Source organism: Vulgatibacter sp., assembly GCF_041687135.1.
Classification (GTDB): domain Bacteria; phylum Myxococcota; class Myxococcia; order Myxococcales; family Vulgatibacteraceae; genus JAWLCN01.
Window position 1 is genome coordinate 110,585 of record NZ_JAWLCN010000005.1, and the last position, 114,247, is coordinate 224,831.

88 protein-coding genes and 1 pseudogene (2 of these 89 cut by a window edge) are annotated in these 114,247 nt (G+C 71.7%); 33 read left to right on the plus strand and 56 right to left on the minus strand.

Features of this window, described 5'->3' with window-relative positions:
* On the minus strand, positions 1 to 621 hold the beginning of the coding sequence (locus tag ACESMR_RS14195; RefSeq protein WP_373047753.1) for a DUF4215 domain-containing protein. It extends 3,150 nt beyond the left edge of the window; 621 of the gene's 3,771 nt are visible here — the first part of the coding sequence; its start codon is at positions 619 to 621; its stop codon lies beyond the left edge, outside the window.
* Positions 622 to 924: 303 nt separating this feature from the next.
* Between ACESMR_RS14195 and ACESMR_RS14200 the strand changes: the two genes are divergently transcribed.
* From ACESMR_RS14200 to ACESMR_RS14215, 4 genes are all read left to right on the plus strand, one after another.
* The gene (locus tag ACESMR_RS14200; RefSeq protein ID WP_373047754.1) at positions 925 to 2,676 is read left to right on the plus strand and encodes a discoidin domain-containing protein; all 1,752 of its coding nucleotides are present in this window, start codon (positions 925 to 927) and stop codon (positions 2,674 to 2,676) included.
* 249 nt (positions 2,677 to 2,925) lie between these two features.
* Entirely contained in the window at positions 2,926 to 3,951 is a 1,026-nt protein-coding gene (locus ACESMR_RS14205) for a carbohydrate-binding protein (RefSeq protein ID WP_373047755.1), read from the plus strand.
* 398 nt (positions 3,952 to 4,349) lie between these two features.
* A complete protein-coding gene (locus tag ACESMR_RS14210; protein WP_373047756.1) occupies positions 4,350 to 5,324 on the plus strand; it encodes a carbohydrate-binding protein in 975 nt (324 codons plus the stop codon).
* A 202-nt stretch (positions 5,325 to 5,526) separates the two neighbouring features.
* On the plus strand, positions 5,527 to 7,152 hold the full coding sequence (locus ACESMR_RS14215; protein WP_373047757.1) for a Rieske 2Fe-2S domain-containing protein: 1,626 nt from the start codon (positions 5,527 to 5,529) through the stop codon (positions 7,150 to 7,152).
* Positions 7,153 to 7,233: 81 nt separating this feature from the next.
* Here ACESMR_RS14215 and ACESMR_RS14220 read toward each other — a convergent pair whose 3' ends face one another.
* From ACESMR_RS14220 to ACESMR_RS14235, 4 genes are read right to left on the minus strand one after another with little or no spacing between them, the layout of a single operon-like run.
* Complete coding sequence (locus tag ACESMR_RS14220; RefSeq protein WP_373047758.1) at positions 7,234 to 7,875, minus strand: hypothetical protein; 642 nt, start codon at positions 7,873 to 7,875, stop codon at positions 7,234 to 7,236.
* The gene (locus ACESMR_RS14225; RefSeq protein WP_373047759.1) at positions 7,872 to 9,047 is read right to left on the minus strand and encodes a hypothetical protein; all 1,176 of its coding nucleotides are present in this window, start codon (positions 9,045 to 9,047) and stop codon (positions 7,872 to 7,874) included. Before ACESMR_RS14225 ends, ACESMR_RS14220 begins: the two co-directional genes overlap by 4 nt.
* Positions 9,048 to 9,065: 18 nt before the next feature.
* Entirely contained in the window at positions 9,066 to 10,163 is a 1,098-nt protein-coding gene (locus ACESMR_RS14230) for a hypothetical protein (protein ID WP_373047760.1), read from the minus strand.
* Positions 10,164 to 10,188: 25 nt separating this feature from the next.
* Positions 10,189 to 11,433: a glycosyltransferase gene (locus ACESMR_RS14235; protein ID WP_373047761.1), complete on the minus strand. Its 1,245-nt coding sequence runs from the start codon at positions 11,431 to 11,433 to the stop codon at positions 10,189 to 10,191.
* Between the two features lie 220 nt (positions 11,434 to 11,653).
* Between ACESMR_RS14235 and ACESMR_RS14240 the strand changes: the two genes are divergently transcribed.
* Positions 11,654 to 13,030, plus strand: a complete 1,377-nt coding sequence (locus ACESMR_RS14240; protein ID WP_373047762.1) for a polysaccharide deacetylase family protein — start codon at positions 11,654 to 11,656, stop codon at positions 13,028 to 13,030.
* Here ACESMR_RS14240 and ACESMR_RS14245 read toward each other — a convergent pair.
* From ACESMR_RS14245 to ACESMR_RS14260, 4 genes are all read right to left on the minus strand, one after another.
* Positions 13,027 to 13,812 carry a GNAT family N-acetyltransferase gene (locus ACESMR_RS14245; protein WP_373047763.1) on the minus strand — a complete coding sequence of 262 codons (786 nt, stop codon included), beginning with the start codon at positions 13,810 to 13,812 and terminating at the stop codon, positions 13,027 to 13,029. The two genes, ACESMR_RS14240 and ACESMR_RS14245, sit on opposite strands and share 4 nt — an antisense overlap.
* A 47-nt stretch (positions 13,813 to 13,859) precedes the next feature.
* On the minus strand, positions 13,860 to 15,086 hold the full coding sequence (locus tag ACESMR_RS14250) for an RtcB family protein (RefSeq protein ID WP_373047764.1): 1,227 nt from the start codon (positions 15,084 to 15,086) through the stop codon (positions 13,860 to 13,862).
* A gap of 127 nt (positions 15,087 to 15,213) precedes the next feature.
* Complete coding sequence (locus ACESMR_RS14255; protein ID WP_373047765.1) at positions 15,214 to 17,280, minus strand: hypothetical protein; 2,067 nt, start codon at positions 17,278 to 17,280, stop codon at positions 15,214 to 15,216.
* Complete coding sequence (locus ACESMR_RS14260; RefSeq protein ID WP_373047766.1) at positions 17,277 to 19,313, minus strand: PQQ-binding-like beta-propeller repeat protein; 2,037 nt, start codon at positions 19,311 to 19,313, stop codon at positions 17,277 to 17,279. Before ACESMR_RS14260 ends, ACESMR_RS14255 begins: the two co-directional genes overlap by 4 nt.
* A gap of 363 nt (positions 19,314 to 19,676) precedes the next feature.
* Between ACESMR_RS14260 and ACESMR_RS14265 the strand changes: the two genes are divergently transcribed.
* Together ACESMR_RS14265 and ACESMR_RS14270 are read left to right on the plus strand one after the other, a co-directional pair.
* Entirely contained in the window at positions 19,677 to 21,725 is a 2,049-nt protein-coding gene (locus tag ACESMR_RS14265) for a hypothetical protein (RefSeq protein ID WP_373047767.1), read from the plus strand.
* Positions 21,722 to 23,770 (plus strand): hypothetical protein, encoded by a 2,049-nt coding sequence (locus ACESMR_RS14270; protein WP_373047768.1) that lies wholly within the window; start codon positions 21,722 to 21,724, stop codon positions 23,768 to 23,770. The genes ACESMR_RS14265 and ACESMR_RS14270 overlap by 4 nt, the downstream gene beginning before the upstream one ends.
* Positions 23,771 to 23,816: 46 nt before the next feature.
* Here ACESMR_RS14270 and ACESMR_RS14275 read toward each other — a convergent pair whose 3' ends face one another.
* Positions 23,817 to 26,519 (minus strand): DUF4215 domain-containing protein, encoded by a 2,703-nt coding sequence (locus tag ACESMR_RS14275; RefSeq protein ID WP_373047769.1) that lies wholly within the window; start codon positions 26,517 to 26,519, stop codon positions 23,817 to 23,819.
* A 360-nt stretch (positions 26,520 to 26,879) separates the two neighbouring features.
* On the opposite strand from ACESMR_RS14275, the gene ACESMR_RS14280 reads away from it, so the two are divergent.
* The 8 genes and pseudogenes from ACESMR_RS14280 to ACESMR_RS14315 all read left to right on the plus strand — a co-directional run bounded on the left by ACESMR_RS14280 (position 26,880) and on the right by ACESMR_RS14315 (position 42,305).
* A complete protein-coding gene (locus ACESMR_RS14280) occupies positions 26,880 to 29,348 on the plus strand; it encodes a S8 family serine peptidase (RefSeq protein WP_373047770.1) in 2,469 nt (822 codons plus the stop codon).
* Positions 29,349 to 29,468: 120 nt separating this feature from the next.
* On the plus strand, positions 29,469 to 32,054 hold the full coding sequence (locus ACESMR_RS14285) for a bifunctional aspartate kinase/diaminopimelate decarboxylase (RefSeq protein ID WP_373047771.1): 2,586 nt from the start codon (positions 29,469 to 29,471) through the stop codon (positions 32,052 to 32,054).
* Positions 32,055 to 32,220: 166 nt separating this feature from the next.
* Positions 32,221 to 33,693, plus strand: coding sequence for a hypothetical protein (locus tag ACESMR_RS14290; protein ID WP_373047772.1), 1,473 nt, complete (start codon positions 32,221 to 32,223; stop codon positions 33,691 to 33,693).
* Position 33,694: 1 nt separating this feature from the next.
* Complete coding sequence (locus ACESMR_RS14295; protein WP_373047773.1) at positions 33,695 to 36,202, plus strand: ATP-binding protein; 2,508 nt, start codon at positions 33,695 to 33,697, stop codon at positions 36,200 to 36,202.
* Positions 36,199 to 37,326 (plus strand): sensor histidine kinase, encoded by a 1,128-nt coding sequence (locus tag ACESMR_RS14300; protein ID WP_373047774.1) that lies wholly within the window; start codon positions 36,199 to 36,201, stop codon positions 37,324 to 37,326. The genes ACESMR_RS14295 and ACESMR_RS14300 overlap by 4 nt, the downstream gene beginning before the upstream one ends.
* A 90-nt stretch (positions 37,327 to 37,416) precedes the next feature.
* The gene (gene malQ, locus ACESMR_RS14305; RefSeq protein WP_373047775.1) at positions 37,417 to 38,967 is read left to right on the plus strand and encodes a 4-alpha-glucanotransferase; all 1,551 of its coding nucleotides are present in this window, start codon (positions 37,417 to 37,419) and stop codon (positions 38,965 to 38,967) included.
* A 23-nt stretch (positions 38,968 to 38,990) separates the two neighbouring features.
* Positions 38,991 to 40,625, plus strand: a pseudogene (treS, locus tag ACESMR_RS14310) (maltose alpha-D-glucosyltransferase); the annotation flags it as partial.
* Between the two features lie 129 nt (positions 40,626 to 40,754).
* Positions 40,755 to 42,305 carry a maltokinase N-terminal cap-like domain-containing protein gene (locus ACESMR_RS14315; RefSeq protein WP_373047874.1) on the plus strand — a complete coding sequence of 517 codons (1,551 nt, stop codon included), beginning with the start codon at positions 40,755 to 40,757 and terminating at the stop codon, positions 42,303 to 42,305.
* Positions 42,306 to 42,326: 21 nt separating this feature from the next.
* Here ACESMR_RS14315 and ACESMR_RS14320 read toward each other — a convergent pair whose 3' ends face one another.
* From ACESMR_RS14320 to ACESMR_RS14365, 10 genes are all read right to left on the minus strand, one after another.
* Positions 42,327 to 43,433 (minus strand): AI-2E family transporter, encoded by a 1,107-nt coding sequence (locus ACESMR_RS14320; protein ID WP_373047776.1) that lies wholly within the window; start codon positions 43,431 to 43,433, stop codon positions 42,327 to 42,329.
* A gap of 102 nt (positions 43,434 to 43,535) precedes the next feature.
* Positions 43,536 to 44,744, minus strand: a complete 1,209-nt coding sequence (locus ACESMR_RS14325) for an alanyl-tRNA editing protein (protein WP_373047777.1) — start codon at positions 44,742 to 44,744, stop codon at positions 43,536 to 43,538.
* Positions 44,745 to 45,449 (minus strand): arginyltransferase, encoded by a 705-nt coding sequence (locus ACESMR_RS14330; protein WP_373047778.1) that lies wholly within the window; start codon positions 45,447 to 45,449, stop codon positions 44,745 to 44,747.
* Positions 45,450 to 45,559: 110 nt separating this feature from the next.
* Positions 45,560 to 46,465: a biotin-dependent carboxyltransferase family protein gene (locus ACESMR_RS14335; RefSeq protein ID WP_373047779.1), complete on the minus strand. Its 906-nt coding sequence runs from the start codon at positions 46,463 to 46,465 to the stop codon at positions 45,560 to 45,562.
* On the minus strand, positions 46,458 to 47,084 hold the full coding sequence (locus ACESMR_RS14340) for a 5-oxoprolinase subunit B family protein (protein ID WP_373047780.1): 627 nt from the start codon (positions 47,082 to 47,084) through the stop codon (positions 46,458 to 46,460). Before ACESMR_RS14340 ends, ACESMR_RS14335 begins: the two co-directional genes overlap by 8 nt.
* A gap of 131 nt (positions 47,085 to 47,215) precedes the next feature.
* Positions 47,216 to 47,905 carry a LamB/YcsF family protein gene (locus tag ACESMR_RS14345; RefSeq protein ID WP_373047781.1) on the minus strand — a complete coding sequence of 230 codons (690 nt, stop codon included), beginning with the start codon at positions 47,903 to 47,905 and terminating at the stop codon, positions 47,216 to 47,218.
* Positions 47,906 to 47,957: 52 nt separating this feature from the next.
* The gene (locus ACESMR_RS14350) at positions 47,958 to 51,680 is read right to left on the minus strand and encodes an AAA family ATPase (protein WP_373047782.1); all 3,723 of its coding nucleotides are present in this window, start codon (positions 51,678 to 51,680) and stop codon (positions 47,958 to 47,960) included.
* Positions 51,677 to 52,918, minus strand: coding sequence for an exonuclease SbcCD subunit D (locus tag ACESMR_RS14355; RefSeq protein ID WP_373047783.1), 1,242 nt, complete (start codon positions 52,916 to 52,918; stop codon positions 51,677 to 51,679). The genes ACESMR_RS14350 and ACESMR_RS14355 overlap by 4 nt, the downstream gene beginning before the upstream one ends.
* A 106-nt stretch (positions 52,919 to 53,024) precedes the next feature.
* Positions 53,025 to 53,600 (minus strand): glycerol-3-phosphate 1-O-acyltransferase PlsY, encoded by a 576-nt coding sequence (gene plsY, locus ACESMR_RS14360; protein ID WP_373047784.1) that lies wholly within the window; start codon positions 53,598 to 53,600, stop codon positions 53,025 to 53,027.
* On the minus strand, positions 53,597 to 54,019 hold the full coding sequence (locus ACESMR_RS14365; protein ID WP_373047785.1) for a DUF2752 domain-containing protein: 423 nt from the start codon (positions 54,017 to 54,019) through the stop codon (positions 53,597 to 53,599). The genes plsY and ACESMR_RS14365 overlap by 4 nt, the downstream gene beginning before the upstream one ends.
* A gap of 162 nt (positions 54,020 to 54,181) precedes the next feature.
* Here ACESMR_RS14365 and ACESMR_RS14370 point away from each other — a divergent pair, with 162 nt between their 5' ends.
* Positions 54,182 to 55,651 carry a Do family serine endopeptidase gene (locus ACESMR_RS14370; RefSeq protein ID WP_373047786.1) on the plus strand — a complete coding sequence of 490 codons (1,470 nt, stop codon included), beginning with the start codon at positions 54,182 to 54,184 and terminating at the stop codon, positions 55,649 to 55,651.
* A 1-nt stretch (position 55,652) separates the two neighbouring features.
* Here the strand turns inward: ACESMR_RS14370 and ACESMR_RS14375 are convergent, their stop codons facing one another.
* The 3 genes from ACESMR_RS14375 to ACESMR_RS14385 are packed head-to-tail and all read right to left on the minus strand — an operon-like array spanning position 55,653 to position 57,405.
* The gene (locus tag ACESMR_RS14375; RefSeq protein ID WP_373047787.1) at positions 55,653 to 56,786 is read right to left on the minus strand and encodes a ribonuclease D; all 1,134 of its coding nucleotides are present in this window, start codon (positions 56,784 to 56,786) and stop codon (positions 55,653 to 55,655) included.
* Positions 56,787 to 56,827: 41 nt separating this feature from the next.
* Complete coding sequence (gene grxD, locus ACESMR_RS14380; RefSeq protein ID WP_373047788.1) at positions 56,828 to 57,148, minus strand: Grx4 family monothiol glutaredoxin; 321 nt, start codon at positions 57,146 to 57,148, stop codon at positions 56,828 to 56,830.
* Positions 57,145 to 57,405, minus strand: coding sequence for a BolA family protein (locus ACESMR_RS14385; protein WP_373047789.1), 261 nt, complete (start codon positions 57,403 to 57,405; stop codon positions 57,145 to 57,147). Before ACESMR_RS14385 ends, grxD begins: the two co-directional genes overlap by 4 nt.
* 294 nt (positions 57,406 to 57,699) lie before the next feature.
* Here ACESMR_RS14385 and fusA point away from each other — a divergent pair, with 294 nt between their 5' ends.
* Positions 57,700 to 59,796, plus strand: a complete 2,097-nt coding sequence (gene fusA, locus ACESMR_RS14390; protein ID WP_373047875.1) for an elongation factor G — start codon at positions 57,700 to 57,702, stop codon at positions 59,794 to 59,796.
* Between the two features lie 143 nt (positions 59,797 to 59,939).
* Complete coding sequence (locus tag ACESMR_RS14395) at positions 59,940 to 61,547, plus strand: ABC-F family ATP-binding cassette domain-containing protein (protein ID WP_373047790.1); 1,608 nt, start codon at positions 59,940 to 59,942, stop codon at positions 61,545 to 61,547.
* A gap of 80 nt (positions 61,548 to 61,627) precedes the next feature.
* Here ACESMR_RS14395 and ACESMR_RS14400 read toward each other — a convergent pair whose 3' ends face one another.
* From ACESMR_RS14400 to ACESMR_RS14415, 4 genes are all read right to left on the minus strand, one after another.
* The gene (locus ACESMR_RS14400; protein ID WP_373047791.1) at positions 61,628 to 63,175 is read right to left on the minus strand and encodes a response regulator; all 1,548 of its coding nucleotides are present in this window, start codon (positions 63,173 to 63,175) and stop codon (positions 61,628 to 61,630) included.
* Positions 63,176 to 63,179: 4 nt separating this feature from the next.
* Positions 63,180 to 63,905, minus strand: a complete 726-nt coding sequence (locus tag ACESMR_RS14405) for a B12-binding domain-containing protein (RefSeq protein WP_373047792.1) — start codon at positions 63,903 to 63,905, stop codon at positions 63,180 to 63,182.
* A gap of 195 nt (positions 63,906 to 64,100) precedes the next feature.
* Complete coding sequence (locus ACESMR_RS14410; protein ID WP_373047793.1) at positions 64,101 to 65,546, minus strand: MDR family MFS transporter; 1,446 nt, start codon at positions 65,544 to 65,546, stop codon at positions 64,101 to 64,103.
* Positions 65,547 to 65,641: 95 nt separating this feature from the next.
* Entirely contained in the window at positions 65,642 to 65,902 is a 261-nt protein-coding gene (locus ACESMR_RS14415) for a hypothetical protein (protein ID WP_373047794.1), read from the minus strand.
* Between the two features lie 106 nt (positions 65,903 to 66,008).
* Here ACESMR_RS14415 and ACESMR_RS14420 point away from each other — a divergent pair, with 106 nt between their 5' ends.
* Positions 66,009 to 66,449: a DMT family transporter gene (locus ACESMR_RS14420; protein ID WP_373047795.1), complete on the plus strand. Its 441-nt coding sequence runs from the start codon at positions 66,009 to 66,011 to the stop codon at positions 66,447 to 66,449.
* Here the strand turns inward: ACESMR_RS14420 and ACESMR_RS14425 are convergent.
* The 3 genes from ACESMR_RS14425 to ACESMR_RS14435 are packed head-to-tail and all read right to left on the minus strand — an operon-like array spanning position 66,434 to position 71,519.
* Positions 66,434 to 67,909: a deoxyribodipyrimidine photolyase gene (locus ACESMR_RS14425; protein WP_373047796.1), complete on the minus strand. Its 1,476-nt coding sequence runs from the start codon at positions 67,907 to 67,909 to the stop codon at positions 66,434 to 66,436. The genes ACESMR_RS14420 and ACESMR_RS14425 overlap by 16 nt on opposite strands.
* 57 nt (positions 67,910 to 67,966) lie before the next feature.
* Positions 67,967 to 69,712 (minus strand): N-acetylglutaminylglutamine synthetase, encoded by a 1,746-nt coding sequence (ngg, locus tag ACESMR_RS14430; protein ID WP_373047797.1) that lies wholly within the window; start codon positions 69,710 to 69,712, stop codon positions 67,967 to 67,969.
* 34 nt (positions 69,713 to 69,746) lie between these two features.
* Positions 69,747 to 71,519, minus strand: a complete 1,773-nt coding sequence (locus ACESMR_RS14435; RefSeq protein WP_373047798.1) for an N-acetylglutaminylglutamine amidotransferase — start codon at positions 71,517 to 71,519, stop codon at positions 69,747 to 69,749.
* 310 nt (positions 71,520 to 71,829) lie between these two features.
* On the opposite strand from ACESMR_RS14435, the gene ACESMR_RS14440 reads away from it, so the two are divergent.
* Positions 71,830 to 73,098, plus strand: coding sequence for a flavin monoamine oxidase family protein (locus ACESMR_RS14440; RefSeq protein ID WP_373047799.1), 1,269 nt, complete (start codon positions 71,830 to 71,832; stop codon positions 73,096 to 73,098).
* A gap of 59 nt (positions 73,099 to 73,157) precedes the next feature.
* On the opposite strand, the gene ACESMR_RS14445 is transcribed toward ACESMR_RS14440, so the two are convergent.
* Complete coding sequence (locus tag ACESMR_RS14445) at positions 73,158 to 73,898, minus strand: ferritin-like domain-containing protein (RefSeq protein ID WP_373047800.1); 741 nt, start codon at positions 73,896 to 73,898, stop codon at positions 73,158 to 73,160.
* The gene (locus tag ACESMR_RS14450) at positions 73,898 to 75,097 is read right to left on the minus strand and encodes a hypothetical protein (RefSeq protein ID WP_373047801.1); all 1,200 of its coding nucleotides are present in this window, start codon (positions 75,095 to 75,097) and stop codon (positions 73,898 to 73,900) included. The genes ACESMR_RS14445 and ACESMR_RS14450 overlap by 1 nt, the downstream gene beginning before the upstream one ends.
* 135 nt (positions 75,098 to 75,232) lie before the next feature.
* Between ACESMR_RS14450 and ACESMR_RS14455 the strand changes: the two genes are divergently transcribed.
* On the plus strand, positions 75,233 to 77,056 hold the full coding sequence (locus ACESMR_RS14455) for a S16 family serine protease (protein ID WP_373047802.1): 1,824 nt from the start codon (positions 75,233 to 75,235) through the stop codon (positions 77,054 to 77,056).
* A 106-nt stretch (positions 77,057 to 77,162) separates the two neighbouring features.
* On the opposite strand, the gene ACESMR_RS14460 is transcribed toward ACESMR_RS14455, so the two are convergent.
* The 3 genes from ACESMR_RS14460 to ACESMR_RS14470 all read right to left on the minus strand — a co-directional run bounded on the left by ACESMR_RS14460 (position 77,163) and on the right by ACESMR_RS14470 (position 79,204).
* Positions 77,163 to 77,588: a hypothetical protein gene (locus tag ACESMR_RS14460; protein WP_373047803.1), complete on the minus strand. Its 426-nt coding sequence runs from the start codon at positions 77,586 to 77,588 to the stop codon at positions 77,163 to 77,165.
* A gap of 304 nt (positions 77,589 to 77,892) precedes the next feature.
* The gene (locus tag ACESMR_RS14465) at positions 77,893 to 78,432 is read right to left on the minus strand and encodes an Hsp20/alpha crystallin family protein (protein ID WP_373047804.1); all 540 of its coding nucleotides are present in this window, start codon (positions 78,430 to 78,432) and stop codon (positions 77,893 to 77,895) included.
* A 238-nt stretch (positions 78,433 to 78,670) separates the two neighbouring features.
* Entirely contained in the window at positions 78,671 to 79,204 is a 534-nt protein-coding gene (locus ACESMR_RS14470) for a hypothetical protein (RefSeq protein ID WP_373047805.1), read from the minus strand.
* 127 nt (positions 79,205 to 79,331) lie between these two features.
* Here ACESMR_RS14470 and ACESMR_RS14475 point away from each other — a divergent pair, with 127 nt between their 5' ends.
* A complete protein-coding gene (locus ACESMR_RS14475) occupies positions 79,332 to 80,126 on the plus strand; it encodes a lysophospholipid acyltransferase family protein (RefSeq protein ID WP_373047806.1) in 795 nt (264 codons plus the stop codon).
* A 27-nt stretch (positions 80,127 to 80,153) separates the two neighbouring features.
* A complete protein-coding gene (locus ACESMR_RS14480; protein ID WP_373047807.1) occupies positions 80,154 to 81,023 on the plus strand; it encodes a hypothetical protein in 870 nt (289 codons plus the stop codon).
* On the opposite strand, the gene ACESMR_RS14485 is transcribed toward ACESMR_RS14480, so the two are convergent.
* Complete coding sequence (locus tag ACESMR_RS14485; protein ID WP_373047808.1) at positions 81,024 to 82,361, minus strand: dihydroorotase; 1,338 nt, start codon at positions 82,359 to 82,361, stop codon at positions 81,024 to 81,026.
* A gap of 70 nt (positions 82,362 to 82,431) precedes the next feature.
* On the opposite strand from ACESMR_RS14485, the gene ACESMR_RS14490 reads away from it, so the two are divergent.
* Positions 82,432 to 82,764 carry a rhodanese-like domain-containing protein gene (locus ACESMR_RS14490; RefSeq protein ID WP_373047809.1) on the plus strand — a complete coding sequence of 111 codons (333 nt, stop codon included), beginning with the start codon at positions 82,432 to 82,434 and terminating at the stop codon, positions 82,762 to 82,764.
* Here ACESMR_RS14490 and ACESMR_RS14495 read toward each other — a convergent pair.
* The 3 genes from ACESMR_RS14495 to ACESMR_RS14505 are packed head-to-tail and all read right to left on the minus strand — an operon-like array spanning position 82,758 to position 86,969.
* Positions 82,758 to 84,005: an MFS transporter gene (locus ACESMR_RS14495; protein WP_373047810.1), complete on the minus strand. Its 1,248-nt coding sequence runs from the start codon at positions 84,003 to 84,005 to the stop codon at positions 82,758 to 82,760. The two genes, ACESMR_RS14490 and ACESMR_RS14495, sit on opposite strands and share 7 nt — an antisense overlap.
* Before the next feature lie 54 nt (positions 84,006 to 84,059).
* Positions 84,060 to 85,364 carry a wax ester/triacylglycerol synthase family O-acyltransferase gene (locus ACESMR_RS14500; RefSeq protein WP_373047811.1) on the minus strand — a complete coding sequence of 435 codons (1,305 nt, stop codon included), beginning with the start codon at positions 85,362 to 85,364 and terminating at the stop codon, positions 84,060 to 84,062.
* Positions 85,365 to 85,406: 42 nt separating this feature from the next.
* On the minus strand, positions 85,407 to 86,969 hold the full coding sequence (locus ACESMR_RS14505; RefSeq protein ID WP_373047812.1) for a M20/M25/M40 family metallo-hydrolase: 1,563 nt from the start codon (positions 86,967 to 86,969) through the stop codon (positions 85,407 to 85,409).
* 97 nt (positions 86,970 to 87,066) lie between these two features.
* Between ACESMR_RS14505 and ACESMR_RS14510 the strand changes: the two genes are divergently transcribed.
* The 3 genes from ACESMR_RS14510 to ACESMR_RS14520 are packed head-to-tail and all read left to right on the plus strand — an operon-like array spanning position 87,067 to position 89,431.
* Entirely contained in the window at positions 87,067 to 88,533 is a 1,467-nt protein-coding gene (locus tag ACESMR_RS14510) for a cation:proton antiporter (protein ID WP_373047813.1), read from the plus strand.
* A complete protein-coding gene (locus ACESMR_RS14515; protein ID WP_373047814.1) occupies positions 88,530 to 88,943 on the plus strand; it encodes an HIT family protein in 414 nt (137 codons plus the stop codon). The genes ACESMR_RS14510 and ACESMR_RS14515 overlap by 4 nt, the downstream gene beginning before the upstream one ends.
* Positions 88,944 to 88,993: 50 nt before the next feature.
* Positions 88,994 to 89,431 carry an acyl-CoA thioesterase gene (locus tag ACESMR_RS14520; protein ID WP_373047815.1) on the plus strand — a complete coding sequence of 146 codons (438 nt, stop codon included), beginning with the start codon at positions 88,994 to 88,996 and terminating at the stop codon, positions 89,429 to 89,431.
* A gap of 38 nt (positions 89,432 to 89,469) precedes the next feature.
* Here the strand turns inward: ACESMR_RS14520 and ACESMR_RS14525 are convergent, their stop codons facing one another.
* From ACESMR_RS14525 to ACESMR_RS14540, 4 genes are all read right to left on the minus strand, one after another.
* Positions 89,470 to 90,597: an alpha/beta hydrolase family protein gene (locus ACESMR_RS14525; protein ID WP_373047816.1), complete on the minus strand. Its 1,128-nt coding sequence runs from the start codon at positions 90,595 to 90,597 to the stop codon at positions 89,470 to 89,472.
* 32 nt (positions 90,598 to 90,629) lie between these two features.
* The gene (locus tag ACESMR_RS14530) at positions 90,630 to 91,274 is read right to left on the minus strand and encodes a YIP1 family protein (RefSeq protein WP_373047817.1); all 645 of its coding nucleotides are present in this window, start codon (positions 91,272 to 91,274) and stop codon (positions 90,630 to 90,632) included.
* The gene (locus ACESMR_RS14535; protein ID WP_373047818.1) at positions 91,271 to 91,633 is read right to left on the minus strand and encodes a DUF2089 domain-containing protein; all 363 of its coding nucleotides are present in this window, start codon (positions 91,631 to 91,633) and stop codon (positions 91,271 to 91,273) included. Before ACESMR_RS14535 ends, ACESMR_RS14530 begins: the two co-directional genes overlap by 4 nt.
* 78 nt (positions 91,634 to 91,711) lie before the next feature.
* On the minus strand, positions 91,712 to 93,277 hold the full coding sequence (locus ACESMR_RS14540; RefSeq protein WP_373047819.1) for a cyclic nucleotide-binding domain-containing protein: 1,566 nt from the start codon (positions 93,275 to 93,277) through the stop codon (positions 91,712 to 91,714).
* 229 nt (positions 93,278 to 93,506) lie between these two features.
* Here ACESMR_RS14540 and ACESMR_RS14545 point away from each other — a divergent pair, with 229 nt between their 5' ends.
* Complete coding sequence (locus ACESMR_RS14545) at positions 93,507 to 94,619, plus strand: sensor histidine kinase (RefSeq protein ID WP_373047820.1); 1,113 nt, start codon at positions 93,507 to 93,509, stop codon at positions 94,617 to 94,619.
* A gap of 20 nt (positions 94,620 to 94,639) precedes the next feature.
* Here ACESMR_RS14545 and ACESMR_RS14550 read toward each other — a convergent pair whose 3' ends face one another.
* The 4 genes from ACESMR_RS14550 to ACESMR_RS14565 form a co-directional block, all read right to left on the minus strand.
* Positions 94,640 to 97,792 (minus strand): error-prone DNA polymerase, encoded by a 3,153-nt coding sequence (locus tag ACESMR_RS14550; protein WP_373047821.1) that lies wholly within the window; start codon positions 97,790 to 97,792, stop codon positions 94,640 to 94,642.
* 34 nt (positions 97,793 to 97,826) lie between these two features.
* The gene (locus ACESMR_RS14555) at positions 97,827 to 99,305 is read right to left on the minus strand and encodes a hypothetical protein (RefSeq protein ID WP_373047822.1); all 1,479 of its coding nucleotides are present in this window, start codon (positions 99,303 to 99,305) and stop codon (positions 97,827 to 97,829) included.
* Positions 99,302 to 100,267 (minus strand): hypothetical protein, encoded by a 966-nt coding sequence (locus ACESMR_RS14560; protein ID WP_373047823.1) that lies wholly within the window; start codon positions 100,265 to 100,267, stop codon positions 99,302 to 99,304. Before ACESMR_RS14560 ends, ACESMR_RS14555 begins: the two co-directional genes overlap by 4 nt.
* Before the next feature lie 281 nt (positions 100,268 to 100,548).
* On the minus strand, positions 100,549 to 100,980 hold the full coding sequence (locus tag ACESMR_RS14565; protein WP_373047824.1) for a universal stress protein: 432 nt from the start codon (positions 100,978 to 100,980) through the stop codon (positions 100,549 to 100,551).
* Between the two features lie 206 nt (positions 100,981 to 101,186).
* Between ACESMR_RS14565 and ACESMR_RS14570 the strand changes: the two genes are divergently transcribed.
* Positions 101,187 to 101,768: an acyltransferase gene (locus ACESMR_RS14570; protein WP_373047876.1), complete on the plus strand. Its 582-nt coding sequence runs from the start codon at positions 101,187 to 101,189 to the stop codon at positions 101,766 to 101,768.
* A gap of 183 nt (positions 101,769 to 101,951) precedes the next feature.
* Here ACESMR_RS14570 and ACESMR_RS14575 read toward each other — a convergent pair whose 3' ends face one another.
* Positions 101,952 to 104,429: a hypothetical protein gene (locus ACESMR_RS14575; RefSeq protein ID WP_373047825.1), complete on the minus strand. Its 2,478-nt coding sequence runs from the start codon at positions 104,427 to 104,429 to the stop codon at positions 101,952 to 101,954.
* Positions 104,430 to 104,675: 246 nt separating this feature from the next.
* On the opposite strand from ACESMR_RS14575, the gene ACESMR_RS14580 reads away from it, so the two are divergent.
* A complete protein-coding gene (locus ACESMR_RS14580; protein ID WP_373047826.1) occupies positions 104,676 to 105,830 on the plus strand; it encodes a class I SAM-dependent RNA methyltransferase in 1,155 nt (384 codons plus the stop codon).
* A 39-nt stretch (positions 105,831 to 105,869) separates the two neighbouring features.
* Here the strand turns inward: ACESMR_RS14580 and ACESMR_RS14585 are convergent, their stop codons facing one another.
* Positions 105,870 to 106,664: a phosphate/phosphite/phosphonate ABC transporter substrate-binding protein gene (locus tag ACESMR_RS14585; protein WP_373047827.1), complete on the minus strand. Its 795-nt coding sequence runs from the start codon at positions 106,662 to 106,664 to the stop codon at positions 105,870 to 105,872.
* A gap of 60 nt (positions 106,665 to 106,724) precedes the next feature.
* Between ACESMR_RS14585 and ACESMR_RS14590 the strand changes: the two genes are divergently transcribed.
* From ACESMR_RS14590 to ACESMR_RS14600, 3 genes are all read left to right on the plus strand, one after another.
* A complete protein-coding gene (locus ACESMR_RS14590; RefSeq protein ID WP_373047828.1) occupies positions 106,725 to 107,024 on the plus strand; it encodes an MGMT family protein in 300 nt (99 codons plus the stop codon).
* A 67-nt stretch (positions 107,025 to 107,091) separates the two neighbouring features.
* Positions 107,092 to 107,577: a thiol-disulfide oxidoreductase DCC family protein gene (locus ACESMR_RS14595; RefSeq protein ID WP_373047829.1), complete on the plus strand. Its 486-nt coding sequence runs from the start codon at positions 107,092 to 107,094 to the stop codon at positions 107,575 to 107,577.
* Between the two features lie 41 nt (positions 107,578 to 107,618).
* Positions 107,619 to 108,590, plus strand: a complete 972-nt coding sequence (locus ACESMR_RS14600; RefSeq protein WP_373047830.1) for an NAD(P)H-quinone oxidoreductase — start codon at positions 107,619 to 107,621, stop codon at positions 108,588 to 108,590.
* On the opposite strand, the gene ACESMR_RS14605 is transcribed toward ACESMR_RS14600, so the two are convergent.
* The 7 genes from ACESMR_RS14605 to ACESMR_RS14635 all read right to left on the minus strand — a co-directional run.
* Complete coding sequence (locus ACESMR_RS14605; RefSeq protein WP_373047831.1) at positions 108,591 to 109,124, minus strand: aminoacyl-tRNA deacylase; 534 nt, start codon at positions 109,122 to 109,124, stop codon at positions 108,591 to 108,593.
* 136 nt (positions 109,125 to 109,260) lie between these two features.
* Positions 109,261 to 110,163: an ADP-ribosylglycohydrolase family protein gene (locus tag ACESMR_RS14610; RefSeq protein ID WP_373047832.1), complete on the minus strand. Its 903-nt coding sequence runs from the start codon at positions 110,161 to 110,163 to the stop codon at positions 109,261 to 109,263.
* 75 nt (positions 110,164 to 110,238) lie between these two features.
* Positions 110,239 to 111,771: a GMC family oxidoreductase gene (locus tag ACESMR_RS14615; protein WP_373047833.1), complete on the minus strand. Its 1,533-nt coding sequence runs from the start codon at positions 111,769 to 111,771 to the stop codon at positions 110,239 to 110,241.
* Positions 111,768 to 112,313 (minus strand): gluconate 2-dehydrogenase subunit 3 family protein, encoded by a 546-nt coding sequence (locus ACESMR_RS14620; protein ID WP_373047834.1) that lies wholly within the window; start codon positions 112,311 to 112,313, stop codon positions 111,768 to 111,770. Before ACESMR_RS14620 ends, ACESMR_RS14615 begins: the two co-directional genes overlap by 4 nt.
* Positions 112,314 to 112,323: 10 nt before the next feature.
* Positions 112,324 to 113,121, minus strand: a complete 798-nt coding sequence (locus ACESMR_RS14625; RefSeq protein ID WP_373047835.1) for a class I SAM-dependent methyltransferase — start codon at positions 113,119 to 113,121, stop codon at positions 112,324 to 112,326.
* 4 nt (positions 113,122 to 113,125) lie between these two features.
* Complete coding sequence (locus ACESMR_RS14630; protein ID WP_373047836.1) at positions 113,126 to 113,692, minus strand: hypothetical protein; 567 nt, start codon at positions 113,690 to 113,692, stop codon at positions 113,126 to 113,128.
* A 321-nt stretch (positions 113,693 to 114,013) separates the two neighbouring features.
* Positions 114,014 to 114,247: the end of a hypothetical protein gene (locus ACESMR_RS14635; RefSeq protein WP_373047837.1), read on the minus strand. 252 nt of this gene lie beyond the right edge of the window; 234 of the gene's 486 nt are visible here — the last part of the coding sequence; its start codon lies beyond the right edge, outside the window; it ends in the stop codon at positions 114,014 to 114,016.

The following is a 114,247-nucleotide window of genomic DNA, read 5'->3' on the forward strand; positions in this document are numbered from 1 at the left end:
GTCGTTCTGGTTGGTGTTGCCGTCGTCGCAATCCTCGACGCCGTCGTTCACCTTGCCGTCGCCGCAGACGTTGAGCTCGCAGCTGTTCAGGCAGGCGTCGTTGTCGGAGGTGTTGCCATCGTCGCAATCCTCGACGCCGGCCTGCACAAAGCCGTCGCCGCAGCGGGCCTCGAGGCAGGTCGAGAGGCAGCCGTCGGTCTCGTCGTCGTTGCCGTCGTCACAGGCCTCGCCCTCCTGCACCACGCCGTCGCCACAGGAGGCGAGCACGCAGGTGGAGAGGCAGGCATCGGTGTCGTCGTCGTTGCCGTCGTCGCAGCCCTCGACACCCTCGTGCACGAAGCCATCGCCACAGACGGCGACCTCGCAGGTGTTCAGGCAGCCGTCGGAGTTGTCGGCGTTGCCGTCGTCGCAGGCTTCCTCACCGTCCTCGACGATCCCGTCGCCACAGCGGGCGGGCTCGCAGGCGTTGGTGCAGCCATCGTTGTCGTTGTTGTTTCCGTCATCGCAGGTCTCGCCGCTTTCGACGGCGCCGTTTCCGCAGACGGGGTCCTCTTCACTTCCACAGGCGGTGGCCGTGAGGGCCACGCAGGCCAAAAGGCCCGTCGCCAGGTACTTCGTCATGGAGTACAGCCTTCACTTCGGTGACGGATACGACACCCGGGTCGACGCCCGGCTCCGGGGAAGGCACCAGCTTCTCCGGCAACCTACCAGCTACCCCCACTTCGACCGCAGCACAAGTTCGGCTTGACGAACGGCCGGTCCTGCTCTCCGGCGCCCGCGGGCCGTCCTCCCTCGCTCGGTCTTCGCAGCGATTCGCGCTCGGCAGGAGAGCCGTGCAGGCAGGCCTCCGGGTGGCCGGCTCTCGCGAGCGCCCTCCCCTCCGTGCTTCAACTCGGCCTTTCCCCCCAACGAGAGAGGCATTGGATGCAGCGGACGAAGATGGCAGCGGTCGTAGCCGCGCTGCTCCTGGGCTGGGCAGCAGGATGCGAGGCACCCGAGGGTGAGACGGGGCAGATGGCCCTGCGCACCGAGTGCGTAGACGAGGCCTGCGTGGTGCGCGGCGCCCTCGAGCAGGCGGTGGAGGCGGGCTCCCTGCTCGTCACCTGGCCTCTCGCGGCGCCGGTGGGGACGGAGGTCTCCGTCCATGTGAGCGCGGATGGCGAGCGCTTCGAGCTCGTCCATGCCGGTGCGATCCGGGGCGAGGCGCCCCGGCCGATCGAGTTCAACCCGCGCGCGGTTCGGGCGGTGGAGCTCCGGATCAACGGGCGCACGCCGGCGCAGTGGGCGGACCGGATCGTGGTGGTGGTCGGACCGAAGCCGGAGATTCCCGGTGGCGGGACCGGTGGATCGGGCGGCAGCGGCGGCTCCGGTGGATCGGGCGGCAGCGGCGGCAACCCGACCGCTCCCCTCGATCCGCTGCGGATCGTCGCCACCAGGGCGAGCGCCCACGACGGCAACGGCCCCGCCAACCTGGTGGACGGCGACCTCGACACCCGCTGGTCCTGCGACGGCGCGGGCTGCTGGGCGGTGGCCGATCTCGGCGGGATCCAGCAGGTCGCGGCGGTCGACGTGGCCTGGTATCTGGGCGACGTCCGCACCTCGAACTACCGGATCGCCGTCTCCGGCGACGGCAACGGCTGGACCACGGTGGCCAGCGGCACCAGCAGCGGCGCCACGCTGCAGGCCGAGCGCTACCCGGTGGATCCGGTGGAGGCCCACTACGTGCGCCTCACCGTCGACGGCAACAGCGTGAACGCCTGGGCCAGCGTCACCGAGCTCGCCGTCAGGGGCACGGAGCTCACCGAGCCGGTCGAGCCCGAGCCGACCCCGGAGCCGGAACCCACGCCCGAGCCGGAACCCGAGCCGGAGCCGGAGCCGGAGCCGACCCCCGAGCCCCAGCCGCAGCCGGGCCTCGACCCCTTCGGCGTCACGATGATCTACCCGACGAAGGCCGGCGGCGAGACCTGGTTCCTCGCGGCGGACCCCACCCGCGACTCGCGCTTCGATCCCCAGCAGAGCATCACCCGCAACGCCGACGGCTCCTGGAAGATGCGCTCGGACAAGGTCCGCATGCACGCGAAGACCTCCACCGGCTACAGCACCTCGGCGATCCGCACCTACGACCGCCCGACGCTGATCCAGCAGGGCTACATGCTGGCGCCCAACGACTGGAAGAACGTGGAGATGACCGGCTTCGTGAAGGTCAACGCCGCCTCCGATCGCTCGGACAACTTCGCCTGGTACGCCCGCGGCGGGCGCCACTCCGACGGCATCGGCTGCGAGGGATCGGCCTACAAGGGCTCGCTCCACTACGACGGCCGCACCCGCTGGCAGAAGGAGTCGTGGCACGTCTCCTACGACCAGTCGTCGTACCGCAGCACCACGAGCTCGATCATCGGGCGCTGGGTGGGCTTCAAGTCGATCATGCGCAACGTCACCGTGAACGGCAGGCCGGCGGTGAAGCTCGAGCTCTGGTTCAGCGACAACGCCAGCAAGACGAGCTGGACCAAGGTCTACGACATGACCGACGACGGCAGCTGGGGCGGCGACTCGGACAACTGCGGCAACGTGAACGCCGCGATCCCGATGACCTGGGGCGGTCCGCTCGCGACCTTCCGCTGGGACAACGCCGAGGACGTCGACTTCAAGTGGCTCTCGGTCCGCGAGATCGATTGATCGATCGGCGGTAGCGCACGGACGACGAAGGCGGCGGTTCCCTTGCGGATCGCCGCCTTCTTCCGTTCCCGGGTGTGGGCCCGCGCCCGCCCTTTCCCGCGCTGTGGGCGGCGCTCGCCTCTGGACGGGCAGGCGTGCCGCCGGGAGTCTGGCTCTCGCAACTGAGTTGCAATACGTGATTCAACTCGCTGCACCACGGACGAGGCGGCCGGCAGGACCGGCGAGCCGTCCCCCTACGAAGGAGTCCCCATGCTTCGCAATCGACTGCTGCCCGCGATCACCCTCGCAGCGCTGACCGGCCTCGCCGCAGGCTGCGGCGGCTCCGCCGGTGGCGATTCCGCCGGCGAGGCGAACGACCCGGGCATCGAGATCCCCGGCGGCGATCCGGTCCGCCCCGGCACCGGCAAGCCCACCCCGCAGCCGACGCCGTCCCCGGAACCCGAGCCCGAGCCCACCCCGGAGCCGGAGCCCGAACCCGAGCCGGAGCCCGAGCCGACCCCCGGCGAGAACGTCGATCGCTTCGGCGTCACGATGATCTACCCGACCAAGGCTGGCGGCGAGAGCTGGACCCTCGCCGACGACCCGACCCGCGATCCCCGCTTCGATCCCCAGGACGACATCACGAAGAACGCCGACGGCTCCTGGAAGATGCGCTCGGACCAGGTCCGCATGCACGCCGAGACCTCCACCGGCTACGACAACGGCGCGATCGACACCTACGACCGCCCGACGCTGATCCAGAAGGGCTACATGCAGGCCCCGAACGACTGGAAGAACGTGGAGATGACCGGCTTCGTGAAGGTCAACTCCGCCTCGGACGATTCGGACAACTTCGCCTGGTACGCCCGCGGCGGCCGCCACTCCGACGGCATCGCCTGCGAGGGCTCCGCCTACAAGGGCTCCCTCCACTACGACGGCCGCACCCGCTGGCAGAAGGAGTCGTGGCACGTCTCCTACGACCAGTCCTCCTACGACGACACCACCCGCTCGATCATCGGCCGCTGGGTGGGCTTCAAGTCGATCATGAAGAACGTCACCGTGAACGGTAGGACCGCGGTGAAGCTCGAGCTCTGGCTCAACGACAACGCCGACAAGACCAGCTGGGTGAAGGTCTACGACATGGTCGACGACGGCAGCTGGGGCGGCGACTCGGACAATTGCGGCAACGTCGACGCCGCGATCCCGATGACCTGGGGCGGTCCGCTCGCGACCTTCCGCTGGGACAGCGCCGGCGACGTCGACTTCAAGTGGCTCTCGGTCCGCGAGATCGAGTGATCCGCGTCCGGCGCGCGTGCGCGATCCGTCGGGATCGCGCACGTGCAGTGGAACACCTACAGTGACGACCAGAAACGGCGGAGCATGGCCTCCGCCGTTTCGTTCCTGGCCGATCGGGCGAGCAGGCCCACCGCCAGCCAGCTCTCCGCCCCATCTCCCGCAGCTCCCGCCAGGACGCGTTTCGCGGTGCGAGGTGTATGGCGCTCCGCCCACGTACTGCGCGTCGCTCGCCTCTACACAGGCCAGCAGGCCGCACGCAGCCCGTCTCTCGCAATGCGATGGGGCGCTGTGGCAAACCCGAACCATCGCAGCGGAGAAGACGGCGACTGTGCCTCCCGCGACGCGATACCGGCGAGACGATGAACGCCGGTCCAATCCGCCACAGGAGTTTCCCCGTTTTGCGTATCCGCCTCGTCCTCGTCGCTTCGCTCGCCGCTGCACTCGCCACCACCGCCTGCTCCGGTTCGTCCGGCGGCTCCTCCGCCTCGGACGCCATCGGCTCCGACAAGGGCGCCACCGCTTCGCCCCAGACGCCGCCTGCAGCAGGCCCCGAGGCAGAGCAGCCGGTGGCGGCGCCCGAGCCGGAGCCGCTCCCCGAGCCGCAGGACGAGGTCGACGCGTTCGGCGTGACGATGCTCTATCCCTCGAAGGTCGGCGGCGAGAGCTGGATCCTCGCCGACGATCCGACGAAGGATCCGCGCTTCGATCCCAAAGAGACGGTCACCGCCAACGAAGACGGCTCCTGGAAGATGCGCTCCGGCAAGGTCCGCATGGGCGTCACCACCTCGACCGGCTACGATCCCGCCGCCGTCGAGACCGACCGCGAGCTCCTGGCGGACCGCGGCTACATGCAGGCGCCCAACGACTGGAAGAACGTCGAGATCACCGGCTACGTGAAGGTGAACGACGCCGGCGGCTCCACCGACAACTTCGCGTGGTACGCCCGCGGCGGGAAGCACAACGACGACAACCCGTGCGAAGGCTCCTCGTACAAGGGCGGCCTCCACTACGACGGCCGCGTCCGCTACGAGAAGGAGTCCTGGCACGTCGCCTACGACCAGGGTCCGTACGAGGAGGCCACCTCCTCGATCGTGGGCCGCTGGGTGGGCTTCAAGTCGGTGATGCGGAACGTCGAGAAGGACGGCGCCACCGCGGTGCAGCTCGAGCTCTGGATGGACGAGGCCGGCGACGGCACCAGCTGGTCCAAGGTCTACGAGCTGGTGGACGACGGCACCTGGGGCGGCGACTCGGCCCATTGCGGCGCCGCCGACGCGGCGATGCCGATGACCTGGGGTGGCCCCATCGCCACCTTCCGCTGGGACAGCGCGCAGGACGTCGACTTCAAGTGGCTCTCGGTCCGCGAGATCGAGTAACGCCCGCTCCAGGCGCCAGCGCCCCCGAGGCGTGGACCCATCGGTCCACGCCTCGTTTCGTTTCCGCACCCTGCCCATCCGGACGGTGGCAGGTAAGGCGCAACAACCCCACCGTTTGCTCGGTTGCCGGCACGTCCGGCCCACCGGCCCTGCGATGCGGCAGGACGGGCTTCATCATTCCGCCAGCGGGGGAAGAGCGCCCATGTTGATCACGTTCCTCGGCCACGCCGGCTTTCTCGTGGAGACGGCAGAGGCGATCGTCGTCGCCGATCCCTGGGTCTCCCGCGAGGGGGCCTTCGACTCGGCCTGGATGCAGCTGCCGCAGAACCACCACATGGCCGACCTGGTCCGCGAAAAGCTGCAGGACGGCTCGAAGGCCCGGTACCTCTACCTGAGCCACGAGCACAAGGATCACTTCGATCCTGCCTTCCTCGACACCATCGAGCGGCGCGACTTCACCCTGGTGCTGGCGCGCTTCCGCCGCCCCGAGATGCGGGAGAGCCTCGCTGGCTACGGCGCGAAGGAGATGGTGGTCTGCGACGACGGCCAGCAGATCCCGCTGCCCGGCGGGGGGCACATCAAGGTCTTCGTCGAGGATTCGGGGCTCAACCGCGACTCGGCGCTGCTCGTCCACGCGGAAGGGCGCACCTTCCTCAACATCAACGACTGCAAGCTCCACGACCGAATGCCCCGGATCGCCAGGGAGGACGGGCCCGTCCACGTCTTCACCGGCCAGTTCTCCGGCGCGATCTGGCACCCGCCCTGCTACGAGTACGAGAAGAAGCAGTACCAGACCGTCTCGCGGAAGAAGATGTTCTCCAAATTCGAGGCGGTGGCCCGCGGCATAGACGTGCTCAAGCCACGGATCTTCCTCGGCTCCGCGGGACCGGCCTGCTTCCTCGACCCGAAGCTCGTCCACCTCAATTTCGAAGAGCTCAACATCTTTCCCCGGGCGGGCAAGTTCTTCGCGTTCCTCCAGAAGCGCCTGAAGAACATGGCCACCGAGCTCGCCGAGCCCATGCCCGGCGACGTGCTCGACGCCGAGACCTTCCGTTGGGTCCACCTCGCAGCCGAGCGGGTCACGGACGAGAATTTCGAGAGCTACGTCCGGGCCTACGCCGAGCGGATGAAGCCGCTCTTCGACGCGCGCCATCGGAACCTCTCCAAGCAGGAGATCGAGGCGACCCTGGTGAACCTCGCCGCCGAGCTGCAGCGCAAGCTCGACAACCTCCCGCTCCACGACCGGGTGGCGCTGCCGCTCTACGCGAGCCTCGAGGAGCAGCCGGATCTCTTCCTCCGGGTCGACTTCCAGCGCCGCCGGGTGGAACCGGTGACGAAGATCCTCGACGAGAAGCGCTACACCTTCCGCGCCGGCGCCTCCGACGTGGCCAGGGTCCTCGACGGCCTACTCACCTGGGAGGATTTCCTCCTGGCGATGCGGATGAAGATGAGCCGGAACCCGGACGACTACGACGCCATCCTCCACGGCTTCCTCGCCATCGAGGCGCCGGACCTTCCGGCGTTCTGCGAGGCGGTGGTGGCAGCCGAGTCGCGGCAGGAGCGGATGACGGTGGAGGCCGGGGGCAGATGCTTCTCGGTGCACCGCTACTGCCCGCACCAGGGGGCGGATCTCTCCGAGGCCTGGGTCGAGGGGGGCCGCTACCTGGTCTGCCCGCGGCACCGCTGGCAATTCGACCTCGAGGAGGGCGGCAAGTGCACGATGAACGCCACCTCGCTCCACGCGCTGCCGGTGGTGCAGGGCGAGGAGAAGCGCGAGGAGGCACTTCCTGCTGCCAACGAGGAGGCACCTGCGGGCGGCGCCGCGTAGCGCTGCGCTGACGGGCCGGATCACGAAGGGGTGCCGTGCAGGAGCGCGGCGCCCCTTCTGCTTTGGAGCGACGGGAACGCGCTACGGCATGCGGAGCTGGAACGCGACCCGGGCGTTGTCGGTGCGCAGGCCCACCGGACCGTCGAAGGCGAGGATCTCCTCGCCCAGCGCTCCCTCCCAGACCGCCCTGCCATCGACCTGCACCACGAGGCGATCCCCCGCGAGCGCCGCCCGGAGCACGTGGCGCTCCCCGGGCTGCAGCTTCGGGAGCGGCACGGCGCGCTCGGGCTTCACGTTGCGATAGCCGCCGGCGCCGCATTGGGCGTGGGTGCGCTTGCCCGGGTTGCGCTTGATCGAGACCACCAGCGCCGGCTTCGGATCGATCCGCCACATCACGTAGACGAGGTTGCAGCCGTCCGCTGCCCGGAGCTTGAGGCCGAGCTGCCGGCGCAACTCGCCGGAGGCAAGCGGCGCCGCCTGCTCCGTGGGCCCGACGTAGGTGAAGTCGAGCTCGGCCACCGGCGCGGTGCGGCGCAGCGCCACCGCGCGGAATTTCGCCGCCTCGACGAGAAGACGCCCGTCCGCTTCGCGCAGGGCGCCCAGGGTCACGTCGAGTCCCTGCAGGGCCACGGGGGCGAGACGCTCCACGGGCTCGTGCGCCCGGGCGCTCGCGATCGCGAAGGCGATCGCCACCCCGATCCCGAAGATCCCCAGCCGCCTCACGGCCCGACGGAACCGAGGATCCGATCGATCTCGCCGACGTGGGCCTGCAGGTAGGCCTGCTCGCCCCGGAGCCTGGTGAGCTCGAAGAAGAGGAAGGTCTCGTAGCGCCGCACCCTGCTGGTGCCGAGGCCCTTCACCTCCTGCAGCTGCCTGGCGAGATCGTCGACGAGGAGCGTCACCTCGGCGAGGCGGGCCTTCTCCGCGTCACGCACGCTGCGCAGCTGCCCGACCAGCTCGGAGACCCGGCGGTCGGCGCCCATCACGTCCTCCTCGATCCAGCGCCGCCTGCCCTCGCGGGCGCGCTCGTTGGCGCCGGGGATCCAGAGGCCGCCGAGGTCGAAGCGCAGGGTGACGAGGCCGAAGAGCGGCACGTCCTGCTCGAGGTCGAAGATCTCGTCGTAGCCGCCGCGGACTTCGAGGCCCCACGACCTCAGGTTCCGGATGCCCCCCTCGATCTGCTCCACCTCGGCGTCGGCGCTGCGGTAGCTCTGGATCGCGCTCACCAGCGGGCCCCGCGCCCCATGGGGCAGCGACTCGATCCGCTGCTGCGCCACCACCACGTCGCGCGCCTCGCTGCGGAGCTGGTCGAGCCGCAGCCGCACCACGTCCACCTCGTCGACGGTGGCGCGGGCCTCGCGGACGTCGCCGCGCATCTGCTCGAGCAGCGCCTCGGCGTAGGGCAGCGCCTCCGCCAGCACCTGCGCCCGCGCGGCGAGCGCCGGCGCCGCGCCGACCTCGGCGCCCGCCCGCACCGCGGATTCCAGCGTGGTCCTGGCGCGGTAGCGGCGGCACTCCGCCTCGGCGTGGCTCTGGAGCTCGAGCCCCCGCCACAGCTCGATGAAGTCGTATTCGAGGCCGAGGGTGAGCCGGCCCCGCGGCTCGCCCAGGGTGACGCCGCCCTCCGCCTCGCCGACGTTCACCACGCCGATGCTGCCGAAGAGGTCGGGCGCCGCGAGGAGCGCCGTCTCCGCGTCGGCCACCGCCTCCACGTATTCACAATAGCCGGACGCCCCGGCAGCGACCGCTGCCTCGGGGCCGCGCTGCTGCTGCCTGTCCGCGGGGCGCGGCGGCGACGCCGGCGGTGCGTCTGCCGGCGGCGGCTGCTGCGCGCCGGCGAGACCGGGAGCAAGGGCCGCGGCCAGGGCCACGGCAAATGCGGCTCTCTTTCCCATTCGTCGCTGCTCCTGGCCTTAGAAGTAGAAGGGGGCATGGCCGAGGTGGAGGAGATCCTCCATCGCCCAGCTCTCGTCCTGCAGCTCCACCTCCACCATCGCGCCGCGGAGGATGAGGTTGCGGATCGGGTGCTTCTTGTTCACCTCGCCGTCGAGGACCCGGGCCACCGAGCCCACCTGCCTGCACCAGATCAGCCCGAGGTCGCAGCCGTAGAGCGCCTCGCCGGGCTCGACCGCCTCGATGTTGTGGTAGGGCACGAAGGCGACGGTGAGGTTCCCCTCCATCGCCTTGAGGTAGGGCGAGCTCTTGATCGCGGCGAGGAGCTGGTCGTAGCGGGCGATGGAGCCGTCGATCGAGCGGAGGTTCTCCTCGAGCGCCGCGGCGAGCTCCCTGGCGCGGGCGAGCTCGAGCTCCGCCTCGGTGCGCTCCTGCTGCAGCTTGAGCACGCCGACGCTGCCGCCGGGCTTGCCCTTCGCGTCGCCACTGGAGACCGCGTCGATGGCGCGGATGTCGCGGCGCAGCTCCTGAATCCGGGTGTCGAGATCCACCTCCTTCTCCGCGAGGAGGAAGTTGCTGTGGCCGAGCTGCGCCAGCTGGTGGTTGGTGGTGAGGAAGGCCTCGCGGTCGAGCAGGCTCGCGGTCTGGAGCATCTGCGCCCGCTCCTTCGCCATGCCGGCGTAGGGGATGCTCGAGGTGTCGAACTCCCGGCGCGTGTGCAGCTGCTTCTCCCGCAGGGCGAGGAGCTCGCCGAGCTCGCGGGCGCGGAAGGAGCGGTCGGCGTGCATGGCCACGTCGAAGCGCTCGAGGAAGCTCTCCTCCGCCACGATGATCCGCTGCGCGTCGTCCAGGCGGGTGCGGAGCTCGAGGCGCTCCGCCACCAGCTTCTCGCGGGCGGCGGCCTGCGCCGCGGTCTTGGCGTTCAGCTCGAGGATCCGCTCGTCGCTCGGCGAGATCACCGTCGGCGCCACCCAGCTTCGATTGACCAGGAAGAAGCCGTGGAGGCCGAGGTAGGCGAGGAGACCGCCGAGGATCAGGGTGAGAACACCGAACCCCATCGCCTTGTAGAGCGATACGATCGTCGAGTTGAGCGTGTTCACCAGCTTTTTGTCGTTCATCTCGTCCGTGCCTCGTCGCTGAAGATCAGGCGGGCCGCGCTTCCGCGCGCTCGTCGTCGTCCTGGTTGGCCGCCTTCGTGTCGATTCCGGTGACGTTGCCGGCGCTGCCGCGCGTCTCCCAGCTCCCCGAGTCGAGGGTGAGGAGCGCCAGCGGCGTGAAGAGCAGGTAGGTCACCGGCATGAGGAAGACCATGGGCAGGAAGGCTGCCGCTGGTACCCGCCGCTCCTCGGGCAGATGCCGGGTGCCGTGGCGGTAGAGCACCCCGAGCACCGCCACGAAGGCAGCGTGGAAGACGGTGACGTCGAAGAACTCGTCGTTCACCACCGAGTGGAGGATCTTGACGGGGTAGGCGATGAGCAGCGCGAAGAGAGAGAGGTAGTGGAGCGCCACCAGCGGGTGGAGCCGCCACGCGTGGCTCATGCCGCCCATCAGGTCGATGAGGTTGGAGCGCCGCCAACGCAGCTGCTGCGAGAAGTAGTTGGACATCTTCGACGGCGCAGCGGTGAAGCAGAAGGCGTCGGTGGTGTAGCAGGTCTGCCAGCCGGCCTTGACGATCTGCCTGGTGAGGAAGCGGTCCTCGCCGTAGCGGATGGGAACGCCGAGCACGCTGCGGTCCTCGAGGATCGGCTCGAGATCGAGGAGCACGTGGCGCCGGTAGGCGGTGAGGCAGCCGGAGAGGCACATCACCGAGCGGTAGGCGCGCTCGATGTCCTTGAGCCACTCCTGGGAGAAGTAGAATTTGATCTCCAGCATGCGCGTGAGCCAGTTCTCGTTGAAATTGCTCACGAAGGTGCGGCCGCCGACCGCGGCGATCTCGGGGGCGACGAAGCGGCGGATCAGCTGCCGCACCGCGGCCTTGTCCACCAGCACGTCGGAGTCGACGGAGACGATGATCTCGGCCTCGGTGGCCCGCACCGCGCGGTTGATGCCCATGCGCTTTCCCATGTTGTGGGGGTTGCGCATCACCTTGACGTTGGGTCGTCCCTCCGCCGCCTTGCAGGCCCACTCGTAGCTGTCGTCGCCCGAGCAATCGTCCACCACGACGATCTGGAGCTTCTCCTTCGGGTAGTCCTGCTCGAGGAGGCTCAAAACCGTGTCGTAGATGCCGCGCCCCTCGTTGAAGAGCGGGATCACGATCGCCACGGTAGGCTCGTAATCGTCGGTGGTTTCGTCGAACCGCTCGCCTCGCAGGCGCTTCAGGAAACCGCCGAGTACGTAGCGGTTCATGATCACCACGAGGATGAGCAGCTGGATTGGGAACAACTCCATATCGATGTAGAGGACACAACGCGACGCCCGCGCCCGCCCCAACGCCTCCCTGCCTCGCCCGTGCACACCGTCGCAGGCGTGATCTCCCGCCCAACGAGACAAACGTGGGCCTGCTTGCCTGAGGGCACCACCCCCCTCTCCGACCTTCTGGTGGGGGTCTCTCGTCTCTGGGCGTGCCGGCCGCCTTCCCTTATCGGAGCGAGGGCCCATCTTCCCGGCGATGCGCCACCCCGGCTTCCTTCTCGTCCTCGGCACCGCTGCCGCGCTGCTCTGCACACCGGCGCAGGCGGAGACGGTGGTGGGCCTCTCCTTCGACGACGGCCTCGCCGAGCACCACGCAGCGGCGTCGCTCCTCGAGCACCACGGCCACCGGGGAGACTTCTTCCTGAACACCGGCAGGATCGGGACCCCCGGCCATCTCGGCTGGGAGGAGGTCGAGGATCTGGCGGCGCGGGGCCACGGGATCGGCGGCCACACCCTCGATCACGCCGAGCTGCCGCTCCTCCCGCTCGACGAGCAGCTGCGGCAGATCTGCGACGACCGGATCGCCCTCCTCTCCCGGGGCTTCGAGGCCCGCCATTTCGCCTATCCCTTCGGCGGCGACGCGCCGGCGACGCAGTGGGTGGTCCACGCCTGCGGCTACGACGCAGCCCGGGACGCAGGCGGCCTGCGCGCCGCCGACGGATGCGACGGCTGCCCGGCGGCGGAGGAGATCCCGCCGCCGGACCGGTTCGCGATCCGGACCGTCTCCTCGATCCGCGACGACGCCAGCCTCGCGACCCTGCAGGGGCACGTGCTCGCTGCCGAGGCTGCGGGTGGCGGCTGGGTGCAGCTCGTCTTCCACCGGATCTGCACCGGGTGCTCGGGTTACGCGATCGATCCGGTGGTCTTCGCCGATTTCGTCGCCTGGCTCGGGGACCGGGGCACGCAGGTGCGGACGATGGCCGAGGTGATCGGCGGCCCCCTCCTGCCCGGGCGTCGTGGGCCCGCCGAGGAGCTACCCGCTGCGGCGGCGGGGAATCTCCTTCGCAACGCGTCGCTCGAAGAGGACGAGGACGGGGACGGGATCCCCGACTGCTGGGAGGCGGCCCGCTACGGCGCGAACGAGGGCGTGGTGGAGCGGAGCGAGGGGCGCAGCGGGGCAGGCGTCCGGATCGCCATCACCGATTGGGAGAGCGGCGATCGGAAGCTCCGCGTGCGGCAGGACGTGCGGGGCTGCGCGACGGAGATCGAGCTGCAGGCGCGCTACGCCTTCGCCGGCTGGTACCGCACCGGGGCGGCGGCGCGGCCGGTGGCCTGGATCCGGGACGAGGCGGGGACGTGGAGCTGGTGGGCGCAGGGCCCGCTGCTCGAGCCGGCACAGGCGTGGACCGAGCTCCGGTGGGGCCTGCCGGCGCTGCCGGCGGAGGCGACGGCCTTGAGCGTCGGGATCTCGCTCCGCGAGGCGGGCGTGGTCGAGGTGGACGATCTCGCCCTCTTTCCCGCCCCCGCCGCCGCCGCCCTGGCGATGGAGCGGGAGGAGGCGGCGCCTGCGGGCTGCGCCGGCACCGGGATCGGGCTGCTCGGCCTCGCGCCCCTCCTGCGCAGGCGCCGCTAACGCGGCATCGGCCCCCGCATCTGGAAGATCTCGAAGAGGAGCGTCGCGCCTGCATCGCGGAGGGCGAGGGCGAGATCGTCCTGCGCCTCGATCACCAGCTGGAGGTGGCTCGCCGCAGGCGGCGCGTGGGGGCGCATCGCCTCGAGGAGGGCGCGGGCGCAGCCGGTACCCGGCGCGCAGAAGGGCATCGCCCCCAGCCCCGGCACGAAGCGGGCGAAGCCGTCCCCCCCTGCGGCGACGAAGAGCCTCTCGTCCCGCTCGCGCCAGCGCGCGATCTGTCCCTCGAGGAGATCGTGGCGGCGCTCCAGGGCGGCGTCCTCCGCCGGATTCACCGGGCGGACGTCGGCGACGCCGTGCGGGAGGTGCCCGGCGGCGCTCCAGGGCAGGCGGAGCACCTGGGCCCGGTGGTGGACCTCGAGGCCGAGACCGGCGTAGAGCTGGATCGCCGCGTCGTTGCCCGCCTTCACGTTGAGCCGCACCCTCGTGCAGCCCACCTGCAGCAGCCGCGCGCCGAGGGCGCGGAAGAGCGCGCTGCCCAGCCCCTTGCGGCGCATCGCCCCGTCCACCGCCAGATGGAAGACGTGGGCGGTGGCGCCGTAGGCGTGGGCGAGGGCGTAGGCGACGTTGCTGCCACCGCTGGCGAGGAAGAGCGAATGGGGGGCCCAGGCCGCAGCCCACTCCTCCGGCGGGACGGGCGGATCGGGGATCTGCAGCTCTGCGAAGAGCCGCACGTAGTCGGGGTAGTCCGCTGCATTTCCGACGTGGAAGGAGAGGTCGCTCATCTGGCGCTCCCGCGGCCGAAGCGGCCGGTGCCGAGGGAGTGACGCTATCAACCTTTGACGCAGACCACCTGGCGGAGCTCGTGCACGATGTCGACCAGGTCGCGTTGCGCCCGCATCACCGCCTCGATCGGCTTGTAGGCGCCGGGGGTCTCGTCGATGACGCCCTCGTCCTTGCGGCACTCGATCCCGGCGGTCGCGGCGGCGTGCTCCGCGAGGCTGAAGCGGCGTCGGGCCTCGGTGCGGCTCATCTTCCGGCCGGCGCCGTGGCTGCAGGAGTGGAAGCTCTCGGGGTTGCCCTTGCCGCGGACCACGTAGGAGCGCGCGCCCATCGAGCCGGGGATGATCCCCATCTCGCCGGGGCCCGCCCGCACCGCGCCCTTGCGGGTGATGAAGAGCTCCTTGCCGAGGTGGCTCTCCCGGGCGACGTAGTTGTGGTGGCAGTTGACCACCTCGGTCCGGAGCTCGAAGGGCGGCAGCTGTCCGGATCGGCGCACCGCCCCGATCATCGCGCCCATCATCAGCTCGCGGTTCACCCGGGCGTAGTCCTGGGCCCAGGTCACCGCCTCGACGTAGTCGTCGAAGTGGATCGCCCCCTCGCGGAAGTAGGCCAGGTCGCGATCGGGCAGGTTGGCGAGGTGCTGGCGCTGGTCGGCCTTGGCCAGCTCGATGAAGTAGGAGCCGATCCGATTGCCCACGCCGCGGGAGCCGGAGTGGAGCATGAACCAGACGGACTCCTCCTCGTCGAGGCAGACCTCGATGAAGTGGTTGCCGGAGCCCAGGGTGCCGATCTGCTCGACGGTGGCGCCGCGGCGGATCTTCGGATGCCTGGCCGCGATCCGCTCGAAGCCCGGGGCGAGCTGCTGCCACGCCTGCGCGTGCTTCTTCGGAGGATGGCTCCACGCGCCGCGATCGCCCGTGCCGCCGCGGTGGGTCCTGCCGTGGGGGACCGCCGCCTCGATCGACGAGCGGACCTTCGAGAGGTCGTCGGGCAGATCGAAGGAGCGCAGGCTCGTGCGCACCGCCATCATCCCGCAGCCGATGTCGACGCCCACCGCCGCGGGGACGATCGCCCCCTCGGTCGGGATCACCGAGCCGACGGTGGCGCCGATGCCCAGATGAACGTCGGGCATGGCGGCGATCCAGCCGCTGACGAAGGGGAGCGAGGCGATGTTGCGGAGCTGGGCGACCGCCTCCTGCTCCACGGGCACCCCGCGGGTCCAGGCCTTGATCGGCACCCGGGCGCCCGTCTCGATCAGCTCGTAGCTTGCCTTCATCCTCTCCCCTGCCGCGAAGCGGGGCCCCTGCATGTCGGAGAGTGTAGCCACGGGTCAAATACAATCGGCCCTGCGCCCGGCATTCGCGCCGGGCGCAGGAAGCCGCCTCCACCTGCGGTGCGGGCAGCTACCGGGGCCGGTGCGAGCGCTGCGGCGTACCCCCTGCGGTGATCCAGCCCTTGCCCGGGTGGATGCGCTCCTGGACGCCGAAGGCCTGCACCTCGCCGTTGCGGGAATCGACGGTGATCCAGCTCCCCTGGTGCAGGGAGGCGGCGCCGTCGTAGCGCCCTCCCGCTGGCAGCGCGCAGACGAAGACCGACTCCTGGTCGAGGGTGGTCTCGGTGAGCCAGCTCCTGCTGCTGCCGCCGCCCACCGAGGGGAGGGCGTAGAGCACGGAGAGGTCGGAGGTGAGCACGGGCTCGGAGGTCTGGCCGGAGGAGAGCTGCTGGCGCCAGAACTCCTCGCCGGTGTCGAGGTCGAAGCGGAAGAGGTGCGGCACCCAGGTCGGGCAGCTACCCGCGTCGCAGGGTTCGAGGGGAACCCCCATCACGTAGAGGCTGCGGCCGCCGAGGAGGGGGCTGCGCTGCGGGTAGGTCGGCACCAGCAGGGGCAGCCGGGCGTGCTCCCCACCGTCCGCGGTGGTGCGGAGTTGCCCGGTGGCCTGGAGGAAGAGGCCGCCCAGGGTGGCGAGCGGCGGCTGGAAGGGCGTCTCCTTCCGCCAGCGCTCGGTGCCGGTGGTGCCGAGGGAGACGAGGAAGCCGCCGTCGGTGGGCGCCGCGTCGTGGGCGCGCAGGGCGAAGACGACGCTGCCGCCCTCGTCACCGACGAAGCCGCCGACCTTCGCGTCGGCCTGGAAGACCCAGGCCACCTCGCCGGTGGCGCGGCGGACGGCGACGACCCAGCCGCCCCAGGGGACGATCCCGCCGTCCTCGGTGGCCTGCGAGCCGTTCAGGGGCACGAGGATGAAATCCTCGGCGATCACCGGCGACGCCGCTTCGTCGACCCAGCGCACGGGTGCGGTGGGATCCGGCGGCTCGCTCTCCCCGGTCACGGCGGCGAGCAGATCCCGGGACCAGACGAGGCTGCCGTCGGCGATCTTGCGGGCCTCGATCCGATCGGGCGCGAGGGTGCTCACCACCATGTCGCCGGCGATGGAGACGCCGCCGGTGGGCGAGCGGCCCACGTCCGCGACGAAGAGGCTCTCCCGGTAGCGGGGCAGGCCCCGCAGCGTCACCGAGACCAGGTCGCAGGATTCGAAGGTGCACTCGCCCCAGTAGACGTTGCCGAGGCCGTCGGTGGCGCCGTCGAAGTGGAGGGTCGCCCCCGGTGCCGCCCGCTGGGTCCAGAGGGGCTCGAGGGGCGTGGGCGGATCCTGGATGCAAGCGCCTTCGACGCACGTGCCCGGCTCCTGGCAGGGGCTGCTGTCGCCGCAATCGCCGCCCTCCGGCGTGGTCACCTCGGTGCAGGTGCCGGCGAGGCAGACGAAGGAGGTGGTGCAGTTGGCGGGGCCGCAGCTGGTGCCCTCGGGCGCATCGGCGAAGGTGCAGCCGCCGACCGGATCGCAGATCGGCGCGCTGCAGGGATCGGCGGACGCCGGGCACTCCACCGCCAGGTCGTAGTGCACGCAGCCGGTGGCGGGATCGCAGGCGTCGGCGGTGCAGACGTCGGCGTCGTCGCAGGTGCGGGCGTTGCCGCGGCAGACGCCCTCGTCGCAGATCCCCTCGAAGCAGGCGTCGCTGCAGTCGGCGCCGTTCTCCGCCCGCACCTCCTCGCAACGACCGGTGTCCGGATCGAAGGAGATGGCGACGCAGCGATCCGACGGCGGGCATTCGGGAACGGGGAGGCCCGCGCCACGCACCGGGATCTCCACGCCGTTGGAGAGGCGCACGATCGCTTCCGACTCCCGCTCCTCGGTCGGCGTGTAGACCACCCGGACGACCCTGGTGGCGCCGCCGGCGACCTCCACCGCTGCGGGATCCACAGCGAAGGGCGGCTCCACCGAGAGCTCGATCCGGTGCGGCGCGCGACCGGTGTTCTCGAGCTCGACGCCAATCGCCCGATCGAAGCCGATGTAGGTCACCGGAAAGTCGATGCGCGCCGGGCGGACGAGGAGTTCGCCTTCGGCGGCGGTGAGCGGGTCGGAGGAGCAGGCGGCGAGCGCGAGCAGGAACGAGGCGAGCGCGAGGTGCTTCACTGGGGCCGACCTCCGCCTGCGGGACTGCCGAGGGGATGGACCCAGCCCGTCGACGCGGGGTCGGCGAGGGGGAGTTCGTAGGCACGGAGCTTCGCCACGCCCTCCTCGTCGGTGCGCACCACCCACTTGCCTGCGCGGAGGCTGGTGGCGCCGGTGACGGTGCCGGAGATGCCCAGCTCGCAGGTCCGCTTTTCGTCGCCGTCCGGCAGGATCTCGCGCAGCAGCGGGGTCCACGTGCCGTCGTCGCCGCGGGTGCTGGTGGAGAGGAGCGCGCTGTCGCGCCTGGTGAGGATCGGCTCGCTCCAGAGCGGCGGGGTGCCGAGCGGCGTGACGAAGAGCCCGGTGGTCGCGGTACCGACGCGTTCGGGGTTGAAAGCCCGCGCGATCAGGTTGCCCTCCGCTGTGGTTGTGAAGGCCCAGCTCCCGGCGCTGCCTGCGAGGGGAGAGGCGCCGTGGGCAGCGGTGAACTGGAGGCGGCCGACCGGATCGCCGTCCTCCGCGGAGAGGAGCCGGTCGATGGCCTGGAGCACCACGCCGTCCCAGGCGAGGAGCGGCGTCGCGTCGAGGGCGGTGTCGATGCGCCAGCGCTCGCTGCCGTCCGGCGCCAGGGAGAGCAGCACGGCGGCGCCGGCGCCCTGCTCGACGAGGACGTAGAGGTTGCCTGCCTCGTCGGCGATGGGCGTGCCGATGGGACCTTCGAGCTGCTGCGTCCAGGCGACCTCGCCGCTGCCGGTGCGGAGCATGGCGACGAAACCCGCCGGGCTCTCGCCGACGGCGGACACGTTGGCGGCATAGAAGGCCCTGCCCGACTCGCTCCTGGTGAGGCTCCCGTCGGCGACGGTGCAGGGGCAGGTGAAGAGCTCGTCGATCGAGGGCTGGAGATCGCGGCGCCAGGGCGAGGAGCCGTCCCGGGTCAGATGCCCGGTGACCTGCGCCTCGTCGGCGCCGGCGACGAGCGCCATCGCGTCCTCGAGGACGAGGCCCCGCTCGCTCACCGGCGCGCCGCCAGCTGCAGGCGCCCGGTAGCGGATGATGCCGCCGGAGGTGGCGGAGACGAGATGGGTGACGGCGGCGGCGTCGCGCTCGATCCAATAGAGCTGGCCGGCGCCGTCGTTGATCCCCGGGAAGAGGAGCTCGCTCCCCTGCGGCGGCTGGTAGCTCCAGAGCTGCTCGAGGCGATCGTTGTCGGGACGCTCGCACTCGCCGGCTTCGCAGGTGCCCTCGCCGCATTCGTCGATGCAGGTGGTGCCCTCGAGCAGATCCTCGCCGATCTCCTCGCATTCTCCGCCGAGGCAGACGAAGGCGAGCTTGCAATCGGCAGGTCCGCAGAGGGTGCCTTCCACCGCGTCGGCGACGCCGCAGCCGTCGTCGGGATCGCAGATCGGGACCTCGCAGGGGTTGGCGGGCTGCGGGCAGCCGGCGGTCTGGTCGACGTGGACGCAGCCGCGCGCCGGATCGCAGGCGTCGGCGGTGCAGACGTTGCCGTCGCCACAGAACTTCGCCTCGCCGACGCAGAGCCCGTCGAGGCAGCGCTCGTCGACCTGGCAGAGGTTGCCGCTGGTGCACGGCGCATCGTCGGGCAGCACGCTCTCGGTGCAGGTGCCGCTCACCGGATCGAATTCCACCGCGCGGCAGGCCGCCGACGGATTGCAGGGCGGCGGATTCTCCGCCGTGCCGCTCAGCAGCACCTGCCGCGTCTCGCCCCCGATCTCCATCGTCAGCACACCGGTCTGCGGACCGGCGAACGCTGGGTTGAAACGCACCCAGAGCCTGCGGACCTCACCGCGATCGATCACCTCCCGGCCCCGACGCATGGAGAAATGGCCGGTGATGCTGAGAGTGATGGGAATCTTCGTGAAGCCCGTATTCTCTACGACGAGATCGACCGTGCTGTCGTAGCCGACGAACGTCCGCGGGAACTCCAGGACCGACTGCCGCACCACCAACTCGCCGCTGGCATCCACCGTCGCGGAATCGGAACTGCAGCCGAGCAGCAGCGCCGTGCATACCAGCGCCGTATACAACCGGATCATCGCACCTCCCCAACGGTGCATTGCGGGCGGCGGAACATCCACACCGGTCCCCGGACCGGCAACCGGCCCGGGGGATCTGGCCCGCCCGCTCCTTTGGTGTACCATTTCCGGATGCCGTCACGGCAGCCCCTCCCTGGCGGGGAGGTTGCCGAGGCGCTGCAGCGAGGGGCGGTGATCGCTGCGCGCGAGGACGGACATGCATGGCCGCTGCGGGGTTGTATGAGGGGACGCGAGCGCTGCAGCCGATGGACGAGCGGGTACGTACGGGCCCTCTCGCTGGCACTTCTCCTGGGAGCGGCGGCCTGTGGGGACGATGGTCCCGACAGCTGCATCTTCGAGGAAAATCAGGATGGTAGCCGCACGATGATCTGCCCGGACGGCAGCAGCGTGCGGCTGCCGCCGACCGAGACGGAGCAGCCGAAGGGCGGCATCCGCGGCACCGCGCGCTACTTCGGGCGCGAGGACAACGCCGGGATCGAGGTGAAGCTCGCGAACCACGAGATCCGGACGGAGACCGACGAAACCGGGGCGTTCGTTCTGGAGAACGTCCCGGCGGGCTTCCACGAAGTGCTCTTCGACGCGCCGGGCTACGAGCCCGACGTGCGCGGCGAGCTGATGGTGCTGCCCGGGGCCTGGACCAACGAGGACGTCGAGCTCGGGATCGGCAGGCGGATCCTCGACGGCAGGGATTGGAGCCTCGTCCCCTCGCCGCGGGACGACCTCTTCCTCGCGCTCCGCTCCGACCTCTACCTCGTCGACCCGGTGGCGCTGCGAACCGAGCGGATCGCCGGCAACGTCCACTCGGCGACCTTCGCCGACGGTGGCGAGAAGATCGTCGTGGTCCATGGCCAGGAAGACGTGCGGCTCTCGCTCTTCGAGGTCGACGCGCGGCGGATGACCGAGGTAGCCAGGAACGTCACCAACTGGCAGGTGACGCCGGACGGCGACGGCGTCGTCTACGAGCGGATCGCGGAGGGGCGGAGCAGCCTCGAGGTCTGGCACCACCCGACCCGCCGCCGCTCCCCGGTGGGGCGCGACGTACTCGGCTGGCGGCTGAGCGACGACGGCGGCGCGCTGGTGGCGCTGGTGCAGGCAGGTGGCGGCTTCACCCTGGTCGCCTGGGACCTCGCCGCAGCAGGCGGCACCGGGCTCGGGGAGGTCGGTGGCTTCGGCCCCTTCGAGCCGCTCCCCACCTTCGCGCCGGACGACCGCTCCTTCGTCTACTCCACCGTGCATGGCGACAACCTCCTCTGGAACGGCAGGCAGCACGAGGTGGTGCCGCTCGATGCCGGGATCACGCAGCTGATCTACGGTCCGGAGGGGAACCAGCTCCTCTACGTGAGCGAGGGCGCGCTGGTGCACCGCGACCTGCGCACCGGTTCGCGCTTCGAGATCGCCACCTCCGTGCACCTCCCGACCTTCTCGCCGGACGGTGCGGGGATCGCCTATTTCCGGGCGGTGCCCGATTCCTTCGTCGAATTCGAGCTGGTGACCTGGGATCGGGAGAGCCGGGCCTCGACGGTGCGCGCGACGATCGGCCAGCCCGTGGCGCTCAGCTTCGACCCGTCTGGCAGCCACCTCTTCGTCCTCGACGCCATCGGCGGCCTCCACCACTGGAGCAGCGCAGGGCTGCGCACCCTCTCCGAGGTGGCGCAGGAGCTGCCGCTCTTCGCCCCCGACGGCGGCTCCTTCCTCTACCACGACGGCATGGAGCTCCTCTGGATCGAGCTGGGGAGCGACCAGAGCGTCTCCCTCGGCACCAACGTGGCGAGTTATCCGGCTGCGTGGGATCCGTCGGGGCGCCAGCTCTTCTACGTGACCGACGGCGGCTTCTCCCGGAGCGAGGCGTTCGGCGACGCCTGGCTCTTCCATCCGGAGACCCGCCGGATCGAGCAGGTGGGGAGCGACGCATGGTTCTCCACCGGCCGCTTCGTGGCGGACGGGACCCTGCTGCTGCTCCGCCGCTACGACCGCACCGGGCTGCGCGGCGAGCTGGCCCGGGGCGAGGAGGTGGTCGGCGACGGGATCACCCACGGCTACCGGACCACCCCCAACGCCGACCGGGTGCTCTTCCGCACCGACGCGCTGCCGGTGCGCCGGGAGCGGGTGGTGGCGCTCTGGGATCGGCCCGGTGCGGTGCGCCTGGGCGCGCCGCAGGAAGAGGAGCCCGCCTACCAGGGTGGCATGACCCCGGTGGATGCCGGCGTCACCGACCAGATCGTCGACGACGGGTGGATCGCCTGGGTGAGCCAGCCTGCGGTCGAGCAGGATCGCTCGGGGATCTACGTGAGCCACTACCCGCGCGATCTGCCGCCGCCGCCGCCCCCGCCCGCTCCGCCCGAAGAAGAAGAAGTCGACGAAGACACGAACCTCCCGGCGCCGCAGCCGATCGAAAACGGGAACGAAGAATGAAGTCCCCTGCCCTCCGCTTCCTGCTCCTGGCTTTCGCTCTGCTCGCCGCCGCCTGCGGATCGGATCCCGCCACCTGCTCCGTCGAGGACAACGGCGACGGCACCCGCACCATCACCTGCCCCGGCGCCGACCCGGTCCTCGTGGTCGACGGCGACAAGGACACCTCCTGCACCATCGGCAGCGCCGACGACGGCGGGAAGGTGATCCAGTGCAGCGACGGGACCATCGTCCGCATCGACAAGGACGGGCACGTCGTCTTCCCCGGCACCGGCTCCGTCGCGGGCCGGGCGCGGCTCTTCGGCCTCGAGGATCACGCCGGGATCCGGGTGAGCGCCGAGGGAACCGAGTACGAGACCCTGACCAACGAGGACGGCGACTACGTGCTCGGGCCGCTTCCCGCCGGGATCCACGTGGTGACCTTCGAGGCGCCGGGGCGGATCACCGAGCGGGTGGAGAACGTGCCGGTGATCAACGGCACCTGGCAGATGCCTGCGGTCGAGCTCAAATTCGGGCGCTGGGTCACCAGCAGCGGCCAGGCCTTTCCGGCGCCCAGCGGCGATGCGGCGCTCGTCTTCGTCCCGAGCGGGACGCTGGGCGGCTGGCTCACGCTCTGGGAGCTGGACGACGGGGAGCAGACGGCCCTGGGCGGCATCGTCTCCTCCTTCGCCTTCGATGCGAGCGGCGGGCTGGTGCTCTACCAGGAGCGCACGGCGGTCGACGGCCCGCTGCAGCTCTGGGATCGGGCAGCGGCGGAGCGGACCACGGTGGCGGAGCGCTCGGTGCAGGGCGCGATCGTGCCGGGGGGCGCAGCGGTGGTCTACCAGACCGCCGACGGCGACGCAGGCTGCACGCTCCACCTCTGGACGCGGGCGGATGGCACGGTCCGGGAGATCGGCCCCTGCCTGCAGGGCTTCAGCTGGCCCGGTGGCCCGCAGCCCTGGCTCTTCGCCGCGGATGGGCGGCATTTCGTCTACGCCGACGAGGCGGCCGGGCTGGTGCTCTACGATATAACGAGCGGCGAGGACTACGCCCTCGGCTCCAGCCAGCGGGCGAGCGTGACGCGCATCCTCCCCGGCGGCCGCTTCGCGCTGGCGCTGCAGCAGCAGGACAGCAGCTTCACCCGCTTCGACCTGGTGCTGGTGGACGGAGAGACCGGCGATCGGCGCGTGATCGGCAGCGACGTCGACGGCGGCCACCTCGTCTCGCCGGACGGCGGGACCATCCTCTTCCAGCAGAACGTCGGCGCCGGCACCGCGGAGCTGGTGGCCCACCGGGTGGCCGGCGCGGAGAACCTGGTGATCACCTCGGGCTCCGCGACCTCCTGGCTGCGCTTCTCCCGGGACGGCAGCAGGATCCTCTGGATCGAGGGCGAGAGCTGGCAGGCGGGGGTCCTCCACGTGCTGCCCCTCGACGCGCCGGAGAACCGTGCGAGCTACAGCTTGCGCTCGGTGCAGCGGGCGGAGTTCTCGGGAAGCGGCGAGTGGGTGGTGATCCTCGACAGCGCCGGTGAGCTCCACCGTTGGAACCCCGCCACCGACGCGGACCACCTCGTCGATACGGCCCCGGCCTTCTGGCAGTGGAGCCCGGATGGAAGCCGGCTCGCGCTGATGACCTTCGCCAGCGAGGTGGCGATCGTCGAGATCGCGAGCGGCGACGAGCACCGGGCGCCCGCCGATCCCAGCGGCAATACCTTCACCTGGATTCCGGACGGGAGCGGCATCGTCTTCATCCGCACCGCTGCGGACGCGCAGGGGGTCGATCTTCTGCGTTGGGAGACGCCCGACGAGCCACAGCGGATCGGCGGCGGCTTCGTCTCCGGCTTCCAGGTCTCGCCGGCGGGCACGGTCGCCTTCCTCGAGTGCACCGGCCGCTGCGAGAACGGCCTGATCCTCGTGCTCCACGACGGCGCGCGGCAGGTGCGGGAGCCCGTCGACGGGCAGGTCACCTCGATGACGCTGCAGCACGGCGTGCTGGTCTACTCGGTGGCGTCGCCGCTGCCGCAGGAGGCGGAGCGCAACGGCTTCTACGTGGCGCAGGTGCCCTGACCAATGGCCGGCCCGGCCCGCTGGGGCCGGGCCGGCGCCCGCGTCGTCACTGGATCGAGAGGAACCAGGGATCGATGGTGCGGCTGTTGTTCGGCGGCGGCATGAACTCCCGGAAGGCGAGGTAGTAGGTGCCGCTCACCGAGGGCGTGAAGCTGATCCGGGGGCAGTTGGGCGAACTCGTCCACGACCGGGTGAGCTCGGTGCTGCCGTCGGTGTCGTAGAGGAGCAGGGTCGCGTCGTTGGTGTGGGGGAAGCTGGCGGTGCAGGCTCCCAGCGAGCCGATCGAGGTCTCGATCGCGTAGGTGGTCCCTGCGGTCGCCGCGAAGGCGAAGTACTCGATGTCGTAGGAGTCGATGGCGCCCTGGTAGGTCACGCCGGTGGCGATCGACATCGCCGTCGTGGCGTCGTCGTTCGGCTCGACCTCCATCACCACCTCGTAGCTGCAGGTGTCGCTGCATCCGTCGCCAGCTGCGGTGTTGCCGTCGTCGCACTGCTCGCCGTCCTCGAGCCAGCCGTTGCCGCAGGCCGGCGCGGTGCAGAGCGAGAGGGTCTGGTGGCAGTAGAGGCCGGCGGCACAGACGTCGAGTGCCTCGCTCGGATCGCAGGCGGCGCCCTCGGCGCGAATCGGCAGCGGCGTGGCGGTGAGGGTGAAGGTGCCGTGGCTCATGTTCCAGGCGCCGTAGCCGTCGATCACGACGGTCACGCTCGCGCCGGCGTCGAGGACGATGCGGAGCAGGTCCTCGCCGGTCTGGTCGAAGCGCGCGCTGTTGGAGCAGGCGAGCTCGGCGGACGCATCGCCGCAGGTGGCCTGCACCGCGAGCACGGTGTTGAAGTCCGCCGCGGAGCGGATGTCCCAGGCTGCGTCGATGGGTGAGGTGAAGGTGGCGAACGCGTCGGCGTTGATCGCGCCGTCGGCGCAGGAGAGCGCGGTCTCGTCGCCGGCGTCGACGGTGGTACCCGAGACGGTGCCCACGTTCGTGGTCGCGTCGAAGGTGAAGGTGAGCGCGTCGGTGCAGAGGCCACCCTCGACGAGGCAGGTGGATCCGCAGCCGTCGCCGCCCGTCGTGTTCCCGTCGTCGCACATCTCGCCGATCGAGCGGGTGACGATGCCGTCGCCGCAGATCGCCTGGACGCAGACCGAGGCGACGCAGATGTCGCCGGTCTCGCAGACCGTGGCCCTGCCCGCAGGGTCGCAGGCCTCGCCGCGGCCCACCAGCCAGGCCATGTGGCCGGCGAGGGTGAAATCGCCACCGGGCTCCCCTTCGCCCCAGGTGTCGACGGTGACGTAGAGCTGCGTGCCCGCTGCCACGTCGTCGAGGGTGACGGCGGAGGCATAGCGCCCCATGTCGCCGGCGACGTCCTCGTTGCAGGCGAGCTCGGTGCCCGGGTCGGCGCAGTTCCCGCGGACGAAGAGCTGGGTGTCGCTCTCCAGGCTCAGGCCCACCTCGGTGGTCAGCTCGACCCTCGCCCGCTGGGGCACCCAGAGCGCGAGGGTGAGGTCCTCGCCGTCGCCCTCGGAGCAGGAGCCGCTGGCGTCGTCGCCGGCGCCGAACAGGGTGCCGTCGAAGAGGAAGTCCTGCCCGCCGCTGAAGTTGGCGCGCTGGTTCAGATCGACGATCGAGGCGCCGCAGACCCCGGTCTCGAGCAGGCAGGTCGCGCCGCAGCCGTCGCCGGCGGCGACATTTCCGTCGTCGCAGCGCTCCTGGTATTCGCGCACCCCGTCGCCGCAAACCGCCTCGAAGAGGCAGGCGGCGCTGCAGCCGTCGAGATCGTCGGTGTTCCCGTCGTCGCAGGCCTCGCCGGTGTCGACCACGCCGTCGCCGCAGGCGGCAACGCTGCAGGTGGTGCGGCAGGCATCCGCGGTGTGGTCGTCGTTGGCGGCGCCTGCGTCACACGCCTCGCCGCTGTCCACCGTGCCGTCGCCGCAGGTGGCGAGGGCGCAGCTGGTGCGGCAGGCGTCCGCGTTCTCGTCGCTGTTGGCGTCGCCCTCGTCGCAGGCCTCGCCGGCGTCGGCGACGCCGTCGCCGCAGGTGGCCACCGTGCAGGTGGTGCGGCAGGCATCGGGGGCGTTGTCGCTGTTCGCCTCGCCGTCGTCGCAACGTTCCTCTCCATCGAGGATACCGTCACCGCAGCGGGCGGGAACGCAGCTGGACCTGCAGGCATCGGCGGCGGTGTCGCTGTTCGCCGCGCCGTCGTCGCAGCTCTCCGCAGCGTCGACGACGCCGTCACCGCAGGCCGACAGCTCGCAGGTGGTGCGGCAGGCGTCGGCGGCGGTGTCGCTGTTGGCGGCCCCGTCGTCGCAGGCCTCGCCCTCGTCCGCCACGCCGTCACCGCAGGCAGGCAGCACGCAGGTGGTGCGGCAGGCGCCGGGCAGCTCGTCGTTGTTGCCGGCGCCGTCGTCACACGCCTCGTCCCCCTCGACGATGCCGTTGCCGCAGCCCTCGATCACCGTGCAGCTGCCGGTACAGAACGCGCCACCGTCGCAGGCCTCGCCCTGATCGCGGACCCCGTCGCCGCAGCGGTAGAGCGTGCAATCGGTGCGGCACGCGTTGGGCCGATCGTCGCTGTTCTCCTCGCCGCGGTCGCATCCCTCGCCCACCTGCATCACGCCGTCGCCGCAGACCGCCGGGGCGCCGCCCGTGCCCCCCGTGCCGCCGGTCCCCCCCGGGCCGCCGCCCTCGTCACCACAGGCGCCCAGCGCGAGCGCCGCTGCCAGCACCGCGAGCCAACCGAAACCTCGACAACACATCTCCCCTCCCCGGGATTGCTTCCGGCACGCTGCAAGCGCGCCGCGGAACGCAACGTCCTTCGAGCGCCCCCCTGCCCGATCGGGGAAGAGGTGCCCTACTGACCCGGCGGGGTAGCAAAGGATGCTCCTCGGGAAGGGTGGCCGGAAAATCAACGGCTTGGCGTCGTGCGCCCCCAGGGAGGTGGGGAGGCACGCCGCATCGCTCCGTGGAAATCCGTCGCCGCTCTCCGGTCCGGGCGAGGGGTCCGACCACCGAGATTTGTCGCCTGCGAGCGGCGCTCCTGCCCTCCGACGCCTTTTTCGCTTGCGTTCGCTCTTTCGAACGGATCCGTGCGCCCGGATTCGAGCGAGCATGGGCCCATGAAGCGTTCGCTCCTCGCCGCCCTGGTCCTCGCGCCGCTCCCCGCCCTCGCCGCCGGGGTGTCGCCGCTCCTCCTCCACCCGCCCCGGCTTCCCGGTGCGCCTGCAGCCCTCGTCGCCGCCGAGGTCGAGGTATCGATCGTCCTCGATCGCGCCCCCGACGCGGCGATGCTCGCCGCCCTCGCGGCGGCAGGGGCCGTTCCGGTGCGCCTCGCCGACGGCAGCCCCGCCCTGGTCGGCGAGGTGCTCGGCGCGGTGGTGCACCGCGAGCAGCTCGAGACCGTCGGCGCCGTTCCCGGCGTGCTCTCGGTGGAGCCTGCCTCGCCACTCACCGTGATCCGGCCCCTCGTCGAGACCACCGCACAGCTCGGTGTCCCCTCGATCTGGCACCCGGCGCTCTCCGGCGTTCCCAACCTCGGCGAGGGGATCGTCATCGGCGACTACGAGGGCGCCTGGGACATCTTCCACCCCGACCTCTTCTTCCCCGACGGCGGCCTCTACGCGTTCACCGACGTCGATGGCGACGGCGTCGCCGGCGAAGGCGACCTCGTCGATCTCGACGGCGACGGGACGCCCGAGGCACCGCTCTCGCTGGTCGGCGGACCGAGCAGCCTCGGCGCGCCGGAGGTGGAGAACCCGCCGGGCTTCGACCCCGGCATCGAGTGGCTCTACGTCGACCTCGACGGCAACGGCGAGCGGGACCACGGCGCGGCGAAGGGCTTCGACGACACGGTGCCCGCCTTCGGCGAGCCGATCTTCGCTGGGGACGACGTCGACGCCGACGGCAAGCTGCAGGTCGGCGAGCGGCTGGTCCGGCTGGGAACCTCGAAGGTCCGGGCGATCTCGGTCGACGCCGGGAGCAGCGGGGTGAAGCTCTACGAGCGTGGCGTGGATCTCTCGAGCTACGTGCCGGCGCTCGATCCCTACCACGGCACCGGCACCACGGGCATCGTCGCCGGCGGCTGGCCCGGGCTGCGGCGCTGGACCGGCGTCGCCCCCGGCGCCGAGCTCTTCCTCGCCGCCAACCGCAGCCCGGCGGTTGCCCTCGGGCAGGCGAAGGAGGTCGGCGTCGACGTGATGTTCTGGGAGCAGAACGACTTCGGCACCTGGGACGGCTCTTCGGCGTTCGAGCGTGCGGTGAGCAGCGCCGCTGCCGGCGGCATGATCCAGGTGGCGCCTGCAGGAAACGCCGCTGCAGCGGGCAAGTCGATGGAGATCGCGCCGCTCGAAGGCACGGAGACGGTGCGGGTGAGCACCGTCGGCAGGGGCTACCGGGGCTTCTACCTCTGGATCAGCTTCCCGGGGAGCCCCGAAGACGTCGACCTGGTGGTGGAGGCGCCCGATGGCAGCAGCGCCGACTTCACCGGCCTCGGCTCGCAGGCGCCCCAGCTGCAGGCGACGGCTGGCGGCGCGAAGCTGCAGGCCTACGCCTCCCAGAGCACCCGCGGTTTCAGCTCGATCGTGCTGGTGGCGGCGCCCGCTGCAGGCAGCACCCTGCCGCAGCAGGAGGTCACCCTGCGGCTCACCAGCGCAGGCGGCGTGGAGCGGCTCCGGGGCTTCCTGTGGGACGATCTCTCGGGCTGGTCGCGCGGCGTGAGCTTCCTCGATCACGAAAGTGATGCGGGCAGCGCGATGGCGCCCTCCACCGCCGACACGGTGATCGCGGTGAGCGCCCACGGCGGCGTGATGGACATGGACGTGCCGGGCGGCGGCGCGGCAGGCGCGCGGCGCGGCTATGCGGGCATGGGCCCGCGCATCGACGGCGCGCCGCTCATCGACATCTCCTCGCCCGACGATCCGATCGCCCCCATGTCCACCGCGGGCCTGGGCCACGGCGCCTACTTCCGCTTCGGCGGCACCTCCGGCGCGACGCCGCACGTGGCCGGCGTGGCTGCGCTGCTCCGCGCCGCGCAGCCGGACCTCTCCCACGACGAGGTGGAGGCGATCCTCACCGGCAGCGCCCGCCGGGATTCCTACACCGGCGAGGAGCTGCCCAACGAGTCGTACGGCTACGGCAAGCTCGACGCCGCCGCGGCGATCCTGGGGCAGCCGGTTGAGCCTGGCGCGCCGCCGGCCCTGCGGCTCGAAGTGGTGGGCGCCGCCTGGGCGGGCAGGCCGATCACGCTGCGGGCGGTGGTGGACGACGCCGACGGCGACGGGGCGCAGGCCTCCGTCTCCTGGGACGTGGGCTACGACCGGAGCTACGAGGCGGGGCCCGCCAACCTGCAGGAGCACACCTTCACCGTGGACGCCCCGGGGCTGGTGCCGGTGGTGGCCGAGGTGATCGATCCCACCGGCAGGAGCGCGCGGGCGCGCCTCGAGGTGGAGGTGGTCGAGGCGCCGCCGTTCGAGGAGGACGGCGGAGGCGAGGGCGGCGGCTGCAACGGGTCGGGCCCGGAGCCCGTCGCCTGGATCCTCCCGGCCCTGCCGCTGCTGCTGCGCAGGCGCCGCCTGCTTCACCGGGCGTAACAGAAAGCCGACCGAGATTTCGCGGTGGGTGAAAGGAGGCGGGCAGGCAGCCGCCTCCAGCTTGTGTTAACGACACAACGCGTCCAAGCTGCGGCCCTCACATCAGAGGACCGTACGCACATGTCCGCTTGGATCGTCTTGAAGTTCGGCGGCACGAGTGTCTCGACCCGTGAGCGATGGGAAACCATCGCGCAGGTCGCCCGTGCCCGTGTAGCCGAGGGTTTCCGCCCCCTCGTCGTCTGCTCCGCCCTGACCACCATCAGCAACCAGCTCGAGGCCCTCCTCCACCGTGCGGTGGACGGCGACCACGAGCCCATCCTCGCAGCGATCGAGGAGAAACACCGCAGCCTCGCCGCCGACATGGGCGTCGATGCGGACGAGCTTCTCGGCAGCCACTTCGCCGAGCTGCGCCGCCTCGCCCTCGGCGTCTCGCTCATCCGCGACGCGAGCCCCAAGCTCAAAGCCCGGCTGATGGCCACCGGCGAGCTGATGTCCACCGTGCTGGGCGCCGCCTTCCTCCGCCGGATCGGCGTCGACGCCACCTGGTGCGACGCCCGCGAGATGCTGCAGGCGGTTCGCGAACCCAACACCAACGAGGGGCGCCGCTTCCTCAACGCCACCTGCGGAGCGACGCCCGATCCCGAGCTCCAGGCGCGCCTCGCGGCGCTGCCGGGGATCCTCGTCACCCAGGGCTTCATCGCCCGCGACGAGGAGGGCGAGACGGTGCTCCTCGGCCGCGGCGGCTCCGACACCTCGGCGGCCTACCTCGCAGCGCGGCTCGCTGCTGCCCGGCTCGAGATCTGGACCGACGTGCCGGGGATGTTCACCGCCAACCCGAGGCAGGTGGGCTCCGCCCGGCTGCTCCGCCACCTCGGCTACGAAGAGGCGCAGGAGATCGCCACCACCGGCGCCAAGGTGCTCCACCCGCGCTGCATCGAACCGGCGCGCCGCCACGGCATCCCGCTCCACGTCAAGTGCACCACCGAGCCCGAGCTCGAGGGCACGGTGATCTCCACGGAGATCGCCGATGGCAACGGCCAGGTGAAGGCGGTCTCCGCGAGGGCCGGGCTCACCCTCGTCTCGATGGAGAGCCTCGGCATGTGGCAGCAGGTCGGCTTCCTCGCCGACGTCTTCGCCACCTTCCAGCGCCACGGCCTCTCGATCGACTCGGTGGCCACCTCCGAGTCGAACGTCACCGTCTCGCTCGATCCGGGCGCCAATGGCCTCGATCGCGCGGCGCTGCAGGCGCTCACCGCCGACCTCTCCCGCCACTGCACCGCGAAGGTGATCGGACCCTGCGCGGCGGTGAGCCTCGTCGGGCGCAACATCCGCTCGATCCTCCACCGCCTCGCGCCGGCGCTCGAGGTCTTCGAGGAGCAGCGCATCTACCTGCTCACCCAGGCGGCCAGCGATCTCAACCTCACCTTCGTCATGGACGAGGAGCAGGCCGAGGCGCTGGTGGCGAAGCTCCACGCGCTCCTCTTCGGCGACGTGCAGCCCGATGGCACCTTCGGCCCCACCTGGCGCGAGCTGCAGGGCCCCGCCGAGAAGCGGAACGCCGTGCCCGAGAGCTGGTGGCGCCGCAAGGCGGAGAAGCTCGTCGCCATGGCGAACGAGGGGCAGACGCCGCTCTACGTCTACGACGAGGAGACCCTCGCCGAGTCGGTCGGTCATCTCCATTCGCTGCCGGTGGACCGGGTCTTCTACGCGGTGAAGGCCAACTGGAACCCGGAGATCCTGCGCCGCTTCGAGGCGGCGGGGATCGGCTTCGAGTGCGTCTCGCCCGGCGAGATCGCGCACGTGAAGGCGCTCTTCCCGGACCTGCCCGGCGAGCGGATCCTCTTCACGCCCAACTTCGCCCCGGCGCTCGACTACGTGCGCGGCTTCGAGGCGGGCGCGTGGGTGACCCTCGACAACCTCTACCCGCTGCAGCAGTGGCCCGCGCTCTTCGCCGGCCGCTCCATCTTCGTGCGCGTCGATCCGGGGCAGGGCGACGGCCACCACAAGCACGTCAAGACCGCGGGCAACTACTCCAAATTCGGCGTCCCGGTGGACGAGCTCCCCGCGCTCGCCGAGATCGCCGCGAAGAACGGCACGAAGATCGTCGGCCTCCACGCCCACGTCGGCAGCGGCATCCGCACCGCCGAGCGCTGGATGCAGACCGCCACCTTCCTCGCCGCGCAGGCCGACGCGCTCTTCCCCGACGTGCGGATCCTCGACCTCGGCGGCGGCCTCGGCATCGTCGAGAAGCCCGGGCAGGAGCCCCTCGACATCGAGGCGGTGGGCAGGAACCTCGCGCAGGTGAAGGCGGCCCACCCGCGCTTCGAGCTCTGGCTCGAGCCGGGCCGCTACCTGGTCGCCCGCGCCGGCGTGCTGCTGGCGAAGGTGACCCAGCTCAAGCAGAAGGAGGATCAGGCCTACGTCGGCATCGACGCCGGCATGAACGCTCTGATCCGGCCCGCGCTCTACGGCGCGTTCCACGAGATCGCGAACCTGAGCAGGCTCGGCGAGGCCACGACCCTGCGGGCCGACGTCGTGGGTCCGATCTGCGAGACCGGCGACGTCCTCGGCCACGGCCGGATGCTGCCGCCGACGCAGGAGGGCGACGTGGTCCTCGTCGCCACCGCCGGCGCCTATGGCAGGGCGATGAGCTCCGAATACAACCTCCGTTCGCCGCCGGCGGAGCGCCTCTTGCCGCGCGACTGATGCACTTGCGGGAAGCGGGAGCGCTGCCGTTCCGGCGGTGCGCTCCCTTTCCTGTCCTTTTCTTGACGCCCCAATCAAGCCCTCCCACCATGGGGGATGGGCTGAGCCCTCTCACGCCGTGTGCAAAGGCCGCCTCCCCTCCCCGGCCTTTCCAGGAGCAGCCGCCATGACCCTCCCCATCGGTGCCCCCTCCGAACAGACGCCCCGCACCCCGAAGTTCCGTGCACGCCGGATCTCGATCGATCGCGAGAAGATCGGCCCCGTCCGCGCTGCCATGCGACACGCCGAGCTGGGTGAGATCACCGGCGAGGTGCAGGATCTCTCGCTGCACGGCGTCGGCGTGGTCTTCCCTGCTCGCAACGGGCTCTCGGGGCTGTTGCTGAACGGCGACCGCGTGGAAGACCTCGAGGTGGTTGCAGGCAGCCAGCTGCTCTACCGTGGCGCAGCGACCGTCCGCCGCATCTCGGAAGAAGCCGACCGCCAGGTGGTCGGCCTCGAGGTCGACGGGGATGGTCTGGACCTCGCAGAGCTGCATCGAAACGGTGCGAGGCAGAGCTTCGCGCAACGGTGGGCCCAGCTCGAGCTGGGCGTCCGCTACGACCGGGTGACGCCGGAGTTCAAGGCGTTCGTCGCAGACCTGCGCAGCAAGCTGGAGGCTGCCAAGCTCTTCCTGAACGGCGAGGAGCGCGCGCTGGAGAAGGAGGACCAGCTGACCCGGCGCGAAACGCTGCAGCAGTATCTCGACGAGATTCGCCCGCGACTCATGGCGGAGATGGAGAGCGCGCGCGCCCACCTGACGTCGCTCGTCGCGCAATTCGACGAGCCGGCGCACACCCTCCACCGCGCCTACTTGCGCCGGCATCTCGTGCCGCTCTTCTCGGAGTCGCCGTTCATGCGCCGCTGTTTCGAGAAGCCCCTCGGCTATGCCGGCGACTACGAGATGATGAACATGCTCTACCGCGATCACGCGGAGGGCGAGACGCTGTTCGGCAAGGCGCTGAACCTCTACGCGACGAGCGAGATGGCCGCGCAGGCGAACATCAATCGTATCGAGTTCCTCGGCGCCAAGATCCGGCGTGCAGTCGCGGAGAGCAACTCGGGCCGCGTCCGCATCGCGAGCATCGGCTGCGGCCCTGCGCGCGAGATCTTCGCGCTCCTGTCCCGGGCGCCTGAACTGGGCGCCCACCTCGACGTGGCGCTGATCGATCAGGAAGAACGCTCCATCGCGTACTGCGAGCGAACCCTCGCCCCGCTCGCGCGCTCCACTGGCGTGCGAGTGCAGTTCATCCGCGAGTCGGTGCGCAAGCTGATCACCACGAAGAAGCTGGTGGCGGCACTCGGCGAACGCGACCTGATCTACAGCGCCGGCCTCTTCGACTACCTCAGCGACCGTGCATTCGGGGCGCTGGCCTCGGCTCTCTACGGTACCCTCGCTCCCTCCGGGACGCTGGCGATCGGCAATGTGGCGGCGGACAATCCGTCCCGTTGGACGATGGAGTATTTTTCCGACTGGTTCTTGAACCACCGGAGCCCTGCCGACCTGCTGGCCCACGCGGCGGCATTCACCCCGGCGCCGTCCCGGGCCGAGGTCGAGGCGGAGCCGACGGGCGTCAACCTCTTCCTCGTCGTGCAGCGCTGAGATGAGGGGCGACACGGCTCCGTTCGAGCGCCATCTGCGCGAGCGCAACCTCAGCGCCGCGCGTCTGGCTGCCGTGCTCGTCGCCGTGTTGATGCCCGCAGGTGCGCTCCTCGACTGGTTTACCAACCCGGCGCTGCTCGGCTCCTTCTTCCTTCTGCGGATCGGTGCCACGCTCCTCGCGCTGTGCGTGCTGGCGCTCACCTTCGCAAGCTGGGCTCCGCGCCATACCTACGTTCTCGGCATCGGCCCGGGGCTCATCGGCGCCGGCTCGATCCAGGTGATGATCGAGCAGTTGGACGGATTCGCCTCGCCGTATTACGCGGGGCTGAACCTGTGCATCCTGGGCATGGGGATCGTCTTCGCGTGGACGCTGCTCCAGACGGCGGTCGCGTGCGGACTGATCGTCCTGATCTGGGCGGTTCCAGCACTCCTCGGCGCCCGCGCCCTCGAATTCGGGCCATTCTTCAACAACCTCTACTTCCTCGTGCTGACGACGTTGATTGCGGTCGCCTCGAACGAGACGCGCTACCGGCAGGTCCGAAGAGAGTTCGAGGCCCGCGCCGAGGTTGCGCGGACATCCGAGCAGCTCGCCGGCGCACTCGCGCGGCTGCGCGAGCTCGATCGGCTCAAGAGCGAATTCTTCGCCAACGTCTCGCACGAACTGCGCACGCCGCTGACGCTGATCCTCTCGCCGGTGGAGGAACGCCTCGGTCGCAGCGAAGGCAGCTCCGATCAAGGCTTGTTCGAGGTGATCCGCCGGAACGCGGTCCGACTGCTGCGGCTGATCGACGACCTCCTGGACCTCTCGCGCATCGACGCGGGCCGGCTGCGCCTGCAGATCGGCGCGGTGGACATGCGCCTCCTTGCCGAGCAGGCGATCGAGGCCTTCCGACCAGCGGCTGCGGCACGCGGCGTGACCCTCGAACTCGTGGTCGGTTCCGACCTGGAGGGGGTGTACGGGGACCCGCACCGTCTCGAGATCGTGCTCACGAATCTTCTCGGCAATGCCCTCAAGTTCACGCCGGAGCGCGGCACGATCGGACTCGAAGTGCAGATCGCGGACGGCCGAGCGGTCGTCATGGTGCGTGACACCGGTCTTGGTATTGCGCCGGAGGACCTCCCCCGCATCTTCGACCGCTTCCACCAGGTGGAAGGTGGAGCACGGCGGACGCGCGAGGGTGCCGGCATCGGACTCGCGCTGGCCCGTGAGCTGGTGGAGTTGCACGGCGGTTCGCTCGCGGCGGAGAGCGAATTGGGACACGGCTCCACCTTCACCATGCGCCTGCCCCTGGGACGCGAGCACTTCCGGTCCGAGGTGATCGAGCGGCGCAAGGTCGCGATGGACGTGGGGATGGGCCGACGGGCTTCCGATCATGCCATCGCCACCGCGGAGCCGCTGGTCCCCGAGCCGGCGCTGCCGCAGGTGGAGGAGGTGCCCGTCGTTCTCGAGGGGGGCCGTCGCGCAAGAATCGTGATCGCCGAGGACAACGCCGATCTCCGCGAGTTCCTCCGGGCGCTCCTCGGTGGGAGCTACGACGTCTTCACCGCCGTCGACGGCAGGGAGGCCCTCGAGCTGGTGCGAAGCGAGCGGCCCGACCTGGTGCTCTCCGACGTGATGATGCCGCAGATGACCGGCATGGATCTCTGCGCCGCGCTCAAGGCCGACCCGGCGCTGCAGAACACGCCGATCATCCTCCTCACCGCCCGTACCGGATCCGAGGCGGTGCTCGAGGGCTACACCTCCGGCGCCGACGACTTCGTCAACAAGCCGGTCCACCCGCGGATCCTCCTCGCGCGGATCAAGGCGCAGCTGCGGCTGCGCTCCTTGAGCCTGCAGCTCGCACAGCAGGAGCGCCTCGCTGCGGTGGGCACCCTCGCCGCCGGTGTGGGACACGAGGTGCGCAACCCGATCAACGCGGTGCTCAACGGCGCTCGCGCCCTGCTCGACCGGCAGGGCACCGATCCCGCCACCCGCCGCGTCCTCGAGGTGATCGCCGAGGCCGGCGGCCGCATCGAGGGGATCAGCGCAGCGCTCCTCGATCACGCCCACCCGGCGGAGAACGACAGGCCGCGACCCTGCGACGTCCGCGCGGGCCTGGACGCGACGCTGCGCCTGCTCGAGCACCGCACCAGGGAGATCCGCGTGCACCGTACATACGGCACGTCGCGTCTCGTGGTAGCTTCGGCGGCGGAGCTGAACCAGGTGTTCCTGAACCTTCTCGACAACGCCCTGCGCTCCTCGGCCCAGAACGTCTGGGTCCGCGTGGAGGAGCGAGAGGACAAGGTGGTCGTCGGCGTCGACGACGACGGCCCCGGCGTGCCCAACGAGATCGCTTCGCGGATCTTCGACCCCTTCTTCACCACGCGCGGCCCCGGCGAGGGGACGGGCCTCGGTCTCTACCTCTCCCGGAAGATCGTCGGACGCTACGGCGGCGACCTCCGCCTCACCAGCCGCCAGGGTGGCGGCGCATCCTTCTCGGTCGAGCTGCCGGGGGAGACGCGAACATGATCGCCCCCATCCTCTACGTCGACGACGACAGGGCGAACCTCGTCGTCTTCGAAGCGACCCTCGAGGGCGCTCTCCCCATCCGCACCGCCGGCAGCGGGGTCGAGGCGCTCGAGATCCTCCGCAGCGAGGAGATCGCCGTGCTCCTCACCGATCAGCGCATGCCAGGCATGAGCGGTGTCGAGCTCGCCGAGCAGGCGAAGGTCGAGTTCCCCGACACGGTGCGCGTGCTCATCACCGCGTACTCGGATCTCAATGCTGCGGTGGACGCGATCAACCGGGGCCAGATCCATCTCTACCTGCGCAAGCCCTGGGAGCCGCGGGAGCTGCGGCTGGCCCTCGAGTCGGCGCGGGAGCGCTACCTCACCACCCGGCGGATGCGCGAGCTGGAGCGGCGCCTCCTCGCCACCGAGCGCGTCTACGCGCTGGGGGTGATCGCCGCCGGCATCGCCCACGAGATCCGCGGGCCGGTCGGCGTGCTGCAGACCAACGTCGAGGTGCTGCGCGAAGGACTGCGGGAGCTGAACCTCGCCATGACCCGCGGCGTGGTCGATCCCGGCTCCGCCACCATGCAGCTCGCGGAGATGGACGCGATCCTCGCCGACTGCAGCGAGGCGACCCACAACGTCCTCGAGATCACCCGCTCGATCGAGGTCTCGACCCGCTCCGTTGCGGAGACCGAGGTCGATCTCCGGGAGGTGATCCGGCTGGTGACCCGCTCGATCCGGGCGGAGCTCTACCAGCGCGGCACCCTCGACCTCGATCTCGGCGAGGTGCCGGTGGTCTGCGGCTCGCGGACCCGCCTCGGGCAGGTGGTGCTCAATCTGGTGGTCAACGCCCTCGAGGCGATGCGCCCCGAGCGTCGTGGCACCAACCGGCTCAAGGTGAAGCTCTGGGCCGAGGACGGCAGGGTGCGCCTGCTGGTCGAGGACAACGGGCCGGGCATCCCGCCTGCCGCCCTCGACCGGATCTTCGACCCCTTCTTCACCACCAAGGCGGACGGGGGCACGGGGCTCGGCCTCGCCATCTCCCGCCGCATCGTCGAGGAGTGTGCGGGCTCCCTCGAGGTGACGAGCGTCGAGGGCGTGGGGACGCGCTTCGTCGTCGATCTGCCTGCCGGGGTCTGAGGGGCGGGTTTTTCGGGCCCCGTCCACTTCCCGACCTTCGTCCCGGCGGCACGCTGGATCCTTCGTACCCATCTTGTAGGGGTGTGTTCGATGGCTCCGCGCACCCCTCGTCCAGGCCTCCACGATCGATCGAGCGGCATTCTCCTCCACCCCACCTCGCTTCCCGGCCCGTACGGGTGCGGCGACCTGGGGCCGGAGGCGCACCGCTTCGTCGAATTCCTCCATGCAGCCGGACAGCGCTACTGGCAGATGCTGCCGGTGGCGCCGGTGGGCTACGGCAACTCGCCCTACTCCGCGCTCTCCGCCTTCGCCGGCAACCCGCTCCTGATCAGCCTCGACCGGCTGCAGGAGGAGGGGCTGCTCGAGCAGGTGCCGCGCCCGCGCCTGCCGGTGGACCGGGTGGACTACGAGCGGACCCGGGCCTTCCGGCGGGGGCAGCTCCGGATCGCCTGGGGCAACTTCGGCAGGGCCGGCAGGAGCGCCTTCCGCCGCTTCTGCGAGGAGCAGGCGGGCTGGCTCGAGGATTACGTGCTCTACCGCACGATCAAGCAGCTCCATGGCGAGCGTTCGTGGGTCGAGTGGGCACCCGAGCTGCGGGACCGCAAGCCCGCGGCGCTGGAGCGGGTGCGGCGGGAGATGGCGGACGAGCTCGCCTTCCACCGCTTCGAGCAGTGGCTCTTCGAGAAGCAGTGGGCGGAGCTCCGGGCCCACGCAGCTGCGCTCGGCGTGGGGCTGGTGGGTGACCTGCCCATCTTCGTGGCCCACGACAGCGCCGACGTCTGGGCCAACCGGGAGCTCTTCTTCCTCGACGAGGCGGGGCAGCCCACGGTGATCGCCGGCGTGCCGCCCGACTATTTCAGCGCCACCGGCCAGCGCTGGGGCAACCCGCTCTACCGCTGGCAGCGGCTGCGGCGCGGCGGCTACGGGTGGTGGGTGGAGCGTTTCCGCCAGACGCTCCACCGCTTCGATGCGGTGCGTCTCGACCATTTCATCGGCTTCACCCGCTATTGGGAGATCCCGGCGGACGAGCCCACCGCCATCAACGGCAAGTGGCTGCCGGGGCCCGGCGCCCACTTCTTCCGGGCGGTGCAGAAGGCGCTGGGCACGGAGGAGCTGCCCCTCATCGCCGAGGACCTCGGCGCGGTGACGCCGGAGGTGACGGCGCTGCGCGACGCGTTCGGGATGCCGGGGATCCGGATCCTCCAATTCGCCTTCGGCTCCGACCCGCAGGCGCCGACCTTCAAGCCCCACCATTATCCGCGCAACGCAGCCGCCTATACCGGCACCCACGACAACGACACGGTGGTGGGCTGGTTCCACGATCCGGGCGGCACCGGCTCGAACCGCACGCCCGCCGAGACCGAGGTGGAGCGGCGCTACGCCACCCGCTACCTCGGCTGCGAGGCGGGCGAGATCCACTGGGACATGATCCGCGCGCTCCTGGTCTCGGTGGCCAACCTCGTCTTCGTTCCCCTGCAGGACGTGCTCGGCCTCGGCTCCGAGGCACGGATGAACCGTCCCGGCACGGCAGAGGGCAATTGGGAGTGGCGCTTCACCAGGCGCGACCTCACCAATTCCCTGGCAGCCAGGCTCCAGCAGTTGGTCCACGACACCGATCGCGGTGGAGGCATCGCCGAATGATCCGCAAGCCCAACGTCGTCCCGCTGAGCAACGATCCCCAGTGGTACAAGGACGCGATCATCTACGAGCTGCGGGTCCGCTCCTTCATGGACTCGAACGGCGACGGCGTCGGCGATTTCCGCGGGCTCACCGAGAAGCTCGACTATCTCCAGGATCTCGGCGTCTCCGCGCTCTGGCTGCTCCCCTTCTATCCCTCGCCCGGCAAGGACGACGGCTACGACATCGCCGACTATTTCGACGTCCATCCCGAGGTGGGCACCCTCGACGACTTCCGCCTCTTCCTCGACGAGGCGCACCGGCGCGGCTTGCGGGTGATCACGGAGCTGGTGATCAACCACACCTCCGATCAGCATCCGTGGTTCCAGCGGGCGCGGCGGGCGCCGAAGGGTTCGCCCTTCCGCGACTTCTACGTGTGGAGCGATTCGCCGGACCGCTACGCGGAGACGCGGATCATCTTCAAAGACTTCGAGCACTCGAACTGGGCGTGGGATCCGGTGGCGCACCAGTACTACTGGCACCGCTTCTACTCCCACCAGCCCGACCTCAACTTCGACAACCCCGAGGTCCACGCGGCGGTGGAGCAGGTGGTCGACTTCTGGCTCGGCCTCGGCGTCGACGGGCTCAGACTCGACGCGGTTCCCTACCTCTACGAGCGGGAGGGGACCAACTGCGAGAACCTGCCGGAGACCCACGTCTACCTGAAGAAGCTGCGCAAGCACGTGGACGAGAAGTGGTCCAACCGCATGCTCCTCGCGGAAGCGAACCAATGGCCCGAGGACGCCGCCGCCTATTTCGGCGACGGCGACGAATGCCACATGAACTTCCACTTCCCGATCATGCCGCGGATCTTCATGTCGATTCACCAGGAGGACCGCTTCCCGATCATCGACATCCTCGCCCAGACGCCGATGCTCGCGGAGAACGCGCAGTGGGCGCTCTTTTTGCGCAACCACGACGAGCTCACCCTGGAAATGGTGACCGACGAGGAGCGCGACTACATGTACGGCGCCTATGCGAGCGATCCGACGATGCGGATCAACCTCGGCATCCGGCGCCGCCTCGCCCCGCTGGTCGGCAACAGCCGCCGCCGGATCGAGCTGATGAACGCGCTGCTCCTCTCGCTGCCCGGCACGCCGGTGCTCTACTACGGCGACGAGATCGGCATGGGCGACAACATCTACCTCGGCGACCGGAACGGCGTGCGCACCCCGATGCAGTGGAGCGCCGACCGCAACGCCGGCTTCTCGCGGACCAACCCGCAGCGGCTGATCCTCCCGATCATCATCGACCCCGAGTACCACTTCGAGTCGGTGAACGTGGAGGCGCAGAACAACAACCCCAACTCGCTGCTCTGGTGGACCAAGCGGATCGTCGCGCTGCGCAAGCGCTTCCAGGCCTTCGGCAGGGGAACGATCGAATTCCTCCACCCGGAGAACGCGCGGGTACTCGCCTTCCTCCGCCACTACGAGGACGAGACGATCCTGGTGGTCGCCAACCTCTCGCGCTTCGTGCAGTACGTGGAGCTCGATCTCTCCAAATGCTCGGGCATGGTGCCGGTGGAGCTCTTCGGCAGGAACGAATTCCCGCCGATCGGCGACCTGCCCTACCTGCTCACCCTGGGCAGCCACGGCTTCTACTGGTTCCAGCTCAAATGGCCCCGGGGTGCCGAGCGGGAGGCGTGGGCCTCTGCCTACAACGCGCCGAACCTCGAGGTGCAGGGGAGCTGGGACGCGGTCTTCTCCGGCGAGGCGCGGACCGAGCTCGAGGAGTCGCTGCCCCTGTGGCTGGTGGGCAGGCCCTGGTTCCAGAGCGGCAGCAGGCAGATGCGCGCGGTGGAGGTGACCGAGGCCTTCCGGGTCGGGCCCGAGACGGTGATCGCGCTGGTGCGGGTCGAGTTCGCCGAGGGGGCGCCGGAGACCTACGTGGTGCCCCTCGCCCATGCGGACGGCGACGCGGGGGCGGATATCTGGGGCCGGGCGCCCAACGCGGTGGTCTGCCATCTCCAGCTCACCGGCGGCGGAGAGCCGCGGGCCGGGGTTGTATTCGACGCGCTGGCAGATGCGGAGGCCTGCAGGCCGCTGCTCCGCGCGGTGACCGAGCAGCTGCGCCAGCAGGGCAACGGCGGCGAACTCGTCTGCTCGGTGGAGGGCGAGCTCTTCGCCGAGGCAGAGCAGCTCGAGCCGCGGGTCCACAAGAGCGAGCACGGCAACGGCGCCATCGCCTTCGGCGACAGGCTTTTCCTCACCCTCTTCCGCAGGCTGGGCGAGGGGATGAACCCGGCGTTGGAGATCGGCCGCGCGCTGGTGCGCAGCGGCAACCCGCCCTGCACGCCGCCGCTCCTCGGCGCGCTCGAGTACGGAGCCCGGCGGCGGGAGCCCTTCACCGTGGGCGTGCTCCACACCATGGTGGCGAGCGAGAGCGACGGGCGGCAGTACACCCGCGAGGCGGTGGGCCGCTACCTGGAGCGGATCGTCACCGAGGACCGGGACGAGGTGCCGCCGGCGGTGCCGGAGCGCTCGCTGGTGCGGCTCGCGGAGATGGAGCCACCGCTGCAGATCGCCCAGCGGATCGGGCCCTTCCTCGACACCGCGCGGCAGCTCGGGCGCCGGGTCGGCGAGCTGCACGTCGGCTTCGCCGGCCTCGGCAGCGATCCGGCCTTCGCCCCGGAGCCCTACTCGGCGATGGATCAGCGCTCCACCTACCAGACCATGCGCAACGTGGCGGGGCGCGTGCTGCGGGCGCTGCGCGCGGCGATGCCGCGGATGGAGCCGGACTCGCAGCAGGTGGCGCAGGAGCTCCTCGCGCGGCAGGACCAGATCTACGAGCGCTTCGCGCCGCTGCTCGACTGCAAGCTCGCCGCGCTGCGGGGGCGGATCCACGGCGACCTCAACCTCGGGCGCTTCCTCTTCACCGGCCGCGAGTTCTACCTCGTCGACTTCGAGGGGGATCGGACGCGCTCGCTGGTGGAGCGGCGGCGGAAGCGCTCGCCGCTGCGGGACGTGGCGACGATGATCCGCTCCTTCCACCGGGTGGCGATCACCGCGATGCTCGATCCGGCGCTGGTGCGCGAAGGGGATCGGTCGCTGGCGACGCCGTGGGCCGACGCGTGGGGCGCCTGGACCTCGGCAGCGTTCCTCGGGTGTTACCTCGAGACCGCGCGCTCGACGCCCTTCGTCACCGAGCGGGCGGAGACGGCGCTGCTGCTCGACAGCTTCTCGATCGAGCACCTGCTCTGGGAGCTGGGCGGGATCCTCGAGGAGAACCCCCAGCGGGCGGACGTGGCGATGCACGGACTGCTGCTGATGCTCGAGGCGGGGCCCGGGGCAGGCAGGGCGTAGCGGCTTGCCGCGGCGGCGGCGCTACCGGCCTTCGCGGTCCGGGGCGCCGTCCTCGCGATCGCCGCGGGCCTCGGCCTGCGTCTCCGCGTCGCCGAGCGATTCGGCCACCGGCACGTCGGGCGGGAGCTGCATCCGCTCGCGGCGGAGGCGAACCACCTCCTGCACCACGATCTGCGCCACCGCTGCTGCGGGCACGGCGAGGATGGCGCCGACGATGCCGAGCAGCTCGGCGGCGAAGACCACCGCGAGGAGCGCGACGAGCGGGTTGATCTGGATGGTGCGGCGGTAGATCAGCGGGCCGAAGACGTTGTTCTCGATCTGCTGGTAGACCACGTACCAGGCCACGACGCCGAGGCCGATCCAGAGGCCGCCCGAGGCGAGGCCCACCACTCCCATCAGCGCGCCGGCGGTGATCGCGCCGACGAAGGGGATGAAGGAGCCGAAGCCGCTGACGATGCCGAGCGGCAGAAAATAGGGAAGGCCGAAGAGGGCGAGCGCGAGCGAGTTCACCACCGCGTTGATCGCCGCGAGGATGGCGAGGCCGGCGAGGTATCCGCCCACCGACCGATAGACCTCGTCGAGGAAGCGTTCGTAGCGCTCGCGGTTGCCGGGCGTCGCTTCCGCGAGGAGCCCCTTCACCAGCTTCCCGCCGAAGGCGAGCATGAAGATCACGGTGAAGAGGAGCGTGGCGACGACCACCACCCAGGTGACCACGTGGCGGAGCGCGGTGACCGAGGTGGCGAGGGTCTCCTCGGGCAGCTGCACCTCGCCGCCGAGGACGTTGTCGACGCCGAAGCGGTCCTGCAGGGTCGCGTAGAGCGAGCTCTCGCGGAGCTGCTCGATGAAGGTGGGCAGGCGCTCGACCAGCTGGCTCACCTGGTTCACGGCCTCGGGGATAACCAGCCATCCCGCCCCGACGGCGAGCAGGGCGAGCAGGGTGAGCACCGCGAGGATCGCCCAGGCGCGTCTCCAGCCGTGGCTTTGCAGAAACTGCACGCCGTGGTCGATGGCCACGGCGACGAGGGCCGAGGCCACTACGGTGCCCAGGGCGAGGAGCGTCTTGGCGAGGAGGAAGACGCCGATGGCGATCCCGAGGACGGTGAAGGTGACGGTGAGGACCGTCTTCACCGTGACCTGCGACCGGGGGAAGGCGCGGGGATGGGGACCGTCGGGCTGCACAGCGGGGAAAGGTGGCCATCGCCGCCCCGCCCCACAAGCGCCCTTCCTCGATCAGCTGGCGAGGGAGGCCAGCAATGCGGGGAGATCGGCGCCCGGGGGCAGCTGGCCCTCCGCCCGATCCGCCCTGCCGCCTCCACGGCCGCCGCCGGCCCGGGCGATGCGCTGGAGGAGCGCGCCTGCGTCCACCCCTGCGCCGGCGCCGCGCTGGATCACGAGGCGCGTCCCTGCTGCGGACGGCGCGGCGAGGAGCGCCACCGCGTCCGGCGCCTCGATGATGCGGGCGGCGATCGCGCGCAGCCCCTCGATCGGCTCGTCGGCGAGGGAGGCCACCACCCAGCGGGCGCCGTCCCGGGCATCCGCCTGCGCGAGGAGCTCGTCCGCCACGTAGCGGGCGAGCCGCTCCCGGAGCGCCGCCGCTGCACGGGCCTCGTCCCTGCGATCCGCCTGGAGGCGGGCGACGACCTGGGGCAATTCGTCGGGGCCGCAGGTGAGCCTGCCCGCCAGCTCGCGGAGGATGCGATCCTTGCGGGCGGCGTCGCGCAGGGCGCGCAGGCCGGTGGCGAAGGTGAGGCGCAGGCCGCCCTTGTAGCGCTCGACGCCGGTGATCCGGAGCGCGCCCACCTGTCCGGTGGTGGTGCAATGGGTGCCGCCGCAGGGCGAGACGTCGAAGCCCTCCACGTCCACCACGCGGATCTGCTCCGCCACCTTCGGGTCGCGGCGCAGGGGCAGCTGGGCCAGCTCCTCGGGCGTGGGCAGGAAGGCGCGCACGGGGCGGTCCTCGAGGACCACCCTGGCGACCAGTTCCTCCGCGTCTGCCAGGGCCTCGTCGGAGATGCGCTCTGCCGGGGTGTCGATGGTGCAGAAGCTCTCGCCGAGGCGGGAGGAGATCGTCGGGGCTGCGGCTCTGTCGAGGAGCGCCCGGGAGAGCAGGTGCTGCCCGGTGTGCTGGCTCATGTGGGCCCGGCGGCGCTCCTCGTCGATGCGGACGCGGATCCGATCGCCGGCTGCCGGGAGCGGGCTGCCGGGATCGAGGAGGTGGAGGACGCGGCCCGCTTCGTCCTCGCGTGCGTCTTCGAGGCGGGCGCTGCCGCCCGCCCAGATCGCCTGGCCGTGGTCGGCGAGCTGGCCACCCGCCTCCGGGTAGAACGCCGTCTCGCGGAGGAGGAGCGCGGGCCTGCCGCCCTGCTCGAGGGCGCCTGTCACCTCGGATTCGAAGTCGAGGAGGAGCGGGTCGCTCCAGTAGAGCCTCGGGGTCTTCATCTACGCGTCCTCGCGCTCGAAGCTCCGCCACGTGCCGCCGATGCGGCGCTCGTGCGGGAAGTACTCGGCCTTGTAGCGGAGGCTGCGGCAGCCCGCCACGTAGAGGCCGAGGTAGTACCAGTCGATCCGCCAGCTGGCACAGAGGCCGATCTCCGCCAGCACGGAGAAGACGCCGAGGGAGCGCCGCGACTCGTCGGGATCGAAGTAGTGGTAGACGCTCGAGGCGGCGCGCTCGCCCACGTCGAGGAGGCTGACGCCGACGAGCTCGCCGCCGGCGAGGTAGCGGACTTCGCGGGTATCGACGCAGGTCTCGAGGAATTGGAGCCGGTAGTCGGTCGCGTCGCTGTGGGTGGTGCCGAGGCCGCGTTCGAGCTTGTGCCGGTTGAAGAGCTCGAGATGGCGCGGGGTGATCCGCGGCCTGCCGACCTCGATCTGCAGGTCGCCTGCATTGCGGCGCAGGACCTTGCGCTGCGAGCGCGTGGGCTGGAAGCGGGCCACCGGGATCCGGAGGGGCTCGCAGGCGCTGCACGCGGTGCAGGCCGTGCGATAGAGGAAGGGCCCCGCGCGGCGATCGCCTCCTTCGAGCAGCTCGTCGAGCCGCTGCCCGGGAACCGGGCGCAGCGGAAGGCGCAGCGGCATCCGCGCCAGCTGCCCGGGGAGATAGGGGCAGGCCTCGTCCTCGGAATGGGCGACGACGAATTCCACGCGGCTTTCCGTTCCTGCCCGGCGATCTTCCCGGCGTTCGCTCACGGCGGCCTCTCCAGCATAACAACGGCGCGTCGGCCCGGTGCCCCCTCGGCGCGCGGCGGTGCGCATCAGCCGTCGAGCATCTCCCAGCGCGCCCGGTGGGCGGCCCAGGCTGCGCGGGCCACGTCGGCCTCCACCACCTCGAAGCGCACCTCCGCGCCGGGGCGCCGGGCGGCGAGGGCGCCGCGATCCGCGCGGATCACCGTGGCGATCACGGGATAGCCGCCGGTGGTGGGATGGTCGGGGCCGAGGACGATGGGGGCGCCGCCTGCAGGCACCTCGATCGCACCCTCCACCATCGGCAGCGAGATCCCGGCGTCGGCGCCTCTGCGCTCGAGCGCCGGGCCGAGGAGGCGAAGGCCGGTGCGATCGCTCGCCGGATCGATCCGCCAGCTGGCGGCGCAGAAGGCGTCGAGAGCACCGGAGGCGAAGGCGCCCTCGTCCGGGCCCGGAATTACCCGGATCGCCGCACGGGGGTCGAGCGCCGCCACCTGGTGCGGTGGAGCGAAGAAGGGTTCGGCGGCCGCGGCCACAGGCAGCCGATCGCCGCGGCGCAACGGACGGCCCTCCCAGCCGCCGAGCGAGGCGACCCGCAGCAAGCCGGTGCCGCCGAGGACACGGGGCACGACGAAGCCGCCGCGCACCGCCACGTAGGCCAGCCGTTCGGGCTGCGGCGGGCCGAGCCGCAAGGCCTCGCCCTCGGCGAGCTGCACCGCGCCCCTGCCGCTGATGCCGAGGGTGAGCGGGCCCCCGACGGCGGTGAGCACACCGGGAACGAAGAGCTCGATCGCAGGTGCATCCCAGCGATTGCCCACCGCGCCATTCGCAGCGGCGAGGAGCTCGGGGACCCACGCGCCGCCAGGTGGCACGCCCTCGTGGAGGTGGCCGCGCCTGCCGCCGTCCTGGATCCAGGCGGGGCCTGCGAGCCCGTCGATCGCGACGAAGCGCGAGGGAGAAAGCAGGGCTTCAGACACGCTCGAACCGGACCCGATCTCCGAGCTGCAGCGCGGCGCCGCGCTCGGTGTCGAAGGGCGCGAAGCCCACCACCGTGCCGATGAGGTTCCAGCCGCCGGGGGAGGCGAAGGGATAGACGCCGGTGCGAGCGCCGGCGATCCCGACGCTCCCTGCGGGAACGCGCTGGCGCGGCGAGGGGAGGCGGGGCCTGGCGATGCGGGGATCGACGCTGCCGAGGTAGGCGAAGCCCGGCTGGAAGCCGATCGTCTCCACCACGTAGGTCGGGGCGAGGTGCAGGGCGATCACCTCCTCGGTCCCGCGCCCGGCCCATGCCGCGACGGCCGGCAGATCGGGACCGTCGTAGCGGACGTGGACAACCACCAGCTCACCAGCAGCAGCGACGCCGCCGCCGTGCTCCACCGCAACAAGCGCAGCGGCGACGTCGGGGATCGGCCCCTCGGCCTCGAAGACCACCGCCGCATGCTGCTCGGCGACCACCACGTCGCGGACGCCGGGGAGCGCACGCAGCCGATCGAGCACCAGCCGCCGCTGCCCTCGCAACGACGGAGGCAGCTCCACCCGCACCGCGCCGTCGCCGAAGGGCACCACCACGATCGACTCCGCTGGAGCGCTGCTCACCTCGCCCCTCCCCGTCTCGGCAGGGTGACACGATCCGCAGGGATCGCGCGCCGCATCCCTGCCCCCGGCCGCCTCCCCCGTCTCGGCAGGGTGAGACGATCCGCAAGGATCGCGCGACGGCCGCTCCGTGCTCACGGCTGCGCCTCCAGCGCCGCCCGGACCGCAGCGGCGATCGGGATCGCCGCGGGGCCGTCGCCATGCACGCAGAGCGTGTCGAAGCGACCGGAGGCAGCGAGCCGCAGCGCCTGGAGCCTGGCTGCCGCCGGATCCTCGAGCACCGCCCCCGGCTGCCCCCGCGGCAGGAGGTGCCCGTCCGGCAGGAGGCCGCGATCGGCGAAGCCCTCGCGGAGAAAACGCATCCCCAGCTCCGCCGCGACGCTTTCGAGGGCGCCACCCGGCGGTCCCACCACCGCGACGCCGCTGCCTAGCGCCGCGGAAGCCCCCTCGATCACCGCGCAAGCCAGCGCCGGATCTCGATCCGCCGCGTGGTACAGGGCGCCGTGCGGCTTCACGTGACCCAGACCGACGCCCACCTCGGCCGCCACCGCGGCGAGCGCCGCGCACTGCTCCTCCACCGCGGCCCGCACCGCCCCGGGCGCCAGCGCCAGCTCCCGCCGGCCGAAGTGCGCCCGGTCGGGATAGGCGGGATGCGCGCCAGCCCCCACGCCAAAGCGCCTGCAGCGCTCCAGCGCACGCCGCATGCTCGCCCGATCGCCCGCGTGCCCACCGCAGGCGACGTTGGCCAGCTGGGCCTGCCGGTAGAGCGCTTCCGGCTCGTCGGGAAGCTCACCGAGATCGATGTTGAGCAGGCAGTGGGCCATCTCTTCCACCAGTCTATGGGTGCACACGCCTGCGCGCCCCTGTCCCATCGCTTCAGCTCACCAGGACCTGCACCCGGCTGCTGCCGCTGCCCTGCGGCGCCACGCGGACCTGCACGCCGATCCGCTCCGCCATGCCGGGCACGTGGGAGATGAGCCCGACCTTGCGCCCTGCAGCCTGCAGCGCATCAAGGGTCGCGAGCGCCGTGTCGAGCGTCTGCGGATCGAGGGTGCCGAAGCCCTCGTCGATGAAGAGCGACTCCACCGGCGTGCTCCGCGCCGACAGCGCCGAGAGCCCCAGCGCCAGGGCGAGCGAGACGAGGAAGGTCTCGCCGCCGGAGAGGCTGTTCAAGCTGCGGACCTCGTCGGCCATGTCCCGATCGATCACCTGCAGCTCGAGGTTCGCCCCCGGCGCTCGCTCGAGGCGGTAGCGCGGCGCCAGCTCCCGCAGGTGGCCGTTGGCGTGGACGAGAAGCGCATCGAGGGTGAGGCTCTGGGCGAAGAGCTGGAATTTGTCGCCGGCGCTCGAGCCGATGAGCTCGTGCATCGTCTCCCAGCGCGCGTTGTTCCGCTCGGCCTCCTCGATCCGCGGCAGGAAGGCGGCGCTCTGGGCCCGCGCTTCGTCGTCCCGCTCGCGCTTGCTCCTGCTGCCGTAGAACGCAGCCTCTGCCGCTTTGTGCTCCGCCTCCGCCAGGGCCCGCGCCTCCTCCGCCGCCTCGCGCTGCACCGCGGGCGCCCCCGTCTCCTCGTGGGCCAGCCGCTGGGCCCGCCGCTCCTCGAAGCGCCCCTGCGCCTGTGCCCGCAGCGACGAGAGCCGCTCGGCCTCCTCGCGCCAGCGGGCGACCTCCGCCGCAGGCAAGGCGAGCCTGCGCCGCACCTCCGCCACCTCGAGCTGCCGGGCGGCAGCAGCAGCAGCGACCGCCGCAGCGGCGTCCGCAGCTCCCTGTCGCTCCGCCGCCACCTGCTGCAGCGCCGACTCGGCCCGCGCCCCTGCAGCAGCGGCCCGCTGCCGGAGCTCCGCCTCGCGACGCCGCGCCGCCTCGAGCGCCTGCACGCAGCCCGCCGCCACACGGCGCAGCCGCTCCTCGACTGCAGCGACCGCCTCGCCCCCGAGCAGCTCCCGGCGCCTGGCGCGCAGGCCCTCGAGCTCCGTGGTCCGCGCTTCGAGAAGCACCTGCCCCGCCTCCGCCTGCGCCTGCGCCTCGGCGACCTGCGCCGCCGCAGGCCCCCGCTCCGCCCCGACCACCGTGAGCCGCCCCGAGATAGCGAGGCGCTCCGTCTCCCGCCCTCGCCAGGCCGCCACCTGCCGCGCCGCCAGCGCCGCGAGCTCGCCCGGCGCAGCGACGAAGGCCGCCTCCCAGCCGTCGACCCGCGCGAAGGGCTCCGAGAGCTCCGCCCGCAGCCGGGCCAGCTCCTCCCCCTGCCGCGCCAGCGCTTCGCGCCGTTCGGCCAGCGCCCGCTCCTCGCGCTCCTTCGTCGCCTCCGCGAGGCGCTGCGCCTCGAGCGCAGCCTCCCGGCGGCGTCGCACCCCCTCGAGCACCTCGCGGGCGCGCCGCTGCGCCTCTTCCGCTGCAACCGCCGCCGCCTCTCGGGCCTGGAGTTCCTGCCGCCGCGCCGCGAGCTCGGCGAGCCACGCCTCGATCGCGGATCGGGCCGAAGCAGCACCACCGGAGCCGAGATCCCGCGGCGAGAGCGCTGCCGCCCCACGCCAGCGTTCCTCGAGTTGCAGCAGCGTGCCCTCGTGCGCCGCGCGCTCCCGCGCTGCCTGCTGCCCGCGCGTCGCAGCCGCGGCGATCCTGCCCACCAGCTCCCCGAGCCGGCGTTCACAGGTGGTGAGACGCGCCTGCAGGCCGCCCACCCGCTCCTGCCAGCTGCGCACGAGCCCCGCCGCAGGTGGCGCCTCCGCGGCGAAGGGATGCGCCTCCGAGCCGCAGAGCGGACACGGCTTGCCCGGCACCAGCTCCTCGCGTCGCCCCTCGAGATCGAGCATCGCCCGCGCGCCGTCGAGGGCCGTCCGGGCCAGCGCCAGCTCCTCCTCGATCGACGCTCGCTCGCCGTCGGCAGCGGCGCGCTCCGCCTCGAGCCCAGCGCCGTCCGACGCCGCCGCCTTCTCCTGCGCCGCGGCGCTTCCGCGCGCAGCGTCGACCCGAGAAGCCTCGGCGCAGAGCCCCTCGAGCAGCCGCGCCTGCGCCGCCTCTTCCTCCCACGCCCTGCCGTGGGCGCGCACCGCTGCGAGCGCCTCCGCCGGCGCCGCACCTTCCGCCTGCTGCAGCGCCGCCTCTGCCGCATCCACCTGCGCCTGCGCCGCCTCCCGCGCGGCAACGGACCGCTCCAGCGCAGCCGCTGCATCTGCCGCCGCCTGCTCCAGCGCCGGCAGTGCCGCGAGCCCCGCGCGTCGCTCTGCATCGAGCCCCGCCGCGCGCTCGAGCGTCGCCTGCCAGCGCTCCCACTGCGCTGCCACCGGCTCCCAGCAGACTTCCGCCAGCCGGAAGGCCTCGATCCCCTCGAGCTGCTCCCGGAGCGAGGCCTCCTCGCCCTGCAACTGCTCCAGCCGCCCGCGCAGCTCCACGAGTCGCGCCTCGAGCCGGCGCGCCTCGTCGCCCGCCTCGCTCCGCCGCTTCTCGGCTGCGGTGATCTCCACGTCGCGCTGCCGCGCCTCCTCGATCTGCGGCCCCAGCACCTCCCGCGCCGCAGCCTCCGCCCGCTCCCGCTCCGCAGCTGCAGCGACCTCGGCAGCCGCCCCTTCGATCGCCCCCGCTGCAGCAGCCGCCTCCGCCTCCGCCTGCGCGAGGAGCCCCGCCGCAGCCTCGCTCCGCCGCGCCGCCTCGTCCGCGCCGTGGACGAGGGGGCGCAGCTCCGCCACCTCCTCCACCTGCCGCAGCGCCTCGCGCCCCGGCGCCGCCGCCTCCCAGGCGCTCTCCGCCTCCCGAAGCGCTGCAGCAGCCGCCGCCTCCGCCGCCACCGACGCCTCCTGCGTCCGGTACCAGCGCACCGCCTCCCCGGCAGCCTCGAGCGCAGCGCGCGCAGCACCGAAGGCCACCTCCCGCTCCCGCAGCTCCGCCTCGAGGGCGGCCCGCGCCTCCGCGTCGAGGACGGGCAGCGCCCCGTGCTCGATGCGCAGCGCTGCCAGGGCCTGCTTCGCCGCGGCGAAGCGCTCGTGGGCCTTCACCGAGAGCTCCCGGTAGATCGCCGTCCCCGTCACCGCCTCGAGGAGCTCGGCGCGCTTCTTCTCGTCCGCCCGGAGGAAGGCGGCGAACTCGCCCTGCGCGAGGAGCACCGAGCGGCAGAACTGCTCGTAGTCGAGCCCCACCCGGTTCCGGATCTCCGCCCGCACCTCGGTGAGGACCCTGCCGATCGCCGTCCCCTCGCTGTCCCAGAGCTCGTGGTTCACCGTCTGCAGGTTGCCGTCCGCCCTCCCCCGCGCCCTGCGCGCGGTCCAGCGCGCGCGGTAGCGGCTGCCGTCCCTGCCGACGAACTCCACCTCGGCATGTCCGGCGCCAGCGCCCCGGCGCAGGATCGAGCGGGCGTCGGTGTTCTGGATCCGCTGCCCGTCCTCCGCCCGCCCGACCTCGTGACCCCGCCCCGTCACCGAGGCGATCCGCGGCGTGGTGCCGAAGAGCGCGAGGCAGAGGGCGTCGAGCAGCGTGGTCTTGCCGGCGCCGGTGGGCCCGGTGATGGCGAAGAGCCCCGCCCGGTCGAGGGGCGCCGCGGTGAAGTCGACGGCGAAGGCGCCCTCGAGGCTGGCGAGATTCTCGCCCCGGATCGCGAGGATCTTCATCGGCTCTTCTCCTGGTGCACGGCGTCGAGGAGCTCGTCGAAGGCGGCGAGCAGATCCGGAGGCGGCGCGCCCTCGTAGCGCTTGCGGTAGCAGTTGGCGAAGACCTCGCCGGGCTTCAACTCGTCGAGCATCCGGTCCACCACCTGCTCCGCGAGGCTCCTGCCGTCGCCGGAGAGCTCGACGCCGAGCCGCACCAGCCGCGCCGCCCGCCCGGCGAGCGCCGCCTCGACCCGGGCCCGCAAGCCCGGTTCCGGCGCCTCGAGCCGGGTCCGCACCTCGAGGAAGGGCAGCTCGTGATCCGCCTCCTCCCCGCGCTTCGGCAGCTTCTTCAGCGCGGCCAGCAGCTCCTCTGGCGGCAGCGTGCCCGTCTTCGGGACGCGGAGCAGCTCCACCGCCCGCGGCACCGGGATCTCCTCGATCGACCCGAGCTTCTCCCCCTCGAGCTCCACGAGGCAGACCTGGTGCCGGTAGTCGATCTCCGCCATGGAGAGCGGCAGCGGCGAGCCGCTGTAGCGGACGTTCTCCCGCCCCACCCGCTGCGGCCGGTGGAGGTGGCCGAGGGCGGCGTAGGCCACGTCCTCAGGGAAGATGTCGAGGGGAAGGGCGTGCTGGTTGCCGCCGAGGATCCGCCGCTCCGAGAGCTCGGAGATCTCACCCTTCACCATGTAGCAATGGCCCATCGCCACGATCGCCTGCTCCGGCTCGCGCCGCGCCCGCGCCGCCTCGAGCACCTCGGCGTAGACCGCGCGCACGCCTTCGATCAGCGGATCGTCCGCGCCCTCCCGGGGCAGCAGATCCGCCGGCCGGAGGAAGGGGACCGCGGCGACCCAGGCCGCCACCTCGCCCCGCCCGTCCCGCAGCGGCACCAGCAACCGCTCCACCTCCAGCGCCCGGGAGGCCCCCCTCGGCAGCCCGCCCACCACGCGGACGTCGAAGCCGACGAAGAGCGGCGCCGGCGCGTCGAGCCGATCCGCCGAGTCGTGGTTCCCGCCGATCACCACGATGTCGAGGGCGGGAAAGCGTCGCCGGGCCTCCGCCACGAAGCGGTACCAGATCGCTTGCGCCGCTGCGGACGGGTTGGCGGTGTCGAAGACGTCGCCGGCGACGAGGAGCGCGTCGACCTGCCGGGCCTCGATCGTCCCGAGGAGCCACGCGAGGAACGAGCGGTGCTCGTGCTCCCGGGGCAGGTCGTGGAGCGTGTGCCCCAGGTGCCAGTCGGAGGTGTGGAGGATGCGCATCGAAGTTCCCTCGCCTGCAATGGCGACGGACCTTACCAGCCCCCTCTGACACTGGGTCCAGCCTTCGCAAAACCCGCAAACATCCCGCGCGCTTGCACGCCCCGGCTCAGACCCGCCGCTCCTCGCGCCGGAGCAGCCGCCGGATGTTGCCGCTGTGCCGGACGAAGATCACGAGGACCATCGCCAGAATCCCCCAGGCGAACGCCGGCGAGGGCGCCACCAGGAAGGCCACCAGCGCCGCCGTGAGCGCGCCGGCCAGCGAGCCCAGCGAGCTCACCCGGAAGGCCTTGTAGAGGCCGACGTAGACCACCACCCCGGCGAGCGCCGCCAGCGGCACCAGCGCCAGGTTCACCCCCAGGGCCGTCGCCACGCCCTTGCCCCCACGGAAGCGCAGGTAGATCGGGAAGCAGTGGCCGATGAAGGCGGCGAAGCCCACCGCCGCCATCCACCACGGATCCGCCAGCAACTTCGCCGCGAGGAGCGCGGGCACGAAGCCCTTCGCCGCGTCGAGGAGGAGCACCAGCGCCGCGACCCGCTTGCCAGCGGCGCGGGCGACGTTGGTGGCGCCGATGTTGCCGGAGCCGACCAGCCGCACGTCGATACGGGCGAAGCGCCGGGCCACGAGGAGGCCGAAGGGGACCGCGCCGAGGAGGTAGGCGCCGACGAGAAACGCGAGGTTCAACGGGGTCCCCCCTGCCAGGAGAGCCACGCCCAGTTGGCGGAGAAGAGCGCCAGGGGGCCCCAGCGGGTGAGAAGGCGGTGCGGCCGGAAGACGGGCAGCTGCAGCCCCGGCACCAGCCAGGAGAGGCCGATGGCCAGCGAGAAGAGGCCCCAGGCGTAGAAGGCGAGCGTCGCCAGGGGCGAGGCGGAGAGCGCCCCGAGCAGGTCGAGCCGCGCCGCCCGCACGAAGGCCCTGGTGAAACCGCAGGTGCCGCAGGGCCAGCCGGTGAATCGCTGGAAGTGGCACGAGGGCCAGAGCCGCTGCACCGCCGGCAGCAGCGGAAAGAGCCACGCGGCGATCCAGGCGACGGCGCCGGCGCCGGCGAGCGCATCCCAGCGGGAGGGGCGGTCGGGCCTGCGCGTCCACTCGATCGCGATCACGCGTCCTCCTCCCGGCGGCATTGTCGGTCGCGATCGCCGGTCTACCCGAAACGGGAGGCAGCGGGCAACGGCGCACGCCAGCAGCGGCGCCTTGCAGCAGCGCCGCCCCCTGCACACGCTACCCGCTGTCGCGGGAGCCGAAGCTCCCCCTGGAGGCGATCGATGGAGCTCCACCGCCTGGCGCTCGTGGCCCTGCTGGCAGTGGCCTGCGGCGCCAAGCCCGCAGAGCAGCAGAAGGATCCGGCCCGCCCCACCCTGCAGCTGATCCAGGGGCCGCAGGCGGTGCCGAGGGTAACGCCCCCAGCAGGCGAGCTGAACGGCGCCCTGCCCACCCTGGCGCCGCTGGTGGAGGCGGTGCGACCCACCGTGGTCGGCGTGACCACCCGCGCGACCCTCGATCCGGAGGAGGCGCCGCCCGAGCTCCGGGAATTCTGGCGGCGCTTCTTCGGCAACGAGGCCCCTCCCTTCGAAGGCGGGCCGCAGGGGCCGCAGACCGGCGTGGGCTCCGGCGTGATCATCGATCCCCAGGGGATCGTGCTCACCAACAACCACGTGGTCGAAGGCGCCGAGGAGGTGCTGGTCAAGACCGCGGACGAGAAGGAATACACCGCCGAGGTCCTCGGCACCGATCCCGAGACCGACATCGCCGTGCTCCGCCTCAAGGAGGTGAAGGGCAAGCTCCCGGCGGCGCGGCTCGGCTCCTCGGATCCCTTGCGCGTCGGCGATTTCGTGGTGGCGATCGGCAGCCCCTTCGGCCTCGAGCTCACCGTCACCAGCGGGATCATCTCGGCCAAGGCCCGGGTGATCGGCGCCGGCCCCTACGACGACTTCCTCCAGACCGACGCAGCGATCAACCCGGGCAACTCCGGCGGGCCCCTCTTCGATCTCGGCGGGAACGTGGTGGGGATCAACACCGCCATCGTCGCCACCGGCGCCGGGATCGGCTTCGCCGTCCCCATCGACCTCATCCGCGCCTTTCTCCCGCAGCTCGTCGAGGCGGGGCGCGTGGTCCGCGGCTACCTCGGCGTCGGGATCCAGGATCTCACCCCGGAGCTCGCCGCCGCCCTCGAGCTGAAGCGGCGCAAGGGCGCGGTGGTCGCCTCGGTCCAGCCCGATGCGCCTGCAGCAGGCGAGCTGCGCATCGGCGACGTGGTGATCGGGATCGAGGGGCAACCGGTGGAGGGTGCCGCCCAGCTCTCGCGGCGGGTGGCGCAATTCGAGCCTGGCGCGAAGGTCGACCTGACCCTGCTCCGCGACGGCAAGGAGCGGAAGGTGGAGGTGAAGCTCGGCGAGCGGCCCCGGGAGCCCGGCGTCCGGCGGCCCGGCGACGAGGCGCCGCAGCGCGAGGGCCCCCTCGGCCTCTCGCTCCAGGAGGTGCCCCGCGAGCTGCAGCAGCAGCTGCGCATCCAGGGCGGCGCCCTGGTGGCCGACGTGCAGCCGGGCTCCCGGGCGGCGGAAGCAGGGCTGCAGCCCGGCGACATCGTGGTGGAGGCGGACCGCAAGGCGGTGCGCTCGCCCCGCGATCTGGCCGAGACCGCGAAGAGGGCCGGCAACCGGCCCCTGCTCCTCCGCGTGGTGCGCGAGGAGGGCGCCGCCTTCGTGGTGGTCCCCCCGGCCCGCGATGCAGAGTGACTCAGGGCGCCTCGAGCAACGCGAGCAGCGCCTCGCCGTAGAGGCGCTGCCGCTTCTCCCCGAGCCATGGCACCTGCGCGAGCTCGTCGAGATCCGCTGGCGGCTGCGAGGCGAGCCGGTCGAGGACCGGCGTGGGCAGGATCACCGATGGGGTGACGCCCCGCGCCTTCGCCGTCTCGTTGCGGAAGGCCTTGAGCCTTTCCTCCCGATCCCGGCGCTCCGGATCCCGCCGCCCCTCGTGCGCCGGCGGCGGCGGCAGCTCGCCCCGCGCCCCGGCGAGGGAGAGCCGCTCGATCTCGGCGAGGAGCTCGCGCCCCGCCACCTTGACGAAGGAGCCCTTCACCCCGGGGATCCGGGCGAGCTCCCGCTCGTTCTTCGGAAGCCGGGTGGCGATCTCGCCCATCGCCGCGTTGGCGAGGACCCTGCCCACCGGCACGTCCCGTGCGGACGCCTCGCGGTGCCGGAGGCGATCCACCACCCCGGCGACGGCCAGGCCGAGGGCGGTGCGGGCGGTGGTGGGGAGCTTGAGCCGGGGCGGCGCCTCGGGCTGCGCCGCCTCCCAGGCGATCCGCTCGAATTCGAGCTCGAGCTCCTCCCAGATCTCCTTCTCCTTCGCCTCCCGCTCCAGCTCCGCTGCGAGGGGGAGCAGGTAGCGCACGTCGTCGGCGACGTAGGCGTGGAGCTCGGGAGGAAGGGGGCGCTGGCCGAAGTCGGCGGTCTGGTGCTCCTTGGCGAGGCGCACGCCGAAGCGGGACTCCACCAGGTTGCCGAGGCCGACCCTGTCGACCCCGAGGAGCGTGGCGGCGCGGTGGGTGTCGAAGAGGCCCTGAACGTGCAGGCCCTCCCGCGCCAGCACGCGCAGGTCGCCCTGCGCGTCGTGGAAGACCTTGCGCTTGCCGGGATCGGAGAAGGCCGGCGCGAGGGCCTGCGGCGCGACACCCTCGGCGAGGGTATCGACCACGATGATCTCGTCCTCGGTGGCGATCTGCACGAAGCAGAGGCGCCACCGGTAGGCGTACATGGCGTTGGTTTCGACGTCGACCGCCAGGGCCGGGGCTGCTGCCAGGGCCTGCTGCAGGCCGGGGAGCGCCGCCGCGCCGGCGACGTCGATGATGCGGTGGGGCTGCGTGCTCACGGGCGGCACCCTACCCGCCCGTGGGCCGGAGCTCCAAGCGCTTACTTGGCAGCGTCGAGCAGGGGCGCGAGCTCGCCGCGCTCGTGCATCTCGCGGACGATGTCGCAGCCACCGACGAACTTTCCGTCGACGTAGAGCTGGGGGATCGTCGGCCAGTTCGCGTACTCCTTGATCCCCTGGCGGATCTCCGGGTCCTTGAGCACGTCGTAGGCCGCCACCTCGGTGGCGCCGGCGCTGCGCAGTGTCTCCACCGTGGAGGCCGAGAAGCCGCACATCGGCATGTGGGGCGAGCCCTTCATGAAGAGGACCACCTTGTGGCCCTGCACCATCTCGTCGATCCGCTTGCGGAGCTCCTCGTTCACTTGCTGCCTCCGGTCCGGGCCCACTGGTCCGGGGTGTAGGTCTTGAGTGCCAGCGCGTGCAGCGAGCCAGCGTCGATCTGCGCCCGAAGGGGCGCGTAGACCATCTGGTGCTGCTCCACCATCGTCTTGCCGGCGAATGCCTCGGATACCACCCGGGCCTGGAAATGATCGCCGGTGCCGGTGGTGTCGATGACCTCCACCTCGGCGCCGGGGAGCGCGGCGACGATGCGCCGCTCGATGTCCTTGGGGTCGAGCATGGGGCCTTTCGTAGCGTCCGGCAGCGAGACCTGCAACCGGTTCCTCGGGGGCTCGCTCCCGGGAAAAAGGCGAACTCCCCGATTGGCATCTTGACCCGGCGGCATAACTCATGCTGCAAGCCGGTTCGAAACGCGACTCCCACTTGGGAAAGGTGGGAGAGTTGTGGTAAGGAGCGCCGCCGCCTGGGGTGGCGTCGCAGTATCGAGACCCTGCAAGCACGCTGACCGTGCCCGGCCTCGCCGTGGAGACCCGGCAGCTCTGTTTAGACCAAGGAAGGAATCACCGTGGCCTCTATGAAGCTGGACATGATCCGCAACATCGGGATCTCCGCGCACATCGACTCGGGCAAGACGACGCTCTCCGAGCGCATCCTCTTCTACACCGGCAAGGTGCACGCGATTCACGACGTCCGCGGCAAGGACGGCGTCGGCGCGAAGATGGACTCGATGGACCTGGAGCGTGAGAAGGGCATCACGATCCAGTCGGCCGCCACCTATTGCGAGTGGAAGGGCCACAACATCAACCTCATCGACACCCCCGGCCACGTGGACTTCACCATCGAGGTGGAGCGCGCGCTCCGCGTCCTCGACGGCGCGATCCTCGTGCTCTGCTCGGTGGCCGGTGTGCAGTCGCAGTCGATCACGGTCGACCGCCAGATGAAGCGCTACAACGTTCCGCGCCTCGCGTTCGTCAACAAGATGGACCGCGCCGGCGCGAACGCCCTCCGCGTCGCTGGCCAGCTGAAGGAGAAGCTGGGCCACAACGTGGTGATGATGGTGCTCCCGATCGGCGCCGAGGATCGCTTCCAGGGCGTCGTCGATCTCGTCCGCGAGAAGGCCGTCTACTTCGACGGCGACAACGGCGAGAACGTCCGCGAGGAGGCCGTGCCTGCCGAGATGGTGGACCAGGTCGCCGAGTACCGCCAGAAGATGATCGAGACCCTCGCCGACGTCGACGATCAGATCGCCGAGAAGTTCCTCGCCGACGAGATGCCGACCATCGAGGAGATCGTCGGGGCGGTCCGCCGCGCGACCCTCGCGCTCAAGATCACCCCCGTGTTCTGCGGCTCGGCCTACAAGAACAAGGGCGTGCAGGTCCTCCTGGACGGCGTGCTCAGCTACCTGCCGAACCCGGAAGAGATCAACAACTTCGCCCACGACCAGAAGAACAACGAGGAGAAGGTCAAGCTGGAGAGCGACGCCTCCAAGCCCTTCGTCGGCCTCGCGTTCAAGCTGGAAGATGGCCGCTACGGTCAGCTGACCTACATGCGCATCTACCAGGGCACCGTCCGCAAGGGCGACTTCATCTACAACGTGTCGAACGGCATGAAGAAGGTGAAGGTCCCCCGCCTGGTCCGCATGCACTCGGACGAGATGAACGACATCGAGGAGGCATCCGGTGGCGACATCGTGGCGCTCTTCGGTGTGGAGTGCGCCTCGGGCGACACCTTCACCACCGGCGAGGTCCAGTACACGATGACCTCGATGCACGTGCCGGAGCCGGTGATCAAGCTGGCCGTCGCCCCCAAGGACAAGACGGCGCAGGCCAACTTCTCCAAGGCCCTCAACCGGTTCACCAAGGAGGATCCCACCTTCCGCGTGACCCGTGACGAGGAGTCGGCACAGACCATCATCGCCGGCATGGGCGAGCTCCACCTCGACATCTACGTGGAGCGCATGAAGCGCGAGTACGGCTGTGAGGTGATCGTCGGCAAGCCCCAGGTGGCCTACCGCGAGTCGATCTCCCAGCGCGCCGAGTTCAACTACACCCACAAGAAGCAGACGGGTGGCTCGGGCCAGTACGCGAAGGTGGTCGGCTACATCGAGCCGCTGCCGGAAGACGCGATGCAGCAGTTCGAGTTCGTGGACGAGATCGTCGGTGGCTCCATTCCCCGCGAGTTCATCCCGGCCTGCGAGAAGGGCTTCGTCGACGCGATCTCCAAGGGTTCGCTCATCGGCTTCCCCGTCGTGGGCACCCGCGTCGTGATCAACGACGGCGCCTTCCACGCGGTGGACTCTTCGGAAATGGCGTTCAAGACCGCCTCGATCCAGGCGTTCCGCGAGGGCTACGCCAAGGCGGGCGCGCAGATCCTCGAGCCGATCATGAAGGTCGAGGTCCAGACCCCCGAGGAGTTCCAGGGCGCCGTGATCGGTGGCCTGAACCAGCGCCGCGGCGTGATCCTCGGCTCGAACACCAACGAGGGCTTCACCACCGTCGAGTGCGAGGTGCCGCTCTCCGAGATGTTCGGCTACTCCACCGACCTCCGGTCGGCCACCCAGGGCAAGGCGGAGTTCTCCATGGAGTTCGCCAAGTACGCTCCGGTGCCGCGCATGGAGCAGGAGAAGCTGATCGCGCAGTTCAAGGAGAAGAAGGCCGCCGAGCAGAAGTAAGGCGTCCTCGCGCGTGTTCTCCACGGGGGCCGGTATCGTTCTTCGATGCCGGCCCCCGCGTATTTTCCGCGCGCCCCCCGCGAAGGCAGGCGCGCACCACGAGGCCTTCAGGCTCCTGGAGGCGTCAGGCAGGAGGGGTTCCCATGCCCAACATCCAGGTAACGGGCGTCACCAAGGCCTACGGCAGCAAGAAGCTCTTCGAGGACGTGAACGTCTCGTTCTCCGAGGGGCGGCGCTACGGCCTCACCGGTCCCAACGGCGCCGGCAAGTCGACCTTCATGAAGATCCTCGCCGGCGAGCTCGAGCCCGACGCCGGCTCGGTCTCGCGGCCGAAGAAGACCTCCGTCCTGAAGCAGGACCAGTACGCCTACGAGGACGTGCGGGTCCTCGACGTGATCCTCATGGGCAACAAGCCCCTGTGGGACGCGATGCAGGAGAAGGAGAAGGTCCTCGCCCTCCCCGAGATCGGCGACGCGGAAGGGATGCGCCTCGGCGAGCTCGAGATGGTGATCGCGGAGGAGGACGGCTACACCGCCGAGGCGGACGCCGGCGACCTGCTCTCGGGCCTCGGCATCCCCATCGAGGATCACGAGAAGCCGATGCGCGAGTTGCAGGGCGGCCTCAAGCTCCGCGTCCTCCTCGCCCAGGCGATCTTCGGCAAGCCCGAGGCGCTGCTCCTCGACGAGCCCACCAACAACCTCGACCTCGACTCGATCCGCTGGCTCGAGCGCCACCTCGAGAACTACGAGGGCGTGCTGATCACGATCTCCCACGATCGGCACTTCCTGAACGCGGTGTGCACGCACATCGCCGACATCGACTACAACACGATCATCACCTACACCGGCGGGTACGACGACATGGTCGTCGCCAAGAGCCAGGTGCGGTCGCGGGTCGAGTCGGAGAACGCCGAGAAGCAGAAGAAGATCGCGCAGCTCCAGGACTTCATCGCCCGCTTCTCCGCCGGTACCCGCGCCAGCCAGGTGCAGAGCCGCAAGAAGCAGATCGAGAAGCTGCAGCTCGGCGATCTCAAGCGCTCCAACATCGAGCGCCCCTTCATCAAATTCGAGCAGAAGCGCCCCTCGGGCAAGCAGACGCTCACCCTCGAAGGGCTCACCAAGCGCTGGCCGGAGCGGACGGTCTGCGAGAACTTCGACGCGCTCGTGCTCAAGGGCGAGAAGGTCGCGATCATCGGCAAGAGCGGCCTCGGCAAGACCACGCTCTGCAAGATGCTGATGGGCGAGGTGGAGCCCGACGCCGGCAAGATCACCTGGGGCCACGAGGCCACGGTGGGCTACCTGGCGCAGGACCACCGCGAGTCGATCCCCGACGGGACCACCGCCGCCACCTGGCTCCACGGCTTCGACGAGAAGGCGGGCAACGAGGAGGTCCGCGGCCTGCTGGGCCGGATGCTCTTCAAGGGCGAGGAGGGCATGAAGCCCACCGAGGCCCTCTCCGGTGGCGAGGGCGTGCGCCTCGTCTTCGCCAAGCTGATGCTCACGAAGGACAACGTGCTCGTGCTCGACGAGCCCACCAACCACCTCGACCTCGAGTCGATCGTGGCGCTGGGCGACGCGCTGGAGCGCTACGAGGGCACCTGCTTCGTGGTCTCCCACGACCGCGACCTGATCAGCGGCTTCGCCACCCGGATCTGGGCCTTCACCGAGGACGGCCTGATCGACTTCAAGGGTACCTACGACGAGTATTTCGCGAAGTACGGCGAACAGACGGGCGGCAAGGGCAAGCGCTGATCCCCAGCCCGACGCACGAAGAGGGCGTCCCGGCTCGCGCCGGCGACGCCCTCCTACGTTCCTGCGCAGCGCGCTGGCGTTCAGCCGGCCCGGGCCGGCGCCGATGGCGCGCTCGCCAGCAGGCAGCGCAGCCGCTCGGTCTCGATCGGCTTCACCAGGTGGACGTCGAAGCCGGCAGCGAGGGCCCGCTCCCTGTACTCCGGCGCGCCGTAGCCGGTGAGGGCGACGAGGTGGATCGCCGCGCCGCCCTCGCTCTCCCGCAGTCGACGGGCGAGCTCGAAGCCGTCGATTCCCGGGAGCCCGAGGTCGACGAGGGCCACGTCGGGCCGGATCCGCAACCCCAGCTCCAGCCCCCTGGCGCCGTCCGCAGCGGCGTGGACCTCGTGGCCCCACGCCTCGCAGACCTCGCGGAGCGTCTCCCTGATGTCGTTGTTGTCCTCGACGAGGAGGATCCGGCGTCGGGTCTCGCCGCCGTCGGTCCCGGCGCGGGCGTCGTTGGCCGCCTCGCCTGCCAGCGCCGGAAGCACCACCTCGAACTCGGCGCCGCGGCCGACGCCCTCGCTGCGGGCGGTGACCGAGCCGCCGTGGAGCCCCACCAGCCGCCGCACCAGGCTGAGCCCGATCCCCAGCCCCCCGCGGGAGCGCGCCAGCGGCACGTCGCCCTGCACGAAGGTGTCGAAGATGGCGGAGAGCTTCTCGGCGGGGATGCCCATCCCCGTGTCGGTGACCCGGATCACCGCGCGGTCGCCCTCCTGTGCGAGGGAGAGACCGATGCTGCCGCCGGGCTCGGTGAATTTCGCGGCGTTGTCGAGGAGGTTGGTGATCACCTGCTCGATCCGGGTGGGATCGCCCTCCACCCAGACCGGCGTGTCGGGGAGGCTCACCCGGAAGTCGAGGCCGTTCTTGAGGGCCCAGCGCTCCTCCGCCACGACGCCGAGGCGCGCGAGGATCATGCTGAGGTCGATGCGCTTCTTGTCGAGGTGGACGAGGCCGCGGGTCACCCGGGAGACGTCGAGGAGGTCGGAGACGATCCGGTCGAGGTGGAGCGACTGCCGCTTGATCACGTCGCGGCTCCAGCTCTCCTTGCGGTCCCGTGCTTCGTAGCGCTCGAGGAGCGTGGTGGCGGTGAGCATCGCCGCGAGCGGATTGCGCAGCTCGTGCGCGAGCATGGCGAGGAACTCGTCCTTGCGGCGGTCCGCGTCCGCGAGGCGCTCGGCCCGCGCGCGCAGCTCACCCTCGGCCTGCTTGATCCGCAGGAGCGACTTCACCGTGGCGACGAGCTCGACGTGCTCGAAGGGCTGGGTGAGGTAACCGTCCGCGCCCACCTCGAGCCCCTGCACCTTGCGCTCGGTGGAGACGAAGGTCGCCGAGGTGAGGAGCACGCCGATCGAGGCGGTGTTCGGATCCTGCTTCAGCTGCGCGCAGACGTCGTAGCCGGAGAGGTCGGGTAGCTCGACGTCGAGGACGATGACGTCGGGCCGCTCGCCGACGCGGAGCAGCGCTTCCTGCCCCGTGGCGGCCTCGATCACCTGGAAGCCGGAGCGCTGCAGCATCCGGCTCACGGTGTACCGCGCCGCCTCGTCGTCGTTGACGTTGAGGATGCGGAAGCGTTCGAGCTCGCCCAGCATCGCCCTACTCCTTGCGCACCGCGCCGACCCCTGCCTTCTCGAGTGCGTCCCGGATCCGCTTGATGGCGAGCTCCCGGGAGAGTTCCTCCCAGAAGGGATCGCGGTACATCTCCTCGAAGAGCCGCACGCCGAGGTGCGCCGCCAGCGTGGGCGCCCAGCGCAGCGCGTTGCCGCCGATGACGAGGGGGAGCCCGTCGCCGAAGGCCTCGCGGAGGCGGGAGACCGCGGTGCGGAGCGCCGGCACGTTGAAGGAGAGGGTCACCGAGAGGGCGAGGACGTCGGGACGCTCGGCCCGGACCATCTCGACCAGGCTGTCGGTCGGCACGTTGGCCCCGAGGAAGCGCACGTCGAAGCCGGCGAGGTCCGCCGTATCGGCGGCGAGGCGCGCGGGCAGGTCGTGGAGCTCCCCCTCGACACAGGCGACCCAGAGCTTCTGGCCCCGGTCCCTCGCCCGTTCCGCCCGGTCGTAGAGATGGGCCAGCACGATCTGGGAGATCGCGGTGGCCATGTGCTCCTGCGCGATCGAGACCCGGTTCTCCTCCCAGAGCCTGCCGATCTCGCGCTGCGCCTCCTGCACCACCGCCTGCAGGTCGGCGGTGGTGAAGCCGCCCGCGAGCCCCTCCTCGAGGATCACCGCGGAGGCGCCGCGGCGATCGCCGCGGAGCTGTGCCGCGCGGTAACGGCCCCGCCGCGTCTCGCGCGGGCTGGTCGGGTCGTGTGCGACGTCCATCGGTGATCCAACCTACCTCGATACGGAGGTCGATCCACAGACTGCCAGTCCGGGCTCCCCGTCGAGCCCGGGGGCGTGGTTGGGGCAGTCGAATGCGGGCCGTCCGCAAGGGAAAGCACGATTCCCGCCCCCGCCAAGGGGCTTGGCTGGCGAACGTGTCCGGTCGTCGACTCTTTCTCGCCTGCCCGGCAGGCCTCAGCCCGGCTCGGCGGCCTGGTCCGGCGCGACGGGGCGGGGAAAGAGCAGCCCCACCGCGAGGGCGAGGGCCGCGAGGCAGGCGATCACCACGAAGCTGGTGTGCAGCCCAGCGGCGAGGGCGCCGGAGAGGCTGCGCAGCAGGCTGGCGGGGAGGCTCGCGCCGTGCTCCGGTCCGAGGAGCTGGTCCGCCGCACCGGGCGGAACACCGGGCTGCGCCGCCAGGGAGGCGGCGATGATGCCGCCGAGCGCCCCCACCGAGAGCGCGCCGCCGATGGTGCGGAAGAACATCGTGCTGGCGGTGGCCACACCGCGGCGCTGCCAGGAGACCGCCGTCTGCACGGCGAGGAGGAGCGCGGTGTTGGCGAGGCCCATCCCCGTCCCGAAGAAGAACATCAGCGTGCCCACGAGCCAGAGTGGGACACCGGGATCGACCACGAGGGCCACCGCGATCGCCGACGCCGCGGTGAGGGCGAGGCCCAGCCGGATCATCGGCCGGAAGCCGATCGACGGGATCAGCTTGCCGCTCAGGGTCGAGGCGATCGGCCAGCCGATCACCATCGGCGTGATCGCGCGGCCTGCGTCGGCGGCGGAGCCGCCGAGGACCGACTGCACGAAGAGCGGCACGTAGGTGACGGTCGCCATCATCGCCGCGCCGATGAGGGCGCCGGCGAGGCTGGAGAGGCCGATCACCCGATCGCGGAGGAGATCGAGCGGCAGGATCGGCTCCTTCGCCCGGCTCTCCACCCAGGCGAATGCAGCGAGCAGGACCACGGCGGCGGCGAGGGGCCAGGGGCCGATACCGGCGGAGGTGGCGGCGAGCAGGGCGAAGATCCCGGCGCCGAGCAGCGCCGCGCCGCCGTAGTCGAGCCGGTGCGCGCGCCGCTCCACCGACTCGTGGAGGAAGAAGAAGATCAAGCCCATCGAGAGGAGGCCGAAGGGCACGTTGAGCAGGAAGATCCAGTGCCAGGAGAGCCACTTCACGATGAAGCCGCCGAGCAGCGGGCCCACCAGCCCGGCGAAGCCCCAGATCGCGCCGATGGCGCCCTGCACCTTCGCCCGCTCCTCGAGCGAGTAGATGTCGCCGATCACGGTGAGGACGATCGGCTGCACCGCGCCGGCGCCGAAGCCCTGGAGCGCGCGGAAGAAGACGAGCTGGAGCATCGTGGCCGAGAGGCCGCTCGCCACGGATCCGGCGAGGAAGACGGCGAGGCCGAAGAGCAGAATCGGCTTCCTGCCGTAGAGATCGGCGAGCTTGCCGAAGATCGGCACCATCACCGTCGAGGCGAGGAGGTAGGCGGTGAAGACCCAGGCGTAGAGGTGGATGCCGCCGAGGTCACCCACCACCGTCGGCATCGCGGTAGAGACGACGGTCATCTCCATCGCCGCCAGGAACATCGAGAGCATGAGGGCGGTGAGGGTCAGGGGGCGATGGGTCTTCTTCACTGCGGTACCTCACGAGGTCCCGCATATAGCCCGCTGCCGCCCTGCCGGCCACTCCTTCGCAGCGCGTGAGTCAGCGACTCACGCACAGTGAAGCATCAATCGCGCCCCTGCCTCCGGCCACCGGGCACCCGCCGCCTGCCGTGCAGGTCTCCTTCCACGCGGTGGTAGTCCACGTTCGAGATGTCGACCGAACCCTCGGGGTTGGCGGTCTCGGGGCCTCGGTCGAGGTTCTCCACGCCGAGCTGGGCGTCGGTGACCACCGGCATCTCGCCGCGGGTGTAGCCCGGGCGCCCGCCGGATCCGCCGCCGGCGAAGGGGCCGGTCGGGTCGTTGCGCTCGTCGTCTTTGCGCGCCATCTGCGCCCTCCTGTCCGGTGAAGTTGCGGCCCATTCGTGGACCCCGCAACGAAGCGCGACAAAGCAGCTTGCCCCCTCGCCCGCTGGACCGGAGGATGGCCGGACGATGTACAAGTGGCTCTTCGTCCTCCTCCCCATCCTCGGCGGCGTCGCCGGCGGCCTGCAGGCACCGATCAACGGCGCTCTCGGCAAGCGGATCGGCGTCTTCGAGGCTGCAGCCGTCTCGTTCACCGTCGGCGCGGCGGTGGGCTGGCTGGTCAAGTGGGTGGTCGGACGGGGCGACATGGGCCGGCTCGCCGGCGCGCCCCTCTGGCAGCTGGTCGGCGGGGCCCTCGGCCTCGTCTTCGTCACCAGCCTCATCATCGCGGTGCCGCGGACCGGGGCGGCGGTGGCGATCTTCGCTGCGCTCCTCGGGCAGCTCGCCTTCGTGCTGCTCGCCGATCACTTCGGCTGGTTGGGGCTCACCAAGATCCCGTTCGGCCCGGGCCGCGCCGTGGGCCTCGTGCTCATGCTGGCAGGGGTGCTCCTCGTCTACCGCTCGCGCTGATCGCCGAAACGCTCGAGGTAGCGCTTCAGGTGCACCTTGCGCGCGGTGGAGGCCGAGCTCATGTAGCGGACCTTGCCGAAGATCGGCCGCTCCGGGCCCCAGGCCCTGTCGTAGCGACCGAAGCACCAGAGGATCCCGCTCCAGGAGTTGGGGTCCCTGCCGTCGAGAGCGTATTTGTTGTTGAGCTCGACGAGGGTGGCGAGGGCGGCCTGCGGCGTGGGCGACCACTCGAGGACCTTCTTTCCCCACAACATGCGGAGATAGTTGTGGATGCGGCCCTCCTCGAGGAGCTGCCGCTGCGCCGCGTTCCAGATCGGATCGGCGGTGCGCGCCTCCTCGAGCGCGGCGTGCGTGTAGAGCTGCGGCCGCTCGTCGGAAGCGTGATCCTCGAGAGTGCGCAGCGCCCACGGAGGCAGCGTCTCGTAGCGATCGTAGTCGGCGGTGCGCAGCGCGCAGCGGTTGAAGCCGAGCTCGCGCCAGGTGACGAGCTCGTCGAGGAAGGCCTCCGCCCCTGGCGACATCCGCCACCAGCCGGCACGCTTTCCGCCGCCGCTCTTCGGCAGCCTTTCCGCCGACCAGCCCTCCCGTGCCGCCAGCTCGGAGAAGATCTGGTGGACCGAGATCCTGCCGAAGTGGAGCCAGGGCGAGAGGCCGCTGGCAGCGTCCTCGTCGGGATCGTTGCGGTGATCGACGTAGCTGCCGAGCCGATCGCGGAGGAAGCGCCGCCAGCGCTGCACCGCGGCGCTGCTCCCGCCGTGGAGCTCCACCGGCGGGACGGTGTGGTCGAGGGGCAGCTTCGCGACAGCGCCCACGTCGCCGCGCAGGAGCGCGTGGTCGGCGGCAGGCCAGCGCGCGGTGATCGATCGCGGCAGCGCGCGCAGGGTGGGCAGCGCGACGCCGCGCAAGGGATCGGCCTTCGGCAGCTGCTCGAGGTGCGGGCGGAGGTTCCTCTGGAGGTGGAGGCGGAAGGAGGCGGCGGTGGTGAAGACCCGCTGGGTGGCCCGCATCGGCCACAGGCCGTTGGCGTCCACCGCCTCGAGGCGCACGCCCAGGCGCCCCGCCGCTGCGTCGAGCATGTGGGGGAGGAAGAAGGCCGGGTAGTCGTCGGTGACCACGACGCAGGCGCGCGCCGCCAGCGCCTCGAGCAGCCCCTTCCCGTGGCCGTGCACCGGCTCGACGTAGGGGTGGTAGAGCACCGGCTTCTTCGCCAGCGCGTCCCGGTTCTCGCCGAAGCCCTGGAGGAGGAAGCGGTGGAGCCGGTCGCTGGCCCAGCGGTAGCCCACCCGCAGCGCTTCGAGCACCACCAGCGGCTTGCCGAGGGCCTTCGCGTGCTCCACCGACCGCTGCAGGGCGAAGTTCCAGCCGGTGCGACGGAAGGCCACCATCCAGTGGAGCACGTAGTCGCCGCCGGGGCGGATCGGAGCGTCGTTGCAGCTGCGGATGCGGATCGCCGGGACCATGGCCAGCGAGGATGCACCGGCGGAAGGGGCGTTTCGACACCCCTTCCGGCCGAAGCATCAGGCAGGCACCGCCTCGCGGGCAGCGGTCTGCGGGAAGAGCAGGTCGACGAAGCGCTCGGCGGTGGGCTGCGGCTCGTGGTTGGCGAGGCCGGGTCGCTCGTTGGCCTCGATGATCACGTAGTCCGGCCCCTCCACCGTGGGAACGAGGAAGTCGAGCCCCACCACCGGGATCGAGAGCGCCCGGGCCGCCACCACCGCGGCCTCCGCCAGCGCCGGGTGGAGCTGCGCGGTGACGTCGTGGATGGTGCCGCCGGTGTGGAGGTTGGCGGTCTTGCGGACGGCGAGGCAGGTGCCTGCGGGAAGCACGTCCGTCATCGAGTGGCCCGCCGCCTTCACGCAGCGCTCGGTCTCCGCATCCATCGGGATCCGGCTCTCGCCGCCGGTGGCAGCGGCGCGCCGCCGGCTCTGCTTCTCGATCAGCTCGGCGATGGTGTGCCTGCCGGTGCCGGTGACCTCGGCGGGCTTGCGGATCGCCGCCGCCACCACCTCGTAGTCGATCACCACGATGCGGAGGTCCGATCCCGGGCAGAAGCGCTCGAGGATCACGTTGGCGTCGCAGACCCGCGCGCGCTCGATCGCCTGGCGGAGATCCGCCGGGGTCCGCACGTCGACGGAGATCCCCTTGCCCTGCTCGCCGCGGACGGGCTTGACCACCACGCTGCCCTGCGCCCGGAGGAAGGCCTCGTTCTCCTCGGCGAGGGTGGCGGCCTGTTGCGCCGGGACGCGCAGCCCCGCCGCCTCGAGGAGGCGCCGCGTGACCCGCTTGTCGTCGCAGCGGCTCATCGCCACCGCGGTGGTGAGCTCGGAGAGCGATTCCCTGCAGACCACCGAGCGGCCACCGAGGGAGAGCGAGAAGAAGCCGCCCTCCGCGTCGATCACCTCGACGCCGATGCCGCGCCGGCGCGCCTCCTTGATGATGATCGCCGCATAGGGGTTGAGGTCCGCCTCGGGCGGCGGCGCGATGTAGAGCGGCTCGTTGATCGAGTTCTTCCGCTTGAGGCAGAAGACCGGCACCCGCTGGAAGCCGAGCTTCTCGTAGAGCCCGATCGCGTGGCTGTTGTCGTGGAGCACCGAGAGGTCCATGAAGGCCCGGCCCCGCGCGACGAAATGCTCGGCGAGGTGGCGCACCAGGGCCTCGCCGATCCCCGGGTGCGGCGCCTGGGGATCGACCGCGAGGCACCAGAGGCTCGACCCCGACTCGGGATCGTCGAAGGCGAGCTGGTGGTCCACGCCGGTGACCGTTCCGACCACCTGGCCGGTCGCCACGTCCTCGGCCACCAGCCAGGTGATCACCCGCGACTGCCGGTGGCTCCAGATGAACGAGGGATCGGCGGAGACCATCTGCCGGGTGGCGTAGATCCGGTTGATCGCCTCGCAATCGGTCCGCTTGCGGAGCTGCCGGATCACGTAGCCCTGCGGCCGCACCCTGCCGGCGCGGTAGCGGTCGAGCCAGAGCCGGTAGGTATGCGAGGGGTCGAGGAAGAGCTCCTGCGGCGCCAGCGAGAGGATGACGTGGGGGTCGCGCAGGTAGAGCGCGATGTCGCGCTGCCCAGGCTCCTCCTCCATCAGCGTGCGCGCGAGCACGTCGGGCTCGGCGAAGGTATGGGCAAAGATCAGGCGACCCCAGCCGCAGGGAACGGCCACGTTGGCCTGCAGGACGGAAGGCTCCTGCGGATCGTGCCAGAGCTGCAGGCTCGGGCCGTGCTTGCGGTCGAGACGGGTGTCGTGGATACGGGGCTGCACCGGATGCCTCCAGTCGAACCGTTGCGAGGGGCGGTTAGAGACCGTGGGACTGCAGCCAGAGCTCGAGCAGGGCGACCTGCCAGAGCTTCGACCCGCGCAGCGGCGTGATGTGCTTCTCCGGATCGGCGAGCAGCGTCGCCACCCGGTCCGCCTGGAAGAGCCCGCGCTCCCTCGCCTGCCGGGAGCCCAGCGTCTCCTTCACCCGCTCGAGATAGGGGCCCTGCAGGTATTTGAGGGCAGGCACCGGGAAGTAGCCCTTGGGCCTGTCGATCACCTCGTGCGGGATCACGCGGCGGCCCGCCTCCTTGAGGACGCCCTTGCCGCCCTGCGCCACCTTGTACTCGGCGGGGATCCGCGCGCCCAGCTCCACCACCTCGTGATCGAGGAAGGGCACCCGGGCCTCGAGGCCGAAGGCCATGGTCTGGTTGTCCACCCGCTTCACCGGGTCGTCGACCAGCATCACCGTGGTGTCGATCCGCAGCGCCTTGTCCACCGCGCGCGACGCGCCGGGGCGGGCGAAATGCTCCTCGACGAAGGCGCGGCTGTGATCGGCGCCGACCCAGCGCGGCTGCATCGTGGCGGCGTACTCCTCCGGATCGCGATCGAAGAAGACCCTGCCGTAGTCGCCGACGGCGTCGTTGCTCTCCAGCATCGGCGGGTACCAGTGGTACCCGGCGAAGATCTCGTCGGCGCCCTGCCCGCTCTGCACCACCTTCACGTGCTTCGAGACCTCCTCGGAGAGGAGGAAGAAGCCGACGTTGTCGTGGCTCACCATCGGCTCGCTCATGGCGGCGATGCAGCGCTCGAGCGCGGGCAGCGCGCGCTTGGAGTCGACGGCGATCTTGTGGTGGTCGGTGCCGAAATGCCTCGCCACGATGTCGGAGTACTGGAACTCGTCGCCCGCCTCGCCGTTCACCGTCTCGAAGCCGATCGAGAAGGTGGAGAGCCCTTTCTGCCCCTCCTCCGCCAGGAGGCCGACGATGAGGCTGGAGTCGAGGCCGCCGGAGAGGAGCACGCCCACCGGCACGTCGGCGACGAGGCGGCGGCGCACCGCGCGGCGCAGGGTGTCGAGCGTGAGATCCTCCCAGTCGCGGGCGGAGAGCTTCTCGTCGCCTGCCCGGGGCTCGAAGCGCGGCTCCCAATAGCGGGTATCGCGGCGGTTTCCGTCGGCGTCGATCACCGCCACGGTGGCCGGGGGCAGCTTGCGCACGCCCCGGAGGATGGTGCGCGGCGGCGGCACCACCGAGTGGAAGTGCATGTAGTGGTGGAGCGCCACCTCGTCGATCGTGGTGTCGACCTCGCCGCCCGCGAGCAGCGCGGGGAGAGTGGAGGCGAAGCGGAGGCGGCTGCCGCTCTCGGCCAGGTAGAGCGGCTTGATGCCGAGGCGATCGCGGCCGAGGACCACGCGGCCGCTGTCGCGCTCCACGATGCAGAAGGCGAACATGCCCTGCAGCCGCTCCACGAAGGCGGGACCGAAGGCGTGGTAGGCCTTGAGCAGCACCTCGGTATCGCCGCTGGAGAAGAAGCGGTAGCCCCGCTCCTCCAGCTCGGCCCGGAGCTCCTTGTAGTTGTAGATGCAGCCGTTGAAGACGAGGCTGAGGCCGAGATCGCTGTCGACCATGGGCTGCGCCGCGTGATCGCTGAGGTCGATGATCTTGAGCCGCCGGTGGCCGAGCGCCACGCGCCCCTGGGCGTGAACGCCGGCGCCGTCGGGGCCACGGGGGGCAAGCGCCTCGGTCATCGCCGCGACCGCGGGTACCGAAGCAACGGAGCCGTCGAAGCGGATCTCTCCGCTGAAACCGCACATGTCGTTCTCCCTTCGCACGCACCTGCCCGCTGCGGCGATGGCCGCGCTGCTGCCGGTGCTGTTCCGATCCTGCGGCGGGCACAAGGCGCATCTGCCGCGTTGGAGCAATGCAGCCGCGGCCCCCACCCGGGAGGTGGTTCCACGAAGCCGCAACAAGCTGGGCATCTCCCACCGGCGCCGCAAGGGGCTGGCAGGCCTTCGAATGCGGCGGGGTGTAACAATTGGGGCAGCAAAAGTCAAAGACCCATGGCACCCAGAGTGACAGCACATCACACCTGCCCACCCGCCGCCCCCGCGCTATGTTTGCCAAATGACGGTGCGTTCCGACGTGCTCGTGATCGGGGCGGGGATGGCAGGCCTCGCCGCCGCGCACGAGCTGCAGCGGCACGGCAGGCAGGTGCTGGTCCTGGAGGCGCGGGATCGCGTGGGCGGAAGGGTCTGGACGGTCCACGTGCCCGGCCTCGCGCCGCCGGTGGAGCTGGGGCCCGAGTTCATCCACGGCGTGCCCCCCTCCACCTGCACCCTCGCCCGGGATGCAGGCCTGGCGGTGCACGAGATCGAGGCGACCCACCTCTGCCTCGAAGGCGGGGCGCTGGGCTCCTGCGGGCCGGGCTTCGAGCGGGCGGTGCGCAGCCTCGCAGAGGCGAAGGAGGACGTAACCTTCGCCACCTGGCTCGCGCGGCAGCGACGGCGCGGCGCCCTCGACGACCGCGAGGCGGAGCTCGCCACCTCCTACGTGGAGGGCTTCTATGCGGCGGACCCGGGCGACGCGTCGGCCCGGGCGATCGCGCTGGAGGAGGAAGCCTCCGCCAGGAACCAGGGCGACAGGGCCTTCCGCATCGAGGCGGGCTACGCGGCGCTGGCGGGCTGGCTCGCGCGGGATCTCGCCGTGCGGCTCTCGACGCCGGTGGAGCGGATCCACTGGCGACCCGGCGAGGTGGTGGCCACGACCCCGGGCGGCACCTTCGCTGCGCCGGCTGCGGTGGTGGCGTTGCCGCTGGCGGCGCTGCAGCAGAGCGACCTCTTCCGCCCGGGGCTCGGCAGCGGGGACGATCTGGAGCGGCTGGGGATGGGTGATCTGGTGAAGCTCACCCTGCAGTTCCGCAGCCGTTTCTGGGGCGACCGGCTTCCAGTCATGGGCTTCTTCCACGTGCGGCACGGAAGCTACATCACCTGGTGGAGTGCGTGGCCCGAGCCGGCGCCGCTGCGGGTCGCCTGGGCGGGCGGCACCGCTGCGGAGCGGCTGCAGCGCGCGCCCGACACGTTGACGGAGGTCGCCGTCGCGGAAGGCGCGCGGCTCCTCGGCACGAGCGAGGAGCGGGTGCGGCGGGAGCTGGCGGCGGTGCACCACCACGACTGGCGCGCCGACCCGTGGGCCGGCGGCGCCTATACCTACCTGCGGGTCGGCGGCATCGAGGCGCAGGCCCGCGCCGCGCAGCCGGTGGCGGAGACCCTCTTCTTCGCGGGCGAGTGGGCCGATCTCGAGGACGTCGGCACCGTGCGGGCCGCACTCCGCACCGGCACGCGTGCGGCGCGGGCCCTGCTCGCCAGCGGGGCCCACGCCGTGGCCGGCAGATGAACGAGGGGCGGCGCCGGTGCGCCCGACGCCGCCCCATCGGATGCAGACGCGGCAGCCCGTCAGACCGCAGCTTCGCCGTGGGCTTCGAGACGGGTGGCCTCGGTGAGCCAACCCTTCACCAGCTGCAGGTGCCGCTGCTCCTCCTGCAGGGCGCGGCGGAACTCGGGCACGAGCTCGTCCTGCCCGAACTCGTCCGCCAGCTCGATCAGCATCTCCCACGAGGCGTTGTCCACGAGCTCCGCGGTGAGCAGCGCGCTGAGGCATTGGGGGATCGTGGTGCGTGGGTCGGTGATCACCTGCATCACGCCCATCGCCTGCACGCCCGCCATGTCCGCGCTCGGCGTCTCGGTGGTCGGGTCGGCGCCCAGCTTCTCGATCGCCTCGGCGAGGAGCTGCATGTGCTCCGTCTCCTGGTCCTGGATCTCGCGGAGCGCCTCCTCGTGGATGCCGATGCCGTTGCCGCCGCCCAACGCAGCGAGCTTGGCCCGCACCGCCTCGTAGAGGCGGGTGCCGGTGCGCTCGAAGGCGAGGCGCTCGCCCAGCTTGTCGAGGAGCACGGTGGGCTTCCTGCCGGTCATCATCGTGCCGGCGGCCTTCACTGCCCCCTTCACCGACGAAGGCGGCGGCATCGTGCCGATCGTCTCGCCGTTGCTCGAATAGGCCCCGCGCATCGAGGCCATGGCGCGCTCGTCGCCTGGCGGCACCCGCGCGTCCTGCGCGAACTCGAACATCTTCTTCGACTGCTTCGGCGACATCGCCGCGCCGGTGCGGTTCTTCCCCATGTCGACAGGCGTCTTCATCAATGCACCCCCACTTCGTGCGCGCGGAGCATCTGGGCCCGCTTGATCAGCTCGGTGCCCGGGATCCAGTGGTAGCCGGCGGAGACGATCTCGGTCGGCGAGCCGGAGGCGTTGACCATGCGGTTGTAGGCGAAGGTCGGCGACGTCGACGGCATCCGATCCTTCGGCACGAAATTGGGCCCGTCGGCGCGCAGATCGACCTGGTTCTCGAGGACGGTGCGCACGTAGTCGCGGTGGCTGGTGAAGTCGAGGGGCGTGGGCAGCGTCCGCGGCAGGATCTCCGCGGGGTCCCGCTTCTCCACCTTCTGGAAGAGCTCCATCACGAAGTGCAGGTGCCCCAGCTCGTAGTTCAGCAGCATCTCCCAGACCTGCTTGATCCGCGGGTTCGACTCCTGCTGGTAGCAGGAGAAGTAGCAGAAGACCTCGGTGGCCTCGTGGATCAGCCACTTCTCCATCCAGGTCTCGTCGGGATCGATGATCGACTCGTACTGGGTGACGTGCTGCTCCTCGATCGAGGAGATCTCGGCGTAGACCTGCCGCGCGACCGGATCCGCGTAGACGTTGCCGACGGTGGCATAGAAGTTCCGGGTCTGCTGCTCTGCGGCGAGGATGGTGGTCGCGTGGATCTTGGTGAGCGGGTCCGCCTTCTTCCTGTCGTAGGGCGTACGCAGATCGTCGAAGGGATGGCGGTGCTGCTCGACGGTGGGCCGTCCCGGCACCACGTCGGTGTAGCTCTGGAGGATGCTGTTGGGATCCTTGCCCTCGAGGCGATCCAGCAGCGCCGCGTAGCGGTAGAGGTGGTCGAAATCCTCGAGCAGGCCGAACTCGTAGACCTGCCGCATGTAGGGATCGGGCTCGTGCTGCGCGACGGTGGCGGTCACCTCCACGGCGACCTGCTCGTAGCCGATGGTGGTCTCCAGCGCGCTCTGGTCCGCAGGCAGCAGCCAATTGACCAGCGTCTGCTGGTGCTGCTCGACCCGGCGGACCATCGCCAGCTCCCGGCGCAGATCGCGGTTCATCCGCGCGAATTGGTGCTGGAAGATCCAGGACTCGTTCTCGACGCCGTTCATCAGGATCACGCGGATCCGGGTGAACGCGTCGTCGTTCAACTTGCTGATCGGCGTGCGGACGAGATCGGCCCAACTGAACTGCTGCTTGTCGAGGGGGATCCCCCTCTCCTTCATCAGGTCGAGTGCCATTCTTCCTCCTTGGGCGGGAGCAGGAGGTTGACGCGCGCTCCTCCCGGCGTGAACCCCGCGGCTGGGGCGCCGCTCTCGTGGGGCGCTCCCACTATCCGCAGCACGGAGGAGCGTCGCTCGTGGGAGGATCGCCCGATGCGCAAGGAAGCGGCGGCACCGGATCCCCGGCTCGACGAGGCACGCCTGCTGGTGGAGGCAGGCTTTCTCGGCGACGCGCGCCGGCAGGCGGAGAGCCTGCGGGCCGAGCGCCCCGACGATCCCGAGCGCCTCGCGCTCCTGGTCTGGATCGACCAGCGGCGCGGCGCGATCAGCCTGGCCCTCGACGGCTGGCGCAGGCTCCACGAGGCGCGGCCCAGCGGCGGCGAAGCGGTGGCGCTTCTCGCCAGGCTCCGGGTCGAGGAGAGCGGCGCGGTGGCGCAGCGCAGCGATCGGCCGCTGGTGCGGCGGGTGCTGCGGCTGGTGGCGACCGGGCAGAACGATCGGGCGCTGGTGGCGAGCGCGCAGGGGCGCGCCGCTGCCACTGCCGGCGGCGACCGTGAGCAGCAGAAATTGCTGGCGCTGATCGAGGCGCTGGTCCACGAGCTCGCCGGCAGGCCTTCCGCAGCCGTGGCGGTGCTCACCGCCCTCGGCGAGGATCCCGCCTTCGCGCAGGACGTGGACAGGCTCGCGATCCTCGCCAGGGTCTGCGAGCAGGCCGGTGACGCCGCCGGGCTGCAGGCTGCGGAGCGGGTGCTGGGCTTCCTCGCCTCGTCGGGGATCGTCTCGGCCTTCCCGCGGCTGCTGCAGATCCGCCGCTCCCTCGGCGACGAGGCAGGCGCCACCGCCGTGGAGCGTGCGTGGGAGGAGGCCTTCCGCAGCCGCATCCACCGCTTCAGCGCCGCCGAACGGATCGCCGCCGCCGCCCGGTGCTACGTGACCGCGGAGCGCCTGGCGCTGCTGGAGCTGCCGGCTGCCGCCTCCCTCGAGGATCCGCTGCAGCGGGCGATCGCGCAGGTGGTCGAGGGGAAGGCGGAGGCGGCGCTCCCGCATCTCGGCAGGACGCCCGCCTGGCGGGCGGAGGCGCTGCTCGCCCTGGGCGACTGCCACCAGGCCGCTGCTGCAGCAGCGGAGGCGATCGTCGCACGGCCGGACGTTCCCCACGCGCTGCTGCTCGCGCGCTGCGCCGGCGAGGGGATCGAGCTTCCGGCGCCGGCGCTGGGGGCAGCCCGGCAGATCCTCGCCGGCGTGCGGGCCAGCGGCGTGGCGCTCCCGCCCTTTCTCGAGGCGGCGGCACGGATCGAAACCCGCTGCGGCGGCGCCGAACGGGCGGAGCGGCTCCTCGTCCGCGCAGCCGCTGCCCGGCAGCGCCAGTGGCCACCGCCGGGACTGGTCCGCGCCGCGGCGATCTACACCATGCCCGGCAGGCAGGTGGGGTTGGTGCACGATCTGATCGCCCGCCCCCTGCCCCCTGGCGGCAGGGAGCGCGGCCGCCTCGTCGACGCGGAGATCCACGGCGAGCTCGATCGCGGGGTGCGGCAGCAGCTCCGGCGCATCTTCGCCGCGGTCCGCGAGACCCTTGCCGCGCGTTATCCGGAGCGCGCCGCCTGCTTCGATGCGTGCGGCTGGTCGATCCACTTCACCAAGGAGGACGAGCCCTCCGGCGGTCCGTCGCTCGGGCTCCCCGCAGCGATCGCCTTCGCCTCGGCGCTCCTCGACAAGCCGGTGCCACAGGGCCTCGTCTTCACCGGCGCCGTGAGCTACGACGCGGCGGCGCACCTGGCCGTGCGGCCGGTGGGCGATCTCGGCAAGAAGATCGAGGCGGTGCTCCACGCGGGCGCGGAGCGCCTCGTCTTCCCGGCGGCGCAACGCGAGGAGGCGCTCTCGGCGCAGGTGGTCCCCGCTCTCTTCGCCAGGGAGGTGGCCGCGCCGGTGGGCTCGTTCGACGAGGCCCTCGCCCTGGTCCTCGGCGACGAGCCCTGAAGCGCTCGCCCCCTCCATGACGACGGGCGACGACGAGGGGCAACGACAGCGGGGCCCTCCGTCGCCGGAGGGCCCCGCAAGAATCCCGCAGTTGCGGGAACCCGGGTCAACCCTGGGTGGTCTGGGGCCCCCCGTTGATCGAGGACCAGTTCGGCTGCAGCGGCGCCTGCATCTGCTGGTGCATCGGCGTGCCGTAGCCCTGCATCGGGCCGTAGCCCATCGGCGCGTAGCCGTACTGGGTCGGATGGGCGTAGCCCCAGGGCGCCATCGGGTTGTAGTTGGCGTCGTAGCCGTAGCCGGTGTGCGAGAGCCCCTGGTTGTAGGTGGGGACGTAGCCGACGGGGCCCATCGGCCGGTAGCCGTAGCCATAGCCGTAGGGGTAGCCGCCCTGGAGCTGCAGCGGGTTGATCCAGCCGTAGCCGGGGGTCCCGGCGAGCGGGTTGTAACCGGTGTGCGAGAGTCCGCCCGGCCCGATGCCGTTGGGAGCGAACGGGAAGAACTGGGGAACCGCAGTCACGTAGGGAACGAACATCGCAGCCTCCATCGTCGTGCCGAGTCGTACCGGAGACCAGCCCCTCGGCGTGGGCGGTGGCCTCCATCCCGCGGCCTCTGCCCTCGTGGCAAAGGTCCGTCTCGTTGCAGCAGCGGCACTCCACTCCTGCAGAGCGACTGCGGTGTGGTGGATCGCGTCCACCAGCTCCTGCAGGCGCTGCCTTTCCAGATCGTCCATGGCTTCCCCCAGCGCCGGCGCCGTGCGAATGGCGCGTGGGCACACCCCTGCTGCCGCGTCCTCCACCAGGGAGGCGCGCCGCATGGTCGATGGCTCGTGTTTCCGGCTAGCGGTGGCCTTCGCTCACGCCCTCGCGGCGGCGCAGCTGCACGTGGAGCACGCCGTCGTGGAGCGAGGCCTCCACGGAGTTGGTCTCGATGCCCGGCGGCAGGGCCACCCGCCGCTCGATCGGTCCCACGGGACGCTCGAGGGCGGTGGGCCTGGCGCCCTCCGGCAGCTCGCGGTGGCGGTGGGCCCGCACCACGAGGACGGCGCCCTCGAGGAGGAGCTGGATCGACTCGCGACGCACCGCCGGCAGATCGACGTAGAGGTGGAGGGTGCCGCCTGCCTCCCAGCAATCGACCGCCGCCGCAGCTGCAGGCGCCGGCTGCTGCGGGAAGACCGCCTGGTGGCCGTCCCGGTGGAGCATCTTCGCCAGCTGCTCGAGGGCGTCCTCCGCCACCCGGCGCGGCTCCCGCTCCGGCGGGATCGGTGCCACCGGCCTGCCGTTGCGGGGCAGGTCCCGCCCGGTGATGCTGCGATAGATGCGCGCGACGTCACTCAGAGCGGCGTCGACGTTGAGCGTACCGTTGCCAAGCGGGTGCATCGGCTTCCCCCCCGGATTGCCTGCTGCGTGTTTCGTGTGCGGCGATGAGTAGCAGCCTCCGCCGCGGGCAGAAATCCTCTGGGTGGGCCGCCCTTCCGCGGCGTTCCGAGCGTGAGACCGGGCGGGCGGTGGGCGTTCACCACTGGATGGGCGAGACGCTCGCTGCCCGACGAAAGCACGACGGCCTGCCCCCGGAAGGGAGCAGGCCGCCTCGTTTCGGGCTGCGGATCGCGAACGATCAGTAGGACTCGTCCTCGTCCATCGCGCCGCCGTCCATGTCGTCGGAGGGCATCTCCATGGTGCCATTCGGCTCGGCGGCCCCGGGCATGTCGGCGGGCGGCGGGCCACCCTCGCCGCGGGGCCGGGTCATCCCCTCGGGCTTCTGCCAGCCGGTGGAGCCGCTGGTCTTGCTGCGGACCTCGTCCGCCTCGCTCCCGGTGAGGATCTCGATCCGGCTGGCCTGCTCGGCACCGGCCTCCGCCTCGTAGCTCACGCGCACCGGCATGCCGGGCGCGAGCTGCGGCCAGCTGAAGGGCTCCTCGTCACGGACGAGGTCGGTCGTCTCGGTGCGCTGGAAGCGCAGGGGCTCGCCCTGCGGATCCTCGGCGTCCTGCACCGCGATGAAATCCTGCTGCACGTCGACGATCGTGCCTTCCTTCGTCTCCTCGAGGCCGGCAACCGCCCCCTCGACGTCCTTCTTCGCCTCGCTGGTCCCGGCGCAACCGGCCAGCATCAGCGCCGCCACCCCCACACCCAGCATCACCTTCCGCATCATCGGTTCCTGTCCTCCTCGGCCCGTTCGCCTGCCTGGCCGCCGCTCCAGAAGGTGGACAGGGGGTCGTCGGCCCGCAAGCGCCCCATGACCGGGGGATGACAGGACGGGGACTAGATTTGCCTACATGCGCCGCGTGCTCCTCGGGATCTACACCTACGCCGAATTCTTCCTCGCCGCCCTGCTCTTCGTGCCGGTGCTCGGCCTCGTCGCCCTCCTCCACCGCGGGGATCCCGCCTGCCGGATCCGCGGCAGGTGGATGCGCCGCTTCGGCCGCTTCACCTCCGCCCTGACGCCCCTCTGGCGCTTCTCGGTGCGGGGCGAGGCGCCTCCGGGGATCCGGGAGGGAAGGGCCTTCGTGGTGGTGGCCAACCACGAATCGACCGCCGACCCCTTCCTCCTCTCCTGGCTCCCGTGGGACATGCGCTGGGTGGCAAAAGTGGAGCTCTTCCGGCTGCCGCTCATCGGCCTGCTGATGCGGGCAGGTGGCGACATTCCGCTCCGACGCGGCTCCCGCGAGAGCGCCGAGGAGATGCTCGAGGCCTGCAGGCGGACCCTCGCCGCCGGCGTGCCGGTGATGCTTTTTCCCGAGGGGACGCGCTCGCCGGACGGCAACCTGCTGCCCTTCAAGGACGGCGCCTTCCGCCTCGCTCTCGAGGCCGGCGTGCCGATCCTGCCGGTGGCCCTCGCCGGAACCCGCAACTGCAGGCCCAAGGGCTCCTTGTGGTTCGGCGACGCCAGGGCGGTGGCGCAGGTGCTGGAGCCGATCCCCACCGAGGGGCGCGAGCTGGCGGCGCTGCGGGAGGAGGCCCGCACCCGGATCGGCGAGGCCGCCGCCAGGCTGCGGAGCGAGCTGGATCCGGGAGGCGAACGCGAGCTTCGAGCGTTGCATCGGGTGGCGCGCGGTGCTAGCGGGCGCTAGATGCTGCGATTGCGTCGGAGGTAGGCGGTGACGAAGGCCAACGTGGAGGTTCGCAAGGCGGGCAACGAGCTCCTGCCGCTGCTGGTGCTGGGGCTCACCTCGATGGCGCTGGTGGGCGGGATGGCCTACGCGGTCCAGGCCCCGGACACGGCCACCTCGATCGCCCGGACCGCGAAGGTGGTCTTCGCCGTCCTCGGCGGCGGGATCCTCGCGATGGTGGCTGTGGCGTTGAGCCGCGGCAGGCCCTTCGATGCAGTGGCGGAAGTGACCGACGGCGGCGTCTTCCTCGTCCACGGGGGCAAGCGCCGGGCGATCCCGCCGGGTTTCCGGACCGTCTACGTGATCCGCGACGGCGACCGCTGGTCGGTGGAGATCGAGCGGCGGGCTTCGGTGCTCCGGCTGCTCGCCGAAAGCCGGGAGGAGGCGGAAGCGATCGCAGGCGCCCTCGCCGGCACGGAGCGGATCCCCGCGGCGCTCTACCGCCTGCGCAAGAAGGCCGAATACGCCCTCTTCGTCTCCACCTGCACCCTGTGGGTCTTCGTCTACGCCGGGCTGGTGGCGCTCCCCGAAGCGCCGATCTTCGGCGTGCTCTTCACCCTGGCGCTGCTGCCACCGACGATCTGGGTGACGCTCAAGGCGGTGCCCACGCAGCTGGTGGTGGCGCCCTACGGCCTCATGATCATCGACACGTGGCGCGTGCGCCAGGTGCCCACCGCGGAGCTCGTGGACGGCAGGGTGGTGGACGACGACGCCGTGCGGATCACGTTCACCAACGGCGCGAGCCTCAAGCTCACCGAGCTCGCCGACCACCCGCGGGATCGGGAGGCGAAGACCTCCTCGCCCCCCGCGGAGCGCTTCGAGGCGAGCCTGCAGCAGCTGCTCCGCCCCGCTGCCTGATCAAGCGATCGGCAGCGCCTCGGTGAAGCGCACCGCCTCGCCCATCGGCGGCGCGGTGATCTCACCCTCCACCTGCACCACGTTGCCGCGGATCACGGTGGCCACCGGCCAGCCGTGGACGCGGTAGCCGTCGAAGGGCGTCCACCCGCAGCGGCTCGCCTGGTGGAGGTTGGAGATGGTGCGATCCGCCTGGAGATCGACCAGGGTGAGATCGGCGTCGTAGCCCACCGCCACCCGGCCCTTGCCCGCGAGGCCGAAGACCCGCGCCGGCCCCGCCGAGGTGAGGTCGACGAGGCGCTGCAGCGAGAGGCGCCCCTGGTGCACGTGCTCGAGGAGCAGCGGCAGGAGCGTCTGCACGCCGGGCATGCCCGAGGGCGAGGCGGGATAGGGGCGGTCCTTCTCCTCGCGGGTGTGGGGGGCGTGGTCCGAGCCGATCACGTCGACCACGCCGCCGCGCAGCGCGAACCAGAGCGCCTCCTGGTGCCTGCCGCTGCGGATCGGCGGGTTCATCTGCGCGTAGGTGCCGAGCTTCTCGTAGCAGGCGGGCGCCCGCAGGGTGAGGTGCTGCGGGGTCACCTCCACGGTGGCGATCTGCTTGCTCGCGGCGAGGAGCTGCATCTCCTCCTGCGTGGTGACGTGGAGCACGTGGACCCTGCGCCCCGCCTGCCTGGCGAGGCGCAGCAGCCGCTCGGTGGCGAGGAAGGCGGTCTGCTCGTCGCGCCACACGGGATGGGTCTCGGGCCTGCCCTCCGCGGCGAGGGCCTTGCGTTCGCGCAGGCGGGCCTCGTCCTCGCAGTGGACGGCGACGCGCCTCGTACCGTGGCGCAGCACCTCGAGGAGCGCCTCGTCGTCCTCCACGAGCAGATCGCCGGTGGAGGAGCCCATGAAGATCTTCACGCCGGCGCAGCCGGGCAGGCGCTCGAGCGCGCCGAGATGCCGGGCGTTCCCAGCGGTGGCGCCGAGGAAGAAGGCGAAGTCGCAGAAGGCGCGGCCGCTGGCGCGGCGGACCTTCTCCTCGAGATCCGCTGCGGTGGTGGTGCCCGGCTTGGTGTTGGGCATCTCGAAGATGGCGGTGACGCCGCCGAGGATCGCCGCGGCGGTGCCGGTGCCGAGGTCCTCCTTGTGCTCGAGGCCCGGCTCGCGGAAGTGGACCTGGCTGTCGATCACGCCGGGGAGCAGGTGGAGGCCGGCTGCGTCGAAGGTCTCGTCGGCTTCTGCGGTGGCGAGATCGCCGATGGCGGCGATCCGTCCCTGGCGGATGCCGACGTCGGCTTTGCCGATGCCGTCGTGGTTGACGAGGGTGCCGTTGCGGAGGAGGAGGTCGAAGGTGGTGCTCATCGCGGCGCACGCTACTCGACGGGGCGCGTCCATTCCACCCCTGCAGGCCGCATCTGCTATTGAGCTACGAATGATTCGAGAGATTGGACCCGAGGAGCTGGCTTCGCGGCTCGCATCCGGCGCGCCGACGCGGCTGGTCGACGTGCGGCAGGAGTGGGAGCACGAGATCGCGGCGCTGCCCGGCAGCGAGCTGCTGCCGCTCGATGCGCTCGCCTACGGCGACGAGACGCTCGAGCCGCGGGGCGGGGAGGAGCTGGTGGTGGTCTATTGCCACCACGGCGTGCGCAGCCTCACCGGCGTGGCGCTGATCCAGCGGCAGGGATGGACGGGGGAGATCGTCTCCCTCGCCGGCGGGATCGACGCCTGGTCGCTGCGGGTGGATCCGTCGGTGCCGCGCTACTGAGCGAGGCGCAGGCGGCTGCCGAGGAGGGCGTAGGCCGCTGCCACCGCCGCCATGCCGACGGCGAAGATCCCCCACAGCGTGAGGGGATCGCCGCGCAGGCCGTCGTAGGCCACGCCGCCGAGGAGCGGCCCGAGGCTGAGGCCGAGGGATTGGGTGAGGCCGAAGAGGCCGAAGGCGCGGCCCATCCGCTTCGGATCGCCCAGGGTGGCGGCGAGGTCCGAGAGGGCCGGCGCGAAGATCACCTCCCCCAGGGTGAGCACCGCCATGCCGAGGGCGAGGCCGACGAATCCCGCCGCCGCGCCGAAGAGCAGGTAGGCGGCTGCGTAGAGCGCAGCGCCCAGGACCAGCGTGCGGCGCATGCCGAAGAGGCCGACGAGCTGCACCGCCGGGACCTGGAAGAGCACCACCAGCACGCCGTTCACCGTATAGAGCAGGCCGACGTCCGCCTCGGTGAGACCGAGCTCGGTGGAGGCGTAGACCGAGAGCGTCGAGAAGATCTGGACGGTGAGGATCGAGGCGACGAGGACGAGGCCGAGGTAGAGCGCGAAGGGGCGGTTCTCGCGCAGGGCGGCTGCGATCGCTCGCGGGGTGAAGGGCTCGGCGCTGCGGGCGGCGCTGCCGCCGCCGTCGGGGATGGGGAGCACCGCGAGGATGGCGAGGAGCGTCGCCGGCGCCGCCACGAAGAAGAGCGCGCCGTAGGATTGCGCCGCGAGGAGGCCGCCGAGGGCGGGGCCCACCGCCCAGCCGAGGTTGACGCCCATGCGCTGCAGGCCGAAGGCGGCGACGCGGGCCTGCGGCGGCGCCAGCTCGGTGACCGCGGCGCTCGCAGGCGGCTCGAAGATCGCGCGCAGGAAACCGGCCAGCACCACCAGCCCTCCGACCAGGAGGACGGGTCCCTCGGCGAGGACCGCGAAGCCCAGGGCCGCCATGGTGAGCATGCGGAAGAGGAGCCCACCCACCATCACCTTGCGCCTGCCGACGCGATCGGTGAGCTCGCCGGCGACGGCCTGCCCCACCGCGGAGCAGATCCCGGAGAGGAGGTAGACGAGGCCGAAGGTGGCGCCGCTCGCCCCGCGATCCCGCACCAGGTAGAGCGCCAGGAAGGGCATCACCAGCGAGAAGCCCATGGTGTTGATCGAGCGGGCCAGCGCGAGGCGCCAGATCGCGGGATCGAGGGCGAGGAAGCCGGCGAGGAGGCGCGCCGTGACGCCGCTGCTCTGTGGGGCCTGGTGCTCGGACATCGGGTGGGGCGGCTATAGCCCAGCGGCCCCGCTCGCGTCGAGGAGGCGGGTCCTTCAGGCGAGGCGGACCAGCTCCCGCTCGAAGTCCGCCACCAGCGCCTCGGGCTCCGGGAGGCGCTGCGCGTCGGCGCCCACCGCGAGGCGGAGGCTGCCGGCGTAGGAGAAGAGGCTGAGGCCCAGGCCGATGCCACCTGAAGCAGGGACCCAGAAGAGGAGCGATTCGACCCGCCCGCCCGCCAGGGTGCGGAAGTCGGTGGGGCCGGCGACATTGGTGAGGACGAGGGAGGCCTTGGTCGAGAAGAAGCGCACGCCGAGGGCCTCGAGCTCCGGGGTGGCGAGGCCGAGGGCGTGGAGCAGGTGGAAGGCGACGATCGCCTCCGGGCTGCGCTTGAGCGCCTCCATCCGGGCCCGGGCCTCGGCGAGGCGGTGGCGGGGGCCCCGGATCCCGACGGGCAGATCGAGGAAGACGAGGCCGAAGTGGTTGCCCAGCCTTCCGAAATCCTCGGGCGGCCGCAGGTCCACGGGGACGAGGGCGCGGAAGGAGAGGCCGTCCACGCTCTCGCCGCGGGCCTGGAGCACGTGGCGCAGGGCCCCGGCCGCTCCAGCGACGAGGAGGTCGTTGAGCTTGCCCTTCCCCCGGTGCGCCGCGTCGCGCAGGGGGTCCAGGGGCAGCGGCGCGGTCCAGGCGGCGCGCTTGCTGCCGCTCAAGGGACCGCGGAGCGAGGTGGGCGGATCGGGGGGCAGGAGGAGGAGCCTGCCCAGCGAGGCGGCGCCGCTCACCCCGCGGCGGGCGAGCTCGATTGCCTGGCCGGGATGCTCCAGCAGATCGCCGAGGCCGGCCTGCTGCCGGGAGAGGGAACGGTGGAGGAGCGGCGGCTCGTCGGAGGCCCCCTCGGTGAGCGAGAGGAGCACGTGGAGCAGCGCGGTGCCGTCGCCGTAGGCGTGGTGGATGCGGCAGACGAGGGCGCTCCCCGTCCCGAAGCCCTGCACGAGGTGCATGCGCCAGAGCGGCCGATCGGGATCGAGGTGGGCGCCGAGGAGCTCCGAAACCCGGCGCTGCAGCGCGCCCTCGCTGCCGGGGGGCGGGAGCCGCTCCTCCACCACGTGCCAGTCGAGATCGAGGGCGGGCGCCTCCTCCCACTGCGGCAGGCCGAGATGGCGCTCGACCACGCAGGAGCGGAAGGGGGCGAAGCGGAGGAAGCGGCCGCGGACCACCTCGCGGAGCCGCTCGACCGCGAGCGGCGTGGCGAAGGTGAGGAGCGCGACCACGATCATCGGGTTGCCGGGCTCCTCCATCCGCAGCCAGGCGCTGTCCACGCCGGAGAGCGGCACGCGCCGCAGCTGGCTCCAGGTCACCATGGCCGCCTCCCCCGTCTTGAGGGGAAGGTGTGCATCACCCCTTCAGCCGGCGGCGGCGATCGTCTGCGCGAGCTGGACGAGCCAGCGGGTGTGGCGCGCGATGTTCTGCCGGGAGGTGAGCTCCTTCTCGCTCTCGGGGGCGAAGTAGCCGGTGCCGAGGTTGGCCACCGGGATGCCGCGCTCGAGGAAGGGATCGACGCCGGTGCCGCCGCGGATCGGGATCCGCTGCGGCTCGACGCCGATCGAGCGGAGCGCCTCCTCCGCCCACGCCACCAGCTCCGGGTGCTTCGCCAGCGCGGGGCCCATGTTGACGTAGAGGTCGGCCACCTCCACCGGCAGGCCGTGGACGGCGCAGACCTCGCGAAGGTGGCGCTCCCGGGCCTGCAGCCCCGCGGTGGTGAAGTCGCGGAGGCGGTAGTCGAGCAGGAGGACGTCGCCGCTGTGGCCCACGCGGTGGGGGTTCGAGTAGCCCTCGAAGCCCTCGCTCTCCTGGGAAAGGAGCGGCGTCGGCCCCGGGGCATCGAGGAAGTGGCGGAGGTGGGCGACGAGGCGGATGACCGCGTCGGTCTCGCCGGGCTGCGGCGCGCCGTGGGCCACCGCCTCCACGTGGGCGCCGCGCCCGCGGTGGGGGGCGATCTGCGCCTCGAAGGCGGCGAGGAGATCCGCCTCCGCCCGCTCGTCGGTGACGGCGAAGGTGATCCGGGCATTGGCCTCGAGGAGGGGATCGGTCTCGAAGGCCACCGGCACCACGTCGCGCCGCCCCTCGAGGGCGGCCATCGCCCGGGCGAGGATCACGGTGGCGTTGAGGTACCCCTCCTCCTTCGCGGTGGCGCCGTGGGTGTTGACGCCGGTGGCGGCGAGGGTGATGCGGCGGGTGCCCTCCGCCTGCAGGGGTAGGCCGGCGATGCGGACGCGGCCCCGGGAGGCGTTGAAGTTCTCGACGTTGATCTCGAAGGGCGCGAGGCCGTCGACGGTGTAGCCGAAGCGGACCCCGCGCTGCTCCAGCACCTGCGCCAGACCCTCCACCGCCTCCATCCGGCCGATCTCCTCGTCGGGCCGGAAGACGAGGACGATCTCGCCGTGGGGGATCTCCGGGTTCTCGCGGAGGACCCGGGCGAGCGTCATCAGCTCCGCCATCCCGAGCTTGTCGTCGAGGCCGACGGGGAAGTCGCCGGGGCCGTGGAGGAGATCGTCGCCGACGAAGTGGCGGAGGTAGGGGTAGTCCTGCGCGGAGACGTGGAGCCGCTCGTTGCGGGGATAGGGGACGCGATCGCCCTTCCAGCCGTCGATGCGGTGGAGGTGCGGCACCGCCTGCGTGCCGTGGGCGGTGTCCATGTGGACCATGAAGGCCACCGCCGGCACGCGGTGCTCGACGTTGGCGGGGATGCGGACGAGCAGGTTCCAGTAGTCGTCCTGCTCCGCCTCGTAGCCCAGGCCCGCGAAGAAGGCCTTCAGATGGTCGGAGAGGCGCCGCTGCCCTTCGGTGGAGGGGATGGTGTGGCTCGACTCGTCGCTCTGCGAGTCGAGGGCGATGACCTGCTCGAGGTGCTCCGTGCCCCAGGTGGCGAGGGTCTCGAGGTCCTGCTTCGGTTCTCTGGCAGCCATGCGTGCGCCTCCTCTTTCGGCCGGAGGCCCATCATGCCAAAGGGCGGATGCTTTTCGGTGCGTCGGTTGGAGGGCTGATTGATGCTAGGTTCGGCCCGTGGCCAATCCGACCGTCATCCTCGCCGTCCTCTCGCTGCTGGTCTTCGTGGGCCTCGGCCTCGAGCAATTCTTCCGCCGCACCGGCGTCCCCGACGTGCTGGTCCTCCTCGGGCTCGGCATCGCCGCAGGGGCCACGGGGCTGGTGGACGTGAGCCAGATCGGCGGCCTCGCCAAGGTCTTCACCACCAGCGCGCTGGTCCTCATCCTCTTCGAGGGCGCGATCCAGCTCCGGCTCGCGGATCTGCGCAGCGCCTTCTCGGGCACGCTGCGGATCACGCTGGTGGGTTTCCTCGCCGCCATGGTGGCGCTCACGGTGGTGGGCGTCGTCTTCATGGGGATGCGGCCGCTGGCAGGCATGCTCCTCGGCGCGATCCTCGGCGGCACCTCCTCGGCGGTGGTGATCCCGATCGTGCAGGCGATGAAGCTCGAGCGGGACACGCGCACCGTGCTCACCCTCGAGTCGGCCTTCACCGACGTGCTCTGCATCGTCTTCGCCCTGGCGCTGGTGGGCGCGCTCTCCGCAGGCGAGGTGAACGCCGGGGAGATCGGCACCCAGCTCGGCCTCGGCTTCGGCGGCGCGCTGCTCCTCGGCGGCGGGATGGGACTGCTCTGGGCCTGCGGCCTCAAGGCGATGCGGCAGCGGCGGGTGAGCTTCGTGGCGATCGGCGCCGCGGTCTTCCTCGTCTACGCGCTGGCGGAGGCGCTGGGGACCTTCGGGGCGATCGCCTGCCTCGCCTTCGGCGTGGTGCTGGGCAACGCGCCGGCGGTGGCGAAGGGGAGCAGCGCCGCTGCGGGGCTCGAGCTCGCGCCAGGCGAGCGGCTCTTCCTCGCCGAGGTGGCGTTCCTGCTCAAGGTCTTCTTCTTCGTCTACCTCGGCGCTTCGCTGCAGCTCGGCGCGTGGCAGCCCTGGATCTACGGCGCGCTGGTCACCGCGGCGATCTTCGCCTCGCGGCCGCTGGTGGTGCGCCTCGGCCTGCCCCGGGCGGTGACGCCGCGCCGGGATGCCCGGGTCGCCTCGGTGCTCGCACCCAGGGGGCTCGCCGCGGCGGTGCTGGCTTCGGTGCCGGTGCAGGCGGGGATCGCCGAGGGCCAGGCGATCGAGGCGGCGGCGGTGGGGGCGATCCTCTTCAGCATCACCCTGGCGTCGGGGCTCGTCTTCGCGATCGATCATCCCTTCGTGCAGCGGCTCTACGAGCGCTTCTTCCGGGGCTATCCGGAGGCGGTGGAGGTGGCGGCGGAGGCAGCCGGCGGGGCGGTGGTGGCGATGGTTCCCGCCGCTGCGCCGCAGCCCCACGAGATGGCGGAGGTCGCTGCGGTGGCGCTGCCCCACGAGGTGGCGACCGAGGCGCCTTCGCCCTCGGCTGGTGCAGTGGCGGCGCTCGAGGGGCCTGCAGCGCGGGACCCGCTCGCGGAGCCGGACCCGTCGCTCCCGCTCTTTCCCGACGGGCGCAAGGAAGCGGGTTGAGCTGCGTCTTCTGCAGGATCGTGCGGGGCGAGGTGCCCGCTGCGATCGTCTGGGAGGGGGAGGACGCCCTCGCCTTCCTCGACCACCGGCCGCTCTTTCCCGGCCACGTGCTGCTGGTGCCGCGGGCCCACCACGAGACCCTGGTCGATCTCCCGGCGGCACAGGTCGGCCCCTTCTTCGTGCAGGGCCAGCGGATCGCCGCGGCGGTGGAGCGGGTGGTCGGCGCGCAGGGCACGTTCGTGGCGATCAACAACCGGGTGAGCCAGAGCGTGCCCCACCTCCACCTCCACGTGGTGCCCCGCACCAGGGGCGACGGGCTCAAGGGCTTCTTCTGGCCCCGGCATCCCTACCGCGAGGACGCGGAGCGGGAGGCGGTGGCTTCCGCGCTGCGGCAGGCGCTGGCGCCGTAGCTCGTCGCGCGGAGGTGGCGCAGCGGCGGCGATGGGTTATCTATGCCGCGATGCGCTTCTACGAGACGACCCACGGCGTCTACTTCGACGACCTCGACGCCTTCCAGATCCTCCACAACGCGCGCTACGTGCTCCTGATCGAGCGGACGATCGGCTCCTTCTGGAAGCAGCTCGGCCAGCGCGGCGGCCTCCTCGACTTCGCCGCCAACCCCGACATGAGCCACCTGGTGCGGGCCAACCACATCCAATACGACCGGCCGGTCACCGGCGTAGGCGAGGTGCGGGTGCGGATCTGGGTGGAGAAGCTGGGGAGCACCAGCCTCACCTTCGGCTTCCGCGTGCTACCGCTCGACGAAGACGTCGACTACGCCACCGGCAGCAGGGTGCTGGTGCGCATCGATCCCGAGACGCGCAAGCCCGTGCCCTGGACCGACGCGCTGCGGGAGAAGCTCGCGCCCTACCGCCGGGATCTGAAGCGGGAAGGGTGAGCGCGAGCGAGGGCTGAGGGCCCAACGCGCCGCAGCTTTCAGCGCCTTGCGGCGAGGAAGGAGAGCAGCTCCTCGATCACCGCCGGATCCACGTGCGCGCCGATGTCGCCGGGGCGGATCTTCATCCAGTCCGGGTTGTCGATGCAGTTGAGCGCGTGGGTGACGCAGGGAACGATCCGGGTCTCGTGGGGCGAGCGCTCGCCGAAGTGCGCTGCCCAGGCCTCGGTCTCCGCCTGCGGCACGTTCCAGTCGTAGCCGCCGGAGAGGACGAGCAGCGGCCGGTCGAGGGCGGCGGCGAGGGCGGGTGCCTCCTCGCCGAGGCGCAGCCAGGAATTCCAGTAGGCGACGGGCAGGCCGCCGATCCGCGTGCCGGCGAAGGTTCCCTCGTGGAGGGCGGTGACGTCCGCCGCGATCGCGCGCACGTCGGCGAGGGCGGCGTCGATCTGCGCCTCGCTCGCGCCGGTGGCGACGAGGATCTCCTCGAGCTTCTCGGCCTGCTGGACGAGGGCCCTGTCGATGGTGACGAAGGGCGCGGCGAGCATCACGCCGGCGCGGAGCTGCGGGTGGTCGGTGAGGAGCCGGGGGGCGTAGCTGGCGCCCTTGCTGTGTCCGACGAAGAAGAGCCGCTCGGCGTCGACTTCCGGCTGGGTCGCCAGGAAGGCGAGGCCGCCCTCCACGTCCTCGACGAAGGTGTCGATGGTGACGGCGTCGGGGTCGATGGCGGCGTAGCCGTTGTCGGCGCAGCCGTTGAACGGGCCGCAGCTCCGCTTGTCGAAGCGGAGCACCACGAAGCCTGCGTCCTGCAGCGCCTGGCCGTGCTCGGCGAAGACGGGGATCTCGACGCCGAAGCTCATGCCGAGCTGGCCGCGGAGGGTCTCGTCCCGGTCGTTGGGGCCGCTGCCGTGGGCGAAGATCACCGCCGGGAGCCGCTCGCCCTCCACGTGCGCGGGGATCTGGAGCGTGCCCACGTGGAGGAAGCCGTCCGCCGCTGCGGAGGCGAAGGAGACCTCGCGGCTGCTGGCGTCGACGGGGGTGCCGGTGGCGCCACCCGAGCCGCCGTCTCCACCGGCGCCCCCGCTGCCGCCGGCGCGGGGCTGGAGCGCAGCCTGGCTTCCGCCGCAGGCTGCGAGCAGGATCGAGAGAAGGACGTAGCGAACGCAGCGCATCTTGGCACCCCCATGCAACGACGCGCGCTGGCTCAGATCGCCAGGAGCGCCAATTTGGTCAGAATCTCGGCGGCGACGATGCCGCCTACCGCCGCAGCTGCCAGCCGCGCCCCGCGCAGGCCGGCGGCGGTGCGCATTCCCGTGACCAGCAGGGCCACGAACCAGGCCACGAAGGGCAGGGTCAACAGCGCGACGACGACGACCGCGGGCGGGACCGCTCCCTGGTCCACCTGATCGAAGCGCGCGCCCACCCCGCCGACCAGCGCTGCCGCGAGGACCAGGGGAACGCGGGCGACACCCACCGCGGCGAGGAAATCGACGAAGCGCCCCTGCCGGGCCACGAGCCGGGCCGCCCCCCAGAGGACCAGCGCGGTGGCGGGCCAGGCGAGGAAGTGATCGACGAGCGCCACGCTCCACGGGACCTGCGCGTCGACGAGGTGGAGATCGAGGGCGCCGTCGAAGCGGATCCGGAGGAGCGAGAGGAGCAGCCCCGCCGCCGCTGCAGCCACGCCGACGAGGAGGGCTATGTGGGTCGGGAGCAGCTCGAGGGGCTGGAAGAGCCAAAGGCCTGGCCGGGCCCGGGGCCGGCGCAGGGCGGCGAGGAGCCGCTCGGCCTCCGCCGGCGCGAGCTTTCCTGCAGCCAGCATCTCGAGGATGCGCTGGTGCTCGCCGCTCATTCGAGCTCCTGCAGGCGGCGCGCGCCTTCCTTGACGGTCATCGTGCCGCCGGCGATGGCGTCGAGGATCCGGCGGCGCTCCTTCTCGGGATCGCTGGTGGGCACGGTGAGCCGCGCGATGATCTCGTTCAGCCGGTTGCGGACGGTGGGGTAGCTCTGCCCGCGCAGCTGCCCGAGCTCCTTGAGGCTTCCCGAGGAGCGGACGAAGGCGAGGACGAAGTCGAGGTCGTCGCGGGAGAGGCGGAGGAGCTCGGGAAATTCGAAGCGCCCCTCGAGCTGCATCTCGCAGCGGGCGCAGGCGAGTCGCGTCACCTCGAGGGCCGAATCGCAGGCAGGGCAGGCGGTGGGCAACCGGGACATGGACCCTTTTTCCCACTTCGCCTTCATTTTCGTCAATCGGACTTCAATAAAATTGAAGTTCGACTTTGCGAACCTGCGTCACCCCGCCCGGCGGCTGCGCTCGTCCTCGTCATCGTCGAGGCCGAAGAAATCGCGGATCCGCTCGAGCAGATCGAGCTTGGCCGCGGCGAGCTTCTGCGGCTCGATGGTGCGGTCGAGGTTCTCGCGGATGGCGCTGATCTCCATCCGCCTGCGGGCGAGGTGCTCGGCCAGCGACTCGGCGAGCTGCGGGCGGTCCCGCACCACCTGCTCGAAGGCCGCCTTGTCGAGGCGGTAGCACTCCGCGTCGTCGAGGGCGACCACGGTGGCGGAGCGGCGGGCGCCGGTGAGGAGCGACATCTCGCCGAAGAAGCTCCCGGCGGCGAGGCGCGAGACCTCGCTCTCGTGGCCGCTCTCCGCGCGGATCCGCACGCTCACCTCGCCGGCGACGAGCAGGTAGAGCCAGTGGGCCTCGGCGCCCTGCCTCGTGATCGTTTCGCCTGCGGCGAAGGGCACGTAGCTGAGGTCGGCTGCGAGCCGGCGGCGGTCGTCGTCGGTGAGGTCGCGGAAGAGGTCGACCCGGGCCAGCGCGTCGCGGCGGCGCTCGCGATCCGCTTCGCTCTTCTCCACCTTCCGCTCGTTGCTCTCCTCGGTGAGGAAGACGGCGTGGGCGGGCATCGAGAGCGGGATGCCGGCGCGCTTGAGGGCGAAGGTGACGCGGACCCGGACCACGCTGTCGATGGCGTCGTCCTGCGCTGGGTCGGTGAGCCAGTAGCGGACCGCGTAGCGGGCGTAGCTCTCGCCGAGCTCCAGCAGGATGCAATTGGGCGCGGGATCGGCGGCGACGTGATCGATCGGCCCGCTCCGCAGCGCCGATTCGACCACCCGGATCACGTCGCCAGGTCCGGTGCGGAAGTCGACGTTGAAGTGGACCCAGCGGCGCCAGCGCACGGGCCTGCCGTCGCGGCGGCCCACCACGGTGACCTGGTTCTTCACCAGCGAGCCGTTGGGGACGAAGACCGTCTCCCAGTTGCGGGTCTCGATGGCGGTGTAGCGCCAGCGGATCTCGGTGACGCGGCCGGCGAGCTGGCCCACCTGGATCCAGTCGCCGATGCGGATCGAGTGATCGGACTGCACGGCGAGCCCCGCCACCAGGTTGCCCAGGGTGTCCTGGAGGGCGAGACCGATCACCGCGGTGACGATGGCGGAGGTGGTGAGCAGGCCCGAGACGTCGTAGCCCACGCGGCTCGCGACGGCGAAGAGCGCGGCGATGCCCGCTGCCGCCATCAGCACGTCCTGGAGGATCTTCGGGAGCGCGAGGTGGAGACGCGGCAGCACCACCGAGAAGAGGAGCGTGCCGAGGATCCCCACCGCGGCGAGCGCCGCGCAAGCCAGGGAGGCGAGGCGGAGGTCGCGGTGGACTTCGGGCTCCGTTCCCCGGAGCAGGACGCCTGCCACCAGCAGCGCCAGGTGGGCGAGGGTGAGGAGCACCATGCCGCGCACGCGGCGGCGCTGCGCCGGCGGGGCGAGGTTGCGGATGAGCGGGATCGCGAGGGCCAGCCCCGCGAGAAGGAAGGCGGTGTAGTCGGCGCGGGCTTCGGTGGCGAGGGCGGACCAGAGGGGCATGGCGGGGCGGTTCCGGCCTCGGGGGCATTGGGGGAGGGAGCGCCGGACTTCCCCCAGCATGCAGGAGGCGCCGTCCCGCACCAAGCAGGAAGGGGGCGCACGGCAGCCTGCCGGCTGGGCCGGCGTGGTGGGGGGCGTGTCCACCGGGGGCGCTACGCCGGGGCACCGCCCGCCGGCCCGGGGGGGCCGATCGGGAGCGGCGGCCCTACTTCTTGAAGCGGAGGTGATGGTGGCGTCGCTGGGAGAGCTCTTGTGTGCCCACACCGAGGAACTGGTCGAGCGCTGGTACCGGCGCTGGCTCGAGGAGGGGCCCGCACGGCCGGACCTCACCGAGGCGGTGCTCAAGGATCACCTCGCCGTCCAGCTGCGGGCCCTGGGGGAGGCGATGGCCTCGGGGGAGCTGTCGGTCGAGTCGGCGGGGGCGCTCTGGAAGGAGCCGGGCAGGCTCGCACCGGAGGACCGGGTTCGCGACGACGTCCCGATCGAGGAGCTGGTGCGGGAGTACGCGTTCGTGGTGGAGGAGATCCGCTCGTGGCTCGAGGAGCGGGGGGAGACGGTGCCCTTCGGCGAATACTCCCTCTTCTCCGTGGCGATCTTCGAGCTCACCGCCGAGTCGGCCCGGCGCTATGCGACCTACCAGGCGGAGCGGGTGAGCCGGGAGCGCTCGCTCTACCTGGCAGGTCTCGCCCACCAGCTGCGGACCCCGATCTCGGTCCTCCAGCTCTACGTGCAGCGGGCCGAGCGGGGCCTCGACCTGAACGAACCGGCCACCCTGTCCCGGCTCCGCCGCACGGTGCGCCGGATGGTGCGGCTCGTCGATGCGGTGCTGCGGCTCGAGCGCTTCCGCCCCGAGGAGCTGCCGGTCCACCCCGAGGAGCTCTCGCCGGCGCAGGTGGTCGATCAGCTCGTCGCCGACTACGAGCACGACGCGCACCGCAAGGGGCTGCGCCTCGACGTGAGCGGCAACCGGTCGCTGCGCATGGAGGCCGACCCCGACCTGCTGGCCGACGCGCTCGGCAACCTGATCGAGAACGCGATCAAATACACGGAGCACGGCTTCGTTCGGGTGTGGCTCGAGGAGGAGGAGCGGCAGCTCGTCTTCGCCGTCGAGGACTCGGGGCCGGGCATGAGCCCGGAGCGGCGCGACAGCCTCTTCCAGCCGGTGCAACCGGGCAAGCCCGGTGGCGTCGGCCTGGGGCTCACCATCGCCCGGCGGGCCGCCCTCGCGCAGGGCGGCAAGCTCGTGGTGGAGAGCGAGGAGGGGCGGGGCACGACCTTCCGCCTCTGCCTGCCGTGGAAGGTCGAGGCCCGCGCCCCTGTCGCCGAGGTGAAGGAGGCGTAGGGCACGCCGCCGACGCGCCTTCAGCGGAAATCCCGGGAGCCCGGCAGGTCCTCGGCAGGGCCGTGGAGCGCGCGGAAGCGCCGGGCCTTCACCGTCGCCACCCCGTCGACGTTCTGCAGCGGCCCCTCGATGAGGAGCAGGGGACTCGCGAGGATCGTGGTCCGCTGCTCGTGGAAGAGCTCCGGCTCGATCACCGCGTTGGCAAAGCCCGTGTCGTCCTCCACGGTGAGGAAGACCATGCCCTTCGCGGTGCCGGGGCGCTGGCGGATGATCACCTGCCCGGCGATGCGCACCCACCTGCCGTTGCGCTCGGCCAGCACCGCGCCGGCGCGGGTGACGCCGAGGGCGTCGAGCTGCGGGCGCATCCGCTGCACGAGGTGGGGCCCGACGGTGAGGCCGGTGGCGCTGTAGTCGGCGAGGGTGCGCTGCAGCTCGCTGAGCTCGGGGAGCGGCGAGGGTCCTGCCGGCGGCGGCGGCGCCAGCGGGCCGCCACCTGCCAGCGCCGCGCGGACCTCCCAGAGCGCCTGGCGGCGGGTGAGGCCGAAGGCGGCGAACGCCCCCGCCTCTGCGAGCAGCTCCGCCCGGCGCACGTCGAGCAGGGCGCGGTTGCAGACCTCGGAGACGGTGGCGAAGGGCTTCTGCGCGCGGGCGGCGACGATCCGCTCCGCCGCCTGGGAGCCCAGGCCGCGCACCGATTCGAGGCCGAGACGCACCTCGAGATCGCCCAGCACCTGCGCCTTCGCGTCGGAGAGGACGACGCAGGGGGTGCGCACGTGCACGCCGTGGCGCTGCGCGTCCTTCACCAGCGTCGCCGGCGCGTAGAAGCCCATCGGCTGGTTGTTGAGGAGCGCCGCGAGGAAGACCGCCGGGTGGTGCACCTTGATCCAGAGGCTGGCGTAGACGAGGAGCGCGAAGCTCGCAGCGTGGCTCTCGGGGAAGCCGTACTCGGCGAAGGAGCGGATCCCGACGATCACCTCCTCGGTCGCGTCCTCGCGGAAGCCGTTGCGCTTCATGCCCGCGCGCAGGCGATCCTCGAAGCGCTGCATCATCTCCTTCGAGCGCTTGTGGCTCATCGCCCTTCGCAGCTCCTGCGCCTCGCCGCCGGTGAAGTCGGCAGCCACCATGGCGATGCGCATCAGCTGCTCCTGGAAGAGCGGCACGCCCATGGTCCGCGCCAGCACCGGCTCGAGGGAGGGATGCGGGTAGGTCACCTCCTGCCGACCGGCGCGGCGGGCGAGGAAGGGATGGACCATCTTGCCGACGATGGGGCCGGGGCGGATCAGCCCCACCTCCACCACCAGGTCGTAGAACTTCCGCGGCTGCATCCGCGGGAGCGTCGCCATCTGGGCGCGGCTCTCGATCTGGAAGACGCCCACGGTGTCGGCCCTGCAGGCGGCGTCGTAGACCGCGGGGTCGTCCGGCGGGAGCTGGGAGAGATCGCAGGGCTTGCCCCGGGCCTCTAGGATCTTCACCGCGTCCTCGAGGGCGGCCATCATCCCGAGGCCGAGCAGGTCGATCTTGATCAGCTTGAGCTGCTCGCAATCGTCCTTGTCCCATTGGAGCACGGTGCGGTTGGGCATCGACGCGGGCTCGAGGGGCACGATCTCGTCGAGGCGCCCCCTGGCGATGATCATCCCGCCGGAGTGCTGGGAGAGGTGGCGCGGCAGCGATTGCAGCTCGCCGCAGAGCTGGAGCAGCTGCTCGAGGCGCTGGTCGGTGGTGCGCAGGCCCGCGCGCTCGAGCTGCGCCTGCGGCTCGTTGCTCTCGTCGCGCCGGTACTCGAAGTGGGAGTGGCCGCGGGCGAGCTTGTCGATGGTATCGGCGGGGATCCCCAGGACCTTGCCTACCTCGCGCACCGCGGATCGGCCGCGGTAGGTGATCACCTCGGCGCACATCGCCGCGCCGGCCCGGCCGTAGCGCTCGTAGACGTATTGGATCACCGCCTCGCGCCTGTCGCCGGAGGGCAGGTCGAGATCGATGTCGGGCCATTCGCCCCGCTCCTCGGAGAGGAAGCGCTCGAAGAGCAGGCCCATGCCGATGGGATCGACCGCGGTGATCCCCAGCGAATAGCAGACCGAGGAGTTGGCTGCGGAGCCGCGGCCCTGGGTGAGGATCCCCTTCTCGGCGCAGAAGCGGACGAGGTCCCAGACGATGAGGAAGTAGCCGGCGAGCTCGAGCTTGCCGATGAGGGCGAGCTCGTGCTCGATCTGGGCGCGGACGCGGCCGTCGAAGCGCTTGCCGTAGCGCTTGCGGGCGCCCTCGAAGGCGAGGCGCTCGAGGAGGGCCTGCTCGGTGTCGCCGGGCTCCACCGGGTACTTCGGAAATTCGTAGGGGAGCGCGTCGAGGGTGAAGGCGCAGCGCTCGGCGAGCTGCACGGTGCCGTCGATGGCGTGGGGCAGATCGGCGAAGCGCCGCTCCATCTCCTCCGGCGGGTGGAGGTGGCGATCGGCGTTGCGGGAGAGGAGCGTCCCGGCGGCGTCGAGGGTGACGCCCTCGCGGATGCAGGTGAGCAGATCGAGGATGCGGCGCTCGGTGGGCAGCGCGTGGCGCACGTCGCCGGTGGCGGCGACGAGGAGGCGGTGCTTCTCGGCGAGGGCGAGCATCTGCCGGTTGCGGCGCTCGTCCCTGGGATCGAGGTGGCGCTGCACCTCGGCGACGGTGCGCTCGCGGCCGAGCCTGCGCACCACCCGCTCCGCCGCCTCGACGTCGGCGCAGGCGCCGAGGAGCGCGGTGAGACCGTGGGCGTGTTTCGCCAGATCCTCGAGGGAGACGGCGTGGGTGCCCTTCACGTGGCGGGCGTGGGAGCGGGTGTAGAGGCGGCAGAGGTTGCGGTAGCCGTCGGCGCTCTCGACGAGGAGGCGCACCGAGCCCACCCCCTGCACGTCGATGTCCCCCGCCACCAGCGGGCGGACGCCGGCGTCCCGGGCGGCGGCGTGGAAGCGGGGGCTGCCGTAGAGGCCGCCGTGGTCACCGCAGGCGATCGCGCCGTAGCCCAGCGAGGCAGCCTGCAGGGCGAGGTTTTCGGGAAGCGAGGCGCCGCGGAGGAAGGAGAAGGCGGTGCGGGCCCGCAGCTCCACGTAGCGGACGCGGGCCTTGTGCCGCGGCGCCGCAACGGGGCGGGAGCGGAGCTGCTGCTTCTCGGCGATGCGCTGGTTGGTCTCCCAGGTTCCCATCTCGCTCCTTCCCGTCCGCGCGGCCCGCTCACGCTTAGTCGTACCTGCCCACCAGCGACCAGCTGCCGCTCACGCAATCCTGCGCGAGCCGGTAGACCGCGCCGTCGGAGAGCTCCACGTCGAAGGTGTCGCGCTGCACCGGGCGCTCGTGCCAGCCGGTGTCGAGGCGCCAGGGGCCGGCGAAGCCGACGATCCAGCCGGCCACCGCGCCGGCGCGGATCGCCTGGGGCCCCTCGCGGCCCATCCGCACCTCCGCCTCGAGCGGTGGGCGGAAGAGGCGCAGGCCCGCCACCCCTTCCGCGACGGGGCCCAGGTCGGGCTCCTCCTCCGGTGGCGGCGGTGGATCGAAGCGGGAGATGCGGTAGCCCTCGGGATCGTGGCTCTCGCGGAGCAGGGGCATGCCGATCCGGTCGTCGCCGACGATGGAGGCGACCTTGGCCACTGCGGTGGCGAGCTTCTCCGGCGCCACGGTGGGCAGGCCGAAGAGGCGGAGCTGCTCCCGCCGCGACCGGGCCGGCGTGGCCAGCACCCGGATCCCGCGGATCGCGGCGTTGGGGGGCTTTCGCTCCAGCACCGAGCGGCAGAGGGCGAGCATCGAGCCCACGTCGCGGGTGGGGGCGGCGAGCTCCACCGGCAGGAGCGACTCGCCCGCGGGATCGAGGAGGAGCTTCAGGGTGAGGCCTCCCACCGCGACGCCGTAGCAATCGAGGCGGGAGACGAGCCGCTCGAGCGCCGGGCGGATGACGAAGAGGAGCCCCTCGATCGCGAGGATCTCGAAGTCGAAGTCGCAGCCCTCCTCGAAGGTCTCGGGCTGGGGCCTGGGCTGGAGGGGCTCGTCGTCGTGGCCGGTGGCGAGGCGGTGGACCCGCACGCCCTCCTCGCCGAGGCGGGCGCCGACGCCGTCGATGGGCAGGGTGGCGAAGGCGCCTGCGGTGGCGAGGCCCCAGCGCACCAGAGTCTCGCAGAGGCGGGGCGAGGCGCCGATGGCGGCGAGCGGCAGCGGGGCGAGGAAGGTGCGCTCCCTGCCCTTCGGGATCACCTCGATCCCGGCGCCGCGGACGGCGGCGATGGTGGCGAGGTGCTTGCCGCCTGCGACGGAGGCCTGCGCTTCGAGATCGAGGCGCGAGGCTGCGGCGACCAGCGCCGAGGCGATGCCCCGCTCGTCGCCGTGGAGGCGCGAGAGCCCCTCGGCGTCGATGAGGGCGAGGCCGGGGCGCACCTCCTCCACCCGCGGCGCCACCGAGGCGGCTGCGTCGAGGACCGCCTCGCGGGTGGCCTCGACGATCTCGGGGGCGACCCAGCGCACGGTGAGCTGGGGGCAGAAGGCGAGCGCGTCGCCGACGCCCATGCCCGGGGTGACGCCCTGGGTCCGGGCCTGCACCGAGACGTGGGCGATGCGGGCGCGGGCGCCCTCCCCTTCCGCCACCGCCAGCGGGATCCCGGCGAGGGTGGGCTCCGCGCGGAGCAGCGCCTGCAGGGGGAGATCGGGGACGAAGAGGCAGCCGATCCTCATGGGGGATCCTCGTCGGCGGTGAGGTACCAGGCCTTGCGGCGGGAGGCGGCGGGGTCGTCCGAGATCCGGGCGGCGCCCGGGAGCGGGTCGCGGATGCCGGTGGGGAAGAGCTCGGGGGCGCGGAAGAGGAGGCTCGCCTCGCCGGGGGAGAGGCCGAGCTTGTTGCGCTCGAGGGCCACGGTGATCTCCAGCCCCTCGAAGGTCCTGCCCGGGCCCTGGCCGAGGAAGCGGGCGCGGGCGCGCTTCGGCCGCAGGGAGGCGGTGGCGAAGGTGCCGGCGCCCTCGCCGCCGAGGACGAGGAAGGAGGCGCGGGCGGTCTCGGCGTCCCGGGAGAGCCGCAGCCAGGCTGCCTGGGAGATGGTGTCGTCCTTCGGGTCGGGGCGCTTCTTGCGGATGGCGTAGGGCTCGAAGTGGAGCTCGTCGGGGGGCGCGCCCTCGCCGGGGGCGGTGCGCACGAGCCGGGGCTCCTGCGGGCCGGAAGGCTCGACCACCCGAAGCGCCTGCTGGGCGGGCTTGCGGCCCCTGCCCCGGGGCTGCGCGGGCCCCAGGTCGAGGATCACCAGGGAGAAGGCGCCGGAGGCGAGGAGCGCGTCCGCGGCCCGGACCGCGTCCTTGTGGGTGGTGGGCCTGCACCAGAGGGTGCGGCCGAGATCCACCCCTGCGTCTGCGGCGCTCCTGGGGTCGAAGGCGTCGGCCCGGTCCACCAGGGCGGCGAGCCTGCCGCTGCTGGTGAAGCGGGCGAGGATCTGCTGGGAGAGGGCGGTGCCGAGGGCGCCCTGCACCTCCCCGATCTCGACGATGCGGCCCTGTGGCAGCCCGCCGCCGAGGAGCCGGTCGAGCTCGCCCAGCCCGGTGGGCAGGGTCGGCGGGAGGCGGTGGGCGAGCTCCTCCGGCGTGACCAGCGCGCGGGTGCGGCGCAGGTCACTGAGCAGCTGGCTGAGATCGCGGGCCGGGAGCGCCACGGTGGTTTGCACCTCCGCAGCGATCGTTATGAACAAACGTTCAGGCAGTCAAGGAGGGACGCTGAACTCGGGAGCAGTATGCCCCCGGACCCGGGGGGGATCCAGCCACCCGGTTGGGCGGGGACGCTTCCGCGGGTCGGTTTTCTACCCCAGCTCGGGAGGGTGACACGATCCGCAAGGATCGCTTTGCTACCCCGGCTCGGGAGGGTGACACGATCCGCAAGGATCGCTTTGCTACCCCGGCTCGGCAGAGGCGCACGATCCCGCGGATCGCACCGGCGTCAGTGCACCACCGTCACGCTGCGCCCCGCGTGGTGCACCACCCGGTCGCTCACCGAGCCCACGAAGAACCGGCCCACCGGCCCCATGCCCCGGGCGCCCATCACGATCAGGTCCGCGTTCCGCTCCGCCGCCTGGGCGACGATGGTGTCGGCCGGGTTGCCGTACTCGATGATCACCTCCACCCGGTCCCGCGGAAAGCCCTCCGCCTGCTCGCGGATCGCCTCCCGCAGCTTCGCCATCTCCTCGTCGGTGGGCTGCCGGTGCGCCACGCCGTAGAACTCGGCGAAGCCGACGTTCACCATCGGGATCGGCTCGAGCACGTGGAGCAGCGTGATCCGCGCCCCGGTTGCCCCCGCCAGCTCCCTGGCGAAGCCCGCCGCCCGGCGCGACCCTTCCGAACCATCGACCGCCACGAGAATGTGCTGGATCACGACGAGCCTCCTTCCGGCCTTCCCACCGGAGAAGTAGGCCCCGGCGGCACCATGGGCAATCGCGCGCCGCGCCGAAATGCGTCCTCGCCGACACCCCATCCTGCTGCGCCCGGCCGATGGCGGCCCGGCCCCGATTGCGCTACGAAGCGCCGGTGGACGATCTCCAGCAGCGCCGCCTCGAGCAGCACAAGCTCCGCCTCTCGTGGATGCCGTGGCTCTACTTCTCCCTGAAGCCGAAGCACCGCAGCTGGGCCGAGGCCTGGCAGCGCGAGGTGCAGCAGTCCTTCCGGGACCTCGAGACCATCGAGATCGCCGAAGGCTGCTTCGTCGCCCCGGAGGCGAAGCTCTTCGCAGAACCCGGCCGCCCGATCCGCATCGGCCCGGGCTGCGCCATCGCCGCCGAGGTCTTCGCCCACGGCCCCATCGACCTCGGCCCCGGCGTGAGCCTCAACGCAAGAGTGACGCTGGACGGCGGCGCCGCCGGGATCCGCATCGGCGAGGGGACCCGCATCGCCTCCGGCGCGACCCTCTACGCCTTCGACCACGGGATGGCCCCCGATAGGACCATCCGCTCCCAGCCGGTGCGATCCCGCGGGATCGTGATCGGCAGCGACGTCTGGGTCGGTGCCAACGCCGGCCTCACCGACGGCGTCACCGTCGGCGACCACGCGGTGGTGGCGATGGGCGCCGTGGTCACCAAAGACGTGCCCGAATGGGCCATCGTCGGCGGCACGCCTGCCCGGGTGATCGGCGACCGCCGCGACAAGCCGACCCTCGGCTTCAAATAGCCGCGCGGGGCCCGCCATGAAAAAGAGCCCGCCCCCCGGTGGGCGGGGAGCGGGCTCCAAGCGATGCCTGCGGGTTCCAGGTGTGCGGATGCGCCACGAGCGATCGCGCCGCCACGTAACCTCCCCAGGACGTGGCGGCTGCTGCGCCGGAGACGCTCCGGCACAGCGTTCCCCCCCTCCCGGTCAGTTCCGGGTGGCGGTCATCGTGAAGGCGCCGCTGCCGCCGCCCTGGTTGCCGTCGACCACCAGGGTGAGCCGCTGGCCCGCGTGGACCTTCACCTGCGCGGTGAAGGCCATGCCCGTCTGCCAGGTGGAGGCACACGCCAGGTTCCCGCCCGAGACGTCCCCGCCCCGGATCTCGAGCATCGGCTGGAACTCCGCCGAGAGCACCTCGAACGAGTAGGTGCCGGCAACCGGCGCGATCCACTGGTAGACCTTGTCGAGCTCGCCCACGCCGAAGCCGGCGCAGCTCGAATCCTCGCGGTCGTTCCCGGCGCCGGCGGTGGTGTCGCTGACGCTGAGCGGCCAGGTGCTGCCGAGGAAGACGTCGACGCCGCTCCCGCTCACGGTGCAAGCAGCGGCGGCGCCGCAATCGCTGTCGAGGCAATCGGCGGAACCGTCCCCATCGTTGTCCATGCCGTCGTCACAGAACCCCGCCTCGCTGGCCATCGCGGCACAGGCGGCAGCGGCGGCGCAGTCGGCGTCGGCGCAATCGACCAGCCCGTCGCCGTCGTCGTCCGCCCGGTCGGCGCAGGCGGTCTCGCTGGCGGGCGCGGCGTCGATGTTCAGGGTGAAGTCACCGCCGAAGCTGGAGCCCATCGCCATGTAGTTGGCATAGGCATCCACCGCGACGAGGTAGCTCTCGCCCTGCACCACGTCGAGGAAGAGCCTCGAGCCCAGGCTGCCGCCGGCGTCGTCGTTGCAGCCGAGCTCCGTCGGCGCGCCGCAGTCGTTGGTGTAGGCAGCGACGATGGTGTCGTGGGCCGAGCCGACCGTGTCGAAGACGTAGCGGCCGGTGGTCGGCGCGGTCCACTGGTAGATCACCTCGCCGTGCACGTCGACGCCGCAGCTCGGCTGCACGTTGCTCATCCGGGCGAAGTTGTTGCCGCTCTCCGTCACCGGAGAGGTGCTCCCGAGGAACTCGTCGACGCAGGCGAAGAGGCAGACGTCCTCGTTGGCGCAGGCCGGGTCGAAGCAGTCGGCGCTGCTGTTGCCGTCGTCGTCGACGCCGTTGCCGCAGACTTCCGCGGCGGCGGCCTCGTGCACGCGCAAGGTGAAGCTGCCGTCCCAGCCCATCGAGTCGACGAGGAAGACGAACTGCTCCCCTGCGGCGCTGGCGGTGACGAGCGCCGAGGCGGTGTTGATGGTCATGCCCATCGGATCCGGGTGCTCGGTGGGCGTGGTGCAGCTCAGCTCCATCCCGTCGCAGTTGTTGCCCAGGAAGACGGCGAGCGCAGGCTGGAAACCCTGCCCGTCGACCTGCGCCACGAAGGTGCCGGCGGCGGGTGCAGTCCAGAGGATGCCGGCATCGTTGCCGCCATCGGGATTGCACGAGGCCGGGGTGGTGTCGCCGGCGAACCAGGTGTCGCCCATCTGCTCCGCGGGCAGGCTGTCGAAGAGGTCGAAGTCCACGCAGCCCTGCGCCGGGCAGAGCGGGTGGCCCGCGCAATCGGCGTCCTGGCAGTCGGTGTCCCAGTCGCCGTCGTCGTCGACGCCGTTGCCGCAGAGGTCGCCGCCCTCCATCGCGGGCGCGGTGGTGAGGTGGAGCTGGTACGCGCCCGAGCTCCAGCCGTCCACGACGATCCGGTAGGTGGTACCGGCGAGGCCCTCGAAGGCGATACGGGAGGCGAGGCTGCCCGCGTCGTCGTTGCAGAGGATCTCGAAGCCGTCGCAGGTGCCCGGCTCCTCGTAGATCGTCACCACGGTGTCGATCTCCGAGCCGGTGGTGTCGATGATGAAGAAGCCGTCGTCCGGCGCGGTCCAGAGGTAGACGCGGTCCTCCCCGCCGTCGGCGCAGTAGAGCGAGGCGTCGTCGCCGCCGCCCTCGGTGGTGCCCGAGAGGTGCACGGGCAGCGCCGAACCGAGGTCCGCCTCGGCGCAGGCGATCAGATCGCACGACGCGGCGCACTCGTAGTCGGCGCAGTCGGCGGCGCCGTCCTGGTCGTTGTCGAGGCCGTCGTCGCAGACCTCGACGCACGCCTCGGCGCAGTCGGCGTCGTCGCAGTCGATGTCGGTGTCGCCGTCGTCGTCGATTCCGTTGTCGCAGATCTCGCCGCAGGCAGCGTCGTCGGCGCAGTCGCCGTCCTCGCAGTCCACCGCGCCGTCGCCGTCGTCGTCCTGGCCGTTGCCGCAGATCTCCTCCGGCGCACAGGCGGGAACGTCGGCGCAATCGCTGTCTTCGCAGTCGGTGTCGCCATCGAGGTCGTCGTCCACCCCGTTGCCGCACTCCTCGTCGATGGCCTGCTGGCCCCCGGCGCCGCCAGCGCCACCGGCGCCGCCCGCCCCGCCGGCGCCACCGACGCCACCGCTGCCGCCGACCCCCGCCGTCCCGCCGACCCCACCCGTACCGCCTGCCCCGCCACCGCCGCCGTCACTGCCACAGGCGGCCAGGGCCGCGCCCAGAAGCGCAACCCAAAGCACCTTCCCACGCATCTCGTGCATCGCTCGGTCCCCTTGGGATGCGGCGGGCCGCGAGAGGGCCCCCTGCATCCGCCGCTCGGCTGTTGGATGCCGGGGTCCTCCGCAAGAGCGTTGCCAAGAGTCGCCTCCCCCCTCGGGAGGGCCTTGCTCGCAGGTGCGGAGCCATTTCCCGCATCACGTAGCTACGTGCGCGGCCTGGCGGATGGGGAATCGCACCCCGTTCCCCATCGGATCTCCGTGAGGCGGCGATGTCGGAAATCGGGCACAATGGCCGACGTGCACAATTTCTTCGCCACCGCAGCCAAGGGCACCGAAGGCGCCCTTCGAGACGAATTGCGCGGCCTGCGCCTTCCCGGGGTCCGCGCCGATCGCGGCGGGGTCCACTTCCGAGGCTCCCTCGCCGACGGGATGAAGGCCTGTCTCTGGTCCCGGATCGCGATGCGGATCCTCCTCTCCCTCGGTAGCTACGAGGCGAAGGGGGCCGACGGCCTCTACGACGCGGTGGCCTCGGTGCCGTGGGAGGAGCACCTCTCGCCCCGGCACACCTTCTCGATCCACGCCTCGGTCCGCTCCTCGGAGCTGACCCACTCGCATTTCGTGGCGCTGCGGACCAAGGACGCCATCGTCGACCGGATGCGCGAGCGCACCGGCGCCCGCCCCAGCGTCGACACCGCGAAGCCCGACGTCCACGTCATCGTCCACCTGGTCAAGGACCGCGCCGAGCTCGCCCTCGATCTCTCCGGCGAGCCGCTCCACCGCCGCGGCTGGCGGATCGAGGCGAAGGAAGCGCCGCTCCGCGAGACCCTCGCCGCTGCGATCCTCGCCCTCGGCTACTACGATCCGAACAAGCCCTTCCTCGATCCGATGTGCGGCTCGGGCACCCTCGCCATCGAGGCGGCGCTCATCGCCCGCAACATCGCGCCGGGCCGCGGCCGCCACTTCGGCTTCATGCGCTGGCCCTCCTTCGGCGACGAGGAGGCGAAGACCTTCCGTGACCTGCAGGAGGCGGCCAAGGCGGTGGCGCTGCCGAAGGCACCGGCGCCGATCATCGCCCGCGACCGCTTCGACGAGCCCCTCGAGGTGACCCACCGCAACGCCGAGCGCGCCGGCGTGCGCAACTCCCTCGAGCTCGCCCAGCAGGACGCCCGCGATCTCGTGCCGGTCCCGCCGGAGTGCCAGATCTTCGTGAACCCGCCCTACGGCGAGCGCCTCGGCGGCAAGCGCCTCCAGCTCGAGGGGCTCTACCGCGGCTTCGGCGAGGCCTACGCGCCCTTCGAGGACGCGATCCCGCTGATCGTGCTCTCGGGCTCGCCGCTCTTCGAGCGCGCCTTCGGCCACCGCGTGCACTGGCGCCACCCGCTCTTCAACGGGCCGATCGAGACCCACCTGCTCCGCTACGGTCCCGACACGCGGCAGGGCTGACACCGCGGGTGTTCGACATGGCGCCGAACACCCCCTGTGTCAAACGGCGGCGAGCCAGCCGATCGGCTCGTCGACGAGCGAATCCGCCCGCACTACCTGCTCCACGTCGAGGAGCTCGAGCACCGCCCGGCCCGCGCTGTCGTGGAGTACCTCCTCCACCCGCGAGCTCAGCTCCTCCGCCACCGCTGCGGGCAGGTGGGGCGCGAAGACCAGGCCGTCGTTGGGCACCGGCTCGGTGAAGGCCAGCGGCTCGAGCCGGGACGCCTCGCTCCCCACCAGCAGGCGCAGCACCCCTTCCAGCGCTTCGGCGTCGCCGCGGTGGACGAAGCAGGGCGCCACGTCGGCGCTCCCGTCGAGGAGCCGGCCCAGCGCCGTGGGGTAGCTGAAGGTGAAGCGCTCGGAGGGGAAGAGCCGCTCCGGGTGGAGCCCCCTGCTGCGCAGGAAGTGCAGGGGCAGCCGGTAGCCCGCCAGCGACTCGGGATCGGTCCACGCGGCCCGGCGCCCGCGCAGATCCTCGGGGCCATCGACCTCGCCCCGCCGCACCACCAGCGCCGAGCGGAAGCTCGTGCTCCCGTGGCGGATCCCTCGGAGGCAGGCCTCCGCGCCGGCGCCGCGCATCCGCGCGAGGAGCAGCGGGTTGACCCACGCCGCCTCGAGCGAGCCGCCCAGCAACATCGCCTCGAGGTGCTCGTAGGAGCCGGCGACGGTGACCTGCACCGGCAACGCCACCGCCAGCGCCAACGCCTCCTCGAGCCGCCGGGCCAGCTGGTGGGTCCGGTGGAGCCCCAGGGACGGCGAGAGGCCGAAGCGGAAGGAGGTGCGGGGAGCGAGCATGGTCTTACCCGACCGGCTACCATACGCACCGTGTCGGCAGGAAGTGGCGGAGTGTGTGAAATGCCCGAAAGCTTCGAGGAGACGGTGGCGAAGGCGGTGCGCTCCATCCCTGCCGGGGTAGTCCTCTCCTACGCGGAGGTGGCGCGCAGGGCAGGCAGGCCCCGGGGCGCCCGCGCAGTGGCGCGGGCCCTGCGCAACCTGCACGGCGTTCCCTGGTGGCGGGTGGCCCGCGCGGACCGGACCCTCGCCCCCGAGGTGGCCGGGGAGCAGGCGGTGCTGCTCCGGGCGGAGGGCGTGAGGATCGAGGGACGCCGGATCGTCGGTACGAGGCAACCGGGCGGGCCCCCGTCCCGCGGCTGATGGCGCCCCGCAGCGTCCCCACCTTCTTCCCATGGAGCCCACGGAGCGACGGCCCAGGGAGGAAGGAATGCTGCGTCCCGACCAGGTGCTGGTGATCTACGACGGGCGCTGCCCCTTCTGCTCGGGGGTGGTCCACTTCCTGCGCCGCTTCGACTGGCGCGACAAGCTCGTCTGCCTGCCCTACCAGACCAGGGGCCTCCCCGAGGCGGTCGGCACCACCGTGCAGCAGACCCGCCGGATGGCGATGACCTTCGCTCCCTCCGGACACCTCTGGCGCGCGTTCGGCGCGGTGGCGGCGGGCCTCGACGCCCTGCTCCCCTTCGGCCTGCCGATCGTCCGGGCGATCTACCTCGTGCCCGGGCTCCACCGGATCCTCGACCGGCTCTATTTCGTGGTCTCCGACAACCGGAACCGGATCCCGCTCTCGAGGCCGGACCTCGAGGAGGGCGAACACCCGCCCCTCGATCCGAACGTGGAGGAGGAGCTCGGCCGCAGGCGCCTCGCCTCGCGGATGCCGTCCGCGCTGCCGGGCCCCGCGCTCACCCTGCATTGACCGGCTGGCCGCAGACGGCGACGCTCGTTAGCCTTCGGCCCATGCCCACGATCCGCGCCCTCTGCATCCGCGAAGCAGGCGAGACCGACGTCCTCGAGCTCCAGGAGCGACAGCTCCGCGATCCCGGCCCCGGCGAGATCCTCGTGCGCGTCGCCGCCGCAGGTGTGAACCGCGCCGACGTGCTCCAGCGCCGCGGCTTCTACCCGGCGCCGCCGGGCAGCCCCCCGGACATACCCGGCCTCGAATACGCCGGCACCGTGGAGGCGACCGGCGACGGCGTCTCTCTCTGGAAGGCGGGCGACGCGGTGATGGGGATCGTCGGCGGCGGCGCCATGGCCAGCCACCTCCTCGTCCACGAGCGCGAGGCGATGCCCGCCCCGCCGAACCTCTCGATCGAGGAGGCGGCGGCGATCCCCGAGGTCTTCCTCACCGCCTGGGACGCGCTCTTCCTCCAGGCGGGCTTGCGCCTCGGCGAGCGGGTGCTCCTCCACGCGGTGGCGAGCGGCATCGGCACCGCAGCGCTGCAGCTCGCCCTCCACGCAGGCGCGATCCCGATCGGCACCTCGCGGTCCCGGGAGAAGCTCGACCGCTGCGCTGCCATCGGCCTCCGCGAGTCGGTCCTCGTCGAGGGCGGCGCCTTCGCCCGGGCCTCCAAGGGCGCGAACGTGATCCTCGACACCGTCGGCGCCGCCTACGCCACGGAGAACGCCAAGGCCCTCTCGCCCGGTGGCCGCTGGGTGATGATCGGCCTGCTCGGCGGCGCCACCGGCGAGGTGCCGCTCGGGCTGCTGCTCTCCAAGCGCGCGCATCTCGTCGGCAGCGTGCTGCGCTCCCGCCCCCTCGAGGAGAAGGCCGCCCTCGCCCGGGCCTTCTCCCGCGAGATCGTCCCGCTCTTCACCGTGGGAAAGCTCCGACCGGTGGTGGACGCGGTGCTGCCGATCGAGCGCGCCGCCGAGGCCCACGAGCGCATGGAGCGCAACGAAACCTTCGGCAAGCTGGTGCTCACCCTCTGATCACGGGTGGTGCCACGGATGGGGCTCGGCCCCTTCGGCGGGCATCGCGTGGCGCCACGGCTGCCCCGGCAGCACGGAGATCGCGGCGATCTGCGGGAGCTCGAGCTCGAGGAAATCGGCGGTGCGCATCTCGAGCAGCCCCTCGTGCGTTCCCGACTGCACGAGCAGGTGATCGAGGGCCCGCAGCGCGAGCTCGAAGATCACCGGCAGGTTCCACAGGCCGCCGAAGGGCGGCGCCGCGCCGGGCTCGCAGCCGGGGAAGAGCTCGCGGAGCCGGTCGACCTCCACCAGCCGCGCGTCCCTGCTGCCGGTCACGTCGCAGACGGCGTCGAGATCGACGAGCGCCGGCGCGGGGACCACGCAAATCAGCTCTTCGCCGGAGCCCAGCTCCACCGCCACCGTCTTGGCGACCTGCCAGCCGGAGATGCCCTCTGCCTCTGCGGCCTCCTGCGCCGTCACCACGCGGCGGTGCGGGAGGAGCTCGAAGGGGATCTCGGCATCACGCAGATAGCGTTCGATTCGTGCCTGGATCATGGAAAACCCTCCTCCGCGCAACGATGCGCACGACGCCGCCACCGGGGCGGGCCGTTCGGCGAGCGGAACGTCCGTCGCTCGCTGCGACGAGAAGAAATCGACATCGAGCGGCGTCTGCGCCGGTGCGGCGCGAAGCTCAGCGCACCGCCACCGCGAGGGGCTCGCGGGCGCCGCGCCACGAATCGGGGATCCCCGCCGCCCCCGTGGCGAGCGCCACCAACCCGCCCACGATCGCGCAGGTGGTGTCGCAGTCCCCACCGGCGGCGGCCGTGGTCCAGAGCGCCTCCTCGAAATCCCCGAGGTGGTGCGCCGCGCACCAGAGCGAGAGGGGCACCGTATCCGCCGCGATGGCGCCGCTCCCGTTGCCGAGGATCGCCGCCACCTCGCCGATCGGCGTGCCGGCAGCGATCTCCAGCGCCCGCACGATCCCCTGCCTGGTTTCGCCGGGCGGCACGTGCTCCGCCGTAGCTGCCAGCAGGCTGGCGGGCGCCGCGGTCCGGTCGCGCACCACCCACGCAGCGGCGACCGCCACCGCGATCGCCCCCGCCTGCCCCTCGGGATGGGCGTGGGTCACCTCCGCGGAGGCACGGGCCTCGTCCAGCACCAACCCGAGGTCGTCGGCGAAATAGGCGCCGAGCGGCGCCACCCGCATCGCCGCGCCGTTGCCCATCGAGCCGAGGCCGCCGAAGGCTGCGGCGGCGGCGCCGCGCCAGGGCATGCCGTCGGCGATCGCCTGGAGGATCCGGTGGGCGGCGCCGCCGTAGCCGCGCCACGGGTCGCGCACGTAGCGCTCGCCGAAGACCCGGGCGAGCTCCTCCCGCACGACCTTGCCGGTCCGCGCCAGGACCTCGACGATGCCGAGCGCCATCTCCGTGTCGTCGGTCGTGCGCCACGGCCCCGGCGGCGGGATCCTCGCCTCGAGCAGCGCAACGCTTTCGGGTGCGAAGAAACGCTCGCCGAAGCCGTCGCCGACCGAGAGCCCTTCGAGCGAGAGCAGCGCACGGTCGAGCCGCGCGCCTGGATCCGATGAGAGCCGCATGTGCCGAAGCATGACACCGGCCCGGGAAGGCCGCACCAGCCGGGCTGGGCGCAAGGTCCGCTGCAGCACAGCCAGTCAGACCGCTGCTGCCACGTGCTCCCGCGCCCGGTGGGCGATGGCGTAGATGCTCTCACTGGGGTTGACGCCGAGGGAGGTGGGGAAGACCGAGCCGTCGACCACGAAGAGGTTGGGAACGTGGTGGTGGCGCAGGGTGGCGTCCACCACGCTGGTCGCCGGGTCGGCGCCCATGGCGCAGCCGCCCATCTGGTGGGCGGTGAAGATCGCGTGCTCGAGGGCACCGTACGGCGCCGCTGCGAGCCGGGGCAGATCCACCTCGCTGCGGAGCTCCACCGGCGCCCCGTGGAGCGAGAGGATGCGGCGCGCTCCCGCTGCCAGCTGGATCCGGGCCATCGCCTCGCACGAGGCCCGGAAGCTCTCCGCCAGCGGCCCCCGCACCGGATAGTCGACCCGCACCCTGCCGTCGCCGCGCAGGGAGACGGTGCCGCCCTCCTCCCCCTCGAGCAGGCCGTCCACCGAGAGCGCGATGAGCACGCCGATGTGGGGCAGCTGCGCCATGAAGGCCTGGTGGTCCTGCCCGAAGGAGCGGAAGGCGGTGGCTGCGATCATCGGGTGGATCGGCGGCACCTCGAGGAAGAAGCCGATCCGACCCTCGCCCCGGTCGATGAAGTGGTGGGAGCCTATCGACTGCGGCGCGCCGTAGAAGGCCCGCACCGGCTCGTCGAAGAGCGCCGCCATCGCCACCACCGGGTGGAGGAAGGTGCGCTTGCCCACCCTGCCGTTGCGATCGAGCCCCGAGCGCAGGAGCAGCGCCGGCCCGTTGATCGCGCCGCCGCTCGAGACCGCCACCTTCGGCCGCACCGTCACCCGCCGCGCCGTGGGCTGGTTGGTCCGCGGATCGAGCACGCGGCCGTGCACCGCCACCACCCGATCGCCCGCGACCTCGATCCGCTCGGCGCGGGTGTCGCTGTAGAGCGCCATCCCCTTCGCCACCGCGTCGGGCAGGTAGCTCACCAGCATCGATTGCTTGGCGTCGATGGGGCAGCCCATCCCGCAATAACCGCTGTTGGCGCAGCCGCGCACGTTGCGGCGCAGCGGCCCCGCCTCCCAGCCGAGCTTCCTGCAGCCGTCGAGGAGCACGCGGTTGTTGGCGTTCGCCAGCACCTCGGGCCACTCGTGGACGTGGAGCCGCTCCTCCACCGCGTCGAAATGCGGCGCGAGCGAGGCCTCGTCGAGCCCCTCGATCCCGTGGCGGCTCCGCCAATGATCGAGGATCCGCTTCGGCGTGCGGAAGCAGGTGGTCCAGTTGACCACGGTGCTGCCGCCCACCGCGCGGCCCTGCAGGATGGTGATCGCCAGGTCGGCGGTCGCCCGGGTGCCGCGGTCCTGGTAGAGCATCGGGTAGGCCGTGCCCTCCTGCATGTCGAATTCGCTCTTCGTGTGGTGGCCGCCCTCCTCGAGCATCACCACCGAGAGCCCGCGCTCGACCAACCCCGCGGCGAGCACCGCGCCACCGGCGCCGGAGCCGATCACGCAGACGTCGCAGCGCACGTCGACGTCTGCCGTGAGATCGGCAGCCCGGAAGATCATCTGCCACCCACCGTGCGTACGACGTTTCCGAAATCGGGCGGGCCCGGATAACCGACCAGCGTGTGGATCTCGGGCGAGGCGTAGTAGGCAGCGGCGCAGAGTCCGTGCAGCGCCGCGAAGGCGGTGCGCCGGATCGAGAGGCCGCTGTGCTGCCAGGAGCGGAGCGCCTCGTCCTGCTCAGGCGGCGAGAGCTTCGTGAACGGGCGCGTCCTTCCGTCGAAGACGAGGCCCGCGAGCGCGTTCTCGAGCAGGAGGAGCACCTGCTTCACCTCGTCGGCCACGCCGGGATCGCCGCTGGCGAGCAGCGCGTCGATCTTCTCCGGCACGGCGAGCGCGGTCGCAGCGGGAAAGCCGTTGCCCGCCGGCACGATCCGATCGGCCACCGCAGCGAGGATCGAGTAGGTGCGCGGATCGAGCACCTGCAGCTGCCGCCCGGGCGCACGCAGCGCGCTGCCCTGCAGGGCGAGGCCCGTTCCGCCCGCTGCGAGGAGCAGCGCGCCGCCGAGGCCGTAACGGAGGATGGTGCGGCGGGAGATGGGCATCGTCGGCAGTCTACCGCTCCACCGCCTCGGCCCCCAATGCCCTTCCGCCGGCGAAGCCCGGCCCGGCGCCGGTGAGGTGGATCGTCCGGGACCAGACCGCCCCGCCGTGGAGCATCGCGAGGTCCGCCGCCTCGGCGAGGAGGCGCCGCAGATCCGCGGGCCCCAGCGCGGGCCCCACGAAGGAGAGCGAGCGGAGCACCGCCTCGAGGCCGGCGGCGTCGAGGCGCACCTGCTGCGTGAAACGCTCCTCCACCGGGGCCGCCCCGGGCAGCGCCAGCGCGAGGAGCTGCCTGCCCCGCGAGGCAGCGGGCCGGGCCCTGGCCTTCGGGTTGTAGCGGGCGAGGAGCGCCCGGAGTTCGTCGAGGAAGGGGGTCTCGTCGAGCACCGGCTCGATCACCGCGGCGGATCCGTCCGCCCGCAGGAGCCGCGCCGCCTCCCTGCCCGCCCGCTCGGGATCGATCCAGTGGAGCGCGTCGGCCACCACCACCAGGCCGTAGTGACCGGCGGGAAGGGGCGTCGACTCCGCAGCGGCGGCGACCGCCTCCACCTCCAGGCCGACCGCCTGTGCGGCGAGGGCCTCGCGCATCGCCCGGGCCGGCTCCACTGCGGCGACGGCGAGCCCCGCCCGCGCCAGCGGCAGGGCGAGGTGGCCGGTGCCCGCGCCGAGATCGGCGACGGGCCCGCCGCCGGCAGCGGCGACGAGCCGGTCGATCAACGCGGCGGGATAGCCCGGGCGGGCCCGGTAGGCAGCGGCGAGCCGGTTGAAGACCCAGCGGTCGGCCTCCACCGGCACGTCGCGGCGCCCCACGGCGCTAGAACGTCACGGCGGCGTGGGCGCCGGCGGTCCACCAGTTGAGCGATTCCTCGTCGAGGTCGAGGCCGTTGTAGGCGCCGTGCACGCCGACCGTGACCAGCGGCAGGATGGCGAGGTCGAGGGCGAGGCCCAGGTCCCAGGTGAAGCCGCTCTCCTCGCCGATGCCGCTGCGATCCTCGAAGAAGTCGATGTCGTCGCCGTTGGCGCTCAAGGAGGTCTGCCCCCAGCCGACGTGACCGAAGGCGGTGGGGCGGAGCACGGTGCCGATACCGGCCCGGAGACCCGCGGTGGCCCGCACCATGGTGAGATCGAAGCTGCTGCCGTCGATGCCCGGGGTGCCGAAGTCGAGGTAACCCACCTGGATCTCGGGGACGAGATCGAGGACCGGCGTACCGGGGACGACGAGACCGACGCGGCCGGCGAATCCGTAGCCGGTCTCCTCGTCCAGCGGCTCGTCGTCCGGGAAGATGGCGTCGACGTCGAACCCGACCTGGAGCTGCGCCAGGGCGGCGGTGGGGGTGAGCACGAGGGCGGCCACGAGCGCCGCGCGGGTGAAGCTCCGCATGAGATCCGTCCTCCCGGGCCGGGTGATCGGGCCCGAACGACGCAAGCTAGGTGCTGCCCCCAAGCTTGTCGACCTTCCGGGCGGTGCTGCCCGGCGATGGCGGTGGGGAACTTCTACGTACGCCACTCAGAGCGTGTGAAGGAATCGGTCCGGCAGGCGCCGGCCCGATTCCTTCGCTCGCGCTTCGCGCGAGAAACGCTCCTACTTGCGATCGCTCCGCCTTCGGCTGCGCTGGAGAGTTTGTTTCACAAACTCTCAGAGTATGAGGCCCGCATGGAGGCCGATCGCGGCCCACGACGCCTCGACGTCCACGAACTGCACCTAGCCGAGCTGGCCCCCGACGAAGAAGCCCGGCAGAACGAAATCGAGGGCGAGGCCGGCGTCCCAGCTGGCGCCGTCGATCGTCTGCGGCTGCGGCCGTGGACGGGACTCCAGCCCCCGGCTCGGGGAAATGTGCTCGATCGCCAGATAGCCCGCACGGGCGAAGATCCCGAAGCGCATCGGCGCCCCAGTGGACCAGCGCAGCCCCGCGACGATCCTGCCGCCCTTGTCCTG

Bases quoted from the DNA above. Each gene is read 5' to 3' on its own strand.
- ACESMR_RS14585 (WP_373047827.1), bottom strand. From the start codon at position 106,664: ATGCTCGCTCCCCGCACCTCCTTCCGCTTCGGCCTCTCGCCGTCCCTG.
- malQ (WP_373047775.1), top strand. From the start codon at position 37,417: ATGGCTCCGCGCACCCCTCGTCCAGGCCTCCACGATCGATCGAGCGGC.
- ACESMR_RS14425 (WP_373047796.1), bottom strand. From the start codon at position 67,909: ATGGTCCCGGCGATCCGCATCCGCAGCTGCAACGACGCTCCGATCCGC.
- ACESMR_RS14495 (WP_373047810.1), bottom strand. From the start codon at position 84,005: ATGTCCGAGCACCAGGCCCCACAGAGCAGCGGCGTCACGGCGCGCCTC.
- ACESMR_RS14355 (WP_373047783.1), bottom strand. From the start codon at position 52,918: ATGCGCATCCTCCACACCTCCGACTGGCACCTGGGGCACACGCTCCAC.
- ACESMR_RS14395 (WP_373047790.1), top strand. From the start codon at position 59,940: ATGCCCAACATCCAGGTAACGGGCGTCACCAAGGCCTACGGCAGCAAG.
- ACESMR_RS14285 (WP_373047771.1), top strand. From the start codon at position 29,469: ATGTCCGCTTGGATCGTCTTGAAGTTCGGCGGCACGAGTGTCTCGACC.
- ACESMR_RS14230 (WP_373047760.1), bottom strand. From the start codon at position 10,163: ATGAACGACAAAAAGCTGGTGAACACGCTCAACTCGACGATCGTATCG.
- ACESMR_RS14225 (WP_373047759.1), bottom strand. From the start codon at position 9,047: ATGGGAAAGAGAGCCGCATTTGCCGTGGCCCTGGCCGCGGCCCTTGCT.
- ACESMR_RS14295 (WP_373047773.1), top strand. From the start codon at position 33,695: ATGAGGGGCGACACGGCTCCGTTCGAGCGCCATCTGCGCGAGCGCAAC.
- ACESMR_RS14490 (WP_373047809.1), top strand. From the start codon at position 82,432: ATGATTCGAGAGATTGGACCCGAGGAGCTGGCTTCGCGGCTCGCATCC.
- ACESMR_RS14450 (WP_373047801.1), bottom strand. From the start codon at position 75,097: ATGGCACTCGACCTGATGAAGGAGAGGGGGATCCCCCTCGACAAGCAG.
- ACESMR_RS14300 (WP_373047774.1), top strand. From the start codon at position 36,199: ATGATCGCCCCCATCCTCTACGTCGACGACGACAGGGCGAACCTCGTC.
- ACESMR_RS14505 (WP_373047812.1), bottom strand. From the start codon at position 86,969: ATGGCTGCCAGAGAACCGAAGCAGGACCTCGAGACCCTCGCCACCTGG.
- ACESMR_RS14400 (WP_373047791.1), bottom strand. From the start codon at position 63,175: ATGCTGGGCGAGCTCGAACGCTTCCGCATCCTCAACGTCAACGACGAC.
- ACESMR_RS14470 (WP_373047805.1), bottom strand. From the start codon at position 79,204: ATGCGGAAGGTGATGCTGGGTGTGGGGGTGGCGGCGCTGATGCTGGCC.
- ACESMR_RS14460 (WP_373047803.1), bottom strand. From the start codon at position 77,588: ATGTTCGTTCCCTACGTGACTGCGGTTCCCCAGTTCTTCCCGTTCGCT.
- ACESMR_RS14630 (WP_373047836.1), bottom strand. From the start codon at position 113,692: ATGCGGAGCTTCACCCGCGCGGCGCTCGTGGCCGCCCTCGTGCTCACC.
- ACESMR_RS14415 (WP_373047794.1), bottom strand. From the start codon at position 65,902: ATGGCGCGCAAAGACGACGAGCGCAACGACCCGACCGGCCCCTTCGCC.
- ACESMR_RS14445 (WP_373047800.1), bottom strand. From the start codon at position 73,898: ATGAAGACGCCTGTCGACATGGGGAAGAACCGCACCGGCGCGGCGATG.
- fusA (WP_373047875.1), top strand. From the start codon at position 57,700: ATGAAGCTGGACATGATCCGCAACATCGGGATCTCCGCGCACATCGAC.
- ACESMR_RS14590 (WP_373047828.1), top strand. From the start codon at position 106,725: ATGCCCGAAAGCTTCGAGGAGACGGTGGCGAAGGCGGTGCGCTCCATC.
- ACESMR_RS14500 (WP_373047811.1), bottom strand. From the start codon at position 85,364: ATGGTGACCTGGAGCCAGCTGCGGCGCGTGCCGCTCTCCGGCGTGGAC.
- ACESMR_RS14240 (WP_373047762.1), top strand. From the start codon at position 11,654: ATGCGCCACCCCGGCTTCCTTCTCGTCCTCGGCACCGCTGCCGCGCTG.
- ACESMR_RS14420 (WP_373047795.1), top strand. From the start codon at position 66,009: ATGTACAAGTGGCTCTTCGTCCTCCTCCCCATCCTCGGCGGCGTCGCC.
- ACESMR_RS14620 (WP_373047834.1), bottom strand. From the start codon at position 112,313: ATGCCCATCTCCCGCCGCACCATCCTCCGTTACGGCCTCGGCGGCGCG.
- ACESMR_RS14530 (WP_373047817.1), bottom strand. From the start codon at position 91,274: ATGAGCGGCGAGCACCAGCGCATCCTCGAGATGCTGGCTGCAGGAAAG.
- ACESMR_RS14290 (WP_373047772.1), top strand. From the start codon at position 32,221: ATGACCCTCCCCATCGGTGCCCCCTCCGAACAGACGCCCCGCACCCCG.
- ACESMR_RS14235 (WP_373047761.1), bottom strand. From the start codon at position 11,433: ATGGAGTTGTTCCCAATCCAGCTGCTCATCCTCGTGGTGATCATGAAC.
- ACESMR_RS14600 (WP_373047830.1), top strand. From the start codon at position 107,619: ATGCCCACGATCCGCGCCCTCTGCATCCGCGAAGCAGGCGAGACCGAC.
- ACESMR_RS14325 (WP_373047777.1), bottom strand. From the start codon at position 44,744: ATGAAGACCCCGAGGCTCTACTGGAGCGACCCGCTCCTCCTCGACTTC.
- ACESMR_RS14345 (WP_373047781.1), bottom strand. From the start codon at position 47,905: ATGGCCCACTGCCTGCTCAACATCGATCTCGGTGAGCTTCCCGACGAG.
- ACESMR_RS14615 (WP_373047833.1), bottom strand. From the start codon at position 111,771: ATGATCTTCCGGGCTGCCGATCTCACGGCAGACGTCGACGTGCGCTGC.
- ACESMR_RS14275 (WP_373047769.1), bottom strand. From the start codon at position 26,519: ATGTGTTGTCGAGGTTTCGGTTGGCTCGCGGTGCTGGCAGCGGCGCTC.
- ACESMR_RS14280 (WP_373047770.1), top strand. From the start codon at position 26,880: ATGAAGCGTTCGCTCCTCGCCGCCCTGGTCCTCGCGCCGCTCCCCGCC.
- ACESMR_RS14245 (WP_373047763.1), bottom strand. From the start codon at position 13,812: ATGAGCGACCTCTCCTTCCACGTCGGAAATGCAGCGGACTACCCCGAC.
- ACESMR_RS14200 (WP_373047754.1), top strand. From the start codon at position 925: ATGCAGCGGACGAAGATGGCAGCGGTCGTAGCCGCGCTGCTCCTGGGC.
- ACESMR_RS14520 (WP_373047815.1), top strand. From the start codon at position 88,994: ATGCGCTTCTACGAGACGACCCACGGCGTCTACTTCGACGACCTCGAC.
- ACESMR_RS14370 (WP_373047786.1), top strand. From the start codon at position 54,182: ATGGAGCTCCACCGCCTGGCGCTCGTGGCCCTGCTGGCAGTGGCCTGC.
- ACESMR_RS14455 (WP_373047802.1), top strand. From the start codon at position 75,233: ATGCGCAAGGAAGCGGCGGCACCGGATCCCCGGCTCGACGAGGCACGC.
- ACESMR_RS14215 (WP_373047757.1), top strand. From the start codon at position 5,527: ATGTTGATCACGTTCCTCGGCCACGCCGGCTTTCTCGTGGAGACGGCA.
- ACESMR_RS14265 (WP_373047767.1), top strand. From the start codon at position 19,677: ATGATCTGCCCGGACGGCAGCAGCGTGCGGCTGCCGCCGACCGAGACG.
- ACESMR_RS14435 (WP_373047798.1), bottom strand. From the start codon at position 71,519: ATGTGCGGTTTCAGCGGAGAGATCCGCTTCGACGGCTCCGTTGCTTCG.
- ACESMR_RS14205 (WP_373047755.1), top strand. From the start codon at position 2,926: ATGCTTCGCAATCGACTGCTGCCCGCGATCACCCTCGCAGCGCTGACC.
- ACESMR_RS14535 (WP_373047818.1), bottom strand. From the start codon at position 91,633: ATGTCCCGGTTGCCCACCGCCTGCCCTGCCTGCGATTCGGCCCTCGAG.
- ACESMR_RS14405 (WP_373047792.1), bottom strand. From the start codon at position 63,905: ATGGACGTCGCACACGACCCGACCAGCCCGCGCGAGACGCGGCGGGGC.
- ACESMR_RS14555 (WP_373047822.1), bottom strand. From the start codon at position 99,305: ATGAGGATCGGCTGCCTCTTCGTCCCCGATCTCCCCCTGCAGGCGCTG.
- ACESMR_RS14440 (WP_373047799.1), top strand. From the start codon at position 71,830: ATGACGGTGCGTTCCGACGTGCTCGTGATCGGGGCGGGGATGGCAGGC.
- ACESMR_RS14250 (WP_373047764.1), bottom strand. From the start codon at position 15,086: ATGAAGGCAAGCTACGAGCTGATCGAGACGGGCGCCCGGGTGCCGATC.
- ACESMR_RS14575 (WP_373047825.1), bottom strand. From the start codon at position 104,429: ATGCACGAGATGCGTGGGAAGGTGCTTTGGGTTGCGCTTCTGGGCGCG.
- ACESMR_RS14260 (WP_373047766.1), bottom strand. From the start codon at position 19,313: ATGATCCGGTTGTATACGGCGCTGGTATGCACGGCGCTGCTGCTCGGC.
- ACESMR_RS14550 (WP_373047821.1), bottom strand. From the start codon at position 97,792: ATGGGAACCTGGGAGACCAACCAGCGCATCGCCGAGAAGCAGCAGCTC.
- ACESMR_RS14580 (WP_373047826.1), top strand. From the start codon at position 104,676: ATGGCCGACGTGCACAATTTCTTCGCCACCGCAGCCAAGGGCACCGAA.
- ACESMR_RS14595 (WP_373047829.1), top strand. From the start codon at position 107,092: ATGCTGCGTCCCGACCAGGTGCTGGTGATCTACGACGGGCGCTGCCCC.
- ACESMR_RS14350 (WP_373047782.1), bottom strand. From the start codon at position 51,680: ATGAAGATCCTCGCGATCCGGGGCGAGAATCTCGCCAGCCTCGAGGGC.
- ACESMR_RS14570 (WP_373047876.1), top strand. From the start codon at position 101,187: ATGCCGTGGCTCTACTTCTCCCTGAAGCCGAAGCACCGCAGCTGGGCC.
- ACESMR_RS14540 (WP_373047819.1), bottom strand. From the start codon at position 93,277: ATGCCCCTCTGGTCCGCCCTCGCCACCGAAGCCCGCGCCGACTACACC.
- ACESMR_RS14385 (WP_373047789.1), bottom strand. From the start codon at position 57,405: ATGCTCGACCCCAAGGACATCGAGCGGCGCATCGTCGCCGCGCTCCCC.
- ACESMR_RS14605 (WP_373047831.1), bottom strand. From the start codon at position 109,124: ATGATCCAGGCACGAATCGAACGCTATCTGCGTGATGCCGAGATCCCC.
- ACESMR_RS14475 (WP_373047806.1), top strand. From the start codon at position 79,332: ATGCGCCGCGTGCTCCTCGGGATCTACACCTACGCCGAATTCTTCCTC.
- ACESMR_RS14485 (WP_373047808.1), bottom strand. From the start codon at position 82,361: ATGAGCACCACCTTCGACCTCCTCCTCCGCAACGGCACCCTCGTCAAC.
- ACESMR_RS14610 (WP_373047832.1), bottom strand. From the start codon at position 110,163: ATGCGGCTCTCATCGGATCCAGGCGCGCGGCTCGACCGTGCGCTGCTC.
- ACESMR_RS14525 (WP_373047816.1), bottom strand. From the start codon at position 90,597: ATGCGCTGCGTTCGCTACGTCCTTCTCTCGATCCTGCTCGCAGCCTGC.
- ACESMR_RS14465 (WP_373047804.1), bottom strand. From the start codon at position 78,432: ATGCACCCGCTTGGCAACGGTACGCTCAACGTCGACGCCGCTCTGAGT.
- ACESMR_RS14270 (WP_373047768.1), top strand. From the start codon at position 21,722: ATGAAGTCCCCTGCCCTCCGCTTCCTGCTCCTGGCTTTCGCTCTGCTC.